Raw genomic sequence first — 108,560 nt, forward strand, 5'->3', positions numbered from 1 at the left:
CGTTATCAGCGTGACGACTGGTAATGCGCAAATCGCAGAGCGCGATTTGCCGGCATCGAAAGATGCAACGTAAAAGAATCGGTGGAGCGGTAGTTCAGTTGGTTAGAATACCTGCCTGTCACGCAGGGGGTCGCGGGTTCGAGCCCCGTCCGTTCCGCCACTTAATTGATAAGCCCTGAGTCTCTGACTCAGGGCTTTTTCATATCTGCATTTTGCGCTTTTCAGGCCGAAATCCTTCTCCTTTACCGTCTTATTTCCCCATATTGTTGCTGAAAAATCAAAAGTCTTATGCCGAACCAGGCGTTTCTGATCAATAAAAAAGTTGCCATAATCTTTCGCATACCGCATCTATCCGCTAATGAGAGAAAATATTATGAGCATCCCTGCATTTGGTTTAGGTACTTTCCGCCTTCAGGATCAGGTTGTTATCGATTCCGTAAGCACCGCACTTGAGCTGGGTTATCGTACTATCGATACCGCACAGATCTATGAAAACGAAGCGGCTGTTGGTCAGGCTATCGCTGCCAGCGGCGTGAAACGCGAAGACCTGTTCATCACCACCAAGATTTGGATCGCGAACCTGGCGAAGGGCGCGCTGATCCCAAGCCTGCAAGAAAGTCTGAAAAAACTGCAGACGTCCTACGTCGATCTGACGCTGATCCACTGGCCATCGCCAAACGATGAAGTGCCGGTTGCCGAATTTATGGCTGAGTTGTTGGAAGCGAAAAAGCTGGGGCTGACTCGTCAAATCGGTGTATCTAACTTCACCATCGATTTGATGCAGCAAGCGATTGACGCGATTGGCGCAGATGAAATCGCCACCAACCAAATCGAGTTGTCACCGTTCTTGCAGAACCGCAAGGTGGTAGAATTCGCACAGCAGCACGGCATCGCCATCACCTCTTACATGACGTTGGCCTACGGCAAAGCGCTGCAGGATGAAACGATCAAAAGCATCGCCGCACGTCACAAGGCGACCCCTGCACAGGTAGTCCTGGCCTGGGCGCTGAAGCTGGGTTATGCGGTGATCCCGTCTTCGACCAAGCGTGAAAACCTGGCGAGCAACCTGTTGGCGCAGCAACTGACGCTGACCGACGAAGATATGGCGCAGATCGCCGCACTGGAGTGCAACGGCCGTCTGGTGAGCCCGGAAGGTCTGGCGCCAAACTGGGATTAATCATTCCTCACGGCATCAGCTTAAGGCGTCCCTCGGGGCGCCTTTTTATCGTTTGAGGTATTCGCTCACAAAATCAATGAAGCTGCGCAGGCGGTTGCTGACGGCGCTGTCGCTGTAATACACCGCGTTGATCGGCATAGCGACCGGCAGTGTCGCTTCCACCAGAATCGGGACTAAATCTCCACGTTTGATATCTTCGTCGCTCATAAAGTCCGACAGGCAGGCGATGCCGTTGCCATGCAGGCAGAGATGACGCTGGGTCTCTCCGCTGTTGGTGGTCAATCCCGGGGTGATTTCCAGCTGGCTGCCGTCTGAACAAGCCAGCGGCCAGCGGTTCAGGCTGGGCAGGTCGTTGAAGCCTATGCAGCAGTGATGTTCAAGATCTTCCACCGTTTGCGGCGTGCCGTATTGGGCCAGATAGGCGGGGGAGGCGAGCACATGCCGGTAGCTGGTCATCAGTTTGCGCGCTTTCAGCGTGGAATCGGTCAGTTCGCCGACGCGGATTGCGATATCCACTTTTCGCTCGATCAAGTTGATAAAGTTTTCTGAAGACACCAGTGATAACGACATTTCAGGATAACGCTCGCGGAACTCCGCGACTAACGGTGTCAGCAAGTGCAGCACCACCGGTGTTGCCGCATCGACCCGCAGCAGGCCTTGCGGGCGCTGGCGGCTTTCCAATAGCGCATTTTCTGCCGCGGCCATATCGTTCAGTACCTTCTGCACCTGGCGAAAGTAATTTTCTCCTTCTTGGGTCAGATTGATTTGGCGCGTGGTTCGGTTGAGCAACGTCACGCCCAGTTTGCTTTCCAGCTTTTTCACCGTTCTGCTGACCACGGAGTTCGCTTGTTCCAGGCGCTCCGCCGCCCGGCTGAAGCTGCCGCTCTCCACTACCGTGACGAAAGTGATAAGTTCATCAGAATTCGCTTTCATTTTTGCTCCGCAGGCAAACTCTATTTTCGATTATTCGCGACCCTGTCATTTAAACACGATAGGCGCAGGGCCGCTATTCACTTGAATACAACAGACTGTAAAACGCTGGGGCAAACACCATGCGTTTACGCGCAGGTTTTGCGGCCCTTTTCGCATTTTTCATCCTCCATGCCCAACCTTTACACAGCTATACCGTCAGAAGATTGAAATCGCCGCAGGCGGCCCCTATAACTGAAAAGGTTATGCCTGTAAAAGCCATGCCCTCCGCATGGCTCAGGCGTATAATCAATTCATCGTTGGCGAGTATTCATCGCCAGTTTCATGTTAATGGGTAATAGGCGAATCGCGTGCCGAAACGAACTTATGCAATGAGGTATGTTGCAGGTCAGCCAGTTGAGCGAATCTTTCCTGGCGCCGTTAACCAGCCGCTGCCGCCTGGGGCGGCGCTGCCAACGACCGGCGCCTTGCGCGTCATGGTATGGAATATCTTCAAGCAGCAGCGAGCCGACTGGCTTTCGGTGCTGAAAAATCATGGCAAAGACGCACAGTTGGTATTGTTGCAAGAGGCGCAAACCACGCCGGAGCTGGTGAGCTATGCGACCGCCAACTATCTGGCGGCCGATCAGGTGCCGGCCTTTGTCTTGCCGCAGCATCCTTCCGGCGTGATGACGCTGGCGGCCGCTCACCCGGTTTACTGTTGCCCGTTACGCGAGCGTGAGCCGCTGCTGCGGTTGTCCAAGTCGGCCTTGATCACCGTTTATCCGCTGTACAATGGCGAACTGTTGATGGTGGTGAATATCCATGCGGTGAACTTTAGTCTTGGAGTCGACGTCTACAGCAAGCAGCTGGGGCCGATCGGCGAACAGATCGCCAGCCATCGGGGGCCGGTAATCATGGCGGGGGATTTCAACGCCTGGAGCCGCAAGCGCATCAATGCGCTGTATGACTTTGCCGGCGAGATGGCGTTACGTGAGGTGAGCTTCACCGATGATCATCGCCGCAAGGCCTTTGGCCGCCCGTTGGACTTCGTGTTTTACCGTAACCTGGGCGTCGTGGAGGCCTCGGTGCTGGTGACCAGCGCGTCGGATCACAACCCGTTGTTGGTGGAGTTTCATCCGGAAAAAGACTCGCCCGTCTGGTGAATCGCAGATAATAAAAAAGCACCCCGAGGGGTGCTTTTTTTGTGCCGGAAACTTAGGTGTCCGGCGTGAGCTTATTGCCGACAAACAGGGTCAGCTTCAGACCAGGTTGCAGGTTGCCTTTGGCGAGCGTTGAATTCCAACGCATCACGTCGTTAATATCGACGCCGTGACGACGTGCGATACTGGCGAGCGAATCACCTTTACGAACCTGATAGGTGATACTGCTGTTACTGCCAGTATTGCTGGCCACTTGCAGGGTTTGCCCAACTTTCAGAGCGCTCTTGGCGCGTAAGTTGTTCCAACTCTGCAAATCGCTGGTCTTAACGTTCAGCCGCTTGGCAATGCCCGATAAGGTGTCGCCTGAGCGCACTTTATACGAACTGCCGCCGGACAAACCGCTGTTCTTCGCCAACTGCGTCGTTGGCTGAGTCACGGCGATCTGGCCATCGGCCAGCGAGTCTTTCAGCTGATCGGCATGACCTTTGGGAACCATAATGTAATGGGGCCCGTTGGGTGCCGTAACGCCTTTCTTGTAGCCTGGGTTATACGCTTTCATCTTGGTGACCGAAAGCCCAGCCATCTCAGCCGCCTGAGTCAGCTGGATCTGCTGCCCAACATCGATACGAGCCAGCGCACGGGTTTCATCCGTTTTCGGGAGTTTCACGCCGTACTTCTTGCTGTTCTTGATGATGTCGCTCAGCGCCAGCATTTTCGGGACATAGATTGACGTTTCACGCGGAAGCGACAATGCCCAGAAATTGGTTGGCTTACCCTGACGTTTGTTTGCCTTCACCGCTTGCATCACGCGGCCTTCACCACTGTTATAGGCGGCTACGGTCAGTAACCAGTCGCCGTTAAACATGCGGTTCAAGCGTTGCATCATGTTAAGCGCAGCGGTTGTCGAAGCGACGACATCACGTCGACCGTCATACCACTGATTGTTTTTCAAACCATAATTGCGACCCGTTTGCGGCACGATTTGCCATAGCCCTGCGGCGTTGGCACTTGACGTGGCGTGTGGGTCAAAAGCGCTCTCCACTATGGGTAGCAGTACCAGTTCCATCGGCATATTACGTTTCTTAATCTGCCCGACTATCCAGTACATGTACGGCTCTGCCCGTAATGTTACATCGTGGAGATAGCTCTTACTTTTTAAGTACTTTCTTTTCTGATCACGGATCCGGGAATTTTCCGGAACCTCCATCTTCAGCTCGTCGCTAATGAAGTTCCACAGGTCCTGTTGCGCGGCGGGACTATTGTTATCTAGCCACCGCGCCGAGCTCGCTCGGCCATTTGCTGTGTACTCTCCTGCTTCACCATCTTGACCAGCCGAAGACAAACTCTGTGCATGCTGTTCTGGCGCCGGTGCGTCCTGCCTGGACGACTGGCAACCCACTAGCAAGACTGAGGCGAGAAATATCGCTTTAGCCTTCATGTGTGTGTCAATGTAGTTGCTTAAAAGACGAGCAATAATACTTTGCTTCGCCAAATAACACAACTAAAAGCTTAGAAGTTATCTTTCCGCAGGCGTAATTCGGAAAAAACTGAATGAAGGCTTTCCGGTGGTGAATTAAAGCCTAATTTCTTTTGTAAATCAGCGTCATGGCAACGTAAAAACAGGTTAATTTTACGCTCTAATTGCAACGTGGTCGGCACGCTGGCTTGGCCTTTTGCCCTTAACGCTTCAACATGTTGTTGATATGTTTCAATCTCTCGATCTTCCGGCAAAATAGCCCGCGCAAACTTAAGATTTGAAAGAGTATATTCATGCGCGCAGCAAATTAAAGTGTTATCGGGAAGTTGCGCGAGTTGTTGAAATGAGTCGTACATTTGTTTGGCGGTGCCTTCAAACAGCCTGCCGCAGCCGGCGGAGAAAATTGTGTCGCCGCAGAACAGATAAGGGGCGCTATAGAATGCTACGTGGCCCAGCGTATGGCCGGGAACGGCGATGGTCCGGTACTGACGGCCATCGATGTCAAAGGTGTCGCCGTCACGGACGATGTGGTTAGCGCCTTTATCCGCGGTTTCCTGCGGTCCGTAGACCGCAAGATCCGGGTATTGCGCTACGATTTGGGCCACGCCGCCGACGTGATCGTGGTGGTGGTGGGTCAACAGGATCGCCGAAGGTGTCAGCTGCAGGCGCTGCAGCGCCTCGAGCACCGGCCGCGCCTCACCCGGATCGACAATAACGCAGCGCCCCTGCCGGTCATCCAATAACCAAATGTAATTGTCCTGGAAGGCGGGAATGCTGATAAGATTCATGGTGTACCTCTCGTTGGCAACGGCTTGAAAGAAGATAATAAATCATGAAACCAGCCCATACTCTACAAAAGCTTACCGGCCCGCAGTCCTGGGCTGAGCTGCCGTGGGGGGAGTACTATCGTGAAGCGCTCGAACGGCAGTTGCAACCCTGGTGGCCGAAGCTGTTTGGTTTTCATCTGCTGAAGATGGGGATGCTTAGCGCCGAGCTGGCCACGGACAAATGCGCGATCTCCCACCAGGTCAACGTCGGGCTGGAGGGGGAAGGGCTGCAGGTGATCGCCGATGCCTATCAACTGCCGTTTGCCGCCAAGTCGGTGGATGCCTGCCTGCTGGCGCACACGTTGTCCTACGCGGACGATCCGCACCGCATGCTGCGTGAAGTGGACAGGGTGTTGATCGACGACGGCTGGCTGGTGATCAGCAGTTTCAACCCGTTCAGCCTGCTGGGACTGGGCAAGTTGGTGCCCGGATTACGCCATCGCCAGCCCTATGTCAGCCGCATGTTTACCCAAATGCGGCTGCTGGACTGGCTTAGCCTGCTGAATTACGAGGTGTTGTACCAGGCGCGTTTTCACGTGCTGCCGTGGCACCGCAAGGGCGGCAAATTTTTATGCACCCATTTGCCGGCGTTGGGCTGTATGAGCGTGATTGTGGCGCGCAAGCGCACCCTGCCGTTGACGCCCACGCCGATGAAATTGGGGGCGAGAAAACCGTCTCTCAGCCGCGCGGTGGGCGCGACCAAGAGCTATCGCAAGCTGCCTTAGGCTTCCGGTTGGTAACCGACGTCTTCCTGCGTCGGCTTACCGGCCGCTTCGCGCGCCAACACGTCGCAACGTTCGTTCTCCGGGTGGCCGGCGTGGCCCTTGACCCATTCCCATTTCACGTCGTGGCGTTGAATAGCCAGATCCAGGCGCTGCCACAGATCGACATTCTTGACCGGCTTTTTGTCGGCGGTTTTCCAGCCGCGCTTTTTCCAGTTATGGATCCAGCTGGTGATGCCCTGGCGCACATACTGACTGTCGGTGCTGAGCGTCACGGCGCAAGGCACGGTCAGCGCTTCCAGCGCCACGATCGCCGCCATCATTTCCATGCGGTTATTGGTAGTCAGACGAAAACCTTCGCTGAAGGTTTTTTCCGTCTGCTTATAGCGTAATATCGCGCCGTAGCCACCGGGGCCGGGGTTGCCAAGGCAGGAGCCGTCGGTGAAAATTTCTACCTGTTTGAGCATCTCTGGTAGACTCTTCCTATTAGTTTTACAAAAGCCAAGTCTGACATAAACGAGCGCTGTGAGCACTGCAATATGATCTCTACAACCACCAGACAGATTGTCCTCGATACCGAAACCACCGGTATGAACAAGCTTGGGGTGCACTACGAAGGGCACCGCATCATCGAAATCGGTGCGGTGGAAGTGATTAACCGCCGCCTGACCGGGCGCAACTTCCACGTTTACATCAAGCCGGATCGGCTGGTGGATCCGGAAGCGTACGGCGTACACGGCATCAGCGACGACTTCTTGGCCGACAAACCGACCTTCGATCAGGTTGCCGACGAATTCCTCGAGTTTATCCGCGGCGGCGAGCTGGTGATCCATAACGCGGCGTTCGATATCGGCTTTATGGATCACGAATTCCGCATGCTGCAGCAGGGGATCCCGAAAACCGAGACCTTCTGCACCATTACCGACAGCCTGTTGATGGCGCGTCGCCTGTTCCCGGGCAAGCGCAACAATCTCGATGCCTTGTGCAGCCGCTATGAGATAGACAACAGCAAGCGTACGCTGCACGGCGCATTGCTCGATGCCGAGATCCTGGCTGAAGTCTATCTGGCGATGACCGGCGGTCAGACCTCGATAGCGTTCCAGATGGAAGGCGACTCTCAGCAAAACGACGATGCGCAAGAAATCCAGCGCATTGTCCGCCCGGCGACGGCGATGAAAGTGGTCTATGCCAGCGATGAAGAAGTGAAGGCGCACGAAGCGCGTCTGGATCTGGTGGCAAAGAAGGGCGGCAGCTGCCTGTGGCGCGGGGCGTCGGCCGAATAACGGCGTTTTTGCGCGAAAAAACCTCATCGGGTGATGCTTCGTTGAAAAACTGTGCAAACGGTTCATTTGCGGAGAAAAAGGCGTTGACGGAACCGAGAGGCGTCCGTAATATGCGCCTCGTTCCCCCGCAAGAGGGAATGGCGCGGAGCGGTAGTTCAGTTGGTTAGAATACCTGCCTGTCACGCAGGGGGTCGCGGGTTCGAGCCCCGTCCGTTCCGCCACTATTCAGAAGCCCTGAGTTAGCGATAACTCAGGGCTTCGTCGTTTCTGCGCTCGGCAAAACGGCGCGGCCCAATCAATGGGGCCGGCAGGCCGGCCCCTTATTCTCAGAACAACACCGAGTAGTTCAAACCGAAGGTGCGTCCGCGGCCCTTATAGCTGTACAGCTCAGGCGAACCGTAAGTCGGGCTGTACAGGATCGGCGCGCGCTGGCCCCAGACGGTGGTGTACTCCTTGTCCAGCAGGTTTTCCACGCTGAAGCTGATTTTCCCTACCGGCAGGGCATAGCTGCCGAGGAAGTCGAGGGTGTTGTAGCCCTCGATCTTGCGGCCCTGGGTGGCGTTGCCCTTGGTGTAATCGCCATCGTCCGACACGTCGAAAGTTTGCTGAGATTGTAAGCGCAGATTCCAGTCGCCCGGCGCCCAGCCGACATAGGCGGTAACTTTGGATGGGCTGGCGGTATCGACCACCAGTTTCTTCCATTCGCCGTTGACCTTGGTTTCGGAGCGGATGAAGTTGAAGTTGGTGCCGGCGCTCCAGTCGCTGTCTTCAAAGAAATAATCCACCGCGCCTTCCAGCCCGTAGATACGGCGCTTATCCGCATTGACGTTGATGGTCATGTCGGTTTTATTGATGGCGATGCTCTTGTCGGACAACGAATAGTAGGCGGCGATCTGCGTGCGCAGGTTATCGCCGGTATAGCGCCAGCCCAGTTCGTAGGAATTGACTTTGATGCCTTCCAGCTTGGAATCGCCGACGTTAACGCTCTTCAGCAGCCGGTAGTGGCCACCGTTCAGCGCGTAGGTGCCGTTGCCGTAATACTTGCCCGGATCCGGGATCTCGAAACCCTGAGAGAAGTTGAACCAGGTTTGCTGGCGCTCGGTCAGGTGCGCCAGCAGGCCGGCGTTGAACAGCGCATTGTTGTAGTCGGTTTTCCCTCCCGGTATGGCGTCGGCGGAGGCGGCGGCGCCGGTGGCGATCGCCTGCTGTTGATTGTAGCCGATAAAGTCGTCGATCTTGTTTTCGGTGTACTGATAACGCACGCCGCCGCTCAGGGCGAAGATCGGGTTGATGTCGTAGCTGGCCTGCAGGAACGACGCCAGGTTGCTGGTGGTATAGCTGGGGTAACGGCCGGTGTTGTAAGCGTTATCCAGCGTCATGCCGCCGGACTGTTGGGCCTTCGCCAGGTTGAAGAACTGTTGGTTGGCGTTGAAGCTCTCATGCTCGGCGTCGATGCCGTAAGTCAGCGTCAGCGCGTCGAGTGGCATGCTGTTCAGCGTCAGTTTGCCGCCGTAGAAATCGGTTTTTTGCTGTGAAGCGCCAATGCTGCTGACGTAATAGTTCGGCGCTTTGCCCGCCAGCGTCGGGAACGGATAGAAGGTCAAGGTTTCGTCACGGTAATAGACCTGAGCCACCAGATCCTGGCCGAGGAAATCGGTGTTGGAGTACTGCAGGTTGATCAGGTGGCGTTCGGTGCCGGGGATGCGGTCGGAGTTTAAGTTGCCGCTGTTGTAAGCCTTGGCGTTGCCGGTCACCGCTGCGAAGTTTTCCCCCAGGAACAGGCCATGATCGCCGTCGGACTGGCTTTTGTAATATTGGGTGGTCAGTTGCAGCTGTTGGTGGTCGTCGATGTTGAGGGTGCCGGTGCCCATGACGTCAAGGCGATCGGAATACTGCAGGCCGGTTTGGGTATTGTCGATCAGCACCTCGTTGCCTTTGCCGTCGTACCAGCCGCCATAGCGCTGGTAAGAAACGGACAGGCGTCCCGAGGCGTTGTCGTTGCCGCCGCTGACCGCCGCCGCGACGTTCTCGTCGTGATCGGTATGGCCGCCAAAGCCGGTTTTGCCGCCGACCTGCAATTCGACCTGCTGCTCTTTCTGCCCTTTTTTGGTCACGATGTTGATCAGGCCGCCGGTGCTGCCGCCACCATAGAGTGCGGTGGCGCCGGAGATCACCTCAATATGATCGATATTGAACGGATCGATCGAATCCAGTTGGCGGCTGTCGCTGCGCGATGAGTTCAGACGTACGCCGTCGATCATCACCATCATCGAACGGCCGCGCATATTCATGCCATAGTTGGTGCGGCCCTGGCCACTGACGTCCATGCCGGGGATCAGCTGCGCCAACATGTCCTTGATCTCTTTGCCGCCCTGAACCTGCTGTTCGATCTCCTGGCTTTCGATCACCCAGGTGGTCTGCGCCATTTCCGCCGTGCTGCGGTGTGAACGGCTGGCGGAGACCACCATCTGCTCTTCGGCGCCGGCTTTCTGATCTTCTGCCCAAGCCGTCGGCGCAAGCATCGCCAGCAGACAAGGGTTCAAAACCCAAAGGTGTTTGCGTTTCATCGTTATTTATTTCCCAGGTGATATTGTTATTGCGTTATTTTTGAGAATGATTCTTTTATCAATAACGTTTCTTGTTATCAATAAAATCGTGATATGATTTTTTGCGATACATTAACGTAATTAATTATTTTTATTAACATTTTACCCGCTGCGCGATCGAGCAACCCACGCCGTCAACACGGCAGCCGATCGGCCATAGGTGCAAGCGACAGCCGTTGCCGGAGAATCGAGAACATGTCCGCCAGCTACAGAATTTTTGATATCACCTTGAAAAGCAAAACGCTGATTTCACCTTCGCTGGTGCGCTGCGTGTTTGAAGGTGCGGATATTCATCGGATGAAGTTGGAAGCGCCGGATCAGCGCATCAAACTGCTGTTCCCGGCGACGGACGGCCAGATCCCGCAGTTGGCCAATAGCCCGGACTGGTACGGCGATTACATGGCGATCCCCAAAGAGCGGCGCCCGGTGATGCGCACCTATACGCTGCGTGCGCTGCGCCGCGAGCAGAATCAGATGGACGTCGAGTTCGTGCTGCATGGCGTGAACGGCCCGGCCTCCGCCTGGGCGACTCACGCCGAGCCGGGCGATGCCATTCAGACGGTCGCCCCCAACGCTGACTTCGATGGCGATAGCGGCGGCTACGAATGGGCGCCGCCGGCGCAGTTGCAGCAGGCGCTGTTGATCGCCGATGAAACGGCGGTGCCGGCGGCGATGGGCATTCTGGAGCAATTGGCGCAGCAGGCTAATCCGCCGCGCGTGCAGGCGTTCTTCGAAGTGCCGCAGGCGGGGGATTGTCTGGATTTGGTCCGTTTCCCGTTCGCCGAGGTTTACTGGCTGCCGCGCGACGTGGGCCGCCAGCTGGCGCACGGCACGTTGCTGGTGGAAGCGGTGCGGCAGCGGGTGGATATTCCCGCTTCGGCGTGCGCGCAAGCGCAGTCTTTGGCGGAAAGCAGCCTGAGCGATGAAGTCTTGTGGGAGCGGGCAGCGGGCGGCAACGCTTTTTATGCCTGGGTGGCGGCCGAGTCTTCGGCGGTGAAAACCCTGCGCCGTTATCTGATCGGCGAACGCGATCTGGACCGCGCTACCGTTAACTTTATGGCCTACTGGTGCTGAACGCGCCGCCCTTTTCCGGCGACGCTGCCGGAGAGGGGCAGGCCGCTGTTATTTCCCATCAACGAAGAATCGCTTGCCAGCGGGTAGTTCGGCCGTGCTATGTTCCGCTGAAACAAAGGTTACAGCGAGAACGATAATGCAACGGTTCGACGAACGTCTGCGCCGCGACTACCCACAGCTGACGCCGCAGGAGCAGCGGGTGGCCGACTTCATCTTCGATCACTATGACGATTTGATCGGCTACAACAGCGCCGAGCTGGCGCGCCTGAGCGGCGTTTCCAAAGCCACGGTCAGCCGCTTGTTCAAACGGCTGGGCTACCCCAACTATCGCGCCATGCGCGATGAGCTGCGTACCCTGCGCCAGAGCGGCATGCCGCTGACCGATAGCCGCGATGCGGTGCAGGGCGATACGCTGCTGGCGCGGCACTATAAGCAGGAAATGGCCAATCTCACCCGCTGGGTAAAACATATCGATGCCGAACAGTTCAGTGCGACAATCGCCGCGCTGGCGCGAGCGCGTGGCGTGATGCTGTTGGGGCTGCGCAACAGCTATCCGGTGGCGATGCACCTGCGTCAGCAACTGATGCAGGTGCGTGAACAGGTGCTGCTGGCACCGCAGCCGGGGCAGACGCTGGCGGAAGATCTGGCTGGGCTGACACCGCAGGACATGGCGGTGGTGGTGGCGTTCCGCCGCCGGCCGCGCCAGATAAAGGCGGTGCTGACGCTGTTGCAAAGCCGCGGGGTACCGACGCTGCTGATCTGCGAGCCGCAGGCGCAGGCGTTGTTTTCGTTGGCCGACTGGCACTTGACCGTGCCGCTCGACAGCGTGTCGGCCTTCGACAGCTATGCCGCCGCCATGAGCCTGGCCAGTTTGCTCAGCAATGCGTTGCTGCATGAGAGGCTGGCGCAGGGGCGACAGCGCATTCATCACGTCGCTGAACTGTTCCTGGCGCTGGACGAACTGGAGCTGCGTTAAGCACGGCAGATCATTTCCCTTCCTTCCCCCCTCCGCCGCTTAAGGCGGATCGGTCATCTCATTGTGTTACTTTGGTTTCATTAATTGATCATAAGAATCTTTTGTTTCAACTGAATCCCTATCGGGAGTAGGCTGGTGGGCAGCAAACAAACGTCATGTCGACGCTGAAGGCATAACTCAATAACTTACTAAGCTGACAGGGAATGAACATGTTGGATATCTCGCAATTCGATCAGATTAACCCGCCGGCGCGCCTGCTGATGGGGCCGGGGCCGATCAACGCCGATCCGCGCGTGCTGCGTGCCATGTCGAGCCAGCTGATCGGCCAGTACGATCCGGCGATGACCGGTTACATGAATCAGGTCATGGCGCTGTATCGCGCGCTGTTCCGCACCGAAAACCGCTGGACGATGCTGGTGGACGGCACCTCGCGCGCCGGTATCGAAGCGCTGCTGGTTTCCGCCATTCGCCCGGGCGATAAGGTGCTGGTGCCGGTATTCGGCCGCTTCGGACATCTGCTGTGCGAGATCGCTCGCCGTTGCCGTGCCGAGGTGCATACGATCGAGGTGCCGTGGGGTGAGGTGTTCAGTGCCGATCGCATCGAAGACGCGATTAAGCGGGTTCGTCCGCGCCTGCTGCTGACGGTGCAGGGCGACACCTCCACCACCATGCTGCAGCCGCTGCATGAGCTGGGCGATATCTGCCGCCGTCACGGCGTGCTGTTCTACACCGACGCGACCGCTTCCTTCGGCGGCAACCCGCTGGAGACCGATGCCTGGGGGCTGGATGCGGTCTCTGCCGGGCTGCAGAAGTGTCTGGGCGGCCCCTCCGGCAGTTCACCGGTCACCCTCAGCCCGCAGTTTGAAGAAATCGTGCGCCGCCGTAAATGCGTGGAGCAGGGGATCCGCACCGCCGAGCACGCCAACGGCGACGACGAGATGATCTACTCCAACTATTTCGATATCGGCATGATCATGGATTATTGGGGGCCGGAACGCCTGAATCACCACACCGAAGCCACCAGCATGCTGTTCGCGGCGCGAGAATGCGCACGGGTGATCCTCGAAGAAGGGCTGGATCGCGCCATCGCCCGCCACCGGCTGCACGGCGCGGCGCTGCTGGCGGGCATCCTGGGCATGGGGCTGGCGGTGTTCGGGGATCTTGAACACCGCATGAATAACGTGCTCGGCGTGATGATCCCGCCGCAGGTGCATGGCGAACAGGTGCGGCAGATGATGCTGAACGACTTCGCCATCGAAATCGGCACCTCGTTCGGCCCGCTACAGGGAAAAATCTGGCGCATCGGCACCATGGGCTACAACGCGCGCAAGGATTGCGTGTTGCAAACGCTGGCGGCGCTGGAGGCGGTGTTGAACCGCCTCGGTTTCGTCAGCAAGCAGGGCGAGGCATTGCAGGCCGCCTGGAACGTTTATGATGCAGGACATCATGGATGACGCCACTGGAGGCGCAACAGGCCGCCGCGCGGGTGATGGCGCGCTGTGACGAGCTGGCGGCGATCAGCGCGGAGCCCGATCGGCTCACGCGCCTTTATCTTTCTGCGGAACATCGGCGCGCCAACCGCCTGGTTGGCGAGTGGATGCGCGAGAGCGGCATGGCGGTTTGGCAGGACAGCGTCGGCAATATCTGCGGCCGCTATGAAGGGCTCATGCCCGGCGCTCCGGCGCTGCTGCTCGGCTCGCATCTGGACACGGTGCGTAACGCCGGGCGCTATGACGGTATGCTCGGCGTGCTTACGGCGCTGGAAGTGGTGGCGCGCTATCACCGCCAGGGGCGCCGATTGCCGCTGGCGCTGGAGGTGATCGGTTTTGCCGACGAAGAGGGCGCGCGCTTCGGCGTCACGCTGCTGGGCAGCCGCGGCCTGACCGGCCAGTGGCCCGCAGAGTGGCTGGCGCGCACCGATGCCGACGGCGTCAGCATCGCCCAGGCAATGCGCGAATTCGGGCTGGATCCGGCGGCGATTGCACAGGCGCACCGTGCGCCGCAGGAAATCTGCACCTATCTCGAGCTGCATATCGAACAGGGCCCGTGCCTGGAGGCGGCCGATTTGGCGCTGGGCGTGGTGACGGCGATCAACGGCGCGCGTCGCCTCAACTGTATCTTTAGCGGGGAGGCGGGCCACGCCGGCACGGTGCCGATGGGGCAGCGCAAAGATGCGCTGATGGCCGCGGCGGAATGGATCACGGCGCTGGAAACTTTGACCTGCAACGCCGATCCGCACCTGGTGGCCACCGTGGGCTGCATCGAGAGCCTGCCGGGCGCGGTCAACGTGATCCCCGGCGAGGTGCGGTTGACGCTCGACGTGCGCGGCCCGCAGGATGCGCCGCTGACGGCGCTATTGGCGACGTTGCTGGCGCAGGCGCAGGCGATCTGTGCGCGGCGCGGATTGCGCTTCGCCAGCGAGGCGTTTTATCGCATCGACGCCACCGCCTGCGACGCGGACCTGCAGCATCGTTGGCTGGCGGCCGTCGCACAAGTACAGGGCCGCAGCCTGACGCTGCCGAGCGGCGCCGGGCACGATGCCATCGCCATGGCGGCGCACTGGCCGGTCGGCATGCTGTTTGTGCGTTGCGCCGGCGGCGTCAGCCATCATCCGGCCGAAGCGGTGCGGCAGGCGGACGTGGCGCTGGCGATCCAGGCCTATTGCCTGATGATCGCCGGCTGGGAGAGCGGTTGATCAGTCCAGGCGCAGAAAACTGTCGGCGTCGCGCCAGGCCGGGAAGGCGCTGCGGTAACTCTGCAGACTTTCCAGCGACAGCTCGGCGTCCAGCCGCGCGGCTGCGCCGGGCTCCGCATCTGCCAGGATCTCGCCCTGTGGGCTGATGATCAGGCTGTCTCCGCTGTAGTTTAGGCCGTTGGCATCTTCGCCCACCCGGTTGCAGCCCGCCACATACACCTGATTTTCAATCGCCCGCGCCGCCAGCAGCGTTTGCCAATGGTTGCTGCGCGGCGTCGGCCAGTTGGCAACGTACAGCGCCAGATCGTAATCCTGCTGATAGCGCGCCCAGACCGGGAAACGCAGGTCGTAACAGATCTGCGGCAGGATGCGCCAGCCGCGCCACTCGAAGATTTCACGCCGGTTGCCGGCCTGGTAGTGCAGATGTTCGCCGGCCATGCGGAACAGGTGGCGTTTGTCATAGGCGTGTACCTGGCCGCCCGGTTCCACCAACAGGAAGCGGTTGACCGCCCCCTCGTCAGTTTTCAGCGCCACGCTGCCGCCGATTAACGCATGGCTTTTCACCGCCCAACCGTGCAGCCAGTCGATCACCTGCTGTTCGGGCAGGGCGCTCTCGCCGGCATCCATGGCAAAACCGGTGGTGAACATTTCCGGCAAGACGATGAGATCGCGCCCGACGATCGGTGCCAGCAACGCGTCGAAGGCGGCCAGGTTAGCGAGGCCGTCGCGCCAGACCAGCGGTTGCTGCAACAGGGTAATTTTTAAAGTCGACATAACCGCTCCGCAGCTGCATCCAGCGTGGCGTCCTGTTTAGCGAAGCACAGCCGGATCAATTTATGGGGGAAAGGATCGGCACAGAAGACCGACAGCGGAATGGCCGCCACGCCCACGTGCTCGGTTAACCAATGGCAGAACGCCACATCGTCCAGATCGGAGATGGCGCTGTAGTCCGCCAGCAAGAAGTATGTACCCGCGCAGGGTAAAATTTCCAGTCGGCTGCTCGCCAGCGCCTGCACAAAGCGATCGCGCTTGGCGCGATAGAACGCCGGCAGCTGTCGCCAGTGCTCCGGCTCGGCGCGCAGGCTATCCGCCAGGGCCAGCTGCGCCGGGGTATTGACCGAAAAGGTCAGGTATTGATGCACCTTGCGCACTTCGGCGCTCAGCGCGGCGGGCGCCACGCAGTAACCCACTTTCCAGCCGGTCATGTGGAAGGTTTTGCCGAAGGAGGACACCGCGATCGCGCGCTGGCGCAGCTGCGGGTGGGCCAGCACGCTGGCGTGGCCGCCTTTGGCGAAGCAGATGTGTTCGTAAACCTCGTCGCTGAGCACGTAGATTTCGCGTTCGGCAATGGCGTGCCACAGCTGCTGCAGGTCTTCCGCCTGCCAGGCGGTGGCGGACGGATTGTGCGGCGTGTTGACGATCACCAGACGAGTGCGCGGCGACAGCGCGGCGGCGAACCGTTGCCAATCGACGGCAAAGGCCGGCGGCTGCAGGGCGATGCGTTTGAGTACGCCGCCGGCCAGCGTTACCGCCGGCGCATAGCTGTCGTAGCTGGGATCAAAACAGACCACCTCATCGCCGGGGCGCACCAGTGCACTGATGGCAGCGAACAGCGCTTCGGTGGCGCCGGCGGTGATGGTCACTTCGCTGTTGGCGTCCGGCTGCCAGCCATACAGCTCGGCGGTTTTGTCGGCGATGGCTTCACGCAGCGGCGCCACGCCGGTCATCGGCGCATATTGGTTGGCGCCCTGGGCGACGTGCCAGGCCAGACGTTCTTTCAGATAGTCCGGCCCGTCGAAATCGGGGAAGCCCTGCGACAGATTGATCGCCTGGTGCTGCTGCGCCAGTGCGCTCATCTGGGTGAAAATGGTGGTGCCCAGAGCGGGCAGCTTACTGTCGGGAATCAATGCGGAAGTGCTCATAGCAGGTGAATACTCCAGGCGCTTATATTGCCGTCAATATAACACGATGCTAGTATTTGGCAATCAAGACGCTTAGATGGCTAAATGCGAAAAAGTGCTTAGCCTGCCTGCTGACTGCTTTAGCGAACGGGAAACGATAATAATGACGGAGAATCCGCAACTTGCCGCGTTACTGGCGGCCTGCCACTGGATTGGCGACAAAGGCTGGTGTCCGGCGACCGGCGGCAACATGTCGCTGCGCCTCGACGAACGTCAATGCCTGGTTACCGAGTCCGGCAAAGACAAGGGCAGCCTGAGCGCCGCCGATTTTCTGTGGGTGAATATCGCCGACAATCACGTGCCGAGCGGCCGCACGCCATCGGCGGAAACCGGGCTGCACACGCTGCTCTACCGCCTGTCTGCGCACATCGGCGCGGTGCTGCATACCCATTCCGTTAACGCTACCGTCCTGTCGCGGGTGGAACGCGGCGATGCGCTGGTGTTGCAGGGGTACGAAATGCAAAAGTCGCTGGCCGGCCAATGCAGCCACCTGGACAGCGTGGCGATCCCCATTTTCGACAACGATCAGGACATTCCCCGGCTGGCGGCGCGGGTGGCGGCCTATGCCGAGGCTACGCCGCTGCGGTACGGTTTTCTGGTGCGCGGGCACGGTCTCTATTGCTGGGGAAGTCAGGTGGCGGAAGCCCGCCGCCATCTCGAAGGGCTGGAATTCCTGTTCCAGTGTGAACTGCAACGTCGCTTACTGGAGGCGAAATGATCCGCGCTATCGTGACCGATATTGAAGGCACCACCAGCGATATTCGCTTTGTGCATCAGGTGCTGTTTCCCTATGCCCGTGAACGGCTGGCGGATTTTGTACGCCGTCATGCCTCAGAGGACGAAGTCGCCGCGCCGCTGGCCGCGCTGCGCGCTGAAATTGGCGAGCCGCAGGCGGATCTCGATGCACTGATCGCCGCGCTGTACCGCTTTATGGATGAAGATCGCAAATCCACCGCGCTCAAGGCGCTGCAAGGCATCATCTGGCGCAGCGGTTATCACGAGGGCGACTTCCGCGGGCATCTTTATCCGGAGGTTGCCGGGCAATTGGCCGCCTGGCAGCGGCAGGGGCTGAAGCTCTACGTCTACTCTTCCGGTTCGGTGGAGGCGCAGAAGCTGCTGTTTGGCTACAGCGACGCCGGCGATCTGCAGCCGCTGTTCAGCGGCTATTTCGATACGCACGTCGGCGCCAAGCGTGAAACTGCGTCGTACCGCAACATCGCGCAGGCTATCGGCACCGCGCCTGACGAGCTGCTGTTCCTGTCCGACATCCGCCAGGAACTGGACGCGGCGCAGGCCGCCGGCTGGCATACCTGCCAGCTGATCCGCGATGAGGGGGATACGCAGAGCCGGCACCCGCAGGTAGGCCGTTTTGATCACATCGATTTAAGGGAGTTCGTCTCATGAGTGGATTGACCATTTTCAGCGATAAAGCGCCGCAGCAGCCGCTGTGGCAGAGCCGCGATGCGCAGGAGATCCAGCGGCAGTTGGCGCAGATCGGCGTACGCTTTGAGCGCTGGCAGGCGGATCGTGAGCTGGGCGACAACCCGCAGCCGGAGGCGGTGATCGCCGCCTATCAGCATGAGATAGACCGGCTGGTGGCGGAAAAGGGTTACCAGAGCTGGGATGTGATCAGCATGCGGCCGGACCATGAGCAGCGCCACGCGCTGCGCGAAAAATTCCTGTCCGAACATACGCACGGCGAGGATGAAGTGCGCTTTTTCGTTGAAGGGGCGGGGCTGTTTTGCCTGCACCTGGACGGCAAGATCTTCCAGATCCTGTGCGAAAAGAACGATCTGATCTCAGTGCCGGCCAATACCCGCCACTGGTTCGATATGGGATCGGCGCCGCATTTCACCGCGATCCGGGTGTTCGATAACCCGGAAGGCTGGGTGGCGCATTTCACCGGCGACAAGATCGCCGATGCTTATCCGCGTCTGGACTGAGTGCCGACGGGCGGGCGTTAACCCAACGCCCGCTGGAAAATCCCCGCTTTAACCTGCTGCGGTGTAATCACGCCGCTGTCGAATACCCACCCGCTGATGAGTGCCGCCGGCGTGACGTCGAACGCCGGATTGTAGACCGGCGCATCGGTCGGTGCCCACTGGCAGGCACCGAAGCTGCCTGAAACGCCGGTCACCTCGGCCGCGGCGCGTTGTTCGATCGGGATGGCGGCGCCGTCCGGGCAGTGCGGATCGTGGGTGGTGTGCGGGGCGGCCACGTAGAACGGGATGCCGTGATAGTGCGCCAGCACCGCCAGGCTGTAGGTGCCGATCTTGTTGGCGACGTCGCCGTTGGCGGCGATGCGATCCGCGCCGACCCATACCGCATCGATCTGGCCCTGCGCCATCAGGCTGGCAGCCATCGAATCGCAGATCAGGCGATAGGGAATGCCCAGCTCGCCCAGTTCCCAGGCGGTCAGGCGGCCGCCTTGCAGCAGCGGCCGGGTTTCATCGACCCACACCTGCTGCACTTTACCCTGCTGGTGGGCGCGCAACAGCACGCCGATGGCGGTGCCGACACCGGCGGTGGCCAACCCGCCGGTATTGCAGTGGGTCAGCAGGCGGCTGTCGGGCTTGACCAGTTCCGCGCCGTGTTCGGCGATGCGATCGCAAAGCTGACGATCTTCTTCTACCAACCGCAGTGCTTCGTGCGCCATTGCCGGCGCCCAGTCTGGCGCCGCCAGCGCCAGTTTCATGCGATCCAGATTGTTCATCAGGTTGACCGCCGTCGGGCGGGCGGCGCGCAGCGTGTGCAGCGCCTGTTCCAGTTCGGCGCGCGGCAGACCGCGTTCCGCGAGCAGCGCCAGCAGCAGGCTGGCGGATAGCCCGATCAGTGGCGCGCCGCGTACCCGCAGGCTGTGAATGTGGCCCACCAATTCCTCCACGCTGTCGCAGGCGCGCCACCGCTTTTCCTGCGGCAGGGCTTGCTGATCGAGGATCCAAAGGCGGTTGTCTCGCAGGGTCAAACTGGTGGTGTTAAGCGCTTGCATCGGCGGTTAATTCCTTGTTGCGTGGTTATTGCATCTGAAACGCTATTCTGCCAACATGACTTCCAGATGTATAGACGTCCAAATGCTTTTACGTCTAAATAGATAAAATCGCTGGGGCCAGTGAGAGAGAACAGAGGGGTTGGGGAATGTCGCTTTATCGTACGTTTACGGCTGCCGATGCCGTTGAATACGCCCGTCAATACGGACAGGTGGCCGATCCGCAGGCGCTGGTGAGCGCCGACGAGATCGGTGACGGCAACCTGAACCTGGTGTTCAAGATCCGCGATCGCGAAGGCGTGAGCCGGGTGATCGTCAAACAGGCGTTGCCGTACGTGCGCTGCGTGGGCGAATCCTGGCCGCTGACGCTGGATCGGGCGCGCATCGAAGCGGAAACGCTGCTGATCCACGGTGATTTCTGTCCGCGACATACGGTGAAGGTGCTGCACCACGATCCCGAGTTGGCGGTGATGGTGCAGGAAGATCTCTCCGATCACCGCATTTGGCGCAGCGAGCTGGTACAGGGGCATTACCACCCGCTGGCGGCTGGGCAGCTGGCGGAATACCTGGCGCAGACGCTGTTCCATACCTCCGACTTTTATCAATCGGCACAACAGAAAAAAGCGGAAGTCAGCCGCTTCACCAACCCCGAGCTGTGCCAGATCACCGAAGATCTGTTCTTTACCGACCCTTACATCGACCATGAACGCAATCAGTTCGAGGCGGCGCTGTTGCCGCAGGTGCAGGCGCTGCGTGAGGATGCGCCGCTAAGACTGGCGGTCGCCGGCCTGAAACATCGCTTCCTCAGCAAGGCGGAGGCGCTGCTACACGGAGATATTCACAGCGGTTCGATCTTCGTGGCGGAAGGACGGTTAAAAGCGATCGACGCTGAATTCGGTTTCTACGGCCCTATCGGCTTCGATATCGGCACGGCACTAGGTAACCTGCTGCTCAACTACTGCGGCCTGCCGGGGCTGTTCGGGCCGCGCGACGCCGCCGCCGGGCGCGAGCAGCGGCTGCAGGATGTGCGCGAGCTGTGGTTGATTTTCGCCGATCGTTTCCTGGCCCTGTGCCACCAGCAAAGCCGCGATGCGGCGCTGGCGGCGCCGGGTTACGCCGAGCAGTTCCTGCAGCAGGTCTGGAGCGACGCGATAGGGTACTGCGGCACCGAACTGATTCGGCGTACTATCGGCCTGGCGCACGTCGCCGATCTGGACAGCATCGCCGACGCCGATATGCGCCTCGACTGCCAGCGCCACGCGCTGGGATTGGGGCGTACGCTGATCGTCAATGCGCCACATATAGAGCATATTGACGCGCTGTTGGCGCGTATTCGTCAGCAAGGCTGAAAGTCTTGGCAATGAGGCAAACCCGGCTGCGGCCGGGTTTTTTATTTTTTAATAACTTATTGGTATCAGCAATAGAATAGATAAATTATTTTCAACTAAAAATATATTTTTCTCGCGTCTGGTTTGTAAATTTAATTATATTTTTTGACCGTTGGTTACATGTCGTTAATATTGTGCGAGATGTATCATTGATGATTATTTTTCAGGTATCTGTTGAGGTGGAAAAAATAATAAATGGTAGCCTGTGCTTTTTTTGGTCGTTTTATTGTGGGGGCGCAAAGAGAAAATAAGATTTTTTATAGATAAAATCTATCACGCCGCCGTTACTTTTTTGTGGCGTGGGTGAGTCTTGTTTTTGCATGAATAAAGTTGCGGCTTGATCATCTCAACATTACCTCCTAGATTGTTCGAAGGTCAGATAAGCACAAATAAATAACGCAAGGTTATTAACTATTAATCACCTTTGGCCTCGGCTTGTCTGATTATTTCTATTAAGACTGGAGTCCTCCATGCAATTAACGCCTAGAGAAATCGAAAAGCTAATGGTCTATACGCTGGCCGACGTCGCCTTAAAGCGAAAGTCCAGAGGGATAAAGCTTAATTACCCCGAGGCGGTGGCGATTATTACCACCGCGGCACTGGAAGGCGCCCGCGAGGGCAAAACGCTGGAAGAAGTCATGAACGACACGCGGCAGGTGTTAAGCCGCGACGACGTGATGGATGGCGTGGCGGATCTGATCCCGCACGTGCAGGTTGAAGCGATTTTCAGCGACGGCAGTCGTCTGGTGACGGTGCACGATCCGATCCAATAAGCGCGTCCCCTGAGAGCCACGGATAAACTTTATCAGCGCAGGTATTTTCGATGAAAAAGCATGACCAAGAAAAGCACGTGCCGCCGGGCGGCTATATCCTGTCCGAAAGTCCCATCACCTTCAATGAAGATCGCGAGGCCATTATTTTAACGGTGCGTAATACCGGCGACAGGCCTATTCAGGTCGGCTCGCATTTTCATTTCTTTGAAGCCAACAAAGCGTTGCAGTTCGATCGTGCTGCCGCCTTTGGTAAACGTTTAAATATCACCGCTACGACGGCGATCCGTTTTGAACCCGGCGATGAGATCGAAGTGGCGCTTATTGCCATCGGCGGTAAACAAACGGTGTATGGCTTTAATAATCTGGTGGACGGCTGGGCGGGGGATAGCCCGGTAGCCGCCGGTGAAAGAGTAAAGAAAACTGTAGATGTAAAGCGAGCTATTGAACTGGGTTATAAAAATTTCGAACAGACGCCGACGAAGACGAACGGGGAATAAAGCATGCCAACCATTTCCAGGCAGGAATATGCCGGGCTGTTCGGCCCGACCACCGGCGATAAAATTCGCTTGGGCGACACGCAGCTGTTTATTGAAATAGAAAAAGACCTGCGCGGTTACGGTGAGGAATCGGTCTACGGCGGCGGCAAGTCGCTGCGTGACGGCATGGGCGCCGATAACCGATTAACCAGCGATAACGTTCTGGATCTGGTCATTACCAACGTGACCATCCTGGATGCCCGGCAAGGGGTGATCAAGGCGGACGTCGGCATTAAAAACGGCCTGATCGCCGGCATCGGCAAAAGCGGCAACCCGGCGGTGATGAACGGCGTCACGCCTGGCATGGTGGTGGGCGTCAGCACTGACGCCATCTCAGGGGAGCACCTGATCCTGACCGCCGCCGGCATCGATACGCATATCCATTTCATTTCGCCGCAGCAGGCCGCACACGCGCTCTCCAACGGCGTGACGACCTTCTTCGGCGGCGGCGTCGGGCCGACCGACGGCTCTAACGGCACCACCGTGACCGCCGGCCCCTGGCATATCCATCGCATGCTGCGCGCCTTCGAAAATATGCCGGTCAACGTGGGGATGCTCGGCAAAGGGCATGCTTCCCATGCCGCGCCGTTGATCGAACAAATTACCGCCGGCGTGGCCGGATTGAAAGTGCACGAAGACTGGGGCGCCACCAATTCCGCACTGCGCCATGCGTTGCGGGTGGCCGATGATATGGATATTCAGGTGGCGGTGCACACCGACAGCCTGAATGAGGGCGGCTACGTCGAGGACACCATCGACGCCTTCGAAGGGCGCACCATCCACACCTTCCACACCGAAGGCGCTGGCGGCGGGCACTCGCCGGATATCATCAAAGTCGCCGCGCAGATGAACGTTTTGCCGAGTTCTACCAACCCCACGCTGCCGTTCGGCATCAACAGCCAGGCCGAACTGTTCGACATGATCATGGTGTGCCACAACCTCAATCCCAATGTGCCGGCCGACGTGGCGTTCTCCGAAAGCCGGGTGCGCCCGGAAACCATCGCTGCGGAAAACGTGCTGCATGACATGGGCGTGCTGTCGATGTTTTCCAGCGATTCACAGGCGATGGGGCGGGTCGGTGAAAACTGGCTGCGGGTGATGCAGACGGCGCATGCGATGAAAGTCGCCCGCGGCAAGCTGCCGGAGGATGCGGCGGAGCACGATAACTTCCGCGTGTTGCGTTACGTGGCGAAGATCACCATCAACCCGGCGATCGCGCAGGGGATCAGCCATGTGCTGGGCTCGGTCGAGGTCGGCAAGATGGCCGATCTGGTGCTGTGGGAGCCGCGTTTCTTCGGCGCCAAGCCGAAGCTGGTGATCAAGGGCGGCATGATCAACTGGGCGGTGATGGGCGATCCCAATGCGTCGCTGCCGACGCCGCAGCCTACCTTCTACCGCCCGATGTTCGGCGCCATGGGCAAATCGCTGCAGGAAACCTGCGTCACTTTCGTCTCCGGCGCTGCGTTGCACGACGGCATCAAAGAGAAACTGGGGCTGGAGCGGCAGGTGATGGCGGTGCATAACTGCCGGGCGATCTCCAAGCAGGACATGGTGCGCAATGCGGAAACGCCGCACATCGAGGTGGATCCCGAGACCTTCGCCGTCAAGGTTAACGGCGAACATGCCACGGTGAAACCGATCGCCACCGCCGTGCTTAATCAACGCTACTTCTTCAGCTAGGGATCGCCGCTCATGATCGTGATTGAAAAGATACTCGGCAATATCAAACGGGATGCCGACTGGCGCGAGCGCTTGCAACACGCCTCGCTGGACGTGCTGACGCTCTCGCAGTGGGAGGCGCAAAAAAGCCGGTGCCGCAAAACCACCCGCGACGGTCGGGACCTCGGCATTTCCCTCGATCGTCATCAGGTGCTGGCTGACGGCGACGTACTGCTCTGGGACGAAGCGAACCGCAGCGCGGTGGTGGTGCAGATGAACCTGCGCGACGTGATGGTGATCCATCTGCAGTCGCTGTTGGCGACCGATATGGCGACGGTGCTGAAAACCGCGTTCGAACTGGGGCATGCGCTGGGCAACCAGCACTGGAAATCGGTCATCAAGGGGGACCGCATTTTTATTCCGCTGACGGTGGCGACCAAGGTGATGGATTCGGTGATGAAAACCCACGGTTTCCATGCGCTGCCTTATTTGTTCGTGAAGGGCGAGAGCATATTACCCCATTTGACCCAGCCCGAAGCGCGCCTGCTGTTCGGCGGCGCGGAGGATTCCGCCACCCATGTGCATGTCGACAGCCCGTTCCTCGGTCAGCATGTGATCAAACTGAAATGAACGCCGTTCAGTTGATACGCATCCTGCAATTTGCCGACTCGGTGCTGCCGGTGGGGGCGTTCGCCTTTTCCAACGGCGTCGAGTCGGCGATCCAGGCCGGTATCGTGCGCGATGCCGACACGCTGCAATCGTTCACCCGCACCGCCTTGCAGCAGGCGGCGGGCGGCGACGGCAGGGCGGTGGTGGCGGCCTGTCGGGCGCTGCAGGCGGACGATCGCGAGGCGGCTCTCGGCCACGACTGGGCGCTGTTCAACCGCAAGCTGAACGAAGAAGGGCGCAGCATGGTGGTGCGAATGGGAAAAAAGCTGGCGGAAATGACGGCGGCCATCTGCGATGAGCCCCAGGTGCTCTGGTGGCTTGAGCAGATCAAAACCGGCCGCGCCGCCGGCACCTATCCGGTGACGCAGGCGGTGGTGATGACGGCGCTGGGCGTCGGCCCGCGCGAGGTGGCGGTGATGCACCAGTACGGGGTGGCGATGACCATTCTCAGCGCCGCCATGCGCCTGATGCGCATCACCCATATCGACACCCAACGCATCCTGTTTCAACTCAACCGCGACATCGATGTTTTTTGTGACGAAGCCGAACGCGGCGGCGTTGAACAAATGGCCTCTTACGCGCCGGTGACCGATGTCCTGGCCGCGCTGCACGTCGGCGCATTTACCCGACTGTTCAGCAACTAATGAATAAGGAACGATCAGAGTGAAAAAAATTACCCGCATTGGCATCGGCGGCCCGGTAGGTTCGGGCAAAACCGCAATCATTGAAGTCATCACGCCGCGCTTGATCGAACGGGGCATCAGCCCGTTGATCATCACCAACGACATCGTCACCACCGAAGACGCCAAACAGGTCAAGCGCACGCTCAAGGGGATTCTGGACGAGGAAAAAATCCTGGGCGTAGAAACCGGCGCCTGTCCGCATACCGCCGTGCGTGAAGATCCGAGCATGAATATCGCGGCGGTGGAGGAGATGGAGGCCCGTTTTCCGGAAAGCGACGTGGTGATGATCGAGAGCGGCGGCGATAACCTGACGCTGACTTTCAGCCCGGCGCTGGCGGACTTTTACATCTATGTCATCGACGTCGCCGAAGGGGAAAAGATCCCGCGCAAAAACGGCCCCGGTCTGGTGCAGGCCGACATTCTGGTGATCAACAAAATCGATTTGGCCCCCTACGTCGGCGCCAGCCTAGCGGTGATGGAGCACGACACCCGCGTGGTGCGCGGCGAGCGGCCCTATATTCTCACCAACTGCAAAACCGGCGAAGGCATCGATGAACTGGTGGACATGATCATGCGTGATTTTCTGTTTACCCACGCGCCGTCGGCGGCGGTATGACAGCGGTCAGCGAAGCGGCGAGGCGCGTTGCCCAGCTCGGCGCCGACGCGCCGGAGTTGGCCGACTATCAGGATGAGCCGCCGCAGATGGCCAGCGGTGGCGTAGGCAAAACCGGTTATCTGCGGCTGGAGTTTGCACTGAACGGGCATCGCAGCGTGCTGCGGCGGATGGAGCGGCGGGTGCCGTTTCTGGTACAGCGGGCGCTGTATTGGGATGAAGCGCTGCCGCAGATGCCGTGCGTGTTCGTCATCTCCACCTCGGGGTGCATCTTGCAGGGCGATCGCCTGACGCTCGAGGTGCAGGTTGCCCCCCAGGCCTGCGGGCATATCACCACCCAGTCGGCGACCAAGATCCACGCCATGGAAAATAACTACGCGGCGCAGATGCAAATGCTGAGGCTGGAAGCCGGCAGCTATCTGGAGATGATGCCCGATCCGGTGATCCCCCACTGCGGTTCGCGCTTCATTACCGATACCCGCATTACGCTGCATCCGACGGCAACGCTGCTCTACGGCGAGATCCTGATGTCCGGGCGCAAACACCATCAGGCGGATCGCGGGTTCAGATTCGACGTTTACTCCTCACGCATCAGCGCCTGCAGCCCCGATGGCAAGACGCTGTTTGTCGAACGTTATGTGCTGGAACCGCATAAGCATCCGTTGCACGGCGTTGGCGTGATGGGGCCGTTCGATGTGTTCGGCAATGTCATCCTGCTGACGCCGCGCGAGCATCATCAGCGGATCCTCGATCGCATCGCACCCCGCTATGACGAGGTTGAAGGGATCGCCAGCGGCGTCAGCCGATTGCCCAACGAGTGCGGCCTGATCTTTAAGGCATTGGGCAAAGAGGCGCGTCAGGTGAAGGCGGCCATTCGCGTTTTTTGGCGCGTCGCGCGGGAAGAGATCCTGGGCGTGACGCTGCCCGAGCCCTTTATCTGGCGCTAATCTGCAGCGGGAAACGGTCATGACGACAAAGTGGGATTGGGCGGGGCTGTGCGTTCGCTGCCGGGTGGTGGCGGCGACGGATGCGGTGCTGCGCGGCTGTTCGCAGGTGATGTTTCAAAATAATCCGTTGACCGGATTGCTGTTTTTCATCGCCATTTTCGTCGGTGCCTGGGAGGAAGGGCTGCCGCAGGTGGCCTTCGGCTGCCTGTTGGGCACCGCCACGGCGACGCTGAGTGCGGCGTGGCTGGTGGACGACCGCGCTGCGTTGCGTTCCGGCCTGTATGGCTATAACGGCTGCCTGGTCGGCGCCGCGCTACCGACTTTTTTGTTGCCTTCCGCCTGGCTGTGGGTCGGCGTGATCTTCTGCGGCGCGATCTCGGTGATCGTCACCGTCGGCCTCAATCGGCTGCTGCGCACCTGGCAGATCGCCGCGCTGACCGCGCCTTTCGTGCTGACCACCTGGACGGTGCTGCTGGCCAGCTATCCGTTCAGCCATCTGCGACATGTGCGGCTACCGCCGGCGGCCATCCCGGCCGATGGCGCGGTGTTCAACGCGCATCCCGAGATGATGGAGATGCTGAACGGCGCGTTGCACGGCGTCTCCCAGGTTTTTTTGTGCAGCAGCGTGAGCGGCGGCCTGCTGCTGCTGCTCGGGCTGGCGGTTTCGTCGCCGCGTGCGATGCTGCTGGCCTTTTCCGGCGCTTTGCTGGCGGTGGCGACCGCACTGGCGATCGGCGCCGATCCGCAGGCGGTTTTCGCCGGCCTGTACGCCTTCAGCGCAGTGTTGACGGCGGTGGCGCTGGGCTCCGTCTTCAATCCACCCGGCTGGCGGGTGCTGATCTATACGCTGCTTGGCGTGATTTTCACGGTGCTGGTGCAGGGGGCTTTCAATACCTTGCTGGCCCCGCTGGGTATGCCGTCGCTGACCATGCCGTTCGTGATCGCATCCTGGCTGTTCTTGAGCGCCAATCCGGCGGTGATCGCGGCGCGGCGTTAATCCCTCGATTTGAACATAACGATAAAACAGGAGTGTGGGTATGACGGTAGTTTCTGAAGGATTGCACGGTGCGGCCCGGCGGCGGGCGGCATATCTGCTGCTGGGGCTGTTGGTGGTCAACGTCGGCGTCTGGCTGCTGGCGCTGGCGGTGTTCAAAGACAACGCCGCGCTGATGGGCACCGCCTTGCTGGCCTACAGCTTTGGTCTGCGCCATGCGGTGGACGCCGACCACATCGCCGCGATCGACAACGTGACCCGCAAGCTGATGCAGCAGGGCAAAACGCCGGTGGCGGTCGGCACCTTCTTCTCGCTCGGCCACTCGACCATCGTGGTGCTGGCCTCCGCCGCCATTGCCGCGACGGCGATGATGTTCAGCCGCCAGATGAGCTGGTTTCACGAGACCGGCGGCTTGATCGGCACGCTGGTGTCCGCGCTGTTTCTGCTGACGGTGGCCTTTATCAATCTGCTGGTGCTGATCTCCGTGTGGCGCGCTTTCCGGCAGGTGAAAGCGGGGGCGCTGCCTGCGCATCAATCGCTGGATGCGCTGATGAGCGGCGGCGGTGCGCTGGCGCGCTGTTTCCGCCCGCTGTTCAGGCTGGTGAATAAGAGTTGGCACATGTACCTGGTGGGCTTCTTGTTTGGCTTGGGCTTCGACACCGCCACCGAGGTTGGGTTGCTGGGCATTTCGGCCGCCGGCGCCGGCCACGGCATGAATCTGTGGAGCATCATGCTGTTCCCGGCGCTGTTCGCCGCCGGCATGGCGCTGATCGACTCCATCGACAACTTCGTGATGATCGGTGCTTACGGCTGGGCGTTTTCCAAACCGATCCGCAAGCTGTACTACAACATGACGATCACGGCGGCATCGGTGCTCATCGCGGTGTTTATCGGAGGCATCGAAGCGCTCGGGCTCATCGCCGACAAGCTGGCGCTGTCCGGCCCGCTGTGGGACGCCGTCGCGCGGCTCAACGATCATCTGGGGGAGATGGGGTATTGGGTGATCGCCGTGTTCATCTTCTGCTGGCTGGTGTCGGTGGTGAATTACCGCCTGCGCGGCTATGACAAACTGACGGTCAGCGGCTGAAAAGGCGGGTGCTCGTAGATCCTGCCTGACACCATCGGCCAACGGGCGGGGCGAACCCCGCCGTTGGGTTGCCTTACCGTTCGGATTCGTAAGCCAAAGTGGCCGCAACCTCCGAGTCTCCCAGCCTGATGCGCAGTTCGCATAGAGAACCGCGGGTTAGCCAGATGAACGCGATCAGCGTCATACAGACGATCACCAGCTTAAGCACGACCCGTTTTTGCTGCATTTTTGACCTCCCCATCCTTGCCTTGCGGCGGGTAAGAGGCTAACCTGATGTTGCTAGGCATCAGAGTGGCCTCGGGTTGATAATATCGACTCGGGGCCTTTCTCTTTCTCTCCTTTGCCAAGGCTCCGGACAGAAAGATCCAGAGCACCCGCCGCGCAGTCTACTCGAACTTCCTTCCGGTGAAATCCGCCGCTGCGCCAACCTGCGGCGCGGTGCGCAGTTTGTGATGCAAGAAAAGAAAAAGGGGCGATGATGATCGCCCCTTGGATGCGTGGAGTTGGACTTGGCGTTAAGCCGCTTCGGTCTGCTGTTGGCGCTTAGACTGCGCCGCCGGCTTTTCCGGCTTGGCGGCCGCCAGCGCGTCCGGCGCGAAGTCGTCTACGTTGATGGAGCGCAGGCGGCTCTCTTCGGCTTTCACCAGGATCTTCGCCTCGTCGGCGCTGATCTTGCCTTCTTCCAGCGCGCGTTCCGCCAAACGATCCAGACGGGTGAACGGCAGGTTTTTGCCGGCCGCCTTGCACAGGCGTTCGTGAATCGGCTCGGCGGCCATCACGTCGGCCAGCGCCGCTTCCAGCAGGCCGATTGGGTTATGCTCGCTCGGCGTCAGATACTGACCGCGCCCCAGACGGCTGCGGGTGGCGGAAGGCACCTGCAGGATCTTGGCCAGCTGATGGTCCAGACGATCGGACGGTGCGGTATGCACGCGGCCGAGCGGGAAGACCACGAAGCGCATCGCGCCGGCGATAAAGCGGTTCGGGAAGTTGCGCAGCAGGTCATCCAGTGCCTGTTCAGCTTTATGCAGGCTGTCTTGCACGCCCCAATGCACCAGCGGCAGATCTTCTTTCTGACGGCCTTCGTCGTCAAAGCGTTTCAGCACGGCGGAAGCCAGGTACATCTGGCTGAGGATATCCCCCAGGCGAGCGGAGATGCGCTCACGGCGCTTCAGGCTGCCGCCCAGCACGCCCATGGAAACGTCCGACAGCAACGCCAGGTTGGCGCTCAGGCGGTTCAACTGCTGATAGTAACGACGGGTCGCGTCCTTGGTCGGCGTGGCGCTGGTGCGGCCATTGGTCAGGCCCAGCCAGAAGCTGCGCACCTTGTTGCTGCCGACGTGGCCCAGGTGGCCGAACAGCGATTTATCGAAAGCGTTCAGATCGTTGTTTTGCGCGGCCGCCATTTCATCCAGTACATAAGGATGGCAGCGGATCGCGCCCTGACCGAAGATCATCATGGTGCGAGTCAGGATGTTCGCGCCTTCCACCGTGATGGCGATCGGTGCACCCTGATATGCGCGAGCCAGGAAGTTGGATTCGCCCAGCATGATGCCTTTACCGCCGGCGATGTCCATGGCGTCAACGATCGACTGCTGGCCGCGGTGCGTACAGTGGTATTTGACGATGGCCGACAGTACGGCCGGCTTCTCGCCCTGCACCAGCGCATAGGTGATCAATGAAGCGGCGGCGTCCATCACATAGGTGTTGCCGGCGATGCGCGCCAACGGCTCTTCGATCCCTTCCATCTTGCCGATGGAGATCTTGAACTGACGGCGAATGTGCGCGTAGGCGCCGGTCGCCAGGGCAATGGATTTCAGGCTGCCGGTGGAGTTGGACGGCAGGGTGATGCCGCGACCGACCGACAGACATTCAACCAGCATGCGCCAGCCCTGGCCGGCCATTTTCGGGCCGCCGATGATGTAATCGATCGGCACGAATACGTCGGTGCCGCGGGTCGGGCCGTTCTGGAACGGCACGTTCAGCGGGAAGTGGCGGTTGCCGATCTCCACGCCCGGCGTGCTGGTCGGGATCAGCGCACAGGTGATGCCCGGGGATTCGTTGTCGCTCAGCAGGCGATTCGGGTCATGCAGTTTGAACGCCAGGCCCAGTACGGTAGCGACCGGTGCCAGCGTGATGTAGCGCTTGTTCCAGGTCAGGCGCATGCCCAGCACCTGTTTGCCTTGCCATTCGCCCATGCATACGGTGCCGACGTCCGGGATCGCGCCGGCATCGGAACCCGCTTCCGGGCTGGTCAGCGCGAAGCAAGGGATCTCGTCGCCGCGCGCCAGGCCCGGCAGATAGTGATTTTTCTGTTCTTCGGTGCCGTAGTGCTGCAGCAGTTCGCCCGGGCCGAGGGAGTTCGGCACGCCGACGGTGATCGCCAGAATGCCGGAAACGCCGGCCAGTTTTTGCAGCACCTGCGCCTGAGCATAAGGCGAGAATTCCAGACCGCCGTACTCTTTCTTGATGATCATCGCGAAGAAACGGTGTTCTTTCAGGTACGCCCAGAGTTCAGGCGGCAGATCGGCCAGTTCGTGGGTGATTTGGAAGTCGTTGGCCATGCGGCAGGCTTCTTCCACCGGGCCGTCGATAAACGCCTGCTCTTCTGCCGTCAGGTGCGGTTTCGGGTAGTTGTGCAGCTTGTTCCAGTCCGGCGCGCCGCGGAACAGATCGCCTTCCCACCAAGTGGTGCCGGCGTCGATCGCCTCCTTTTCGGTGGTGGACATCGGCGGCATCACTTTGCGGAATGCGCGCAGCGCCGGCGCGGAAAGCAGGGAACGGCGCACGGAGGAAAGGTTCAGCGGCAGCAGCACGATAGCCAACGGCAGCAACAGCCAGAAGCTCCACAGGCCGATAGCGCCCATGGCGGCGGTGTACGCCACCAGGATCAGGCTGCTGAGGGTAAGGTTCACCCGGTGGTAGAACACCACGCCGAGGAGAGCCAGTAAAACGACAATACTAAGAACCATCATAAGAAGCTCCGAAGTAGTAAGAGGTCTGACCTGTTGTGTGTATGTAATAGGTTTTAGTACAAGGCAGAATTTTTATCAATGCGTTTACAGTTTAATTACAACTCAGGTCACAAACTGACAGCACCAATCATCAAAAACCTCTCCGCTTCCTTAACCGGCGCGCTGTTTGGCTGAGAATGCTTCTCGCTGTTTCCGCGATCCGGTACACTGCGGAGCGGAAGATTTGACGATAACAAGAGGTTCCTCATGTACCACGACCTTATTCGCAGTGAACTGAACGAAGCGGCTGATACCCTGGCGAAATTTATCAATGACGACGCCAACATCGACGCCATCCAACGCGCGGCGGTGCTGCTGGCGGATTCCTTCAAAGCCGGCGGTAAAGTGATTTCCTGCGGCAACGGCGGTTCCCATTGCGACGCGATGCACTTCGCCGAAGAGCTGACCGGCCGCTACCGCGAAAACCGCCCGGGCTACCCGGCGATTGCCATCTCGGACGTCAGCCACCTGTCCTGCGTCAGCAACGATTTCGGCTATGAGTATGTGTTCTCCCGCTATGTGGAAGCAGTGGGCCGCGAAGGTGACGTGCTGTTGGGCATTTCCACCTCCGGCAACTCCGGCAACATCATCAAGGCCATCGACGCGGCGCGCGCCAAAGGGATGAAAGTGATCACCCTGACCGGCAAGGACGGCGGCAAGATGGCGGGTTCCGCCGATGTGGAAATTCGCGTGCCGCACTTCGGTTACGCCGACCGCATTCAGGAAATCCACATCAAAGCGATCCACATCTTGATTCAGCTGATCGAAAAAGAGATGGTTAAGGCGTAATAGCCTTCGGGGGGCCGCGGCTCCCCATGAATAAGACGGCGGGCGCCGCATGTTGCGCCCGCTCGGCGTGTGTCAGTGTGGTTAAGGAGTGCTGGCGATGTGTGAACTGCTCGGGATGAGCGCAAACGTACCGACCGATATCTGCTTCAGCTTTACCGGTTTGGTTCAGCGCGGCGGCCGCACCGGGCCGCATAAAGATGGTTGGGGCATTACCTTCTATGAAGGGAACGGTTGCCGCACCTTCAAGGATCCGCAGCCGAGCTTCAACTCGCCGATCGCCCGCCTGGTGCAGGACTATCCGATCAAGTCCTGCGCGGTGGTGTCTCATATTCGTCAGGCCAACCGCGGTGAAGTGGCGCTGGAAAACACCCATCCGTTCACCCGCGAACTTTGGGGCCGCAACTGGACCTACGCGCACAACGGTCAATTGAAAGGCTATCGTCAGCTGGATACCGGCACGTTTCGTCCGGTCGGTCAGACCGACAGCGAATATGCGTTCTGTTGGCTGCTGCATCAGCTGGCGCTGAAATACCCGCGCACCCCGAGCCAGTGGCCGGCGGTCTTCCGCTATATCGGCCTGTTGGCGAGCCAGCTGCGCAAGAAAGGGGTGTTCAATATGCTGTTGTCGGACGGGCGCTTCGTGATGGCCTATTGCTCCACCAACCTGTATTGGATCACGCGCCGCGCGCCGTTCGGCAAGGCGACGCTGCTCGACCAGGACGTGGAAATCGATTTTCAGCAGCAGACCACACCGAACGATGTGGTCACGGTGATCGCCACCCAACCGCTAACCGCCAACGAAACCTGGCACAAGATTGAGCCAGGCGAGTTCGCGCTATTTCACTTCGGTGAGCGGCTTGTTCTGAGCGAAGGGATTGGTGTTGGGCGTCGGGCTGGCTGACGCGTACTGCGTCATCTGGCCGCTGCTCATCAACGGTTGACCCAGCACATACTGGCCGTTGTCTACGGTCATCATCGGCGGCTGGTGGTTCTTGGCGAAGTAATCGTAGCCCGGTTTCAGCTGGCGCCAGAAGGCGATATAGCTGGATGACGCATGGCGCTTGAGGTTCTGATCGGTCATGCGGAACGGGTAGATGCTGATGTCGACGCGGCTTTGGCCATAGGCGAAGGCGGCTTCGACGTAGCGATAGATTTCATCCATATAGGTGTTGGTCATCGCGTAACAGCCGATCGATTTGCATTCACCGTGGATCATCAGATAAGCGCCGGAATAGCCCTGCGATTTATCGTAATCATTAGGGAAACCGATATTGATCGCCCGATAATACTTGCTGTCGGGTTTCAGATGGCGCGCGTCAACGCTATAAAAGCCTTCAGGACTTTTAAAGTCGCCTTCACGACGTTTAGGACCCAGCCCGCCGGAGAAATTACAGATCGGGAACGTGTTGACCAGACGGAATTCATTGCCCATTCTGGCATACAATTCCAGCTGGCGTTCCTCTTTGAAGATCTGAATATAGACCGGCGAACCTAATAATTGCTGTTTAACTACCGGCGCTTCGGGTACCTGCTCGCTGGCGCTGCAGGCCGTGATCATCGGCATAGAAACAAGCATCGCAAACAACAGCGCGATTTTGCTCATTATAATTCCTGCTTATATTTATCTGCCGGCGCAATCAAGCTGGCCAGCATGCCACTGATTATTGTTTTTACTGCTGCAAAACACCGCCAGATTACCAGCGCGTTTATTTTTAGCAATACGTGATATGTATAAAAAAACGACAAAGCTCGATAAAAGTGAAATGACCGGCAGATTTTAACGATAAGTAGTGAAAAACAGGCGAAATTTAATTGCGTTTGCTTGACCCAAGTCACGACGGAACGCAGAACAATGTTGCGAACAATGTTAATATTCCCTCTTCAATTTAACGCGCTGTGGCGATTGAAGCGGCAGGGGTTATGGCATATAACCCGGTTGCTTTGAAGGTTATTTGGCTACAGGCCGTTAACACATCGACTGTCGCGCAAACAACGGAAAGGGGGAATCAAAGGAATGCGCGTTACCCCATATATTCACTGCGAGAAAGTTCATGTTGGGCGTGCCGTCGTGCGCACTGCCCGGCAATCCTGGCATCGTCAGCACCCGCCTCTGGGGCCGGGCAGACGTGTAAACCAAACTACATCGTATAAATCCTATGATTAAGATCAGAAAAGGGTTAGATCTGCCGATAGCCGGGGCTCCGGTTCAAGCGATCCAAGACGGCCCGAACATTCAGCATGTCGCCCTGCTTGGGGAAGAGTATGTCGGAATGCGCCCCTCCATGCTGGTGCAGGAAGGCGATACCGTTAAGAAAGGCCAGGCGTTGTTCGAAGACAAGAAAAACCCCGGGGTTTTCTTCACGGCTCCCGCCAGCGGCCGCATCGCCGCGATTAACCGCGGCGAGCGGCGCGTATTGCAATCGGTGGTGATTGCGCTGGAAAACGGCGGCGACGATCAGCTCGAGTTCGCGCACTACCCGCTGGGTGAACTGGCCCAGCTGCCGCGCGAGCAGGTCGAGAGCGAACTGATCGCCAGCGGCCTGTGGACCGCGCTGCGCACCCGCCCGTTCAGCAAGACGCCGGCTCCCGGCAGCGAACCGCGCGCCATTTTCGTCACCGCTATGGACACCCAGCCGTTGGCCGCCGATCCGCAGGTGATCATCGCCGAGCAGCAGGCAGCGTTCAACGCCGGGCTGGTGGTGCTGGCGCGCCTGACGGCGGGCAAGGTGCACGTGTGCCATGCCGCCGGCGCTTCGGTTGGCCAGCAGAGCGGCCCGCAGATCGCTTACAGCGAATTCGCCGGCCCGCATCCTGCCGGGTTGGCAGGCACTCACATTCACTTCCTCGAACCGGTCAGCCTGAAGAAAACCGTTTGGCACATCGGCTACCAGGATGCGATCGCCATCGGCACGCTGTTCACTACCGGCAAGCTCGACACCGGCCGGGTCGTGGCGCTGGCCGGGCCACAGGTGGCGCAGCCGGCGCTGCTGCGCACTCGTCTGGGGGCCAGCCTCGATGAGCTGACTGCCGGCCGCCTGAAAGGCGGCGAGAACCGGGTGATCTCCGGTTCGGTGCTGAACGGCATGCACGCCGCCGGGCCGAACGCCTGGCTCGGCCGCTTCCACTCGCAGGTGTCGGTGCTGGAAGAAGGGCGCGACAAAGAGCTGTTCGGTTGGATCGTGCCTTCGCCGAACAAGTTCTCCATTACCCGCACCACGCTGGGCCACTTCCTGAAGAACAAACTGTTCGCCTTCTCGACCACCACCAACGGCGGCGAGCGCGCCATGGTACCGATCGGCAACTACGAGCGGGTGATGCCGCTGGATATTCTGCCGACGCTGCTGCTGCGCGATCTGCTGGCGGGCGACAGCGACAGCGCGCAGGCGCTGGGTTGTCTGGAGCTGGACGAGGAAGATCTGGCGCTGTGCACCTTCGTTTGCCCCGGCAAATATGAGTACGCGCCGGTGCTGCGCGAGGTGCTGACCAAGATTGAGCAGGAAGGATAACCGATGGGCCTGAAGAATTATTTTGAGAAGATAGAGCATCACTTCACGCCGGGCGGCAAATTGGAAAAGTGGTATCCGCTGTATGAAGCGACCACCACGGTGTTTTACACCCCCGGCACGGTGACGCGCGGCGCTTCGCACGTGCGCGACGCCATCGATTTGAAACGCATGATGATCCTGGTGTGGCTGGCGGTGTTCCCGGCGATGTTCTGGGGCATGTACAACGTCGGCCAGCAGGCGATCCCGGCGCTGCATCATCTGTACAGCGGCGACGAGCTGCAACAGGTGTTGGCGGGCGACTGGCATTATCGTCTGGCGCAGTGGCTCGGCGCCTCGCTGGCGGCCGACGCCGGCTGGGTCAGCAAAATGGTGCTGGGCGCCTGTTACTTCCTGCCGATCTACGCCGTGGTGTTTGTCGTCGGCGGTTTCTGGGAAGTGCTGTTCGCCATCATCCGCAAGCATGAGGTCAACGAAGGTTTCTTCGTCACCTCTATCCTGTTCGCGCTGATCGTGCCGCCGACCCTGCCGCTGTGGCAGGCCGCGCTGGGTATCACCTTCGGCGTGGTAGTGGCCAAAGAGATCTTCGGCGGCACCGGGCGCAACTTCCTCAACCCGGCGCTGGCCGGCCGCGCCTTCCTGTTCTTCGCCTATCCGGCGCAGATCTCCGGCGATCTGGTGTGGACTTCCGCTGACGGTTTCTCCGGCGCGACGCCGCTGGCGCAGTGGAGCGCTGGCGGGGCGCACAGCCTGAGCAACGTAGCCACCGGCCAGTCCATCAGCTGGATGGACGCTTTCCTCGGCAACATTCCCGGCTCGATCGGTGAGGTGTCCACGCTGATGATCCTGATCGGCGGGGCGATTATCCTGTTCGGCCGCGTGGCCTCCTGGCGCATCGTCGCCGGCGTGATGCTCGGCATGGTGGCTTCCGCCATGCTGTTCAACGCCATCGGTTCCGACACCAACCCGATGTTCGCCATGCCGTGGTACTGGCACCTGGTGCTGGGCGGTTTCGCCTTCGGCATGATCTTTATGGCGACCGACCCGGTTTCCGCCTCCTTCACCAACAAGGGGAAATGGTGGTACGGCATTCTGATCGGCGTGATGTGCGTGCTGATCCGGGTGGTCAACCCCGCCTATCCGGAAGGCATGATGCTGGCGATCCTGTTCGCCAACCTGTTCGCACCGCTGTTCGATTACCTGGTGGTGCAGGCCAACATCAAGCGGAGAAAAGCCCGTGGCGAATGAAGCGAAAAACGACGGCATCGGTAAAACGCTGCTGGTAGTGCTGCTGCTGTGTTTGGTGTGTTCAGTGGTGGTGGCGGGCTCCGCCGTCGGCCTGAAGTCCAAACAGCAGGAGCAAAAGCTGCTCGATAAGCAGCGTAATATTCTCGACGTAGCCGGCCTGTTGCAGCCGAAAATGGAGAGCGAGCAGGTCAAACGCCTGTACAGCGAGCGCATCGAGCCGCGTTTGGTGGATCTGAACAGCGGCGAGTTTGTCGCCGGCAAGGCGGCGGCGTTCGATCTGGGCGCTGCGCTGCGCGACGACGCCAAAAGCGTGGCGCTGGCGGCGGGCGACGATCCAGCCGGCATCAAGCGCCGCAGCAACCAGGCGGAAATCTATCTGGTGCGCAATGAAAGCGGCCAGGTGAACAAGATTGTGCTGCCGGTATACGGCACCGGTCTGTGGTCGATGATGTACGCCTTCGTGGCGCTGGATAACGATGGCAACACGGTCAAGGGCATCACCTACTACGACCAGGGGGAAACCCCGGGGCTGGGCGGTGAGGTCGAGAACCCGTCCTGGCGCCAGCAGTGGGTCGGCAAGCAACTGTTCGACGACAACGGCCAGCCGGCGATCCGCGTGGTGAAAGGCGGCGCGCGCCAGGGAGATGTGCACGGGGTGGACGGCCTGTCCGGCGCCACGCTGACCTCCAACGGCGTGCAGCATACGTTTGATTTCTGGTTGGGCGAGCACGGCTTCGGCCCGTTCCTGAAAAAAGTTCGTGAAGGAGCGCTGAAAAATGGCTGATTCCAAAGAGATAAAGCGGGTCCTGCTGGGGCCGCTGTTCGACAATAACCCGATCGCCCTGCAGGTGCTGGGCGTTTGCTCCGCGCTGGCGGTGACCACCAAGCTGGAGACGGCGGTGGTGATGACCATTGCGGTGACGCTGGTGACGGCGTTCTCCAGCTTCTTCATCTCGCTGATCCGTCATCACATTCCCAACAGCGTGCGCATTATCGTGCAGATGGCGATTATCGCTTCGCTGGTGATCGTGGTCGATCAGCTGCTGCGTGCCTATGCGTTCGAGATCTCCAAGCAGCTGTCGGTGTTCGTTGGCCTTATTATCACCAACTGTATCGTGATGGGACGCGCCGAGGCCTACGCCATGAAATCGCCGCCGATCGAGAGCTTTATGGACGGCATCGGCAACGGGCTGGGCTACGGGGTGATCCTGGTGCTGGTCGGTTTCCTGCGCGAGCTGATTGGCTCCGGCAAGCTGTTCGGCGTGCCGGTGCTGGAAACGGTGCAGAACGGCGGCTGGTACCAGCCGAACGGCCTGTTCCTGCTGGCGCCGAGCGCGTTCTTCATCATCGGCCTGCTGATCTGGGTGCTGCGCACCCTGAAGCCGGCGCAGATCGAAAAGGAGTAAAGGCCGATGGAACACTATATCAGCCTGTTTGTGCGCGCGGTGTTCGTTGAGAACATGGCGCTGGCGTTCTTCCTCGGGATGTGTACCTTCCTGGCGGTGTCGAAGAAGGTCTCGACCGCCTTTGGCCTGGGCATCGCGGTGACCATCGTGCTCGGCATTTCGGTGCCGGTGAACAACCTGGTCTACAACCTGATCCTGCGCGACGGCGCGCTGGTGGAAGGCGTCGATCTGAGCTTCCTCAACTTCATCACCTTCATCGGCGTGATCGCGGCGCTGGTGCAGATTCTGGAGATGATCCTCGATCGCTTCTTCCCATCGCTGTATAACGCGCTCGGCATCTTCCTGCCGCTCATCACCGTGAACTGCGCCATCTTTGGCGGCGTGTCCTTCATGGTGCAGCGCGACTACAACTTCGCCGAATCGGTGGTGTACGGCATCGGCTCCGGCACCGGCTGGATGCTGGCGATCGTCGCCATGGCGGGGATCCGCGAAAAACTCAAATATGCCAACGTGCCGGCGGGACTGCGCGGCCTGGGCATTACCTTTATCACCACCGGACTGATGGCGCTGGGCTTCATGTCCTTCTCCGGTGTTCAGTTGTAAAGGCGGGAAGAATTTATGGAAATTATTTTAGGCGTAGCAATGTTCACCACCATCGTGATGGTGCTGGTGTTGCTGATCCTGTTTGCCAAATCGAAGCTGGTGAATACCGGCGACATTGCGGTGGAGATCAACGGCGATTTGGATAAGAGCTTCCATGCGCCGGCGGGCGACAAGCTGCTCAACGTGCTCTCCAGCCAGGGGATCTTCGTCTCCTCGGCCTGCGGCGGCGGCGGCTCCTGTGGCCAGTGCCGGGTGGTGATCAAAGAGGGCGGCGGCGATATCCTGCCGACCGAGCTCTCGCACATCAACAAGCGCGAAGCAAAAGAGGGCTGCCGCCTGGCGTGCCAGGTGAACGTGAAGCAAAACCTGAAGATCGAGCTGCCGGAAGAGATCTTCGGCGTGAAGAAATGGGAGTGCGAGGTTATCTCCAACGATAACAAAGCCACCTTTATCAAAGAGCTGAAGCTGAAGATCCCCGATGGCGAAGACGTGCCGTTCCGCGCGGGCGGCTTCATTCAGATCGAAGCGCCGGCGCACGACATCAGTTACGCCGACTTCGACGTGCCGCAGGAGTATCGCGGCGACTGGGATAAGTTCAACCTGTTCCGCTACCGCTCGACGGTAAACGACACCACGGTGCGCGCCTACTCGATGGCCAACTACCCGGAAGAGAAGGGCATCATCATGCTCAACGTGCGTATCGCCACGCCGCCGCCGAACAATCCGGAGGTGCCGCCGGGCATCATGTCTTCCTATATCTGGTCGCTGAAGGCCGGCGACAAGGTGACCATCTCCGGGCCGTTCGGCGAGTTCTTCGCCAAGGACACCGACGCCGAAATGATCTTTATCGGCGGCGGCGCGGGCATGGCGCCGATGCGCTCGCATATCTTCGATCAGCTCAAGCGCCTGAACTCGAAGCGCAAGATCACCTTCTGGTACGGCGCGCGTTCGCTGCGCGAGATGTTCTATGAAGACGACTTCAACCAGCTGCAGGCGGAGAACGACAACTTCACCTGGCACGTGGCGCTGTCGGATCCGCAGCCGGAAGATAACTGGACCGGCTACACCGGCTTTATCCATAATGTTCTGCTGGAGAACTATCTGAAGAACCACCCGGCGCCGGAGGACTGCGAGTTTTACATGTGCGGGCCGCCGATGATGAACGCCGCGGTGATCAAGATGCTGAAAGATCTGGGCGTCGAAGACGAAAACATCATGCTGGATGACTTTGGTGGCTAAATGCGCGCATTGGCGATGAAGAACTGGCTGACGGGCGTGGCGCTGAGCGCCACCCTGCTGCTGACCGGCTGCGGGCCGGAACAGGTGAACCTGGCGGGTAAAACCATGGGCACCTCGTATTCGATCCGTTATGTGACCGGCGACGATACGCCGTCGGCGCGCGAGATGCAGGCGGAGATCGACAAACGGCTGGAGCAGGTGAACGACCAAATGTCCACCTACCGGCCGGATTCCGAGCTGAGCCGCTTCAACGCCAGCCGCGACATTGAGCGGCCGTTCCCGGTTTCACCGGCGACCGCCGAGGTGGTGCGCGAAGCGCTGCGCATCAACCGTGTCACCGACGGCGCGCTGGACGTGACCGTCGGGCCGCTGGTCAATCTGTGGGGCTTCGGCCCGGAAGGGCGGCCGGATAAAGTGCCGAGCGAGGCGGAGCTGGAGCACCGTCGCGCCTGGACCGGCGCCGACAAGCTGTCGGTGCAGGGCAGCGCGCTGGTGAAAAGCATCCCCGAGCTGTATGTCGACCTGTCGTCGATCGCCAAAGGGTATGGCGTAGACGTGGTGGCGGAATACCTGCAATCGCAGCACGTGCAAAACTACATGGTGGATATTGGCGGCGAAGTGCGCACCCGCGGGCGCAACGGCGAGCAAAAGCCGTGGCGTATTGCCATCGAACGCCCGACCGCCGGCGCGCAGCAGCAGGCGCAGCTGGTGATCCAGCCGGGAGAGATGTCGATCGCCACCTCGGGTGACTATCGCAACTACTTCGAGCAGGACGGGGTGCGCTATTCGCACACTATCGATCCGGTCACCGGCCGGCCCATTCATCACCGTTTGGTGTCGATCACCGTGCTGAGCCCGACCTGCATGACCGCCGACGGCCTGTCCACCGGCCTGAACGTAATGGGGCCGGAGCGCGGGATGGCGCTGGCCAACCTGCTCGGTATCCCGGTGTTCATGATCGTGAAAACCGCCGACGGGTTTGAGGAGCGTTATTCGGATGCGTTCAAACCCTATCTGAAAAAGAGTTCGTGAGGTTGTTATGTTGACGGTATTCGCCGCCACCTTCGTGTTGTTCCTGCTGATCGTCGGCGGCATGTCGCTGGGCTATGTGTTTAAACGCAAAAGCCTGCAGGGCAGCTGCGGCGGCATCACTGCGCTGGGGATGGAGAAAGTCTGCGACTGCCCGGAACCCTGCGATGCGCGCAAAAAGCGCGAAGCCAAAGCGGCGCAGCGGCGCGAGCAGTTGGACAAGCACCGCATTCTGTAGCGAAGCGAAAACCCGGCCTTGGCCGGGTTTTTTATTTTGCCTTGCGGAAGCTTTTCGCCTCGGCCGGCGAGTTGACCATCACGCCGTCGGCGCCCAGCGCCAGCGCCTGCTGATACTCCTGCGGCGTGTTGACGCCGAACAGAATGATGTGTGCCAGGCCCTGCGAGCGGAAACAGTCCATCGATTCTTTATCCCAGGTCAGAAACGCCTTCGAGTGCCCTTCGCCGAGGGTGTACTTCTCTACCACTTCCACCTCGCGCTTCAGCTCCAGCCCGTACCAGCGCGGCTGTCGGTTGTCCGGTTTGACATCGCACTGGTGCGCCATGGTGACGTTGGCCAGCAGCGTGCGGGTCTCGTCGCGGCTTTCGAAGCGCGGGATGGCCGGTGGCAGCGCCTGCAGGTATTTGGCGTCGGTAGAGTAGACGCGGGTGCGGTTCAGGCTGTCGGTGCTTTCCAGCGTCGCCAGCAGCGCCTGGCCAAACTGCGCCGGATCGGCGTCCGGGGATTTGATGTCCAGATAGAAGGTGACGTGCGGAAACGCTTTTAGCACCTCGTCCAGCCGCGGAATGCCGATGCCCTGGCCGCGGAACGGATGCGCATCGCCTTTGGCGAACGCCCAGCCGGCATCGGTCTCGGCCAATTGTGCGGCGGTATACGCAGAGACCGGGCCCTGCCGGTTGGTCAGCGCCGTCAGATCCGAGGGGCGATACAGCACGATGACGCCGTCTTTGGATTCTTGCAGTGTGATCCAAACGGCGTCGGCACCGTTTTTCAGCGCGGTTTCGATGGCGATGCGGGTGTTTTCCGGCGCATCGGCGGTGCCGCCGCGATGGGCGACGATCGCCGGCGCGTGACCGGCGGCGGCGCTGGCCGCCAGAGCGCTCAGCGACAGCGCGGAAGCCAGCAGCCAATGAGAAAATCTGATCATGTAGAGTACCTTGTCGTTATCGTTGTGGTGAGCCGCACGGGATAGCGGAGATCATACTATTGAAAAATTAAGCTTTTTTAACAACGCGGAAATATCTGACGGAAGCGGTGCTTTCATCGAAGCCTGCGGCCTTGAGCTTTCGGTATCTGACTGTATACTTATACAGTGTTACTGGAGGGTGCGATGCGTAAAATCATTCATGTCGATATGGACTGCTTCTTCGCGGCGGTGGAAATGCGCGACGATCCCAGCCTGCGCGATATCCCATTGGCGATTGGCGGCAGCGCCGATCGGCGCGGGGTGATCAGCACCGCCAACTACCTGGCGCGGCGCTACGGCGTACACAGCGCCATGTCCACGGCGATGGCGCTAAAGCTGTGCCCGCATCTCACCCTGCTGCCGGGGCGCATGGCGGCCTACAAAGAGGCTTCGCTGCATATCCGTGAAATCTTCGCCCGCTATACCCCGTTGATCGAGCCGCTGTCGCTCGATGAAGCCTATCTCGACGTGACCGACAGCCCGCAATGCAACGGCTCGGCGACGCTGATCGCCCAGGAGATCCGTCAGGCGATCGCCGACGAGCTGAATCTCACCGCGTCGGCCGGTGTCGCGCCGATCAAGTTTCTTGCCAAAATCGCTTCCGAGATGAACAAGCCGAATGGGCAATACGTGATCACCCCGGCGCAGGTGCCGGCGTTTTTGCAGCAGCTGCCGCTCAGCAAGATCCCCGGCGTCGGCAAGGTGACCGCCAAACGGCTGGAGGAAGTGGGGCTTATCACCTGCGCCGACGTGCAGCAATACGATTTGGCGCAGCTGCTCAAGCGCTTCGGCAAGTTCGGCCGGGTGCTGTGGGAGCGGTGTCAGGGCATCGATCGGCGCGAAATCTCGGCGGAGCGGCTGCGTAAATCGGTGGGCGTGGAGCGCACGCTGGCGGAAGACATTCACGACTGGGAAGATTGCGAAACGCTGATTATCGACAAACTCTACCCCGAGCTGGAGATGCGGCTACGTAAGGTGAAGCCGGATCTGCACATCGCCCGGCAGGGCGTGAAGCTGAAGTTTCAGGATTTTCAGCAAACCACCCAAGAGCACGTGTTCCCGGTGCTGAATCAGCAGGATTTGCTGGCGGTGGCGCGGCAGGCGTGGCGCGAACGGCGTGAAGGGCGCGGCGTGCGGCTGGTGGGGCTGCATGTGACGCTGCTCGATCCGCAGCTGGAGCGGCAGCTGGCGCTGTCGTGGGAATAAAAAAGCCGGCGATCGCCGGCTTTTTGCGTTAAGCGCGCAGATTACGCGCGCTCAGGGATCGCTTTCAGCAGCGAGGTCAGCAGCTTCCAGTACAGACCGACGCTTTCGATATGCACCTGCTCATCCGGCGAGTGCGGGCCGGTGATGGTTGGCCCGATCGATACCATATCCATGTTTGGGTACGGTTTTTTGAACAGGCCACATTCCAGGCCGGCGTGGATCACCATGATGTTCGGCGTCTTGTCGAACAGATCCTGATACAGCTCGCGCACCAGGTGCATCACCGGTGAATCGGCGTCCGGCTGCCAGCCCGGGTAGCCGCCCTTCGGCGCCACTTTGGCGCCGGCCAGCTGGCCCAGCGCGGTCAGCATTTCGACCACGTAGTCTTTGCCGCTGTCGATCAGAGAGCGGATCAGGCAGATGATTTCCGCTTCGTTTTCGCTGGTGGTGACCACGCCGACGTTCAGCGAGGTTTCCACTACGCCTTTTACCGCGTCGCTCATGCGGATCACGCCGTTCGGCGTGCCGTTCAGCAGCGCGAGGAAGCGCTGCTGGCTGTCGGCGCTCAGCGCCTGCGAAGCGCTGGTGGTCGGCTCCAGCAGCACGGTGATGTTCTTCTCTTTGGCGGAGAGTTCGTTCTGCAGCACCGCCAGGAACTCCTGGCTAAGCGCTTTCAGCGCGTCGGCTTTGTCCGCCGGCACCGCAACCACCGCAGAGGCTTCACGCGGAATGGCGTTGCGCAGGGTGCCGCCGTTCAGATCCAGCACGCGCAGGTTCAGCGCCGCCGCATGGGCGAACAGGAAGCGCGCCAGCAGTTTGTTGGCGTTGCCCAGCCCGACGTGGATCTCGGCGCCGGAGTGGCCGCCTTTCAGGCCCTTGAGGGTCAGCTTCAGGGTTTGGTAACCGGCCGGCACCGCTTCGCGCTGCAGCGGCAGGGTGGTGATGAAGTCGATACCGCCGGCGCAACCCATGTAGATTTCGCCTTCTTCTTCGGAATCGGTATTGATCAGGATGTCCGCCTGCAGCCAGTTCGGCTGCAGCCCGAAGGCACCGTCCATGCCGGCTTCTTCGGTCATGGTCAGCAGCACTTCCAGCGGGCCGTGCTCAACGCTGTCGTCGGCCAGCACCGCCAGGGCGGAGGCCATGCCGATGCCGTTGTCGGCGCCCAGCGTGGTGCCGCGCGCTTTCACCCACTCGCCGGCGATATAAGGCTGGATCGGATCCTTGGCGAAGTCGTGCACGGTGTCGTTATTCTTTTGCGGCACCATGTCCAGGTGCGCCTGCAGCGCGACCGGCTTGCGGTTTTCCATGCCTTTGGTGGCCGGCTTGCGCAGCAGGATATTGCCGACCTGATCACGCTCGGCGTGCAGGTTCTTCTCTTTGGCCCAGGTGAGGATGTGCTGCGCCAGCGCTTCTTCATGATAAGAAGGGTGCGGGATAGAACAGATCTTGGCGAAAATATCCCACAGCGGCTGTGGCGAAAGCTGAGACAATTCAGACACTATAAGTCTCCTGTGACGGCAGGCTCCGACAGGACGGGCGTGCCGCGCGGTTGAGGTGAGCGGGTATCTGTGCGTCGTGGCACGATCATCAGAGAATATCACTTTATTTCCGGCGGCGCGCGCCCCGTATTGTGCGGTTTAAGCGCTTGATCACACGGCTTCGCGGTGGGAATGTTCGCTTTTTCAGCATCAATCACCGAAAAGCCGCGCGGCGGAAATCGCGAGGTTTTCCTCGGTACAGCTGGAATTCAACGCGGCCAGTCTCTATAATCTCGCGCAACCTTTTTTCCCCTGAACTATAAAGTAAGCCGCTTCACCAGCCGGCTGGGACACGATTCTATGAGCGAAAAATACGTTGTTACCTGGGATATGCTGCAAATACATGCACGCAAGCTGGCGCACCGCCTGCTGCCTGCCGACAAATGGACCGGCATCATTGCCGTAAGCCGCGGCGGTCTGGTGCCGGCGGGCCTGCTGGCGCGCGAACTGGGCATTCGCTATGTGGATACCGTCTGCATTTCCAGCTACGACCATGACAACCAGCGCGAAATGAAAGTGCTCAAGCGCGCCGAAGGCGACGGTGAAGGCTTCATCGTAGTAGACGATCTGGTGGATACCGGCGGTACCGCAAAAGCGATCCGCGATATGTACCCGAAAGCGCATTTCGTCACCATCTTCGCCAAGCCGGCGGGCCGTCCACTGGTGGACGACTACGTGGTCGACATCCCGCAGGACACCTGGATCGAGCAGCCGTGGGACATGGGCGTCAGCTTCGTTCCCCCTATCGGCGGTCGCTAAGCCCAGCCAGTTCCAAATCAACGCCCGGTTATGCCGGGCGTTTGTTTAATGATAAACGTGATGGCGTTGTCAGGCTTGCCGAAGGCAAAATATAAAAAATAAGGAAAATCAATTTATTGATTTTCGGCCGTTGACCACAAAGAAGGAAAAACCACGCTTTTTCCTTCTTTGTCAGCCGCCTGACGCCCGGTTATGCCGGGCGTTTGCGTTATCTTGGTTTATCCCGCCAGAGTTAGGTACACTACCTCCAGTTAAGTAGGCCTGTTACGGCCTATCGCCAGATTTACGGAGGCTGTTGTTACCATGGCACAGGCCAACCTTTCTGAAATTCTTTTCAAGCCTAAATTCAAACACCCTGAAACCTCGACGCTGGTGCTGCGCGCGCGCAACAAAGTGAGCGCCGCCATGCATTCCGCATTGGAAGGCGACACCACCGGCAGTTGGTACCGCATGCTGAATCCGCTGCTGTGGGCCTGGCGCGGCGTCAGCCCGATCGAAATCCACGAAGTGCTGGCGCGCATCGCCGCCTCGGACGCCGAGCGCAGCAATCCGCAACGGCTGGATACCGTGGTGGGCTACCGCAACGGCAACTGGATCTACGAGTGGATCCATCAGGGCATGCAGTGGCAGCAGCGGGCGACGGAGCAGCAGGATCCGCTGCTCGGCGGCGAGTACTGGCTGAAGGCCGCGAGCCTGTACAGCATCGCCGGTTACCCGCACCTGAAGGGCGACGAGCTGGCCGAACAGGCGGAGATGCTGGCTAACCGCGCTTACGAAGAGGCGGCGCTGCTGCTGCCGTATCAGCTGAAAGAGCTGGAGTTTCGCATCGAAGGCGGCGGCAGCGTCACCGGTTTCCTGCACATGCCGGAGAAGGGCGAGGCGCCGTTCCCGACGGTGCTGATGTGCGGCAGCCTCGATACGCTGCAGACCGACTACCACCGCCTGTTCCGCGACTACCTGGCGCCGCACGGCATCGCCATGCTGACGCTCGACATGCCGTCGATCGGCTCCTCCTGCAAATGGAAGCTGACGCAGGATTCCAGCTACCTGCATCAGCAGGTGCTGATCCAGCTGGCCTCGGTGCCGTGGGTGGATCATCAGCGGGTGAGCGCTTTCGGCTTCCGCTTCGGCGCTAACGTGGCGGTGCGACTGGCCTATCTGGAGCCGCAGCGGCTGCGCGGCGTGGCCTGCCTGGGCCCGGTGGTGCATCGCCTGCTGTGCGACGGCAGCACCCAGCTGAACGTGCCGGACATGTATATGGATGTGCTGGCCAGCCGCATGGGCATGGCTAACGCTTCCGACAACGTGCTGAAGGTGGAGCTGAACAGCTACTCGCTGAAAATGCAGGGGCTGTTGGGGCGCCGTTGCCCGACGCCGATGATCTCCGGCTACTGGGAGCGCGATACGCTCAGCCCGAAAGAGGAGTCGCAGCTGATCGTCACCTCCTCGGTGAGCGGCAAGCTGATCGCCATCCCGCGCACCCCGGTCTACGACAGCTTCCACCGGGCGTTGCTGCAGATGTCCGGCTGGCTGAAGGACAAAATGCGTTAATTAGTTGCTAAATTTTAACAGTTTGTTAAAAAGAGTGGTCTACATTGAGGAGGTTAGAGAATGACGTTACCGAGTGGTCACCCTAAAAGCCGACTAATGAAACGTTTTGCCAGCTTGGGGCCGTACCTGCGTGAAGGGCAATGTGAAAACGACCGTTTTTTCTTTGATTGTTTGGCCGTCTGCGTCAATGTAAAGCCCGCTCCGGAGAAGCGTGAGTTCTGGGGCTGGTGGATGGAGCTGCAGGCGGAAGAGGCGCGCTTCACCTATTCTTACCAATTCGGCCTGTTCGACAAAGAAGGCGACTGGACGGCGCAAAACATTAAGGATGATGAAGTGAGCGCCAAGCTGGAAGACACTCTGCGCGACTTCCATCGCCGCCTGGGCGAGCTGCTGGCGACCATGGATCTGGGGCTGGAACCCGCCGACGATTTCAAAGAAAAACTGATCAAACTCTCCGCCTGACCCCGTTTGACCACGTATTGTGCTGATTTCGCGTTGTGCCTGTTGGCATAACGCGTCTCTCCTGTTACAAAGACCTTTGCACTCTTCTTCTCATCATTACACACGGCAGAAATACTATGAACGGCAGCCAGACATTGGTTGTGAAATTGGGCACCAGCGTGTTGACCGGCGGATCGCTGCGTCTGAACCGCGCCCACATCGTCGAATTGGTGCGCCAGTGCGCGCAGCAACACGCCGCGGGCCACCGCATCGTCATCGTCACCTCCGGCGCGATCGCCGCCGGGCGCGAGCACCTGGGCTACCCCGAGCTGCCCGCCACCATCGCTTCCAAGCAGCTGCTGGCGGCGGTGGGGCAGAGCCGACTGATCCAGCTGTGGGAACAGCTGTTCTCCATTTACGGCATCCACGTCGGGCAGATGCTGCTGACGCGCGCCGATCTGGAAGACCGCGAGCGCTTCCTCAACGCGCGCGACACCATGACGGCGCTGCTGGACAACCGCATCGTGCCGGTAATCAATGAGAACGACGCCGTCGCCACCGCCGAAATCAAGGTGGGCGACAACGATAACCTGTCGGCGCTGGCGGCCATTTTGGCCGGGGCCGACAAACTGTTGCTGCTGACCGATCAGCAGGGCCTCTACACCGCCGATCCGCGCAACAACCCGCAGGCCGAACTGATCCGTGAAGTGCACGGCATCGACGACGCGCTGCGCGCCATCGCCGGCGACAGCGTTTCCGGTCTGGGCACTGGCGGCATGGGCACCAAACTGCAGGCGGCCGACGTGGCCTGCCGCGCCGGCATCGACGTCGTGATCGCCGCCGGCAGCAAGCCGGGCGTGGTGGCGGACGTGATCGAAGGCAAGCCGGTGGGCACCCGTTTCCACGCGCTGGAAACCCCGCTGGAAAACCGCAAGCGCTGGATCTTCGGCGCGCCGCCGGCCGGTGAGATCACCGTCGACGACGGCGCGGTGGAAGCCATGATGGCGCGCGGCAGCTCTCTGCTGCCGAAAGGCATCCGCGAAGTGAAGGGCGACTTCTCGCGCGGCGAAGTGATCCGCATCCGCAACCTGGCGGGGCGCGATCTGGCGCACGGCGTCAGCCGCTACAACAGCGATGCGATGCGCATGATCGCCGGGCACCACTCGCAGGAAATCACCGAAATCCTCGGTTATGAATACGGTCCGGTGGCAGTGCACCGCGACGATATGATTGTCAGTTAAGGAGTGAGCATGCTGGAGCAGATGGGGAAGGCCGCCAAGCAGGCCTCCTGGCAGCTGGCGGTGCTGAGCACGGCGAAGAAGAATCAGGTGCTGTCGGTGATGGCCGACAGGCTGGAAGCCAACAGCGAAGCGATCCTGCTGGCGAACGAACAAGACATGGCGCAGGCGCGCGCCACCGGCATGAGCGAAGCGCTGCTCGATCGCCTGCTGCTGACCCCGGCGCGGCTGGCGGCGATCGCCAATGACGTGCGCCAGGTGTGCCGCCTGAACGATCCGGTCGGCCACGTGCTGGACGGCAACCTGCTGGACAGCGGGCTGAAGCTGGAGCGCCGCCGGGTGCCGCTCGGCGTGATCGGCGTGATTTACGAGGCGCGCCCGAACGTCACCATCGACGTCGCCAGCCTGTGCCTGAAAACCGGCAACGCGGTGATCCTGCGCGGCGGTAAAGAGACGCACAACACCAACCAGGCGACGGTAAAAGTGATCCAGCAGGCGCTGGAACAGTGCGGCCTGCCGGCGGCGGCGGTGCAGGCGATCGACAGCCCGGATCGCGCATTGGTGAACGAACTGCTGCGCCTGGATCGCTATGTCGACATGCTGATCCCGCGCGGCGGCGCCGGCCTGCACAAGCTGTGCCGCGAGCAATCGACCATCCCGGTGATCACCGGCGGCATCGGCGTGTGCCACACCTATGTGGATGCCGACGTCGATTTCGACAAGGCCCTGACGGTGATTGAAAACGCCAAGATCCAGCGCCCGAGCGCCTGTAACTCGCTGGAGACGCTGCTGGTGAACCGCAGCATTGCCACCGAGTTCCTGCCGGCGCTGAGCGCCAAAATGGCAGCGGCGGGCGTGACGCTGCACGCGGCGGAAAATGCGCTGCCGCTGCTGCAGGGCGGCCCGGCGACGGTGGTGCCGGTGAACGCGGAAGATTACGACGACGAATGGCTGTCGTTGGATCTGAACGTGCTGCTGGTGGACGATATCGATCAGGCCATCGACCACATCCGCACCCACGGCACCAACCACTCCGACGCGATCCTCACCCGCTCGCTGAGCAGCGCCGAGCACTTCGTGCGCGCGGTGGACTCCTCGGCGGTGTACGTCAACGCCAGCACCCGCTTCACCGACGGCGGCCAATTCGGCCTGGGCGCGGAAGTGGCGGTGAGCACCCAGAAACTGCACGCCCGCGGCCCGATGGGCCTGGACGCGCTGACCACCTACAAGTGGATCGGCTACGGCGACGATCTGGTGCGCAGCTAGGGCCGGATTGCGGTCAGAAAGAGGTCAGGGCGCAGCATGCTGCGCCCTGATTGTTTTTGGGGAAGAGAACTTAAGCTAAGAATCCGTTTACCCGAGAGGGGCTCCCCTTCATGCCAGCTTTTTAGCGTTACGCCCAATGCGTTCCATAATTGGCCCGGTATTCACATCCAGTAACCACGCGATCAAGGCAAATTCCACGACATCCAATTTCCTTTCACCATTTTCAACTTTGGCGATAAAGGATTGTGGGCGGCCAAGTGCTTCGGCTAACTTGACCTGAGTGATGCCTTTTTCTATACGAGCGTCTCGAAGTATTTTTATAACCAATTGATATTCTGCTGAATAAACTGAGGTCATGACGTTTTCCGCGAGTGATATCCCAAAATCGAATATCTGCGATTGCCGTAATTATCCCAAAACGGGATAATTACGGGGCAAGGTAATCAGGAGGATTAAACATGATGGATAAACAAGATTGGCATCCGGCGGACGTCATCGCCGCTTTGAAGAAGAAGGGCACGACTTTGGCGGCAGTTTCCAGAAAAGCTGGATTGGCATCTTCTACGTTAGGCAATGCTTTGGCTCGACATTGGCCAAAAGGGGAGAGGCTGATCGCTGAAGCATTGGAGTTGGCGCCGGCGGAAATATGGCCTTCAAGATATGGCGCTATGATGCACCGTGAGTGAATGACGGGAGCTACACGAGCCGCGTTGATGCTCGTGTGGTACGGCCTTCAAATCGCCGCTGATGATAAAACAACCAAACGCCCCGGCGGCTATTGACTCATTTCGTGCACAGGTCTACCTTGTTCAACGCACTTCCGGCTTGCCCCGCAGGCCCGGCTCGATGCCGATATAGCTCAGTTGGTAGAGCAGCGCATTCGTAATGCGAAGGTCGTAGGTTCGACTCCTATTATCGGCACCATCTCTTCTTCAGATTCTCTCTGTTTCTCTTGCAAGCATTGCAATGCAGCGTTGTGTACCACGCCAGCTTGCGTTGATGCTGGAAAAGGCTCACGGCATATTACGCACCTGACGGCCTTCGGCTATGTGGTGCCGTAAACGCTGAGAGAATGTAATAACACTCTCCCAGCGCAGCGACGTTATTTTCCTCTCAACCGCATGACACTCTGACAGTCAGCCGGATGAGGAAACGGCGGGAGGCTTAACCACCGCGCCCCGTCGCTGAGCCTGCGTGGGCATCACGCCCCCCCAAGGATAGGCCGGCTGCTGTTCTTTCTCATACTGATAAACAATGAGTTGCGCCAGGTTGCGGTGGTCATAACGGCGGCCAAAATTGAGCGCAATGCTGCTGGGGGCGGCCAAAATCACGTGGATGCGTTCGGCGCCGCACGCCGTCAGCATTTTGACCTGCTCGATAAATTGCAGCGCCAGCCGGGTTTGTTTGGACAGCGACCAGTGATTACCGAGCGTTGTGGAGCTCAGGGAGAGATGCGACAGCGGGTAGGCCGGGAAGGTTTGGCGTATGGCCGCAATGTCCGCCTGGTAGGACACCGAGACCGCCAGCACCACATCTTTGGCCGCTGAGGTGACGAGGCTTTCCATCAGGGTAAAATCGTCGCCGTCGTCGTCGGCCTTGTTGTCAATCAACCGCCAGGCCTCTTGCGCTCTGTCCCAGTCATAGACGCAGACCGGGCCATTGTCATCGAGAATGGCGCCAATGTAGAAGGTGAACGGAACCGGCAATTGCCCGCCATACACCAGCGTCAAGTCCTGATGGTCGATACCGTCAATGCGGGTGGCGATATTGCTGGCCAGCGTGCTGATATTGTCGTCAAAGGCCTCTTCCGGGTGACTGATTGCGCCATCCCGCATCCGCTGCGTCATATCGAGGGTTAATGCGTCTATCTTTCCGTTGAAATGACGCGAGACCGTTTTGTGCAGCGGCGTTGTCGCGACTTTGCGCAGCGCTCTCCCTTCGATGACCACCCCCTTTTTGCGCACCGTGATTTTAGCCTCCCGGTAGGCGTCGACCAGCAGCCAGACAAATCCCCCCAGAATGATAAACACCGCCACAAACGTGACGGCAGAGTCCGAGATGACATTCCCCTCCGAGACGGCCAGCGAAAAGCGGGCATCGCCTTTCTCCAGCGTTAACGCCTTCCCCAGCAAGTTGTTCCCCCCCAGGAGCCCGGCACCCAGCAGCATGATGAGGTACTGGATTTTCCGTTGGCGCGTTTTCCAGTCGACCAGCTTGATCAGAATGTATTTTACCGTTTCCATGTCAGCGTTTTTCCCTCATGTGTGCGTTGATTTTCACAAACATCTCGGCCTGATACAGTGCGTCATCCAGCGCGTTGTGGCTGCCGTGGTTTTTGAGATTAAATCGGGCGTCGATACGGCTGGAGCGGGTGTCCTGCCAGTCGCAGCCGGTGGCGCCCATGTACAGAGCCTTGATATCGAGGGCGGCAAAGCCAAACGGGTTATGGCCGAGATAAACGTGAAAGTAGTAATTGATGAATGACCAGTCGAACGCCGCATTGAAACCGACAAAAATCGGTTTGCTCGTGGCGTCGGTGACGGATGTTACCCAGTGGGCAAATTGCTGCATGGCCTCTTTCGGGTCAGTGCCGCGCGTTATTTGGGTCTGCAGGTTGAAATCGGTGACGGCCAGCGCTTCAGGCTCGTAATGCAGATTCAGCGGCTGCACTTCAATGTAAAAGCGCTCCACCGGGCGGCCGATGACGCAGGCGCCGATGGAGAGCAGGCTGCACACGCCGGGGATGGGGCCGGCGGTTTCAATATCGACCGAGATAAAGCCTTCATGTTCAACGCTCATTTTTAACCTCGCTGGGGCGTGGGTGCTTGCCGCCGCCTTCCCAGTGGCCGGTGTGCAGCCACTGTTCAAAATAAAACAGCCAGAGCGACGCCCAGGGAATGAGGGTGTCGCTGATTTTTAACTGGGCGCGCCATTCGCTGAGCCCATCGTCGGCCTGTGAACGGGGCAAAAACAGGCACAGCCGCGCGCCGGGAATATGCCTGTCGGCGGGATACAGGTGCGGGATGGCCCGCGTGCCAGCGAGTGCGAAAAGGTCAGGTTCTGTCACCACGCAAATGGGTGGGGTGCCGAGGCTGTACCGAACCGCGACCCTGTAGCGGCGGCTGAACAGCGAGGGCTGCAGCCACCCTTCCCACAGCAGGGTGCGGTCGTGATGGATAATGCGCAACCGTTCATATGGGCCGCCGGCTTTCAACGCGCGATATTGCTGAGCGATGGTCAGCGGTTTGCAGTGATGCCTGATAACCACGTTAGTCACCGTAGAAGGTGTTTTTAGGCACGCCGGCCTGGGCTGCCGTACCGGCGAGGCCGGTGGCAATCAGCCCGCCGGTTTTCTTGTCAAGATGCAGGCTGCCTTGTTCTCTGGCTGACTGCATATGCTCCATCAGACGTTGCCTGACGACATCGACCGGGTCTTTGCCGAAGCTGTCTTCGAGGCTCAGGAACAGGTTATCTTCCCCCACGCTGGCGGCGATGGTGTTAAACGTCGCCTGGGCCGCGGCATGCCACTGGTAAAAGGCTTCGCTGCGCTGAGGGCCCTCATCCTGCTCTGAACGGTTCCACTTCTCGGCGAAGTTTTCCTCCGGCATGTGCGGGTTGCTGACCTGTATTTCTCTCTGTGTCGACACGATGAAATTCGGCATCAGTTCCAGGACGTCTAACAGGATATCCAGGTCGTTGTCGTAGGCGCGCCTGTCAGCAATGATGTGGTTGTAGGCATGGCACGCCAGTGTGGTGATGATGACCGAAATCGGGCGGCAGCGCTGCCGGACCTCATCCTGCTCGATGGCCCATTCGTCACGGTGGCGTTTGAGAATTTGTACGATGCGATTAAGCAATTTTTTATCGCTGCTGTCCGGCAGCGGGAGTAGCGCTTCGGTGCCGACGCGGCTGGCGGAATCCATGACCAGAATGGTGCGCAGGGGCTGCGCGCTGGCGCTGCTCTCGAACCACTCGGCGTAGCCGCTGGGGTTGGACTCCTTCCAGGCGGTTTGTGCATCCACGACCCACAGCGGCTGGCCCGGATGTGCTGCGCCGGTGTGATCGCGCCCCGGCGTGATATCCAGATGGTAATCCCCGGCGTAATTGATGCGAAACCCGCGCGGTAACTCACTTAATAGCGTTTTGTAGGTTTTATGTGATTCCAACCGTTGGCGAATGGCCGATATCACGCCGGTATAATCCGCCTGGGTGGCATGTGGCAGATAACAAATCAGGTCAATATCGTATTGCTCTTCATTTTTGGGCTTAACGGTGGTGTTGAGCCGCACGCTGCCCTGCGGGTAAATAACGGCGTCTTGCAGCAGCGGATCGTCGCCTTCAGCCAGGAAGGTGCCGACCCCGTTATAGGCACTTTCGATGTTGGCATATTGGGTTTTGGTGAGATCCAGCGTTTCAATAATTTGCGATAATAAATCGGCGATACGCTGCTTTTTTCCTGCCGGCAGGTTTCTGGCGGTAGTGGAACCGTACATAGTATTTCCTTATGCTATGGGGCCGCTGTACTGCGGGCGTGAGAACGCCACAGCGGCCAATAATAAAAAGGGGTGAAGCGATGGGCCGCAAGCGGGCCCACAAACCGTATCAGTCATGAAACTCGGGTGACGTCAGGGACATTCCGGCAGGCTCAGCAGGTTATTAGGCTGTTCACCGTCATTTTGCGTTTTGAGGTATTTATTGCCCGCCGCGCTGGTTGAGACAATCACCCAGACGGAATGGCCATTGGCAGTGACCCAAAAACGCCAGGTGCCTGCCTCGATACCGGCAATGGCATCTGCCTGGGGCAGTGACCAGCGGGTGCCATCAGCATTGACGCCGCCGATAGCCTGAATGCGCTCATGCGCATTTTGACGGTCGGATTTTTTGATACAGGTAACTTGATGGTCTGACATAGAAACTCCTTGATTCTCGGAATATTTACGCATAGGCGCAATGGTAAGGTTTAACTATGAGGCTTGATGTGTTTTTAGATAATCTGTGCGAAACAGCCGTAATGAATCCATAGTAAACTAATGATAAGTTGGCTTTTATTGATGGTGAGGCTAATTATATTAGCCGTGTTAATCATGTTTTTTGTTTTTATTAAAGTCAATATTAAATAAGGTTTTTTTATTTTTGAGTGCGTTATTTTATAATTTTGATGAATAATATTTGTAAATTATATTTTTAGGCGAGGTTTTCTTAGCGTTTTCGCTATGAGATTAATAGGGCGTGTTTCTGTTGATGCGAATGGCTTTAGCCAGCAATGAACTGAAAAAATAAGAAATGTTATTGTTTACTTGGCATATGGCAGCCTGCTTTCTCATAAACTATGAGAGGCACCTCTGGTCAAGCGACTGAGCTAACCATGTCACAGCCATTTGCGTCTCAGTTACATGAGCGGCACCATCGTACAGATGGCGTCTGATGGATTCGCTAGAGCCAAGCAAACCCGATATATGCTGCTCGTCAGGCGGCTGATTTATAAATAAAAATAGGATGATATGATCTGGCGGTTTTGTGGTGTGGGATCTACACAGGTGAACGGCCGCTAAGCATCGGTCATCCAGGCGATCACCGATGCTAATTTAGCTATTTGAGATAAATTACCGGTCCGCCGCGCAGATAAGATAGCCGGTATTGATGGATTTTACCAATATCAGGTTATCTTTCAGGCGCCATATCTCTATCTGAAAATCGATGCCGGGCAATGCCGGTAAGATGTCCGCCAGCCAAAGGTCTTCTGGCGTGGTGTCGCTCGGATGCGTAATCACCTTGCTGATATTCGCCTGTTTGACCTGATTTATCTTCTGCGGCGCCAGAGTAAAATAGCTGAATCTGGAAAGCAGGTAGCTGTTCTCATCGGTTTTGACTTTCCCCAGCAGGCTAAAAAAACCTTCGTGTTCATTTTTCAGGAACAGGGTGAGGCGGCCATCAAACAGCGTGAATCCTTTGTCTTTTTGTATGAACGTTTTGTAGTGTGAGGTGCACTTAAAAGGTTCTTCCGCATGCATGCCGAACGAAAAAAATAACAGAAACAACAGGGTATTGACCGTTATAAGCAGTTTTTTCATTTTGATGTGTTTCTCTGGCTTTTGATATTGAAGCACGTATCGTAATGGTGGCCACCGGTTTTGCTGCAAACGGATACCAGGTCGGCCCGAACGGAGTTTTTATTGATTCGATCCTCCAGATAGAAAACATCGCTGGGGATGTTCTTACAATCTACCTCTTCGTGCTTTAGGATCCCACTTATGCGTACAGTTAACTCATTATTGAGACTGTGCCGCAGTTTCCCCAGCCCATAAATTTCACATTGGTCGAGGGTGGCGATCTTCTGGTAAGGATAGCCGTCTTGATTTGTCATCTTCAGGATAACGATAGCAACTATAATGCCAAGGATAATCACGGCTGAAAAGATAATGACTCTCTGGCGCAAGAATGAAGGGGAACGTTCAGGAATAGAGTGTTCTTCCAGCGTGGTGTCCAGAGGTACATCATTATTTTCAGAAGAAGCCTTTTCATCTGCAACGGCCGCTAATCTGCTAGGTACGAAATCAAACAGGTCAATCTCTGCCTCCAGCCTGAAACCTAACTTAGGGATAGTGATAATGATTTCGTGATCGCAGCCCAATAAAGAGAAGGCCTTGCGTAACTCGCTAATGTAATTATTCAATCCGGCGTTGGAAGCCGCGAATCCATACGTCAGCCATACCTTTTCAAGTAAATCATCTCTGGCCATGCTGATTCTGTTGTTTTGTATTAGCTCCAACAGCAAACGGGTGGCAGGTTTAGTCAGCCGGGTAACTACCTGGCTGTTCTCATAAAGATGAAGCGTCAGTTCATTTGAATCAAAAACAACGAATTTATTTATTATGTATTTCATTTTTATCGATTTCGCGTAAGGGGGCCGGTGTTTGAATTAGTCAATATCCTATCGCACGGCATAAAGTTTTCAAGAAAAATCTTATCTCGAGTTGAGTTAAATATAAAAATAGAAAAATTATATTTCTCCTGTTTGTTTCAAACTCCTTAATTTGTCGTTTTTTTGATAATTATTGGAATATAAAAATAAAAAATTGGTTTTTTTCGGTGTTTAATGTTGTATTTGTTCATTTATTTAGTTTATTTTGCTGGCATGGCGATTGGGCATTAGCATTTACACATCGCCGAATCAGCGAGGAAACGTCTCCCGACTGTGCCGGTGAAGAAGGCGAAACAAAAAGAGTAGGGCGTTTGCGCAGGGCTCTTTTCTATTAAATTTATTGTATATATGGAATTAACACGATGAAACTGAACAAAATCATGCTGGCGGCCGTAATGACTCTGGGCACTATCTCTATGGCTAATGCGGCCAATCAGGGGTCTGGCACCGTTACCTTTAAAGGCTCCATCATTGATGCGCCTTGCTCTATTGAGCCGGAAAGTGTAGATCAGACCGTCAAACTGGGCGACATTGCTTCCGCACAACTGAAAGATGGCGGCAAGTCTAACCCGCAAGATTTTTTAATCAAGCTGGTTGGCTGTGATGTGAAAACCGCAACAACCCTGACGACCACCTTTACTGGTGCTGAGTCTGAGGCTGCTCCTGGACTGCTGGCGCTGAAAGGTTCTGCCCGTGGCGCCAGCATCTCCATCAACGATGTAGATGGTAAACAATTGCCACTGGGCACTGCCAGCAAGGCACAAGAAATTGAAAACGGCCAAACTACCCTGCGCTTTAGCGCGCACCTGCAGGGCGACGGCGCTTCAGCCGCAATCGTTCCGGGCGAATTCAGCTCCGTAGCCGACTTTACCCTGGCCTACCAGTAATCCCGTGACGATTATTTCGCATGGTTAATCGCATGCGGGGAAACCCGCATGCTGTTTCTGACATGTTTAATTATCGCGACGTGGGGAAAGGTATGGGCCCATTATCGGATAAATGGATATTTCTGAGCGCCATGCTGGCTCAGGTTATGCTGTATTCCTCCCCGACATTATCCGCCAATCAAGGGTATGGCGAAGTAACCATGAATGGCCGCATTATCGCTTCCGCCTGTGCGATTGATACCGATAGCATCGATCAAACCATTCGAATGGCGACTTTGCCCGTCAGTCAAATTATGCGTGATGGTCAGGGAGAACGGCAGGCTTTCAGTATTACCCTGGTGAATTGTGTGTTGGAGAAATTCAACCCGGCGTTGGAAGACTGGCGATATTTTGAAGTGACTTTTGACGGCAGGGAGGATGCCGGTTATTTCGGTATTGACGGCAGTGCCGGTGGGGTTGCCCTGCAAATTACCGATGAGGGCGGAAATATCGCTACACCTGGATTGCCTATGGCAAAAAATGATATTCGCCCGGGTGGAATGACGTTTAGTTACGGTCTGCGATTGGTGGGGAATAATCAAATATTAAAAGCGGGAGAATACTCCTCCACCGTACGATTTAAAATGGATTATTACTGATCTGTTTAAAAATGTCTGTGTGTTTTAACACAACTGTCGATAAGGGTCTGCGGATGTTAACGACTCCGTCATATGGCTGCGTAGGGAAAATGCGGCCGCGAATTTTAGGTGTTTTAATCTCTTTCGCTCTGGCGGGGCAGGCGAACTGGGCCAATGCCGCCGATATTGAATTTAATATCGACGTGCTGGACGTAAAGGATCGCGCCAATATTGACCTGGGGCAGTTTTCTCGCGGCAATTTTATCATGCCCGGCGATTATCTCTTTGCCGTACATATCAATAAGCAAACATTACCCGATCAGCCGGTGGCGTATTACCCGCCGGATAACGACGCCAAAGGCAGTGAGGCCTGTATTACGCCGCAGTTGGTGGATCAGTTGGGATTGAAAGAGAACGCGTTGCAAAAGCTGACCTGGTGGCACCAAAAACAGTGTCTGGATCCCCGCAGCCTGGAGGGGATGGAAGTGCGTGGCGATTTAGGCGCTGCGGCACTGTATCTGAGCATTCCGCAGGCCTATCTGGAATATACCGCGGAAAATTGGGATCCGCCTTCGCGCTGGGATAACGGCATTCCCGGCTTGCTGTTCGATTACAACCTGAATGCGCAAAGCCAGCGCCAGCAAAAGCAGGGCACGCAGAGCTATAACCTCAGCGGTAACGGCACGCTGGGGGGCAACCTTGGCGCCTGGCGGCTGCGCGCCGACTGGCAATCGCGGCTGGAGCATCAGGGCGGCTCCGGTGAGCCGACCCGCACCAGTTGGGACTGGAGCCGCTATTACGCCTATCGTGCGCTGCCGAAGCTTGGCGCGCGGCTGACGATGGGGGAGGACTACCTGAACTCCAACATTTTCGACAGCTTCCGCTTTGCCGGCGCCAGTCTGGTGACCGACGACAACATGTTGCCTCCCAACCTGCGCGGCTATGCGCCGGAGGTCACCGGCGTGGCGCGCAGCAATGCCAAAGTGATTATTCGCCAGCAGGGGCGCGTGTTGTATGAGACCCAGGTGGCGGCGGGGCCGTTTCGCATTCAGGACATTAACGATGCGGTCAGCGGCCAGCTGGACGTGCGGGTGGAAGAACAGGACGGCAGCGTGCAGGAATTCCAAATGGACACTGCCAGCATCCCGTACCTGACCCGTCCTGGATCGGTGCGCTACAAGCTGGCGGCCGGCCGGCCGGCGGACTGGCAGCATCACAGCAACGGGCCGATGTTCGGTACCGGCGAGTTCTCTTGGGGGGTAAGCAACGGCTGGTCACTGTACGGCGGCGGCGTGGCCGGCGGTGATTACAACGCGTTGGCGCTGGGGGTGGGGCGCGACCTGATGATGTTTGGCGCTCTGTCGTTCGATGCCACTCAGTCGCGCGCCCGCTTGCCGCAGCAGGGCACTTTGAGTGGCGGTTCGTACCGGTTGAGCTATTCCAAGCGCTTCGACGACTACGACAGCCAGGTAACCTTCGCCGGCTACCGTTTCTCGGAACGTAACTATATGTCGATGAGCGAGTACCTCGATGCTCGTACGTACGGCACGCGCCATAACAGCAGCAAGGAGATGTACACCATCACCTTTAACCAGCAGTTTCGGGACCTGGGGTTGAGTGCCTATCTCAACTACAACCACCAGACCTACTGGGACCGGCCGGCGAATGACCGTTACAACCTGACGCTGTCGCGCTATTTCGATCTAGGGCGCTTCCGTAATGTCAGCCTGTCGCTGACCGGCTATCGCAACAAATATAACGGCACCAACGACGACGGCATGTATCTGTCGCTGTCGCTGCCGTGGGGCAGCAACGGCTCGTTGAGCTACAGCGGCAGCTACAACCGCAACGACAGCAGCCATCAGGTAGGTTATTACGACCGGCTTAACGAACGTGACACCTATCAGCTGAGCGCAGGCGCCGCGCGCAGCGGCGCCACCGCCAGCGGCTACTACAGCCACCAGGGCGATCTCAGCCAGCTGAACGCCAGCGCCAGTTACCAGGCCGGGCAGTACAGCTCGCTGGGGCTGTCGCTGCAGGGCGGCATGACCGCCACGCTGAAAGGGGCGGCGTTGCATCGCAGCAGCGTAAGTGGCGGTACCCGCATGTTGCTGGATACCGACGGCGTGCCGGGTATCCCGATCCGCGGCTACAGCGCGCCGACTCTGAGCAATGCCTTTGGCAAGGCGGTGGTGGTGGATGTGGGCAGCTATTACCGCAACCAGTTCAGCATCGATCTGAATACGTTACCGGAAAACGCCGAGGTCAGCCAGACGGTGGCGCAGGCCACGCTGACCGAAGGCGCCATCGGCTACCGCCACTTCGAGGTGATCGCCGGTGAGAAGGCGATGGCGGTGGTGCGGCTGGCGGATGGCAGCGCGCCGCCGTTTGGCGCCACGGTGCGCAATGGCAAGAGGCAAGAGGTAGGCATCGTCAACGACAATGGCGAAGTGTACCTGAGCGGTATCAACCCCGGCGAAGCGATGAGCGTGGAATGGGGCGGCGCGGAGCAGTGCGGTTTTAACCTGCCGCAGACGTTAACGCCGAGCCAGATGGCCAACCTGTTACTGCCTTGCGGCCCGGTGGCCGCCAGCAAGACATAAATCCTTTTTGAAGAGTAGAGAGCAATGAAAACCAAGCATGCAATAACCGTTATCACGAGCGGCCTGATCGGGGTGCTGTGCGCCCAGCAGGCCTTCGCTGCCATCGCGCTGGACAGAACCCGGGTGATTTTCAGCGGCGGTGACAAATCGGTCAGTATGACGATCAGTAATGAAAATAAGCAGTTGCCGTATCTGGCGCAGGGGTGGATTGAGGACGCCAGCGGCAAAAAGATCGGCAGCCCGCTGACGGTGCTACCGCCGGTACAGAGGCTAGAGCCGGGCGCCAAGAGCCAGGTGAAGGTGCAGGGGCTACCGGCGGCTAATACGCTGCCGCAGGATCGTGAAACGCTGTTCTATTTCAATCTGCGCGAGATCCCTCCGAAGAGCGACAAGCCGAATACGTTGCAGCTGGCGCTGCAAACCCGGATCAAATTGTTCTACCGGCCGAAGGCGATTGCGGTAACTAACCCGGAAACTACTGCGCCGTGGCAGGAGAAGCTGACGCTGACCAAACAGGGCGATAGCTATCAGGTGAATAATCCGACGCCATACTATGTCACGTTGGTTGACGCCGGCAGCAAAAAGGGTATCAGCGCGCCGGGCTTTGAGCCGCTGATGGTGCCACCTAAGGGCAGCGCGCCGTTGAAGATCGCCGCCTCTGTGCTGGGCAACGCGCCGGTGTTGACTTATATCAACGACTACGGCGGGCGTCCGCAATTGGCCTTTAACTGTAGCGGGGCAAGCTGCCAGGCAGTGGCGGGCGGCAAATAAGCGTAATCAAAGCAGCAGGCGGACGAACGATGCAAACAAGAGCCCGATGGTTGAACGGCGGCGATTATCATCGCCACGAATGGATGTATGCCCTGGTAATTGCGGCGGCGGTGCTGATGGTGCCGCTGTGCCTGTGCGTGATGTTATGGCTGCTGCCGTCGGCAATGGCCGCGGACAACTGGCGGGTGGAAGGCGCGCACGGTGTGCTGCATGTGCGTGGTGAGCTGACGGAAAGCGCCTGCCGGCTGGAGATGGCTTCCGCTTATCAGGAGGTGCGGCTGGGCAATATCGGCACGGCGCAGCTGGTGCAGGCGGGCGACCGCGGTGCGCCGGTGAGCCTGCAACTCAGGTTGCACGATTGCCTGCGCACGCCCGCTGCCAATCGCGACGAACACAGCGGCAACCTGCTATGGAACGCACAGCAACCGGCGGTGGCGGTCCGCTTTATCGCGCCGGCGGATGCCGACAACCCGCAGTTGGTAAAAGTGCGCGGCGCTTCCGGCCTGGCGCTGCGCATCACCGACGATCGCGGCAGGGACATCCGCCTCGGCAGCCGCGGCGCACCGCTGGCGCTGACGGAAGGACAGAATACGCTGAATTATACCGTAGCGCCGGAGCGCACCCGTGCGCCATTAATGCCCGGCGCCTATGCGGCGGTGGTGGATTTTCAGCTCAGCTATGACTAAGGGAGTGAGCATGAAGGCGACGGTTAGACGGTTTTTAGCCGTCTGCGGATTAGCGGTATTGGCGTTGTTCGGGCCGCAGGCGCAGGCGGGTTACAGCAACATCAGGGTGACGGTGACCATTGTAGGGCCGCCGCCCTGCGTGATTAACAACAATAACCTGATCGAAGTGAACTTCGGTAACGACGTGATGACTACCCGCATCGACGGCAGTTACAAAAAGCAGCCAGTGAGCTACTCGGTGGAGTGTAAAAATGCGCCCTCCAATGCGATGAAGGTTCAGATTCAGGGTAACGGCGCCGGCTTTGATGGCGAGGTGCTACGAACCGACAAGGAGGGCCTGGGCATCGCGCTGCTGCGTAACGGCAATCCGCAGCCGATCAACAGCTGGATCAACTTTACCTATCCAAACCTGCCGCAGTTTGAGGCGGTGCCGGTGAAACAGGCCGGAGCGACCCTGAGCGGCGGTAAGTTTACCGCCGGGGCGACCATGAAGGTGGAATACCAGTGAAAGGGGCAGAGGCAATGGCAGGCTATGGCGGTATGTTGTTGTTGATGGCGCTGAGCGGCGCCGCAGGAGCGGCGGACAACATGAGTTTTTCCGGCACTCTAATCGAGCCGCCGCCGTGTACCATCAACGACGGTGGCGAGGTGGAGGTTGATTTCGGCAACCGGGTCGGCGTGACCAAGGTAGATGGCGTTAACTATCTGCAGCCGGTGAACTACCGGGTCAGTTGCACACCGAGTGCCGGCGCCTGGGGTATGACGCTGGAGGTGGTCGGCACGCCGGCGGATTACGACGAGGCGGCGATCGCGAGCAACGTAGAGGATTTGGCGGTGCGTCTGCTGCAAAACGGCAAGCGGCTTATCCTCAATCAACCGATCGCCGTCAGGCTGGATGCGTTGCCAACGCTAGAGGCGGTGCCGGTCAAGCGGCCGGGGGCGACGTTGAGGGAAGGGGCGTTTGAGGCTACCGCTACGCTGCTGGCGGTATACCAATGAGGCGGAGAATCAGCATGGCTGGCAAAGCGGTTAGCTGTGCCGCAGCGGTGTGGCTGCTGTGCGGGCAGCCGGGTATGGCGGCTGAGAACATGCGCCTGCACGGCGCATTGGTGGCGGAGCCGTGCGTGATCCCGCCGGGGGATGAAACGGTGGAACTGGATTTCGACACGGTGATCGACAAATACCTGTACCTGAACACCCGCACGCCCGGTCAGGCATTTGAGCTGCACCTGGCGCAGTGCGATCTTAGCCTGGGCAAAACGGTGAAGGTGACCTTCAGCGGCACGGAAAGCGCCGTGTTGCCGGGGTTGTTGGCGCTGAGCGGTGCCAGCCAGGCTAGCGGTATCGCCATCGGCATGGAAACCCCACAAGGGGAGCCGCTGCCGATTAACCAGCCGGGCAAGGCGCAGCCGTTGGCGAGTGGGACTAATCGGTTAGTGGCGCTGGCTTACGTGCAGGGCGAGCCGCAGGCGCTGGCGCATAAGGCTATCGAGCGTGGGCCGTTCAGCGCGGTGGCGACCTTTAGTCTGGAGTATGAATAACCGCGTGGCGGCATGGCAAGCAGCCTGGCGCTGGCTGTGCCAACGTCGCCGCCATGCACCGCCTAATGCGGATATCTGGCATCTGCGTTTTCACTGGGCGCAGCAGAGCGAACGCCTCTGGCAGCAACTGCAAAACGGGCATTACCGGCTGGCGCCGATGCAGGTGTTGCGGCGTGGTGGTCGCAGTTGGGTGCAGTGGTGCGCGCAAGATGCACTGATATTGAAGTGGGCCGCGCTGCTGGCAGAGCCGCTGCTGCCAAAACCGGCTCGTTGCCTGCACTTGCGCGGGCATGGCGGTAGTGTGGTTTCGGTGGCTGAAGTACGAGATGCCCTGGCCAGCGGAGAATATGCCTTTGTCTACCGAACGGACATTCGCGGTTACTACCGGCATATCCGTAAGCATCAGGTGATCAATCAGCTGAAATGGCAGGTGGCCGACCCGGTGCTGTTCGATGTGATGCAGCAATACGTGCATTACAGCGTCGAAGACGGCGGTGAGTTTTATACCCCGCCAAGCGGCATTTGCCGAGGTTGTGCGCTGAGTCCGCTGATTGGCGGCAGCTTATTGCACCATGTGGACAGTTTTTTTAACGCTAAGGAGGGCGTGTGGTATACGCGCTATATGGATGACTTTTTGTTGTTTACCCGCACCCGCTGGCAACTGCGGCGCAGCGTTAAGCGGCTGTACGAATTTTTTAACCTGGGGGGCTTTGAAGTTCACCCTGATAAAACACAATTGGGAAGGATTGCACAGGGTTTTGACTGGTTGGGAGTGTGGTTTACCCCCAAGGGGACCACCATAGCGCCAAGAGCGCTGGAAAATCACCGTGAGCGACGCGCGCGACTTTACGAGCAGGCTTGCAGGCAGAAGCTGTCATCGGCAGAGATTGAGTTGCGGGTGCGAACGTACGAGGCACGGTGGACATTATGGGCAGAGCGTATTCTGGGTCATCCATTGGATGATATTTAACGATCTCTGCCAAATAAATTAAACTCTGAGACTAAATTCAATGAAAAGGTTTTCGCTATGCACCGTAAGAACACTACCGTTCGTGATTTGTATCCTGGGATTCGGCTTTATGGGGCCGTGCTATGCCAATCTCTTCGTTAGCATCGTATCCGAAGCGGTCCTGGGTTGGCAGCCATACAGGGCAACCGCCGCAGGGGATGAAAACGACGGAAGGAGAAACCCATGTTACGGGCGGGCCGGGTGCCGCCTGTTTTTCTATACTCTCGATGAGAACGGACTCCCCGGTGGATATCCTAGCGCAGAGAGCTACGACAAAAGTGGCTGGTCTACTCCTCGTCCAGAGGCAGAATACACCACGGTCGGGGAATGGTGGCGGGACGTGCGTGACAAAACACGTATCGTAGATATTCCTATGGCTGGCACCGGCCCGTTTGACCCGACGATCTGCACTGCCGTGGCCGGGCGATTAGGGGGAGAAATGCTGGTTGGGTCGATCATCTCTAACTGCGCGAGATCGCACATGCCCGAACCAACGTGTGCCATATATCCAACTGACCTCCATGTTGACCTGACCACCCCGTCGGGAACCAATATTCAAGGTCGTAACATCCCGGATGTGACCGTAGAGTGTACTCGTGATACTACGATAAGTATAGTGACAACTAACAACGAGCGAATCCCCCTGAACGGTAACTCCACTGAGGTTGTGATCCTGGATTGGGGGATGGGCTGGGGGAAACCGGGATGGTACAACATGGAGCGCAATCGGCAACGGACTCTACCTCTACGCGTGAAAACTGCAGGACTGCAGGGCGCAACCCCTGGTGTTAAAAAAGGGAGTGCGGTTGTAACCGTCAGCTTCCCGTGACTCAAACCCCGTGTGGCCCCCGTGGCACCCCGAACTTAGGATTAGAACCCACCTAATGCTTTTGTCTACCGGGCGAACCACCGCGGTTATTCCGGCACCTTGGATCAGCTCCGGGTCATCAATCAAGTGAGACGGCAGGTGCTCGACCCGGTGCTGGTCGATGCGATGCGCAAGACGTCCAGTACATTATTGTCAAAGACGGCGGCGAGTTTATACCCCCGTCAAACCAAACGGCTTCTCCCGAGGGTTTGTCTCTGCCCTTGCTGATTGGCAATTGTGGCGTAGCGTTAAGCGGCTGCATGAATTTTTTGACGTGGACAGGTTTTTGACTGGCAAGGAGCATGGTCTACCTCCCTGGAATCTTAAATCGCCACGAGTTTAACAGACACCTCAGAGTCATTTAAGATGGCTTAAAGAGAGGTGCCCATGAGCGGTAAGTATTATCCCGAAGAGTTTAAAATTGAAGCGGTAAAACAGGTTGTTGATCGCGACCAATCTGTTTCCAGCGTGGCAACACGTCTCGGTCTCACCACCCGCCGTCTTTATGCCTGGATAAAGGTAAATGTCCCAGATTCCCCAACCAATAAAGTCCAGTCGGACGCTCAGGCTGAGATCCGACGCCTCCGGAAGGGACTGAAGCAGGTTACGACGAACGGGATATATTAAACAAAGCCGCGGCGTCCTTCGCAAAGAAGACCGACTGAGGTACGCCTTGATTCTGTGACAATAACCATTACTGGCCTGTTCGCCTGCTCTGTCGGATGCTGGATGTGCATCCGGGTGGATTTTGCGCCTGGCTTCAGCAGCCGGATTCACGGCGGCATCATGATAACCTGCAGCCGACGGGGCAGATAATGCAGTTCTGGCTGAAGTCGGGTTGTGTTTATGGTTATCGCAAGATCCACCTTGACCTGCGGGATACCGGACAACTGTGCGGAGTTATTCCCGCTTCGCGGCAGACATCCTTGACGGTACGTTCGGGTTCGACAGACTTCAGAACGGTAATGTCCTGGTGATTGGCAAATCGGGCTTTGCACATGGCGATCTCCTCAAGGGATATCATCAGTATGTCGAAGAACTTTAAAAATGAATAGTTCGTTTTACCGGGATACTTACAAATACAGGAGCTAATTTATTAAATATAAACCAGGTCTAATGATATCTTAATCGATAAACGTAAAGGCTCCGTTTTGAATGTCTACTATATATAATCTTGTTGAGAGAAAGTTTGCGAGCATGCTGTGATAGGGATGGTGGTTTATTTCCTTTGTGTCGAAATAACGTCAAGTCGTAATGTCTGGAATAGCAATGCTCTGGACTTACACTCATGAATTTCCCTCACTGGCAACGGGGGATATTCACTAAGCTGTCAGTTAATGTCTATTAACATCTCTTGATGGCCACATTGGCACACTTTGAATAGGGGGAGGGAAATAGTTTATTGTTTTTACTATAGGAGAAGTTTCTTAACTGCATGCGCCAGAGGGGGTATGGCAGTATTCTGAGCCTTAATAACTCATAATCACAGGTTTATATTTTGATTTATTCATGTTTCAATGTTTATTTTGTTGACGAAAAAAAGGGGGGGTATGATGGTGGCCCTATAGCAGTAATGATGATGGGTGTTCTAAATTGTTTTTTTTACGTGGGTTTCTATCCAGCATTTTTCGGTATTTCTATCGATAAAATTCAATTGGCTAATGTCAGGTAAAACAGGTGGTTGCTTAGCCATTCGGATGTATATTGTTGTGTTCCTCGTCTTCTGAATTTTTATTCTCCTGTCAATGACTCGAGTGTCACTCACTATGCGTAATACTATACGCTTATGAAAAGGATGTTAATTATATGAAATTACGGCATCTCTCTTGTTTCTCTCTGGCATCATACGCTCTGATGTCATCTTCGTGCCTAAGTTATACCCTGAAGGATCTACAACAATTACCGACGTCTGGCGGCAACAATATTTCAAATGTGGTGCTCTACTCCCGTGACCAGTCCACGATATATATCCGTAGCCTCGAATATGGGGGAAGATTTTTTTACAACCCGGGGGGGACTACAGCCAGTAGCAGCAGCGTCTCTGTGCGGCTGGAGCATATATCTTCTACCAACACTGGCAAACGTTGGGGAACAGATTTTCCCTGCTTTCCGACAGAAGGGCCGGGAGATCTCGATGCTGCGATACGGCAACACATTAACGCCTATGTCCTGAATGTTCCATTACCCTATATGGGAGTTGGCCAAACGTGGGGAAATGGGCTTTCGATAAATATTAAGCTGTGCAAGTCTGCATATGGCTGGGTAAGTGCCTCCTATTCAGGAACGCCTCAAACTGCAAATATCCAATGTAATCTGTTGGGGCCTACTGAAATCACGCTGACGCAAGCAATTCCGGTCATTGATGCCCCCTATGGATTATCGTGCGTTGGAGCGGGAATGACAAACGTGCGTTTGTCGGTCGTTGGGGCGTCGATGGTTTACCCCACACCCGGCCTCAGCCTATGGACCCAGCCTCCGGCAAAGCCGATCCTGGGTGTTGCCGGCGTGTCTATGCCTTTGGTTATCCGCTTCGGGATGGATACCCCACTTCCAACCGTTCCGGCTGGCAAATACCAAAGTACCTTCGTTTACGTGGTGGAGTATCTCTGATTATCCAGGCTCCATGCCACTACGGTATCGTTGCACGGTACCCTGCGGGTTGCGAGGTGCAGCTGGAACAGATTGCTATAGTGGCTAATATCCTATTGATTATCCACTGACTCATCCGCCGGAAGCTAAGTTGGTCAATGTGATACGGTTATTGCCCTCTATATCGAACATTAAGTTGTTATCTATTGATTTTTCTATGTTATTTTATTTTTATGCTGGAGGGCACATTGCTTCGTGGAAAAAATAAATTATTGCTTGAATAGTGCAGAAAAAATCAGGGGGGAAGCCATAAAACAGATGGATGCACTGAATGATAAGGTGATTTATTGCTTATCTTGGTTTTAAATTCTGAATTATTCGGTTTTTTATATTTATTTTGCTGCCTTTAATTAACCATTCTTATCATAAAACCATGAGTTGATATGCCATCAGGCTCTGTTTCTTCAAAGAACATGCCGAAATCGGCAGGAGATAATAATGCTACCTCTGTTAGAGCATGATCCCGCATTCCTATGCCGCCACCGGCATGCGCGCAATCTCGGTTTGGATAGTGTGGCCCGTTCAGCGGTGGTATCGGTATCAGCTGCGGATAACTATTTTGCCCGAGGTTTGCAGGCGGTGGTTGCCGATATTGTGCGTATGTCAGGCAGAGCGCTGAGCGTGCCTGTGCGGGTGATCTACCGGCGTGGCATGGTTTGCGTTGTGATGGAAAGAAGAGCATCACAAATAAAAGGAGTCGTGGCGCCCTGGCGGGTGCTGCCCGTGTGGGCGTCGCTGGAACAGGCGCGCCGCGTGTTGTCGGCGTTACTGGAAATGCCAGAAATATCCGCAACTCAGAACGTCCCTAATGAGCCGCACACTAGCCCGGTGGCGTTTACATGGCGGGAACAGCGGGTGTTGCAGCTGCTGCGCAAAGGGCGCTCGCAAACTGAAGCGGGCATCATATTGGGCCTCAGCGTAAAAACGGTAAATGCTTATAAACAACGAGCCTTGCGCAAGCTGGGGCTGAAGAATAACCGACAGCTGCAATATTGGTTGCTGGAGAATTTATCAGAATAAAATAGATTGGCAATATTCTAAAGCAATAACAAATTAGTAACGTAACTTCTTTCTTATTTCATCCAGGGGCTGATATTAAGCCTTAGCGTGTGTATCGCATTTTCGTTACGCGCGTTAGTCGCGGCTGGTCATATTAGGCCGCAGGTTTTTGGACGTTCGGCATTGTAGATGCCGATGTGAATAAAACCACTGGAGATAGCGTGATGAAAACAGGGAGAAAGCGGATTAGCCCATTGGCATTGAGCCTTTGCGGCGTGTTATGGGCCTGTGCGCAGGGAGCGTTGGCGCTGGAATGCCATCTGGACAGTGAAAACGGCATCACGGAGGAAACGGAAAACATCGGTGCACTAACCGTAGCCGCCGATCTGCCGGTGGGCAGCCGGCTATGGACCTCGCGAACCATGACCCGCAGCGTGGTGTGCTGGGCGACCGGCAGCACGAAGGAGGAGTGGGTCTATTTTTATGGCAATCCGGTGGGCGATGTGGTGCGCCCCGGCATTGGCATGGGGCTGATTTATAACGATGCGGATCTTGGCATCGTCAAGGCCGGCAGCAAGGTGCAAACCGATATGTGGCGACTGAATAACAAACCGGAAAAGGGCCTGGTGAAATATCAGGTCTACCTGGAGAAAACGGGCGAAATCAAGGAGGGTGGGAACGACTCGGTGGCGGTGTTTCAGCTGGACGGTTGGCGCGGGATTAACTCTACGCCAGGTAAAAACTATCGATATATTTTGCAGGGATTGGGGGCGATCAAAGTCTCAACTTGCTCCGTGACGATCGATGCACCGCGGGAAATTGATTTTGGTGTTATTACCTCCATTGCTGCTCCGGGAGTGATTGGCACCCGCGATCTTACCGTCACCGCAACCAAGAGCCCTGCCTGTCACGCAGGCAGCAAGCTGGGCGTCGCCTTAATATTTTCTGCTCCGGGCGGCGGTGTGGTGGAGAACAATACCGCATTAGATATGGGCAACGGCACCTATTTCAGCATCCGGGAAAAAGGCGTGAAGGTTGCCTTCGAGACCCCCGTGAGTTTTTGGGACAATGTGCAAAGCGGCAATCAATTTCAGGCCACTTATAAAACCGAGCTCAACGTAAAAAATACGCTGCAGATGGGGGCAGCGAGTAAAAGCATCATACTGAACGTCAACTATCGCTAGCTATATCAACACTCTCATGGCGCGATATGGCGCCATGAGGCATCAACTCGCTCTATTTTTTGGCGGTACAACTATGCTGTTTGAGCGTATATTTTTCATATTTATATTTCTGCTGTTTATTCCGGCGGTAATTTATATTCCCCAGGCTAGCGGATTGGGGCTGGCGCTACCGCTTAATTTGCTGGTCTGTAGCGGCGCCGCTCTGTTGATGGCGGTATGCTGGGGGGCTGTATCGCTGCGTTGCATGGTGATAACCCCCCTCTGCCGTACAATGTTGCTCGCAGGTCTGCTGTTGGCGCTGCCGATGTTTTTTGCTCAGGCTGAGTGGCGAAACGCCGCCATCTGGCGGTTGGCCGGCATAGTGGCAGGGATGATGTTCTATTTCACCTGGCTGCAGGTGTGCATGACCGCGCGGCAACGTTATGCCGTGCTGTATTTGATCCTTTTTGCGGCAACGGCGCAGGCGATGGTTGTCTTGTCGCAACTGTTTGCTTTATCGAACGTGCAAGGCGCCTTCGGTATTCTTCAACAGCCCGATTTGCTGGCCAGCTTGTTCGCCACCGGTCTGGCGCTGGCGCTAATGGCGTTTTTGCTGCCAGGATTTCGCCTGCCGCAGGCCCGTGCCGAAGGTTGGCGTCGCCGGGCTTTGGCCGCGATGTTGGCGTTGCTCTCAATGGCGCTGGTATGGGTGCAATCCGGCATCGGTTGGTTGGCGGGAGGGGTTGTGTTGGGGGGCTTTGTCCTGCTCCTGCGGCGGCGTTATCCGCGGGATGTTGTCACGGTTTCCTCATGGGTGAGCTGCTCCGCGCTGGTGGCGGTAGTGATATTGCTTATAAGCAATGAGTCCGGAGGTATGCTGCATTATGCCAGTTATGAGGGCGTAGATGACGATCGCAGCAGCCAGCTGGCGATGATTACCAAAAAGCCGCTGTTCAGCTGGGGCTATGGCGGGTTTGAATACGGCTTCCAGCCTGTTCGTGAAGATCAAACTCCACCGAGGAGAGCGGCCGAGATTGTTCGTCATCCCCCGGGCGAGCCGGTCCTGTGGAGAGCAGAAGGCGGTGTGGCGGCGTTGCTGGGCGTGGGGATGCTGGCGTGGGCAGGTTTGAAGCTGGTTACCCGCGCTCGCTGGCGCGACCGATGGGCCTTCGCAAGCAGTAAGGAAACGGCGGGGGAGGCGCTGGCTCTGTGTCTGGCGCTACTGCCGATGGCGCTGAATATCCTAACTAAAAGTCCATTTCACCTTTCGGCGCTGCATGGATTGGTGTTTTTGATGTTGCTGGCTATGCTCGATCGCCTGGTCTGCCCCCGTCTGGCGCGTGGCGCGTTGCTGCGGCATTGGCGTTGGCCGATGTTGGCGCTTTCTTTGGCTATCCTGTCTGTCATGGCGGCAGAATATATGTGAAATGCCAAGGTTGGCTGGGTAAGGGAGCAGGGTAAAAAAGCTTTGAAGTAATAGCTTTAGCAATAATGTGGCAGTGATTTATCTATAAAGCTTCACTCAATTATCATATCTGTAGCCTAAGTGAGCTGTAACAGAACGACGGCGGTTCCCCACATTGGCACCGGTTTCTGTCCGTAGAGCTAAACCATTTAGTTACAGATGAATAGCAGTGCACAGGTAAATGTTCATAGCTAAGTTCATATTAAATTGAAACAAAAGGAAAAGTTATAAGTTGTGAATAGGGTGCACAGTTTCTCTGTAAATCTTTTTTATGCTCCTCATCAACTCGTAAGACAGCCGGGAGTTAGGCTATTGGCCTTAAGACGATGTTAGTGTGTATCTTTGAGTGTAAGTTGGTTTTTTGTTTTTTTTAAAATCATTATGAATCAATGTGGTAGTTTCGTTTTTTGACTCCTATTATCGGCACCATTCTCTCTTCCTGTTATCGGCACCACCTCACTTTTTAACTTTCCCTTTCGTACACTCCGTCACCGACTCTGCCGCAAAGCTAAAGCCTATTAATCCGGCGCATGATGCAATACCTGGGCTTGCGTGCCATAAATCGCACAACACACAAACGTCGTAAACGGGAATATGCGTTGCTACGTTGGGACCTCACCGTCTTTTTCTTATCTGAGAAGAAAGGCATTAACGCGATTAATTCATTTAAACAAGTGAGGTTGTTATGTGTGAAGATTTAATTTCAAGAACGAAGTGTTTTGTCTTTAATGGTCAAAGATACAGAGTCTTTATCTCTCATCGCAGGGGGATTGGCGGTAATTTGAACCCGCTGTATCTTTTGGATGCTAACTCCCAGTTTTCGGTCGTGACGGAACGTAACAACAGAAAACGCGATGGGGATATTCTTTATGTCGGCATTGGCTATCAAGACGGGGTGGATGTCTTGAAGGCAAGAACCCGCGATTATACGGTTCCCTCAGGAGAGAAAGAGTTTGCGGAAGGGGGCGGAGCGGCAGCGTTTTATCAGTTTATTGCCGCATGCGTTAAACCATGGGTCGAAGCGCATTATCCTGTCAACGTAGATCGGCAAACGCTGGCAGGCCATTCGCACGGTGGTCATTTTGTGTTGTATACCCTGTTTAATCATCCTGATGCATTTCAAAATTATTTAGCGGCCAGTCCATCCATTTGGTGGGGCAATGGGGCGTTGATTCCTGACGGCAAGTTAGCCATTGATGAACATGTCAATCAGGTCACGCTGATGGTGGGAGAGTATGAAGAAAAGCTTCATCCCCAAAGTAATGAAACAGAGAAAATGCAGATCCTTAGAATGAACGCCACGCCTACGCTGCGAGCCAGAAATTTGGCGGAGAAGTTGATCGGTAATGAACAGCGCTGTAGCTTTGTTTTTTGCACCGGACGGCGCCACCCCGGCGTTATTAAGGATTATGCACAGGTGGCAAACCTGATCGCTGGGCATCGTCCACAATATGACGGGCTTTAGAATAGACATAGCGTTATTCAAGATCGATTTTATTGCTGTTAGTCCGGGCTGACGCTGCGAATCCTATCAATGCGAGTCACCTAGATTGTCAGTGGGAAGTCACCAGGGAAAATAAAATAGTCGACAAGGATATGGCCCCCTAGGGGCAACACGCTTAGCGCGGCGTCAACGGTTGGCATGATAGTCATGAATACATGCACATTATCCACTTTAAAAACAACAAGATATTAAAGTGTTGAGCCTTCGCCGCAGGAATATTCCTTCTCCTGCCGTACGTCTTTTGCTTGCCTTTCCCCGGTTAAACAACCGTTTAATTAATCACTGTTATAATTACCCCTGTTGAGCCTTGATGGGTGAATGTTTCTTCCTCAAGCATTGCGATGCGGCGCTCTGTGGAGCGGCATCCGTTTTTGGACATGCCGGTGGTTCGGTGAGAAGTTAGGAGAAGTGCACTATGAGCAGAAAAGACAAGCTCGCGGCGGCCCTGCTGGCCATCTTCCTGGGTGGGCTGGGCATTCACAAGTTTTACTTAGGGATGAAGTGGTGGGGGCTGTTCTACCTGCTGTTCTGCTGGACGGGGATCCCGGCGATTGTCGGCTTTATCGAAGGTATTATTTATCTGTTCCAGTCGGAAGAGAAATTCAACCAGAAATACAATCCTGGTCTGATTTAATGCTTTTTCTGGCGGCGCTTCCTGTTAAGGGAAGCGCCGTTTTTCATTCCGTTACTGTTTCTTCATCATCATCTTGCCGCGCATTTCTTTGCTCATCATTTTATTCGAGCTGGAAATCACGCAGTTATATTGCTTGCCTTGGTTAATGATCATAAAGGTGCTGACCGGATCTTTAAAATTCTTGTCGATGGTGAAATAAATATACGCCTGTGGCAGCGCCGCCGGTTTAAAGGCGCCGAAGGCATACACATCCGCCAGGCCCAGCGCGGAGAGATCGACCGTCAGCTCCATCGGTTTCATGGAATCCGGCGATGGGAACATCGACTTGGCCGACATCATCATGGTGCTGCTGTTGATGATGTAATCGGTTTTGACCTTCATGCCCATATATTTCGATTCCGGCATGGAAAGTTCTTTTTTGCAGGCGGCGTCATGCTGCGGCGCCGGGCTGCCATTTTCCATCACGGCGTGCACGTGTTCCAGCATCACCGCCGCGCTGCCGGTGGTAGGCTGCGCATCGGCCGCGTAAGCCACGCCGCTGAAGGCGGCCACAGAGGTAAGGATAATGCCTGTAACGATTTTCATTGTCGCTCTCCGGAATGCTAATAATGATATTAATTGCGGTGTGTAGCCTATTGGCTTGATAAAACGCAAAGTTACCCCTTTCCATGGAGATAAAGCCTCCTCGGAATATTGTCGATAAAATATTTCCTCGCCCGTTAAAAAACGGACTTTTTTAATTGCTGTCAGTGTCTTTGCTTGTGTCCAACTGCATATAAATAGTATGTCTAAACATAGTCAATGTTTGGAATATGCACAAATTATTGCAGTTTTTTTCCGCTTTCCTTTTCCGGTTTTTAACAAGGGGTAAATATTATATTGATATACAGGTAGTTATCTTTTTACGTTAAAAGCACTCTATGAAGCGTTATTTATGTGATCTTCATAGTCACAGAAATAACTCTGAAATTATTATCTTTCTATTTAACGGCTAATTATTCATGGCATAGGCTTCAACCCCTTATGTTTCCTGCGCTAGAATCAGGCGGCCGCTCTCTGTTGAAACAAGGATATCGTCATGGCCGCCTGGGCCCTTTTGATCGTCGGTTGGTTGCTGATTTGGCGGGATTACCCGATTCTCGGCGCGCTGTGCATCGCGCTGTTTGCCCTGCTGCAGTGGACGAAATACGCCGCTAAAGGCGCGCAACAACCCGAGGGGCAGGCCGCCGAGTGGCGCAAGACCGACTGGCGTTCGCAACCGATTGAGGTAGCGCACGTCGATGACAGCGACCGGCAGATCGGCGGCGTAGGGGAGCTGGGCATGGGCGGCCCCAACTTTTGGACGCTGCTGCTGCGCGACGGAGCGGTGGTGCATGGCGCCTGTGCGGCGCCGCAGGACGTGGACGGTGGCAAGCTGCGCCTGATTCCGACCCGCAGCCGCGAGGGTGAGGGGCTGACGGTATACGAACCTGCCGCCCGGGCGATGTACGCGCTGCCTGCGCTGACCGATCGCGAACAGGAAGCCTTGGCCGCCGGTGCCGCCGAGGCGCTGGCGCGGCTGCGGGCGAGATGTCGGCAGGTGGAGGCTACGCCATTGCATCCGGTGCGTGGCCTGTGGGTGCCGCAGTGGGTGGAGGATCCGGCGGATCGTCTGGAGATCGCCTTGCCCAGCGGCCGCACGCTGGCGGCGCGTTCGCGGTTACCGGCGGATCTGCGCCAGGCGGACGATCCCGCCGCGCTGCTGCACGCGCCGCCTTATGAGCTATTGCTGGATAACAGGCCGACCGATCTCTTGGTACGCGATCTCGAACGCGTGGCGGAATCCCCGACGGGCGACGGCTTGAGCGTCGGCGGCTGCCAGTTCCGCGGCGAGCAGATCGTCGACGGTCTGTACCATCTGTATTTTGCCGGCGAGTGGTTCAGCCTACTCTCTTACGCGCATAAACCGGCGGGCGGGCGCGGGGCGGACACCACCTTTTTCGTCGAGCGGGTAGAGCCGCAGGATGGCGGGGTGTTCGTGATTGAATGGGATGCCTACAGCGTGGGGCCGGACGGGCGCGAGCCGCGCGTGGCGGCTCCGCCGGTTCTGGTTGTCGCGGTGAGCTGGCAGGACGCGCCGCTGCAGCTGCCCACGGCCAATAACCGCGTGACCGTGCGCCTGCCCAACGCCACGGCATGATGCTTAAGGCAGCACCCTGACTTCGCCGTTCTGCAGGGTCAGCACGGCGATCGGGCTGCCGGAGAAGCATTCCCTGAACGTCCAACCGCTGGGTCGAAACGCCGCCGCTGGCAGCCCGGCTTGCCACTCCTCCCACTGCACGGCCGGCCGATCCGGCGGCAAAAAGAAGGTGACCAGCCAACCGGCTTCGCAGCGTACCGTTTGGCCGCTCGGGCGGGTAAAGGTATGCGCGCTCGCCAGCTCCATCACCGGCGGTGAAACCTCGAAGGCGACGATCGGCACGCCGGCCACGTTTTGCGGCTGAGGGAAGCGCACTGCGGTGACACCGTTCATCGTAACGGGGCTGTTTTCGCTGCCGGGCAGGCGCGGATCCTGCCGGTTTACCCAGCTTCCTTTTGGCAGCGCGATCTCACCAAACGGCCTGGCCTCGTCGAGCGTCAGGTAGCTGCGTTGGTTCCAACGATCTTCAGCCCGTTGGCTCTTGATATCCTGGATGAGGGTGCCGATCAGCGCCAGCATGCATGCCACCGGGTACACCGCCAGCGCCGAGGCGAGCAGATAGCCGCCCCAGGAGAGCGGCGGACGCGGGCGGCCGCAGCGGGCGGCGACGTAGCGCCAGCCCCACCAGGCGATCAGGATGCCGGCGAGCAGCAAGGCCAACAACAGCGCCAACAGCCCCGCGACGCCGGCGCCATAACCTAACAGCATGGCAAGTTCCTCATGTTCACGGCGTGGTGGCGCGGTAGCGAACGAAGTAAGGCAGCGCCGGGGTATCCCGGGCGTCGTCGTAGTGGCTTTCCGGTTCGACCACGGTCTGGCGTGCGTCGTCGCGCCCGTTGTAGCGGTACTCCAACGGTTGCCGGTAGCGCACGTCGGATGAACGCAGATCGAAAATCAGCGAGAGACGCGCATCGCCGTTATCCGTTTGGGCAACCAGCTTGTCGTTGCCCGCCCACAGCTGATACAGCGATTTATCGCCATTTTCCAGCAGTGCCGTCAGCTGCCCATCGGGCTGATAGCGCAGGAGCTGATACAGCCCTCTGTCCAGCGTCTGCGCGATCAGGTAGATGCCGCCATCCGGGGCCTGCGCGCTTTCGTTCACGCGCACCAGTAGCCAATGCCATTCAGTCATCTCGCCGGTTTTGCCGTTAACGGCGATGTGCAACGCGCCGGATCCGAGCACCGGGTTCATCCAGAACAGCACGCGATCGCCATCAACGGCGGTAAAGATCTCGGGCATGGATTTGCGAGCAGCTTTGCCGAAACGCGTCGATGACTCTTCCTCGCCGCGCTCAAAGCCCAGCAGCTGCCGCTCGTCCAGCAGCGCCGGCAGATTCAGCGTCTGTCGCCAATGGGCGCCGAAGTCCGGGCTGTAGAAAATGCCCTCGGTGCTGATGAAATACAGCGCGCGTTTTCCCGGCAGCGCCACCAGTTTGCCGCCGATCAAGGACGGGAGATTGTCATCGCCTTCCGCCCAGGGGAGCAGCGGCCCGATGGTGCCCCGCTGCACATCGACCAGCCGGCGCCCCTTGGACAGAAAAAGCACGCACTCTTGCGCGCTGCAAACCGCATCGTGGATCGATTCGTCGAGCTCCCCCAGCATTTGCAATCCCTTTGGGCCGACGAACAGCACCTGGCTGAGGTAGTTGGCCGCCCAGCCGTAAAAGCTGTTGTAGGCGCTGGTCTCACTTCTTTTGCTGGTGAGCAGCAGAGCGCCGTCCTGTGCCGGGTAGCTGTGGATGAGATCGTAGCGGGCTATCGTCGGCAACGCCTCGTCGCCCTGGGTCCATTGCCACTGTGCGTAGCGTTGCTCAGGGGCGAGGAAATAAAAGCCCAGCGCGCTGGCCAAAAACAGCGTCAGGATGAGAAGAGGTCTTTTATAAAGCGCTAACGTCATCATTTCAGCTCCGTCACCTGTTCCTGCCGCCATAGCCTGCGGCGCAGAGTGCGCAGGTATTTGAACGTCTTAAACGTGCGGTGCTGGTCAAAAGCGTAGAGGCGGCAGATCTGGGCGAAGCCCTCGATCAGCAGCGCCAGGCCGCTGACCATCAGCATCATCAGCAGCAGAATCGGCGGCAACTCGCTGCCGAGGCGCTTCAGGGTCCAGGCATCCAGGTGAAAGCCGGCTGGGGTATCGGCGTTATCCCACACTATCAGGGCGAGCATAATGCACATCATGATCGCGCCGAGAATGAAGACGGCGCGTGCGCACAGGTTAAGGCCGGCTTCGGTGAAGTAGCGATTGCCGCCGATGAGATAGGTCTGGCGGTCGCGGTGATTGATGATTCCACGCACCTTGGGCAACTCGGGAATGACGTCGTTCTCGCAGTACAACACCTGCAGCGGGTCGCCTTTGGCAATGAAAAGCGGATGTTGCCGACGAAATACCGGATGCAGTTTGGTATTGGGGACGTTGAGCGCGCGGGTCGTCAACGCGAAGTGCGTATCCTTCTGACGCCACGCATAAGTGTCCAAATACTGTACCTGCCGCGGGAGCTCATATTGGCAGAGTTCGTAGCTCAGGGCGTTGACCGTCTCGATGCCGGAGGCCTCGACGCCGTTCGGAAGGGGAGGCGCAGTCTGTAGCGGTGCGGTCGCCGGCACGGTGTCTGCGCGGGCGGCCCGGTATTTGATGCCGGGGATTTTCAGGCTGAGTGAGCCGGGCGGCGTGACGTCTTGCCCCAGCAGCACGCGATCCAGCGCCCTGAGCAGGCGCCTGCGGCCGCGGTGCCCGATCAGCAGAAGCTCTGAACCGACGAACAACACCATGCCAACACCGATAAGGCCGGCGATGATGGCGATAAAGAACAGGACGATGGTCAGCCAGGAGTCTTCCCGGTCCATGATGAAAAAGCCCGCCGGGAAACCGCCGGCCAGCACGATGCCCAGCAACAGCAGGGCAAAGTATTTCAGCTTGTATTTCAGCGTTCTGTCGGGCTCCAGCCGGCCTTTCGTGCCGTGCAACAGCCAGTGCAGCCAGTAGCTGCCGTCCCGCAGGCGGTGAGCGCCGATCTTCACCCGATCGCCGGCGGCGAGCGTGGCCAGCAGGTTTTCACTGTCGCTGAAGTCGTCGCGATAAAAAAAGAACGTTTGGCCGGAAGCGATAAGCCTCACCAGGTTGTCGGGCGCCGTCTGTTGGCAGGCGCATTGCTCGACGGTCACATGAAAAAATTGGGTTTGCATGTCATTCCCTGTCAGCGGGCGTGGCCCGAAAATTCATCCCTGGCGCCGGGTATTCAGCGCTTTTTCATCAACGGCAGCATGCGCACCAGCGCATTGTCCTTGACGATGTAGTGGTGGAACAGCGCGGCGGCGGCATGCAGGCCGATCAGCCAGTAGCCGAATGACGCCAGCGTTTTGTGCCAGCCGATAATCATCCGCGCCTGCGGCCGATCGGCCACCTCGGCGAACGGCATCGGCAGGCCGAACAGGTACCACTCTTTGCCGCCCAGATAGCGCGAATACACTCCCAGTACCGGTAGCGTCAACAGCAGCAGGTAAATCAGGGTATGCGTCAGATGCGCCAGGCCGGTTTGCCACTTCGGCGGCTTGGGCGTGATAGCGGGAGTGGCGTGACGCCAGCGCAGGAACAGGCGGGCGATCGTCAGCGCAAACACCGTCACGCCGCAGCTGAAGTGGGTGACGACCAGCACGTACCACGGCGCACTGCCCGGCTCGGCAAAGCCCCGCAGCTCGATGGCGGCGCAGGTGATGACCAGCAGGATCGCCACCAGCCAGTGCAGGCGGATTTGCCACGGCATGTAGGTGTTTGGCACCGGGTTACCTTCTGATGTTAAAGGGTCTGTGCGCCGATGGTAACGAAATGTTACAGGCGAGGAAAGCGCCTGCATGCAGTTTAAGCAAAATGCCAGGGGGATAGGCTTATTAAGCTATGAATTTAGTGGGTTAAGTGCCTGGCGTCAGGGGAGGCAGTTAGCATCGTAAGTTGTGAAGTTAATGCGCGGTAGGTTCAGAGGCTGGCAGCTTATTAAGCGATGAGGCGGGTGGCGCCGCAGCCCCGCTGCGGCGCCCTGGGGTCAGTTTAATTTCGCCTTGGCGAAATCGCTGCCGTTCACGTCCACCACATAGCCGCTCAGGTTGCTGCGGGTGGCGTAGAACACCTTGCCGGTGGCCAGCGGCAGCCACGGTGCCTGTTTGGCGAAGATCACCTGCGCCTGTTGATACAGCTTGGCGCGCGCCTGCGGCTGGTTCTCCTGGATCGCCTGCTGGATCAGTTTGTCGTAATCCTTATCGCACCAGCGCGCCACGTTGGCGCCGCTCTGCACGCCGGCGCAGCCGAGCAGGGTGGCGAAGTTATCCGGATCGCCGTTGTCCGACACCCAGCCGTAAAGCGCGCTCTGCTGTTCACCTTTGCGCAGCCCGGCCAGATACTGGCCCCACTCCCAGGTGACGATCTTGGCCTTCACGCCCACCTTTGCCCAGTCGCTCTGAATCATCTCGGCGATGCGCTTCGAGTTCGGGTTGTAGGGGCGCTGTACCGGCATCGACCAGATGTCGGTCTCAAAGCCCTGCTCCAGCCCGGCCTGCTTCAGCAGCTCGCGCGCCTTCTGCGGATCGTAGGCGTACTCCGGCAGTTTATCGTTGTAGCCCAGCATGCCCGGCGGCAGCAGCGAATTGGCCGGGGTGCCGCTGTCTTTGAACACGGCGGCGACGATCGCTTTCTTGTCTACCGCGTAGCTCAGCGCCTGGCGCACCAGCAGGTTGTCGAACGGTTTTTTCTGGGTGTTGAACGCCAGATAGCCGACGTTCAGCCCGGTAATATCGTGCAGCTGCAGGTTGCTGTCGGCCTTAATGGCGGCGAATTGCTCCGGCAGCGGTGCCGGGATGATCTGGCACTCGTTGGTTTTCAGCTTGGCCAGCCGGGTTTGCGGATCCGGCGTAATGGAGAAGATCAGGTGCTTGCTGGCCACTTCGCCCTGCCAGTAGTGCGGGTTGGCGATGTAGCGGATCAGCGAATCCTGTTTGTACTGCTGCAGCGCGAACGGCCCGGTGCCGATCGGCCAGTTGTCGACGTATTCCGGCGTGCCCTTTTTCAACATGGCGTCGGCGTACTCGGCGGACAGGATCGAGGCGAAATCCATCGCCCAATCGGCGACGAAGGCGGCGTTGGGCTGGCTCAGCGTGAAGCGCACGTGATGCTCGTCCACCGCTTCCACCTTGGTGATCAGTTTATCCAGCCCCATGTCGGTGAAGTATTCATAGTTGCCGCCGGAAACCTTGTGGTAGGGGTTAGCGGGATCCTTCTGCCGCATCACGGTGAACACCACGTCTTCGGCATTGAAGTCGCGCGTTGGGGTGAAGTATTTGTTGCTGTTGAATTTCACCCCCTGGCGCAGGGTGAAGGTATAGGTCTTGCCGTCCGGGCTGACACTCCACTCGGTGGCCAGCGAAGGAGCGGGCGTTTTATCGCTTTCACGCAGCGTTACCAACCGGTTGTACAGCACCTGTGAGGTGGCGATAAAGGTCGGCCCGGAGCTGGAAAGCTGTGGGTTGAATGATTCCGGCGAGGCGACGGTGCAGTACACCAGCGCATCGGAAGCGGCCAGCGCGCCGCCCGCCGACAACAGGCCGCAGCCGGCCAGCGCCAATCCGGCGATAGGGTGTTTTAAAAACGTCAAGGCAAGATCCTCAGGTGGAATGGGCCGTTACCGGCGAATTGATTTAACTATAGATAACGGATGGCGAGACGGGGAACAAGCCTCTCATCTGCGCATTCTGTGCGCCCCGCATTGCTTGCCTTTACGGCGTAGATCTACACTGCGGGACAATCACTCACTCGCAAGGATTTCCCGATGAGCCACTTTCGCCCTGTCGCCCTCGAACACGCCAGCCGCCTGCTGAACCACGGGCCGACGGTCTTGATCACCAGCCGCAGCCGCGACGGCGCCAAACGCAACGTGATGGCCGCCGCCTGGTCGATGCCGGTGGAGTTCAGCCCACCGCGCATCGCCATCGTGGTCGATAAAGGCGCACACAGTCGGCAGATGATCGAAGAGAGCGGCGCATTCGGTATTTGCGTGCCGGCGGCGATGTTCATCGACGCCACCTACGCGGTCGGCAGCGTGTCCGGGCTGGACGACGACAAGTTCTCCCGCTTCCACATCGCCGCGGCGCCGAGCGCCACGCTGCAGGTGCCGCTGATCGAACAGGGCTGCGTGGCGTGGCTGGAGTGTCGGTTGCTGCCGGAAAGCGGCGCGCAGGAAAAATACGACACCTGTTTCGGTGAGGTGCTGAGCGCGGCGGCGGACGAACGGGTATTCCAACAGGGGCGCTGGCACTTCACCGCCGACAATGCGGATCTGCACACCATTCATCATCTGGGGGCGGGCAATTTCGTGCGCAGCGGCGAGACGCTGCGGGCCAAACCGCTTTAATCGGCCTTGCGCCTGCGGTCAGCATCATAGCGCTCGCGGGCGGCGTCCAGCTCGGGGAAATGGTATTCCGCCCACTTATCCAGCGCCGCCAGCGTCTCGACCAGCGAGCAGGCGACGGCGCTGAGCCGGTATTCCACATGCGACTGATTCTTTTCACTTAAATCCAGCCGTTCGAGCAGCCCATTGCGTTCCAATTGACGCAGCGTTTGTGTCAGCACCTTCTGCGAAATGCCGTCGATGCGGCGCAGCAGCTCGCCGTTGCGCATCGGGCGTTGTGCCAGCGCAGGCAGGATCAGCATCACCCACTTGCCGGAAATCAGCGCCAGCGCATCGCGCGCGGAACACTTGCTCGAATAGACGTCGCCGGGATAAGCCATTGGGGGTTACCTTCAGGTGCGTAATTGCCAAGGGGGTGAGAAAGCCACAGCATAACAGCACCACCTTACAACGGGAGAAACAGGATGAACGTGCTGATTGTGCTGGCTCACCCCGAGCCGCATTCTTTCAATGCTCATTTGGCTGAACAGGCGCGGCAGGCCTGGCTGACGCAGGGGCACCAGGTGAAGACGGTCGATCTGTATCAGGACGGGTTTGATCCGCGCGAGGGCGCCGGCCACTACCCCAGCAGAAAGCAGGCCGACAGATTTGATGCGATGCAGGAGCAGCGCCATCACTGGACGATCCAGGCGCTGCCGGCGGAGATCCGGCGGCATATTGAGCTGCTGCGCTGGGCGGATACGCTGGTACTGCAGTTTCCTTTCTGGTGGTTCGGCGCGCCGGCCATCATCAAGGGCTGGATGGATCGGGTGTTCGTTTACGGCGGGATCTACGACAGCCGCCACCGCCATGAGAACGGCGTGATGCGCGGCAAGCGGGCGCTGCTGACCGTCACCGCCGGCGCTTCCGCTCAGGCCTGTGCGCCGGACGGGCGTGACGGCGATATGCGGCTGATGCTGTGGCCAATCATGCATGCGCTGCACTATATCGGCTTTAGCGTGCTGGAGCCGTTCCTGGTCTATGGCGTGCGCGGCGGGTTGACGGACGAGGCTCTGCAGGCGCAGAACGCCGCTTTGGTGCAGGTGACGCAGGCGTATCGGGACGGTTTGAACGCGTTTTCCGCCTGGCCGGCGGTGCCGTTCAACCGCAATGAGGATTTTGACGCCGATCTGGCGCTGAAACCCGATGCGCCGGTCTACAGCCCGTTCGTGCGGCACCGCGATCCGGATTAAAACCCGGCCTTCAGCAGCTCCTCGCGCAAATCGTCGATAATCGCCGGTTCGATGTCGGGGAACTGCTGCTGAATATCGGCGATGGCTTCGGCCACGCTGGGGCCGGCGAAGGTGCCGGAGAAGGGCAGCAGCGGCAGATTGGCGTCGCTGTCCGGCAGTTCACCGCGGATCGTGCCGGTGATCATGCCCGCTTTTTTTTCCGCCGTGAGGTCGTACTCTCCCACGTTTTTGTCGATCGGTTTCATTGGCCACCTCGCTGTCGGTGAGTGTTTTGCCCTGTCTGTTAAAGCATAGTGTTTCAGGCAATGAATACCAATCAATGCATATAATATTAATATAAAACAATAAGATGACTCTCTCCTGCCGTTTGGCGTTCGCGGGCGTTCAGCGCTATGCTCGTGGCGCTGAAGGAACCTTCCTCACTGACAGGGATAGACGATATGAAAAGACTGAAAAGCGCGGCGCTGTTGCTGCCGCTGTTGGCGCTCAGCGCCTGCACCCAGCATCTCAGCAGCGCTGAGCTGCATGCCAAGCACTACATTTATCAAACCCGCGACGACTTCGAGCCGGGGTTCCGCACCGACGTGAACGGCAGCATTAAAAACGCCGTGCCGATGTTCGAACAATTCTACCAAATGGGGAAAAAGGATCGCGCGGCGGGCGTGGCGCGCAGTGAAGCGCAGAAAAAAGCCGACTATCTGGCCAGCCCGGAATTCCAGCAGAACATGGAACACAAAACCGTCTTCATCAACCGCGCCTACAGCGGCTCCGACAATCCTAAACGCCGTCAGGTGCTCTCGCAGGAGGCGGTAGGCGCCTATTGGGACGGCTACGAAGGGCGCTGAACATAATCCCTCACAAATAGAAGGTAATAAAAACTGGTCTTCTGGCGGTTATTTGATTATAAAAACCGCCGCTAAGGACGATGTTCATAGATGAAACCAGGAGTGTTTATGTTGGCAAAAGTTAAGCGTTCGTTCGCCGCCGCCGTCGTATTGATGTTGGCGTTACCCGCGGTTCAGGCCGCGGATTACCGTGCGGGCGAGCAATACACCCGGCTGGATAAGCCGGTGGCCACCGCGCCGGCGGTGGTGGAATTTTTCTCCTTCTACTGCGGCCCTTGCTATCAGTTCGCCGAAACCTATCGCGTAGGCAGCACTGTCGCGCAGGCGCTGCCCGCCGGCGAGAAGCTGACCAAATATCACGTCAGCCTAATGGGCAAACTGGGCAATGAGCTGACCGAGGCCTGGGCGGTGGCGACGGTGCTGGGCGTGGAAGACAAGATTGAAGGGCCGATGTTCGAAGCGGTGCAGAAACAGCGCGCCGTCAACGGCGCCGAGGATATTCCGCGGGTGTTCACGGCGGCCGGCATCGATGCCGCCACCTACGAAAACGCGCGCCACAGCCTGCTGGTCAAAGGATTGATCGCCAAGCAGAACGAAGCGGTGAAAGCGTTCGAGGTGCGCGGCACCCCGTCGTTCTACGTGGCAGGCAAATACAAGATAGACAATGCCGGCATGGCCAGCACCAGCGTCGAAGGCTACGCCAAAGAGTATGCGGCGGTGGTGCGTTACCTGTTGGACAAACAGCCGTAAACCGGGCCGCCTGGGCCCGGTGCTAGCCGCCGGGTCTATTTTGCCGCGGGCAAATCCAACGCCTGACGCAGCTCGTCGCGCGCTTGCCGATACTGTTGCTGGAAATCCTGCTGCTGTGAAAGCTGCTGGCTGATCACGCTGCCGGCGATGCGGCCCATCTCGATATCGGAAGGGTAGTGAATGCCCGCCACTACCCGGTTGTCGCCGTATTGCCAGGCGCGCGTCATGATGGCGGCGCGCTTCTCCGGCACCATGTTGGCCAGGGTAATGCCCATCAGCGTGCCCAGCGTGGTGTGGCCGGAAGGCCAGGAGCCGGAGCTGGAGCGTTTGACGATCGGCTCGATGCGGCTGTCCAGCATATGCGGGCGCGGGCGCTTCCAGAAATCTTTCGCCGGATCGACCACCGCCGCTTCGGTAGCGACGATGCGATCGAAGAAGGCGCTCACGGCCGGCAACGCCTGGGCGTTGAACTTCGGCCCTATCACGTTGCTGTACACCCAAACGTTCTCTTCCGCATCCGCTTTGGCCTGGCTGGCCATCTCCGGCGTGCGTTTCTGTTGCATGTCGAGCACTTCCCGCAGTTCGCGCTGGGTCTGAGCCGAGTCGTTGGCCGGCGGCGGCGGCAGAATGTGGGTCAGATCCACCTGCTGCGCGGTGGTGAACGGTTGGGCTTCCTCTGCCGCCTGCGCGTGGAACGCGGCCAGCGCGCTGGCGGTAAACAAGCACAGCGCCAAAGCGGATTTTTGCAATGATTTCATCGGATCAGGTCCAGGGTGTCAAAGTGAAGGGAACAGCAGCCTTGTATCTTTGATGAGGGTTGTGATGATGCGATGACGGTTTCGTGGCGAATTGATGACAACGCGCCCGGTGAATTGTGATCGCGGCGCCAAATCCCCCGTTGATCATTGATTGTGTGTTAACGGATTGTTATGGTGTTTTTCTGTTCAACGGCGCAGCGCTGCTGCTGTTCGAAGGGAGAGATCATGACGGCATTGGCAACGCTCCGGGACGCCGGCTTCGAAGAGTGGCTGGGGAAAATCAACACCGCCTGCGGCAGGTTCTGCGCGAAAACGCTGGGGCCGGGCTTCAGCGGAGCGATGCAGGAATTCCGCGCCCATGCGCTGCGTCTGAGCGTGGTCGATGTGTCCCAGGCCCGGCTGTACCGCACGCCGCGCGAGATCGCCCGCAGCGACGGCGCGCACTTTTTTACCGTTTTCCAGCTGCGCGGCAGTGCGTTGATGGAGCAGGGCGACCGCCAGACGGTGCTCTCTCCCGGCGATATGACGCTGATTGACGCCTCACAGCCCAGCAGTTTCACCTTCCAGCGCGATTCGCGCCAAATTTCTCTGCTGTTGCCGCGCGGCTGCCTGCCGTTGCCGCCGCCGTGCGCGCGGCGTCTGGGGGCGGAGCTCAGCGCGGTGCGTCTCAGCCGCCAACTGGTGCTGAGCAGCATGCAGGATCCGCTGCTCGCCGCGGCGGAAAGCGAAGCGGTGCTGAATGCATTGGCGGCGCTGCTGCGTCCGGCGCTGGCGCTCGAACAGGCGCGGCCGGAGGGGCCTCCGTCGGTTTTCGACAAGGCGTTGGCATTGATCGACAGGCATATCCAGTCGGCGCAGCTGCGCCCGGAATGGGTGGCGGCCGAGTTGGGAGTCTCGTTGCGCAGCCTGTATCGGCTGTTCGCCCGACAGGGGCTGGTGGTGGCGCAGTACATCAGGAACCGCCGGCTGGATCTGTGTGCGCAGGCGCTGCGCAGCGCCGCCGGTCAGGAGAAGTTGGCTGGCATCGGCCTCGACTGGGGCTTCACCGATCACAGCCATTTCTCGACCGCTTTCAAGCAGCGCTTTGGCATGTCGCCGAGCGAATACCGCCGGCAATATCAATAAGTCTGGGCGCGGGGCAGGCCCGCGCCGCTTCACTCAATAGCGGATGCAGACCGATTTCGATTCGGTGTAGGCGTCCAGCCAATCCGGGCCGAAATCGCGGCCGCTGCCCGACTGTTTAAACCCGCCGAACGGCATGTTCGGATCGATCAGCGTATGGGTGTTGACCCACACGGTGCCGGCCTGAATACGCGGCGTCAGCGCCATCGCTTTCTGCAGGCTGGTGGTCCATAGGCTGGCGGTCAGCCCGAAGTCGGTGTCGTTGGCCTTGCTCAGCGCCTCTTCGGCGCTCGCCACCCGGATCAGGTTGACCACCGGGCCAAACACTTCTTCGCGCGTCAGGTTCAACCGATCGTCCGGGTTGATCACCAGCGTCGGCGGAATGTAGAAGCCGTTGGCGTCCGGCCCGGCCGCGCCGCCGATGAGCTCGGCGTTTTTCGCCCGGGCGTCGTCCAGATAGGCCGCCACCTTGTTGCGGTGCGCAAGCGACACCAGCGGGTTGATTTGCGCGCCGGCATCCATCCCCGGCCCGACCGACAGCGATTTCACCGCCTGTTCAAAACCGGCCACCAGCTGGTCGTAAATCGGCGCTTCGATATAAATCCGCGAGCTGGCGGCGCACACCTGCCCCTGGTTGAGGAAGCTGCCGAGCATCAGGCCTTCGATCACCTGCTGCGGATCGGCGTCTTTCAGTACGATAGCCGGGTTTTTGCCGCCCAACTCCAGCGTCACGCGGGTCAGGCGATCCGCCGCGGCGCGCGCAATGCTTTTGCCGACCGGCGTGGAACCGGTAAAGCTGACTTTGGCGATCAGCGGATGTTCGGTCAGCGCCTTGCCGCACACGGTGCCGCGGCCGGTGACCACGTTGAACACGCCCGGCGGCACGCCGGCTTCGCTCGCCAGCTCGGCCATGCGCAGCAGGGTGAGCGGGGTGGTTTCCGACGGTTTGATGACGATGGAGCAGCCCGCCGCCAGCGCCGGCATCACTTTCCACATGCCGATCATCAGCGGGAAGTTCCAGGGCACGATGCCGGCGACCACGCCAATCGGCTCTTTGCGGGTATAAACCTGATATTTGGCGCCCGGCGGAATCGGAATGGACACGTCCAGCGTCTGGCCGGTGATTTTGGTCGCCAGCCCGGCGGTGTAACGCATCCAATTCAGGGTGTTGCCGACTTCTAAGCCGCGGGCGATGTTGATCGATTTGCCCTGTTCCAGGGTTTCGAGCTGCGCCAGCTCTTCGGCATGCTGCTCCACCAGATCGGCGAAGCGCAGCAGGATGCGCTCGCGCTCTACCGGCAGGCGCTGCGCCCAGACGCCTTCGCTGAAGGCTTTATGGGCGGACTGCACCGCCAGTGCGACGTCGTGTTCATTGGCGTCGGCGGTCGTGGCGATCTGCTGGCCATTGGCGGGGTTATACACCGCCAGGCGGCCTTCCGCGGCGGACGCGCGCCACTGGCCGTCGATATACAGCCCATGCTGACGATCGAGAAAACGCGATACGCTATCCAGCACGGCTACGGTATTGTCAGACATACATCCTCCGATCAGGCTCATCAGGTTAGGGTTAACCCTGAAAGTCTATATCAGCGGGAAAGCGGCGGCTTTGGTCTGCCTGACATTCGGTTTGCCCTGCGTGTCATTTTGCCGTGACGGACGAGTTAACTGCGGCCGGCGGGCGCCGGCCGAGAGGGATTACGAACTCAGCGTCGCCAGACGGGTGGCGAAACCGAGGAACAGCAGGCCGATCAGGCCATTGCCGAGCTTCGCCAGGCCTTTCTTGTGATTGAAGAAATGCGCCAGCATCGCGCCGGAGAAGATCAGCGTGCTCATGTAGATAAAGCTGACGGCTTCGAGGATCAGCGCCAGAATGGTGAACGACAGCCCGGTGTGTGCGTAGTTGAAGTCGATGAACTGCACGAAGAACGACACGTAAAACAGGATCGCTTTCGGGTTGGTCAGGCTCAGCGTCAGCGACTTGCGCAGAATGCTGTGGCCGCCTTCAATTTGCTGCTGTTGCGCCTGCGCCTTCTGCACGAAGGTGGCGTAGAGGATTTTTGCGCCGAGGAACAGCAGATAAATCGCGCCGAGAAAACGCACCAGGGTAAACAGGAACGGCGTGGTGCGGATCAGCGAAGCCACGCCGATATAGGCGCAGAAGATCAGGATCGCATCGCCGATAAACACGCCCAGCGCCGCGGTGTAGCCGGCGCGCACGCCGCGCGATACGCCGGTTTTCAGCACGTACAGCGTATTCGGCCCCGGCAGAATGATGATGAAGACCACCCCGGCCAAATAGGTCCATAAATTCAGGACGCCAAAACTCTCTAACACAATAACCTCTCCATGCGCGCAACTAACAGGCAAAAACACTGGCCACGCCCGTGGCCGGCCGCGATCCTAACGCCGTGCAAGCGGGTTGGCAACGTAATAAACTTCATGTTGTTGGTTAAAAATTGTCGAAAGATTGTTGAAAACGTCGGCGCCGAATTAAAAAGCAAGAGTCGGCGTGTTTCGCTAACGGCCCGTCACTATGCTGGTTAACACCGAAACCGCAGTGAGGAACGGATGATGAAAAACATAATCGACAGCGCCGATCCGCGCTGGCTGGCGATTGTCAGCCGCGACAAACACGCCGACGGCCGCTTTATCTACGCGGTGAAAACCACCGGCGTGTATTGCTCGCCTTCTTGCCCGTCACGTCAGCCGAATCGGCAAAACGTGGAGCTGTTCGACGACGCGGCGCAGGCGGAGGCCGCCGGCTATCGGCCGTGTAAACGCTGCCGACAGGGGCTAACGCCGCTGTTTGAGCAGCATGCGCAGCAGATCGCCGAGGCCTGCCGCTATATCGAACGAGCGGAGAAAGCGCCGTCGCTGCAGATGCTGGCGCGCCACGTCGGGTTGAGCCAGTACCATTTTCACCGGCTGTTCAAGGCGATCACCGGCCTGACGCCGAAAGGCTATGCCGACGCGCAGCGCAGCCAGCGGTTGCGCTGCGGTCTTAAGCAGCAGGAGACGGTGACCGACGCGATATTCGACGCCGGCTATGGCGCCAACGGCCGCTTTTACCAGCAAGCCAACGCCGCGCTGGGCATGACGCCAAAAGCCTACCGGGCGGGCGGCAAAGGCATGCGCATCCATTTCGCCGTCGGGCGCTGTTCGCTGGGCGAGATCCTGGCGGCGCAAAGCGAAGTCGGCATCTGCGCCATTTTGCTGGGGGACGATGCGCAGCAGCTGGTGCAGGATCTGCAGGACAAATTCCCCAACGCCGAACTGATCGGCGGGGACGCGCAGTATGAAACGCTGATGGCGCAGGTGGTGGGCCTGATCGAAGCGCCGGAGAGCGGGCTGGCGCTGCCGCTGGATATTCGCGGCACTGCATTCCAACAGCGAGTCTGGCGGGCGCTGCAGACGATACCGGTCGGTGAAACCGTCAGCTACGCCGATATCGCCCGGCGCATCGGCGCGCCGAAGGCGGTGCGCGCAGTAGCCGGCGCCTGCGCCGCCAACATGCTGGCGGTGGCGATCCCCTGCCACCGGGTGGTGCGCAACGACGGCGCCTTGTCCGGTTATCGTTGGGGCGTCGAGCGCAAGCAAGCCTTGCTGGAAAAAGAGGCGCAGCGATGAGCGGCGCGCTGGCGGCGCGGTTGGTCGAATTGGACTGGTCGGCGATCGAACGCGAACTTGATGCGCAGGGAAGCGCGCGCCTGCCGGGCGTGCTCAGCGCCGAACTGTGCCGGCAATTGGCGGCGCTTTATCCGCATGGCGAACATTTTCGCAGCCGCATCGTCATGGCGCGCCACGGTTTTGGCCGCGGCGAGTACCAGTATTTTGCGTATCCGTTACCGCCCCCGGTGGCCGAAGCGCGCGGCCTGCTGTACGCGCGGTTGGCGCCGTTGGCCAATCGCTGGAACGCCATGCTGGGTCTGGAGACGCGCTATCCCGCCGAACACGAGGCCTACCTGGCTGAATGCCATCAGGCCGGCCAGCGGCGGCCAACGCCGCTGCTGTTGCGTTACACGGAGGGGGATTACAACTGTTTGCATCAGGACTTGTACGGCGAACGAGTGTTTCCGCTGCAGGTGGCGTTCCTGCTTTCCGCCCCCGGGCAGGACTTCACCGGCGGCGAGTTTGTGCTGACCGAGCAGCGGCCGCGCATGCAGAGCCGGCCGGAGGTGGTGCCCTTGCAGCAGGGGGACGCGGTGGTGTTCGCGGTGCACCATCGGCCGGTGGCCGGGGCGAGAGGCTACTATCGGGTCAATCTGCGCCACGGCGTCAGCCGGATACGCACCGGGCAACGCCACACGCTAGGGGTGATCTTTCACGACGCGTTATAGCTTGCGCGCCAGCAGGGTGGCGAAGCGCAGCGAGATGCGGTTGCCGGCGGCATCGGTCTTGTGCAGTTGCCCGACGTCCTCGTTGTATTTGAGGATCTGCCAGTCGCGATAATAGTGCTTCAGCTCGCCCGGCTTGAAGGTGAACGGGAACGGCAGCGGGCAGGGATAATCCTCGGTATCCATCGCCGCCACGATCAGGTTATGGCCGCCGGGCACGGTGCTGTCCTGCATGTTTTGCACGATATGCGGGATCTGCTGGCGCTCGAGGAACATCAACACCACGGTGGACAGGATGAAGTCATACTCGCCGCTGAAGCGGTGGATATTGAGATCCTGCACCCTGGCGCTCAGGCGGGTCAATTGCTCGGCGTCGATGATCTGGTTGAGGCGCGCTATCGACGGCGCGTGCTTGTCCCAGGCGGTGACGTCGAAGCCTTTCAGATTGAGATAGAGCGAGTTGCGCCCGCCGCCGCAGCCCAGATCCAGCGCCTTGCCCGGCGCGATGCGTGCCGCCGCCTCGATCACTTCGGAATGGGTGCGCGTCAGTTGGTATTTCTTGTGGTAGTACTCTTCCGGCGTGCAGTAAAACGCCAGCCGACAGGTCATGTCGTCCGAGAAGGAAACGATGCGATGCCACTGCTGCGGTTCGATAAACGGCGGCTGGCTTTCGGGGCTGAACTGCCAGGTCTCGGTGGTGGCGCCATCCTCGGTCATCATGGCGAACGTCAGGCTGCCGTTCAGCACGGTGAGTTTCGCCCAGGTGCCGCTCTGGGTGTTGTGGCGCTGGCGAAAGGCTTCCGGCAGCGTGTCGCTGTTCCATTCCGGCAGGGTTTTATAGCAAAGCAGCTGCTGCTCCATAGGGGGCTCCTCTGGCTGGGCGAGCAAAGTGATTTATATGATGCATATAAAATACATCTTTATCGGTCGTTTGAACATAGCGGCCTGACGGAAAGACGCGACGAGATCTTTATACTGGATTGTGCGCGGCGGCTGGGCTAATTTCAGTGCTGTTGATGTCATTACGTTCAGGGAAAAGATGCCGATACGCCGTTTATGCCACCCGATGCCCTTCCGTTTGCTGAGCCTGGCCGCGCTGCTGGCGCTGGCGGGCTGCACCAGTAAAACCACCACCACGGCGCCGGCGGCGCGCCCTGCCGACGTCAAAGCTCAACTGATGAAACTGATCCCGGCCAACGCCGGCGACCGTCAGGGCTGGGCCACCGATATCGCCGCCGCCTTCGCCGCGCAGGACATCGAACCGAGTAATGAAAACCTGTGCTCAGTGTTGGCGGTGACCGAACAGGAATCGACGTTCCAGGCCAACCCGCAGGTGCCGGGGCTGCCGAAGATCGCCTGGAAGGAGATCGACCGCCGCGCCGATCAGATGCACATCCCGAACTTTTTGGTGCATACCGCGTTGAAGATCTCGTCGTCGAACGGCCAGAGTTACAGCGAGCGGTTGGATAAGGTGCGTACCGAGAAGGATCTGAGCGATATTTTCGATGACATGATTGACCGCGTGCCGATGGGGCAGAAGCTGTTCGGCCATTTGAACCCGGTGCATACCGGCGGCCCGATGCAGGTGAGCGTCGCCTTCGCCGAGGCGCACGCCAAAGGATACCCTTATCCGGTAGACGGCTCTATTCGCCGCGAAGTCTTCAGCCGGCGCGGCGGCATGTATTTCGGCATTATGCATTTGCTGGGATATCCGGCCGATTACAGCCGGCCGATTTATCGCTTCGCCGACTTCAACGCCGGGTGGTACGCCAGCCGCAACGCGGCGTTCCAAAATGCGGTCAGCCGGGCGAGCGCCATTCCGCTGGCGCTGGACGGCGATCTAATCGACTTCGGCAGCGACAAGCCCGGTGCCACCGAATTGGCGGTGCGCACACTCGGCAAGCGTCTTAACATGAGCGACAGCGCCATTCGCCGGGCGTTGGAGAAAGGCGATACCGCCGGCTTCGCCGACACCGACCTGTATAAGAAAGTCTATGCGTTGGCGGGCGGCAAACTGCCGCGCGAGATGCTGCCGGGCATCCAGCTGGAAAGCCCGAAAATCACCCGCAAGCTGACCACCGCCTGGTTCGCCAAGCGGGTGGACGAACGTCGTCAGCGCTGCATGGCGCGCGCCGGCGGCGGGTAACGGCTGCGCCGTCAGAGCGAGTGAATAAAGTCGATCGCGGCTTGCGCCACCGCCTGTGGCGCATCCTCCATCAGAAAATGCCCGGCCTGGGGAAACACCTGCAACCTGGCACCGGGAATATCGCTTTGCAACCGATGAGCGTAGCTGAGCGGTTGCCACTCGTCGTCGGCTCCCCACAGGATCTGCACCGGCAGGTGCAGCGCCGGCAAGCACTCGGAAAAATCGGCGGTATAACGGGCATCGTAGTGGGCGATCTGATGCCGGTAAAACGCCGGTTGGCCGATGACGCCGACGATCGGCGTCAGATAGTGGCGTAGCAGTTCGCCCTCCATCAGCGTTTTGTCGAACACCGCCATTTTCAATTGCCGCGTCATCGCCTGTTCATGCTGTTCCGGCGCCATGACTGCATAGTGTTGATAATGGTCGCGCATGTCGCGCCAGGACGGCGAAGGCCAGGAATCGTAACTGCAGATGTCCGCGATGGTCAGCGAGCGAAAACGCGCGGCATGGCTGAAGGCCGCACGCAGCGACAGCGCGCCGCCGATGTCATGACCGAAGATGTGCGCCGTTTCCAGCTCCCAGTCATCCAGCAATGCGATCAGCAGTTCCGCCTGCGCGGCGATGGAGGTATCCGCCGTCAGCGGCCGCTCCGAGGCGCCGAACCCCAGCAGATCGTAGAGATGAACCCGAAATCCCGCCGCAATCAACGACGGCAGCAGGTGCCGCCAGACGATCGCGTGCGCTGGGGTGCCATGCACTAGCACCAGCGGTTCCCCCGCGCCGTGGACGCCGGCGGCGATGCGATGGCCGTTGATGATCCGGTGTTGGTTAAGCAGATTGGGAAAAGCATTCATGACGAATCTCCAGAGAAGGGATGTTTTTCTACCCTAACCGGCGCCTTTTCATGACGCCAATGACAAGTTATGGTGAGCTCATCCCAGTTTTGTCATGGTGGAAACATGAACCAGCGTTTGTCGATAGATGCCTTGCGTGCGCTACTGTGCGTGATTGACACCGGCAGCATGACCCGAGCGGCGCAGCAGCTTAATCTCAGCCAGTCGGCGGTAAGTTGGAAAATCAAACGGCTGGAGGCGCAACTGGGGCGCACATTGCTGGATCGCCAGGGGGCGGCATTGGCCGTCACCGCAGACGGTGAAGTGTTGGCCGAACACGGGCGGCGCATTTTGAGTGCGCACGATCGGGCGCTGGCGCATTTTTCGCCTTCAGCCCTGCAGGGCGCGGTGCGGCTCGGCGCCACGGAGCAGACGCCGTTGCCGCCGTTGGCAGCCCTGTTGGCGGCGTTCAGCGATCGGCACCCGCAGGTTGACGTGCAGTTGGTTATCGGCCAAAGCCAGTCGCTGCGCCGCGGATTGGCACAGGGAGAACTCGACCTGATCCTGCACCAGAGGTTTGACGGCCCGCATGATGAGGCCGAGACGTTGCTCGGTAGGGAACGTTTGCATTGGTGTTCGTCGCCTGGCTGGCACTATCGGCAGGGGGAATCCATCAAATTGGTGAGCTACGGACCGGACTGTTTTTATCGTAGCCTGGCGGAACGGTTGCTGAGCACTGCTGGCATAGGCTGCAAAATAACTCTGGAATGCCCTTCAGTTACCGGGATGTTGACGGCGATTGCCGCCGGTATGGGGGTCGGCGTGCTCAATCAGCGATGTCTGGATCGACGAGTGCGAATCGATAGAACGCTGGAACGTTTGCTGCCGCTGCCGACGGTGGTGAATGCGCTGCGTATCGGGGAGGGGCCCCGGCGTTCGCTGGCGCAAACGCTGGGGAGCGAGATCGCGGCGGCGTTGCAAACCGACACCGCTTCCTGAGAAGCGGCGCGGTAGCGCCTCAGGCACTGCGGCGTGGGTTGGTCAGGCCGAAGTTAAAGCTGTTGCAACGGTTGCAGAACTCTTTCATCACCGGCGGCGTGTCCATCATCGGCACTTTCACCTCGATAAACGCCAGCCGATCCTGCCGCGAGGCGTGTTCCAGCGCCATTTCCAGCTGTTGTGTGGTTTCCACCGCCACGCTGAACGGCTGCGCTTGGGTATTCAGCACCGCCGGCAGTTTGGCGTAGTCCCACGGGCTGATATCGTTGTAGGACGAGCTTTCGCCGAGGATATAGCGCTCGATGGTGTAGCCATCGTTGTTGATCAGGAAGATGATCGGCTTTTGATCGCAGCGCAGCAGGGTGGAGACTTCCTGGGCGGTGAGCTGGAAGGAGCCGTCGCCGATGAACAGCAGGTGTCGGCGCTCCGGGGCCGCCATCAGGGTGCCGAGCAGCGCCGGTAGGGTATAGCCGATCGAGCCCCAAATCGGTTGGTTGACCACCTTGACGCCGTCGGGCATGCGCATGCCGCCGATGGCGGCGCCCGAGGTGCCGTTTTCGACCACCACCACGTCATCCGCCCGGATGAAACGTTGGATCCGTTGCCACAGATAGGCCTGGTCGATGGGGGCGTCGCTCGGCGTCGCCAGCTTGTCACGCGGATCGGCCAGCGGCGGCAGGCGTTGCGCCGGCGCATCTTCGCTCAGCTCCAGCAGCGCCTGCAGCAGATCCGCCGTCGATACCGCCGGGTAGGAGGTGTTGTCCAGTTTCATCGAGAACGGCTGAATGTCCACCTGAGCGGCGGCGGGAATTTGCTGCGAGAAATAACCGGTGGTGGAATCCACCAGACGCACGCCGAAGCTCAGCACGCAGTCTGAGTGGGCCATGCGGTCATACAGTTCGGGGCGCGACAGGTTGCCGCTGTAGCCGCCCATCCAACCGGCGGTGTTTTCCGGGATAATGCATTTGGCGGTCGGCATATTGGTCAGGGGAATGGCAAAGCGGTGAGCGACATCGATAACCAACTTCTGCAGCCGATAACGATCCACCATTTGGTCGACCAACATGATCGGGCGCTGCGCGCGTTTTATTTTGGTTAACAGCGCCATCGCCGCTAATTGCACATTGTATTTATCGCTGGCCGGCAACTGCGGTGCCTTCGCCGCTTCGGCGACTTCAATTTCGACATCGCAAATATCTGACGGCAGCTGTAAATACACCGGTTTCTTCTCTATCCAGGCGCGGGAAATAACGCGTGGGATTTCCTGCGCGGCATTTTCCGGCGTAATCAGAGCCTGAGCGACGGTGAATTGTTTAAAGCAGTTCATGACGTTGTCGAAATTGCCGTCGCCAAGGGTATGGTGTAAGAGCTGATGATTTTTCATCGCGTGCAGCGGCGGCGTGCCAGCGATGCAGATCACCGGCGAGGATTCGGCATAGGCCCCGGCAATGCCGGACAGCGCGGCCAGATCGCCGACGCCATAGGTGACGATCAGCGCGCCGGCGCCCTTCATCCGGGCGTAGCCGTCGGCGGCGTAGGAGGCGTTCAACTCATTGCAGTTGCCGACAAACGCCAGCCGTTCATCGCTTTCCAGCAGCTCCAGCAGGCTGAGGTTATAGTCGCCGGGCACGCCGTAAATGCGATCGACGTCCAGGGCGTGCAGCTGTTGCAGAATGAATGACCCGATAGTTATTTTCATTGATTGCTCCGGATTATTTATCTTTATTTTGTCAGGCGAAAATCAGCAAAAATAAATTGCTGGCGATGTTGTGTCGTTAGCATTAACAGTTATTTAAAGTGGCGGCTTGTTCAAGATAGGGGGAGCAGGCGATGAATAGGCGGTTTGTATTCGGCGCTTTACGCGATGGCTTTATGTATAAATAGTGTGGTTATTGTGTGTCAGGGCCGAGCGGTATTTTTCATTGACGGTATATCGGCGGAAAAATGGCGGCGTAGTGGCATTTGGCATGATGCAGGACGAATGATCCGGTACTTCTGACGCCGCGTAAAATCCCATTGGGCGCTGCAGCGCGTTTTGCCTGAGAAAGAAATGCATAACCTCACGTAAGGACGCATTTTGGTGATCCGCCGCACGCTTATTTCACGAAACCATTCCGTAACTATCCAAAAACAAAAATTTAACAATGAGGTTTTTTTATTCGGGCAGGGTTGTCAGTTTTGCTTTACGGATGCCGCAATGCGCGCGGCGTCGGGCCGGGGTAAAAATGTGCCGTCACGGGCGCTAATATAACGTGGCGGCCATCACATTCCGTGCGAACTGATACGTAAACTTTTCTCTACGTGCGCGCAGATGGCGTATACCTACCAGAGAGGGCGGCGCCCCAGGGGCACTGACCGGCGGGGAGAAAGAGCGATGAAAAGCTATCGACATATTCTGGTGCTGATTCATGATGAGCATGATGGGCTGCCATTGCTGCGTCAAACGGTGGCGATGGTGCGCGGGCTGCCTGTCGCCATCACCGTCGGCCACCTTAACGCCGACTACGCGGAGCTGGAATACGGCAGCGACGCGTTGGTCAAGGATCGTCAGGCGCAGGAAGTGATCGCCGCCAAGGCGATGCTGAGCCGGCTGGTGAGCGCCGTCGATGCGCCGGTTGCGGTCAAAGAGATCGTCACCATTCGGCGCTTTAAGGACGTGAGCGATTTTATTCGCCAGGCCGGTATCGATCTGGTGGTGGTCGGGCACCAAAACCGCCTGTTCGGTCTTTACTCCTCCTATTCCCTGGAGTTTGTGAACCGTCTCGATGTCGATGTTCTGGTCAAGCACCTTGCTCGTGAGTAGCGTGCGACAAAGCGGACTTTTCCCACGGTTTTGCCGCCCGAAAGGCGATAATATGCAGCTGCCGGTGCAAGCTGTTATAAACCAAAGTGAATTTTCCGGTGCTAAGCTTAACCAAAACACAACGGGCGTTGGATAAATTAGATACAGCTTGATCTTGCCTGGGCTATCGGTAAAAATCTGCGGCCGTATTTTTACAGGAGCTTTACGATGTTTCTCAAACGGACTCTTTTGGCATGTTCTCTGGCGTTGATATTTCCTGCACTGCCTTCTTACGCTGAGGTTAGTACAGAAAGTGGCAATACCGCGCAAGCTGAGAAACCGGGTCTATGGCAGCGTTTTACCCATAACGTGGCGGAGACCTGGAACAATTCGCCTAACCACGATCTCTATATCCCGGCCATCACCTGGCACAACCGTTGGACTTACGATGATGAACATATCGATAAGTACAACGAGCGCCCGTGGGGCGCCGGTTACGGCATCTCCCGCTACGACAGCAACGGTGACTGGCACGGCATCTACATCATGGCGTTCAAGGACTCCTTCAACAAATGGGAGCCGATCGGCGGCTACGCCTACGAGAAGATCTGGCGCCCGCTGGACGACAAGGATTTCCGCCTGGGGCTGGGCTTCACCGCCAGCGTCACCGCACGCGATAACTGGAAATACATTCCTATCCCGGCGCCGCTGCCGTTGGCCTCTATCGGCTATCAGCGGCTGACGTTCCAGGCGACCTACATTCCTGGCACCTATAACAACGGTAACGTGTTCTTCGCCTGGCTGCGCTGGCAGTTCTAAACTTCCTGGATTCCGAAAAACGGCGCGGCGGCGAGATAAAAGGAACTTGTCGCCGCCGGCGGCGTCGGAAAGGTATCCCGGCGCGCTGCGCCGATCGCATGCCGTTCTTACAGGAGTTTTACCACTATGATCACCAAACATCCTTTACTGCTGGCTTTGGCGCTGTCCGCGACCCTGGCCAGCGGCGCCACCCAGGCCGCCGGTCTGATGGATTCTCTCAGCAGCGCGGCGGGCGAACTGAGCAAATCGGGCGGCGACAGCGGCGGCGGCGGCATGTCGCTCTCCTCGTTGACCGGCCTGCTGAACGGTGGCGACAAAGCGTTGAGCTCCAGCAGCATGACCAACGCCGCCGGCATCCTGCAGTACTGCGTGAAAAACAACGTGCTGTCGGCTAACGGTGCCGAAGGGGTGAAAGATCAACTGCTCAGCAAGCTGGGCATCACCAGCACTGAAAACGCCAAGAGCCAGGATTATCAGCAGGGCCTGGGCGGCTTGCTGCAGACCGGGGAAGGCAAGAGCCTGGATCTGAACAGCCTGGGTACCTCGCAGATCACCGAGAAGGTGAAACAGAAAGCCTGCGATCTGGTGCTGAAACAGGGCAAATCCTTTATTTCATGATCAGCGAATGGCGGAGCGCGCTCCGCCGCTCGTTTTTTGCATAAGCTGGAAAAATGAAAAAAACGTTGATGCTTTCCCTGCTGGCAGGGATGACGATGTTGCAGGGGTGTTCCGTGAAATCCAACGATGCGCCGCCACCGCCGCAGGTGAAACCGATCGGCATGGCGAACCCGGCTGACGTGTATTGCACCAAAATCGGCGGCAAGCTGAACGCCAAAGAGAACGCGGCGGGCCAGTATTCCACCTGCACTTTGCCGAATGGGCAGGAAATAGAAAGCTGGGAGCTGTTCCGGCGCGATCATCCGGTGAAAAAGTAACCCGCGCGGCGCCGGTTTTTCTGCCCGGCGCCCGATCAGAATTGGCGATCGCCTATCGGCTGCAGCTGCAGGCTGCCGTCCTTTTGCAGCGATAGCGGCAGGCGCCAATCGCTCTGCTTATCCAGGTTGAACGGCCTGGAGCGGAACATGCAGCCGGTCTTGATGTTCTTGATTTTCATCACGTGTTCCGCATCCGCATTGATTTTCACCTCGAAGCTGCCGGCGGCCGGGATAAAAACTTCCGCCAGCTGTTGCGGCGCCGCCGGCGTTTCCAGCTTGACCAGCACCGCGAAACCGTTGTCCCGGTTGTCCAGCGTCAGCCGATGAAGGCCGGTGGCAGGCAGCTGAGTCGGCTGATGCAGATAGCCGGCTGACGCAGGCCAAGCTTGCCCGGCATTATCATGCAGCGGTCCGCCGCACTGCTCACGCGCTTCGCGCTGCGGCAGTTCGCGCTTGATCGCGCGGTTGTAATCGGTGGGCGCGGAGAGGCTGAATTCGTCGTCATACTGGTGGGCGCGCAGATAGCGCTTGGCGCCGAGCACCCCGACGGCAACCAGCATGAAGAACAGAAATATCCTCAGGCGATTTTTAAAAATCAGCCCAAACAGCTTCCCGGGTAATTGGAACAGCCACCTTGCGATCGTCAATAACATCGTTTTCCCTTTGCGCCCAAGCCGTTACGTCTGCGGTAACTTCGCTTGCCTCAGTATAGCCAAAGCGTTGCCACCGGGCGGCATGCGCCATGAAATTCCTGTTTTTTTACCCCAAACCTTCCTCTAACAGCAACAGCAGCAGGAAGCCGGCAAAGAACATCGCGGTGGCGAACGGGGTCTCTTTCCCGCCCTCATGCGCTTCGACCAGCAGCTCCTCGGTCACCAGGTAGAGCAGGGCGATCAGGCCAAAGGCCAGGAAGGCGGTCAGCCAAAATGCGCCCAGCATGGCCACCGGGGCCCCCAGCAGGCCGCCGATGGGCAGCAGCAGCGCCAGCCCGACGATCGCCGCCATGGCGCGCAGCCGTCTGCCGAGGAAATCTTTCAAATCGCCGACGATCGACAACCCCAGGAACAGCACCTCCAGCGTTAACGCCAGCGTCAACAGCAAACCGGCTTTGGCGCCGGCCGCGAAGGCAATGCCCAGCACCAGCCCATCGATGAAGATATCGACGCCGACTGCGGCGATAAAGCCGACCGGCCCCTGTGCCTTTTCGCCCAGCCGGCGAACCAACAACATCAACAGCACCCCCGCGGCACCGCCCAGCAATACGGCCACGGGCGACTGCTGTTTGAGATCGGGCAGGATCTCAGTGGCTGCGGCGGCGAAAACGATGCCGGCGGTAAAGTGATGGATGACGCGCATCGTGGCGTCGCCGGGGCGACGATAGAGCGCCACCGCCGCGCCGATGACGGTAGCTGCGGCGGGAAACAGGGTATAAAGCACGGCGGAGGTCATCGCGTAATAATCCCTTTATCTGTGATGTCTCTCTCAGTCTAGATGAGCGCCGTCGATTCAGCGTGGTGAAAAAATGTTTGTACGATTTTGTTCATTTTTGTACATTTGTGATCACTTTAGCATCAGCGGGCTTATGTGATGTCCAAATTGTTACCGAATGAACGCCACCAGGCTATTCTCGAAACGCTCCGCCAACAGGGGCGGGTGCTGGCTCTGGAGATGGCGCAGCGGCTGAATACGACTGAAGCGACTATCCGTCGCGATCTGCGCCAGCTGGCGGCGCAAAACCTGTGCAAGCGCATCTATGGCGGCGCGTTGGCGCCAACGCCGGCCGATGGCCCGGTTGCGGCGCGCATGGCGCTCAGCGGCGATGAGAAGCTGGCGCTGGCGCAGACCGCGCTGGCGCTGATCGGCGAAGAACAGCTGATTTTCCTCGACGCCGGCAGCACTCACCTGTATCTGGCGGAGTTGTTGCCGCGCGATCGGCGTTTGACGGTGGTGACCAATGCGTTGAGCATTGCCGTGAAAATGCTGGAACGGCCGGAGATCCGCACCATTCTGATCGGCGGTGAACTGGATGAACAGGTCGGCGGCTGCGTGGACGCCAAGGCGGCGGAAGAGATCGACGGCTTTCATTTCGATCTGGTGTTCACCGGTATCTGCGCCTATGACCCGGACGGCGGTTTTTCCGCGCTGAGCTATCAGGACGCCACCTTCAAAAAGCGGCTGCTGAGGCGCGCCGGCAGCGTGGCGGTGCTGTGTACCCGCGACAAACTCAATACCTACGCCCCTTATCCCTTCCTGCCCGCCGGGCGGGTGGACCATCTGGTGACGGCGCGCGGCGCGCACCCGCAGCTCGAGTTGCAGGTGGCGCAAGGCGGCGGCCAGGTTTGGCACAGCGACTTATCGACCGGAGAATGATGATGAAAATAGCCCATGTTGCCCTGTGGACCCGCGACATCGACGCGCAGCTGACGTTCTGGCAGCGTTATTTCAACGGAGAGGCGGGCGAGGAGTACGTCAGCCGCAATCGGCCAGGGTTCGTTTCCCGTTTCGTCAGCCTGGCGGCCGGGCCGACGCTGGAGATCATGCGCGTGCCGACGTTGTTGCCGGCGCAGGCTCAGGAGGAGCGGGTGGGCTGGGCGCACATCGCGCTGTCACTGGGGGATGAGCGGCAGGTCGATCTGCTGGCGCAGCGCGCACAGCAGGAAGGCATCTTGCTGTCCGCGCCGCGCTGGACCGGCGATGGCTTCTACGAGGCCGTCCTTCGCGATCCGGACGGCAACGCGATCGAAATCACCGCCTGATCACTCTTCTTCGATGCTGGCGAACTGCTCGCCCAGATAATCGAGCAGCAGCCGCACCGCCGGCAACAGGCCGCGGCGCGACGGGTAGACCGCATGCACCACGCCGCCCTGCGGCTGCCAGCCCGGCAGCAGCTGCACCAGCTCGCCGCGCAGCATATCGTCGCGCATCATCATCGCCGGCAGCTGAACGATGCCGGCGCCGGCGATGGCGGCGGTGCGCAGCATCAGCATGTCGTCGGTGACCAGCCGCGGCGTGTGCTCCCATTCCACCTGTTCACCCTGCGGGCCGGTCAGCCGCCATTGGTGCTGAGCGCGCGCCGGGCCGAGATCGAGCGTCGGGTATTTGCGCAGGTCTTCCGGCGTTTGCGCCGGCCCGAGAGTGCGCACTAGCGCCGGGCTGGCGGCGACGCACCAGGTGCGTTGCGCCAGGATCTTCAGCACCAGATCGCTGTCCTCCAGCGGTGGCGGCCGCACGCGGATCGCCAGATCGAGCCCTTCACCTACCACGTCCACCCGGCGGTTAGTGGCCTCCAGATGTACCGTCACCTTGGGGTAATCGGCCATAAAGGCCGCCACCATGCTGCCGACGCGGGTGTGCAGGATCGCTACCGGACAGGACATGCGCACCGTGCCGCAGGGTTCGGCGCGCGTCTGTTCGATCGCCTGCTGTGCCGCTTCCGCTTCCACCAGCATCGCCTTGCAGTGCGCATAATAGGTTTGGCCGATCTCGGTCACTGAGAAACGCCGCGTCGAGCGCTGGATCAGGCGCACGCCCAGCCGCTCTTCCAGCAGTGCCACGCGGCGGCTGAGTTTGGATTTGGGAATGCCCAACGCCCGGCCGGCGGGGGCGAATCCCTGGTGATCGACCACGCTGGCGAAGAAAAACAGGTCGTTCAGATCGGTCTGCATCGTAGCCCTTATCGTTCCACCAGTAGAACGCTGAGTGTACATCTTGCCTACTACTGCAGCAAACCCCGGCAGATTAAACTTCTGGCATCAACTTAAGGCCGTGAGGTCTGAAACGGGAGTTCAAGATGAAAAAAATCCTCGGTATTCACAACAGCCCGGAAGCGCACTGGGTCGGTAACGGTTTCCTGGTGAATTCGCTGTTCTCTTATAACGATTTGGGGGCGGAAATGAGCCCGTTCCTGCTGCTGGATCACGCGGCGCCGACCAAATTCCGCTCCGCCTCCGGCACCCGCGGCGTGGGTCAGCACCCGCATCGCGGTTTTGAAACGGTGACCATCGTCTATCAGGGCGAAGTGGAGCATCGCGACTCGACCGGCAGCGGCGGGGTGATTGGCCCCGGCGACGTTCAGTGGATGACCGCCGCCTCCGGCATCCTGCACGAAGAGTTCCATTCGCGGGACTTCTCGCGCAACGGCGGCACCATGGAAATGGTGCAGTTGTGGGTCAACCTGCCGGCCAAGGACAAAATGGCCGAGCCGGGTTACCAGACGCTGCTGAACGCCGACATTCCGGTGGTTCCGCTGGCGGACGGCGCAGGGCAGGTGCGGGTGATCGCCGGTGACTTCGGCGGCCATGCCGGACCGGCGCGCACCTTCAGCCCGCTCAACGTGTGGGACATGAAGCTGAATGCCGGCCACACCACCACGCTGACGGTGAAAGAAGGCCATACGCTGGCGCTGGTGATGTTGCACGGCGCGATCCTGGTCAACGGCGAAGAAGTAGTGCGCGAAACCCAAATGGTGCGTTTCGACCGGGCGGGGGACTCGATCACTATCGAAGCCAACAACGACGTCGCGCTGCTGGTGCTGAGCGGTGAACCGATCGATGAGCCTATCGTCGGCTACGGCCCGTTCGTGATGAACAGCGACGCGGAAATCCAGCAGGCGTTCCGCGACTTCAACAGCGGCAAGTTCGGCAGCATGAAGACCGAAGCGAGCGTCGGTTGATGCCTGCGCCTGGGGCGGGAAGTGCTCCCTGGCTCAGGCGCTACACTTAAACCTCAATGCCCCGTCACACCGGCGGGGCATTTCATCCGCAACATCAAACCCCACAGGAGTAAAACCATGACTGCAAATTACAAACGCCTCGACAAGGACCAGGCCGCCGTATTGCTGGTGGATCATCAGGCAGGGCTGCTTTCGCTGGTACGCGATATCGATCCCGATCGGTTTAAAAACAACGTGCTGGCGCTGGGTGATTTAGCGAAGTATTTCAACCTGCCGACCATTTTGACCACCAGTTTTGAAAACGGCCCCAATGGCCCGCTGGTGCCGGAACTGAAAGCCCAATTCCCCGATGCCCCCTTCATTCCGCGTCCTGGCCAGATCAATGCCTGGGACAACGACGACTTCGTCAAGGCGGTGAAAGCCACCGGCCGCAAGCAGCTGATCATCGCCGGCGTGGTGACCGAAGTGTGCGTGGCATTCCCGGCGCTGTCTGCGCTCAATGAAGGTTTCGAGGTATTTGTCGTGACCGACGCCTCCGGCACCTTCAATGAACTGACCCGTCAGTCGGCCTGGAGCCGCATGGAGGCCGCCGGCGCGCAGTTGATGACCTGGTTCGGCGTCGCCTGCGAGCTGCACCGCGACTGGCGCAACGATATCGAAGGCCTGGGCACGCTGTTCTCCAACCATATCCCGGACTACCGCAACCTGATGACCAGCTACAACACGCTGACCAACGGTAAGTAACGCGACGGCCCTTTACCCAACCTTTCGCCTTTCATCACGTTAGACGCGGGATGTAAGCAAAGCGCAGCGGGGCGAAAAGGTAGCGAAAAGCGGCTTTCTCATTGGCCGGGGGCGGGGTAGCGTAATCCCGAACCCGGCAAATGAGGCTAATTCAATGAAACAAGCAATCAAGATCCTGGCGCTGCCCTGCATGGGGGCGGCGCTGCTGTTCAGCGCGAGCGCGATGTCGGCGCCTGAGAAGCCTGCGGCCAATGCGTTGCCGCCTTTGATGGACGCGCCGATGCGCATGCCGCCTTTCCCGGGCGGGCACCCGCCCAAGCCGGGTTTCTGCCGCGGCGGCGAGCTGTTCTGCGCCACCTCGGCCAGCGATAATCCGGTGGAGACCATCAACAAACTGACGGCGGTGATCCCAGCCGGCACCGCCAAACACTATGAAGTGCGCATCGCGGTAGTGGCCGTGCCTGACACGCCGCCTGCGCCTTAACGGGCCTTGTCATCCCGCTCTGGCCCGTACGCTCAAGGCGCGTTAGGCTAAGGCGAGCGTTTATCGGGAGGCGGGATGACCCCTTTATCACAGCTGCCTTACCTCCAACCCGGCGATCGCGCGCTGTTGTTCGACGGCGAATGCAATCTGTGTCATGGGCTGGTGAGATATTTGATTCGCGCCGATCGGCAACGGCGCATTTTGTTGGCGACGGTGCAATCCGTCGAAGGACAGGCGATCCTGCAGGCGTTGGGATTGCCGACCGATCGTTTCGATTCCGTGGTCTATGTTGAGCAGGGGCGTTATTGGCTGCGTTCGGCGGCGTTGTTTCAGGCGCTGCGCCAATTGGCTTGGCCATACCGCGTGCTGGCGCTGGGGCGTTATCTGCCGTCGAAGCTGGCGGACAAGGTGTACGACGCGGTCGCCGGCAATCGCTACCGGCTGTTTGGCCGTAGTGACGGCGCCGGTCTGCCGGGTGCCGATCAGCCCGGGCGCTATCTGCCGCGGCGACGGGAACCGCCGGCCTGAGCTTTACGCTTCTTTACCATCCAACCGCTTGAAATATCAACACTCCAGCTCCATATAATGGAACGTTCAGCCAACAAGGAGCGCGTATGGGAATCAGTGAAGAAGAGCACATCCGCCGTTTGACCCAGGAGAAAAACGACATGGGCAATACGGCGAAATGGGTGGCGATCGTTTCCGCCGTGTACTTTGCCTTGATGGTGTTTTACGGCCATCCGACCGGCGTGCTGGCGATGTCGGGCGCGGTGTTCATCGTCTCTGCCACCACCTGGTTGAAAAAACGCCAGAAGGTCAAATCTTATCGCCTGGCGTTGGCCAAAATCAGCGACGATCAGCCCTGATAGTCGCAGCGCCTTAGCGTATACACCAGGCTCGGCGCCGCGCCGGGCACGTCATCCAGCGTATCCGCCCGCTGCATACCGATCTTTTCCAGCACTCGCCACGATGCCTG

General features: G+C 58.7%; 114 protein-coding genes, 3 tRNA genes and 2 pseudogenes (1 of these 119 cut by a window edge). 79 read left to right on the plus strand and 40 right to left on the minus strand.

The features are described from left to right. Window positions 1-83: 83 nt before the first annotated feature. Window positions 84-160, plus strand: a tRNA-Asp gene (locus tag AC6BYQ_RS09830). A gap of 213 nt (window positions 161-373) precedes the next feature. Then, complete coding sequence (gene dkgB / locus AC6BYQ_RS09835) at window positions 374-1,177, plus strand: 2,5-didehydrogluconate reductase DkgB (protein ID WP_063918756.1); 804 nt, start codon at window positions 374-376, stop codon at window positions 1,175-1,177. 45 nt (window positions 1,178-1,222) lie between these two features. Here the strand turns inward: dkgB and yafC are convergent, their stop codons facing one another. Continuing rightward, window positions 1,223-2,110, minus strand: a complete 888-nt coding sequence (gene yafC / locus AC6BYQ_RS09840) for a DNA-binding transcriptional regulator YafC (protein WP_498056799.1) — start codon at window positions 2,108-2,110, stop codon at window positions 1,223-1,225. A gap of 347 nt (window positions 2,111-2,457) precedes the next feature. Here yafC and AC6BYQ_RS09845 point away from each other — a divergent pair, with 347 nt between their 5' ends. Then, window positions 2,458-3,252, plus strand: coding sequence for an endonuclease/exonuclease/phosphatase family protein (locus AC6BYQ_RS09845; protein WP_025160092.1), 795 nt, complete (start codon window positions 2,458-2,460; stop codon window positions 3,250-3,252). Between the two features lie 52 nt (window positions 3,253-3,304). Here AC6BYQ_RS09845 and mltD read toward each other — a convergent pair whose 3' ends face one another. Together mltD and gloB are read right to left on the minus strand one after the other, a co-directional pair. After that, window positions 3,305-4,687 carry a murein transglycosylase D gene (mltD, locus tag AC6BYQ_RS09850; RefSeq protein WP_139285506.1) on the minus strand — a complete coding sequence of 461 codons (1,383 nt, stop codon included), beginning with the start codon at window positions 4,685-4,687 and terminating at the stop codon, window positions 3,305-3,307. 71 nt (window positions 4,688-4,758) lie between these two features. Further along, on the minus strand, window positions 4,759-5,514 hold the full coding sequence (gloB, locus tag AC6BYQ_RS09855; RefSeq protein WP_498056800.1) for a hydroxyacylglutathione hydrolase: 756 nt from the start codon (window positions 5,512-5,514) through the stop codon (window positions 4,759-4,761). 44 nt (window positions 5,515-5,558) lie between these two features. Here gloB and AC6BYQ_RS09860 point away from each other — a divergent pair, with 44 nt between their 5' ends. Next, complete coding sequence (locus AC6BYQ_RS09860) at window positions 5,559-6,278, plus strand: class I SAM-dependent methyltransferase (protein ID WP_019454336.1); 720 nt, start codon at window positions 5,559-5,561, stop codon at window positions 6,276-6,278. Here the strand turns inward: AC6BYQ_RS09860 and rnhA are convergent. Next, window positions 6,275-6,742 (minus strand): ribonuclease HI, encoded by a 468-nt coding sequence (gene rnhA, locus AC6BYQ_RS09865; protein WP_019454335.1) that lies wholly within the window; start codon window positions 6,740-6,742, stop codon window positions 6,275-6,277. The genes AC6BYQ_RS09860 and rnhA overlap by 4 nt on opposite strands. 72 nt (window positions 6,743-6,814) lie before the next feature. Here rnhA and dnaQ point away from each other — a divergent pair, with 72 nt between their 5' ends. Both dnaQ and AC6BYQ_RS09875 read left to right on the plus strand, forming a co-directional pair. After that, entirely contained in the window at window positions 6,815-7,558 is a 744-nt protein-coding gene (gene dnaQ / locus AC6BYQ_RS09870; protein WP_025160090.1) for a DNA polymerase III subunit epsilon, read from the plus strand. Window positions 7,559-7,702: 144 nt separating this feature from the next. Then, a tRNA-Asp gene (locus tag AC6BYQ_RS09875) sits at window positions 7,703-7,779 on the plus strand. A gap of 105 nt (window positions 7,780-7,884) precedes the next feature. On the opposite strand, the gene AC6BYQ_RS09880 is transcribed toward AC6BYQ_RS09875, so the two are convergent. Further along, a complete protein-coding gene (locus tag AC6BYQ_RS09880; protein WP_498056801.1) occupies window positions 7,885-10,125 on the minus strand; it encodes a TonB-dependent siderophore receptor in 2,241 nt (746 codons plus the stop codon). A 234-nt stretch (window positions 10,126-10,359) separates the two neighbouring features. On the opposite strand from AC6BYQ_RS09880, the gene AC6BYQ_RS09885 reads away from it, so the two are divergent. From AC6BYQ_RS09885 to hpxK, 4 genes are all read left to right on the plus strand, one after another. After that, complete coding sequence (locus AC6BYQ_RS09885) at window positions 10,360-11,238, plus strand: siderophore-interacting protein (RefSeq protein ID WP_435981153.1); 879 nt, start codon at window positions 10,360-10,362, stop codon at window positions 11,236-11,238. A 136-nt stretch (window positions 11,239-11,374) separates the two neighbouring features. After that, entirely contained in the window at window positions 11,375-12,214 is an 840-nt protein-coding gene (locus tag AC6BYQ_RS09890) for a MurR/RpiR family transcriptional regulator (protein ID WP_198637235.1), read from the plus strand. Between the two features lie 209 nt (window positions 12,215-12,423). Next, a complete protein-coding gene (locus AC6BYQ_RS09895) occupies window positions 12,424-13,668 on the plus strand; it encodes a pyridoxal-phosphate-dependent aminotransferase family protein (protein WP_498056802.1) in 1,245 nt (414 codons plus the stop codon). After that, the gene (hpxK, locus tag AC6BYQ_RS09900; protein ID WP_498056803.1) at window positions 13,665-14,909 is read left to right on the plus strand and encodes an allantoate amidohydrolase; all 1,245 of its coding nucleotides are present in this window, start codon (window positions 13,665-13,667) and stop codon (window positions 14,907-14,909) included. The genes AC6BYQ_RS09895 and hpxK overlap by 4 nt, the downstream gene beginning before the upstream one ends. Here the strand turns inward: hpxK and AC6BYQ_RS09905 are convergent, their stop codons facing one another. Both AC6BYQ_RS09905 and AC6BYQ_RS09910 read right to left on the minus strand, forming a co-directional pair. Next, window positions 14,910-15,683 carry an amidohydrolase gene (locus tag AC6BYQ_RS09905; RefSeq protein ID WP_074053638.1) on the minus strand — a complete coding sequence of 258 codons (774 nt, stop codon included), beginning with the start codon at window positions 15,681-15,683 and terminating at the stop codon, window positions 14,910-14,912. Then, window positions 15,671-16,831: a pyridoxal phosphate-dependent aminotransferase gene (locus AC6BYQ_RS09910; protein WP_197667111.1), complete on the minus strand. Its 1,161-nt coding sequence runs from the start codon at window positions 16,829-16,831 to the stop codon at window positions 15,671-15,673. Before AC6BYQ_RS09910 ends, AC6BYQ_RS09905 begins: the two co-directional genes overlap by 13 nt. Window positions 16,832-16,973: 142 nt before the next feature. Between AC6BYQ_RS09910 and AC6BYQ_RS09915 the strand changes: the two genes are divergently transcribed. From AC6BYQ_RS09915 to AC6BYQ_RS09925, 3 genes are read left to right on the plus strand one after another with little or no spacing between them, the layout of a single operon-like run. Next, the gene (locus AC6BYQ_RS09915) at window positions 16,974-17,588 is read left to right on the plus strand and encodes a methylthioribulose 1-phosphate dehydratase (protein ID WP_498056804.1); all 615 of its coding nucleotides are present in this window, start codon (window positions 16,974-16,976) and stop codon (window positions 17,586-17,588) included. Next, the gene (mtnC, locus tag AC6BYQ_RS09920) at window positions 17,585-18,274 is read left to right on the plus strand and encodes an acireductone synthase (RefSeq protein ID WP_063918762.1); all 690 of its coding nucleotides are present in this window, start codon (window positions 17,585-17,587) and stop codon (window positions 18,272-18,274) included. Before AC6BYQ_RS09915 ends, mtnC begins: the two co-directional genes overlap by 4 nt. Then, on the plus strand, window positions 18,271-18,813 hold the full coding sequence (locus tag AC6BYQ_RS09925; RefSeq protein ID WP_025160088.1) for a 1,2-dihydroxy-3-keto-5-methylthiopentene dioxygenase: 543 nt from the start codon (window positions 18,271-18,273) through the stop codon (window positions 18,811-18,813). The genes mtnC and AC6BYQ_RS09925 overlap by 4 nt, the downstream gene beginning before the upstream one ends. Window positions 18,814-18,830: 17 nt before the next feature. On the opposite strand, the gene mtnA is transcribed toward AC6BYQ_RS09925, so the two are convergent. Beyond that, the gene (gene mtnA, locus AC6BYQ_RS09930) at window positions 18,831-19,859 is read right to left on the minus strand and encodes an S-methyl-5-thioribose-1-phosphate isomerase (protein ID WP_154747800.1); all 1,029 of its coding nucleotides are present in this window, start codon (window positions 19,857-19,859) and stop codon (window positions 18,831-18,833) included. 146 nt (window positions 19,860-20,005) lie between these two features. Here mtnA and mtnK point away from each other — a divergent pair, with 146 nt between their 5' ends. The 10 genes from mtnK to AC6BYQ_RS09980 all read left to right on the plus strand — a co-directional run bounded on the left by mtnK (window position 20,006) and on the right by AC6BYQ_RS09980 (window position 29,205). Then, the gene (gene mtnK / locus AC6BYQ_RS09935; protein WP_063918764.1) at window positions 20,006-21,205 is read left to right on the plus strand and encodes an S-methyl-5-thioribose kinase; all 1,200 of its coding nucleotides are present in this window, start codon (window positions 20,006-20,008) and stop codon (window positions 21,203-21,205) included. A 509-nt stretch (window positions 21,206-21,714) separates the two neighbouring features. Next, on the plus strand, window positions 21,715-22,017 hold the full coding sequence (locus AC6BYQ_RS09940) for an urease subunit gamma (RefSeq protein ID WP_025160087.1): 303 nt from the start codon (window positions 21,715-21,717) through the stop codon (window positions 22,015-22,017). A gap of 50 nt (window positions 22,018-22,067) precedes the next feature. After that, window positions 22,068-22,514 carry an urease subunit beta gene (locus AC6BYQ_RS09945; protein ID WP_019454320.1) on the plus strand — a complete coding sequence of 149 codons (447 nt, stop codon included), beginning with the start codon at window positions 22,068-22,070 and terminating at the stop codon, window positions 22,512-22,514. A 3-nt stretch (window positions 22,515-22,517) separates the two neighbouring features. Next, window positions 22,518-24,233 carry an urease subunit alpha gene (locus tag AC6BYQ_RS09950; protein WP_019454319.1) on the plus strand — a complete coding sequence of 572 codons (1,716 nt, stop codon included), beginning with the start codon at window positions 22,518-22,520 and terminating at the stop codon, window positions 24,231-24,233. Between the two features lie 12 nt (window positions 24,234-24,245). Further along, complete coding sequence (locus tag AC6BYQ_RS09955) at window positions 24,246-24,842, plus strand: urease accessory protein UreE (RefSeq protein ID WP_498056805.1); 597 nt, start codon at window positions 24,246-24,248, stop codon at window positions 24,840-24,842. Then, window positions 24,839-25,525: an urease accessory protein UreF gene (locus AC6BYQ_RS09960; RefSeq protein WP_063918766.1), complete on the plus strand. Its 687-nt coding sequence runs from the start codon at window positions 24,839-24,841 to the stop codon at window positions 25,523-25,525. The genes AC6BYQ_RS09955 and AC6BYQ_RS09960 overlap by 4 nt, the downstream gene beginning before the upstream one ends. A gap of 19 nt (window positions 25,526-25,544) precedes the next feature. Next, window positions 25,545-26,180 (plus strand): urease accessory protein UreG, encoded by a 636-nt coding sequence (gene ureG, locus AC6BYQ_RS09965; protein WP_019454316.1) that lies wholly within the window; start codon window positions 25,545-25,547, stop codon window positions 26,178-26,180. Next, window positions 26,177-27,124 (plus strand): urease accessory protein UreD, encoded by a 948-nt coding sequence (locus AC6BYQ_RS09970; protein WP_019454315.1) that lies wholly within the window; start codon window positions 26,177-26,179, stop codon window positions 27,122-27,124. The genes ureG and AC6BYQ_RS09970 overlap by 4 nt, the downstream gene beginning before the upstream one ends. A 19-nt stretch (window positions 27,125-27,143) precedes the next feature. Next, window positions 27,144-28,121, plus strand: a complete 978-nt coding sequence (gene yut / locus AC6BYQ_RS09975) for an urea transporter (protein WP_498056806.1) — start codon at window positions 27,144-27,146, stop codon at window positions 28,119-28,121. Between the two features lie 40 nt (window positions 28,122-28,161). Further along, window positions 28,162-29,205, plus strand: coding sequence for a HoxN/HupN/NixA family nickel/cobalt transporter (locus AC6BYQ_RS09980; RefSeq protein ID WP_498056807.1), 1,044 nt, complete (start codon window positions 28,162-28,164; stop codon window positions 29,203-29,205). A 73-nt stretch (window positions 29,206-29,278) separates the two neighbouring features. On the opposite strand, the gene AC6BYQ_RS09985 is transcribed toward AC6BYQ_RS09980, so the two are convergent. Together AC6BYQ_RS09985 and fadE are read right to left on the minus strand one after the other, a co-directional pair. Then, a complete protein-coding gene (locus AC6BYQ_RS09985; protein ID WP_004930217.1) occupies window positions 29,279-29,431 on the minus strand; it encodes a Hok/Gef family protein in 153 nt (50 codons plus the stop codon). A 289-nt stretch (window positions 29,432-29,720) separates the two neighbouring features. Further along, window positions 29,721-32,177 (minus strand): acyl-CoA dehydrogenase FadE, encoded by a 2,457-nt coding sequence (fadE, locus tag AC6BYQ_RS09990; RefSeq protein ID WP_198637245.1) that lies wholly within the window; start codon window positions 32,175-32,177, stop codon window positions 29,721-29,723. Between the two features lie 246 nt (window positions 32,178-32,423). Between fadE and lpcA the strand changes: the two genes are divergently transcribed. Further along, a complete protein-coding gene (lpcA, locus tag AC6BYQ_RS09995; protein ID WP_004930220.1) occupies window positions 32,424-33,005 on the plus strand; it encodes a D-sedoheptulose 7-phosphate isomerase in 582 nt (193 codons plus the stop codon). Between the two features lie 97 nt (window positions 33,006-33,102). Beyond that, window positions 33,103-33,906 carry a class II glutamine amidotransferase gene (locus AC6BYQ_RS10000; protein ID WP_019454310.1) on the plus strand — a complete coding sequence of 268 codons (804 nt, stop codon included), beginning with the start codon at window positions 33,103-33,105 and terminating at the stop codon, window positions 33,904-33,906. Here AC6BYQ_RS10000 and dpaA read toward each other — a convergent pair. After that, window positions 33,841-34,608 (minus strand): peptidoglycan meso-diaminopimelic acid protein amidase, encoded by a 768-nt coding sequence (dpaA, locus tag AC6BYQ_RS10005; protein ID WP_498056808.1) that lies wholly within the window; start codon window positions 34,606-34,608, stop codon window positions 33,841-33,843. The genes AC6BYQ_RS10000 and dpaA overlap by 66 nt on opposite strands. Window positions 34,609-35,161: 553 nt before the next feature. Here dpaA and AC6BYQ_RS10010 point away from each other — a divergent pair. Genes AC6BYQ_RS10010 through nqrM form a run of 8 tightly spaced genes read left to right on the plus strand, consistent with a single transcriptional unit; the run spans window position 35,162 to window position 42,271 of the window. After that, a complete protein-coding gene (locus AC6BYQ_RS10010; protein ID WP_498056809.1) occupies window positions 35,162-36,511 on the plus strand; it encodes a Na(+)-translocating NADH-quinone reductase subunit A in 1,350 nt (449 codons plus the stop codon). A gap of 3 nt (window positions 36,512-36,514) precedes the next feature. Further along, entirely contained in the window at window positions 36,515-37,756 is a 1,242-nt protein-coding gene (locus AC6BYQ_RS10015) for an NADH:ubiquinone reductase (Na(+)-transporting) subunit B (RefSeq protein ID WP_019454307.1), read from the plus strand. After that, complete coding sequence (locus tag AC6BYQ_RS10020; protein WP_019454306.1) at window positions 37,746-38,540, plus strand: Na(+)-translocating NADH-quinone reductase subunit C; 795 nt, start codon at window positions 37,746-37,748, stop codon at window positions 38,538-38,540. The genes AC6BYQ_RS10015 and AC6BYQ_RS10020 overlap by 11 nt, the downstream gene beginning before the upstream one ends. Further along, complete coding sequence (locus tag AC6BYQ_RS10025; protein WP_004930232.1) at window positions 38,533-39,162, plus strand: NADH:ubiquinone reductase (Na(+)-transporting) subunit D; 630 nt, start codon at window positions 38,533-38,535, stop codon at window positions 39,160-39,162. The genes AC6BYQ_RS10020 and AC6BYQ_RS10025 overlap by 8 nt, the downstream gene beginning before the upstream one ends. Before the next feature lie 6 nt (window positions 39,163-39,168). Beyond that, a complete protein-coding gene (gene nqrE / locus AC6BYQ_RS10030) occupies window positions 39,169-39,765 on the plus strand; it encodes an NADH:ubiquinone reductase (Na(+)-transporting) subunit E (protein ID WP_015376732.1) in 597 nt (198 codons plus the stop codon). 15 nt (window positions 39,766-39,780) lie between these two features. After that, window positions 39,781-41,004, plus strand: coding sequence for an NADH:ubiquinone reductase (Na(+)-transporting) subunit F (nqrF, locus tag AC6BYQ_RS10035; protein ID WP_025160084.1), 1,224 nt, complete (start codon window positions 39,781-39,783; stop codon window positions 41,002-41,004). After that, window positions 41,005-42,036: an FAD:protein FMN transferase gene (locus AC6BYQ_RS10040; RefSeq protein ID WP_019454304.1), complete on the plus strand. Its 1,032-nt coding sequence runs from the start codon at window positions 41,005-41,007 to the stop codon at window positions 42,034-42,036. A gap of 7 nt (window positions 42,037-42,043) precedes the next feature. After that, window positions 42,044-42,271 carry a (Na+)-NQR maturation NqrM gene (gene nqrM, locus AC6BYQ_RS10045; protein WP_004930244.1) on the plus strand — a complete coding sequence of 76 codons (228 nt, stop codon included), beginning with the start codon at window positions 42,044-42,046 and terminating at the stop codon, window positions 42,269-42,271. 31 nt (window positions 42,272-42,302) lie between these two features. Here the strand turns inward: nqrM and AC6BYQ_RS10050 are convergent, their stop codons facing one another. Then, the gene (locus AC6BYQ_RS10050) at window positions 42,303-43,199 is read right to left on the minus strand and encodes a glycerophosphodiester phosphodiesterase family protein (RefSeq protein WP_498056810.1); all 897 of its coding nucleotides are present in this window, start codon (window positions 43,197-43,199) and stop codon (window positions 42,303-42,305) included. A gap of 183 nt (window positions 43,200-43,382) precedes the next feature. Between AC6BYQ_RS10050 and dinB the strand changes: the two genes are divergently transcribed. Next, a complete protein-coding gene (dinB, locus tag AC6BYQ_RS10055) occupies window positions 43,383-44,444 on the plus strand; it encodes a DNA polymerase IV (RefSeq protein ID WP_498056811.1) in 1,062 nt (353 codons plus the stop codon). 41 nt (window positions 44,445-44,485) lie between these two features. Here the strand turns inward: dinB and pepD are convergent, their stop codons facing one another. Continuing rightward, window positions 44,486-45,946: a beta-Ala-His dipeptidase gene (gene pepD, locus AC6BYQ_RS10060; RefSeq protein WP_019454301.1), complete on the minus strand. Its 1,461-nt coding sequence runs from the start codon at window positions 45,944-45,946 to the stop codon at window positions 44,486-44,488. 339 nt (window positions 45,947-46,285) lie between these two features. Between pepD and gpt the strand changes: the two genes are divergently transcribed. From gpt to proA, 5 genes are all read left to right on the plus strand, one after another. Beyond that, on the plus strand, window positions 46,286-46,744 hold the full coding sequence (gpt, locus tag AC6BYQ_RS10065) for a xanthine phosphoribosyltransferase (RefSeq protein ID WP_019454300.1): 459 nt from the start codon (window positions 46,286-46,288) through the stop codon (window positions 46,742-46,744). Between the two features lie 303 nt (window positions 46,745-47,047). Continuing rightward, a complete protein-coding gene (gene frsA / locus AC6BYQ_RS10070) occupies window positions 47,048-48,295 on the plus strand; it encodes an esterase FrsA (RefSeq protein ID WP_019454299.1) in 1,248 nt (415 codons plus the stop codon). Window positions 48,296-48,355: 60 nt separating this feature from the next. Then, complete coding sequence (gene crl, locus AC6BYQ_RS10075; protein ID WP_025160082.1) at window positions 48,356-48,757, plus strand: sigma factor-binding protein Crl; 402 nt, start codon at window positions 48,356-48,358, stop codon at window positions 48,755-48,757. Between the two features lie 116 nt (window positions 48,758-48,873). Further along, window positions 48,874-49,977: a glutamate 5-kinase gene (gene proB / locus AC6BYQ_RS10080; protein WP_033634090.1), complete on the plus strand. Its 1,104-nt coding sequence runs from the start codon at window positions 48,874-48,876 to the stop codon at window positions 49,975-49,977. Window positions 49,978-49,986: 9 nt separating this feature from the next. Then, window positions 49,987-51,240: a glutamate-5-semialdehyde dehydrogenase gene (gene proA / locus AC6BYQ_RS10085; protein WP_060425303.1), complete on the plus strand. Its 1,254-nt coding sequence runs from the start codon at window positions 49,987-49,989 to the stop codon at window positions 51,238-51,240. Window positions 51,241-51,348: 108 nt separating this feature from the next. On the opposite strand, the gene AC6BYQ_RS10090 is transcribed toward proA, so the two are convergent. After that, window positions 51,349-51,597, minus strand: coding sequence for a helix-turn-helix domain-containing protein (locus AC6BYQ_RS10090; protein WP_498056812.1), 249 nt, complete (start codon window positions 51,595-51,597; stop codon window positions 51,349-51,351). 104 nt (window positions 51,598-51,701) lie between these two features. Between AC6BYQ_RS10090 and AC6BYQ_RS10095 the strand changes: the two genes are divergently transcribed. Further along, window positions 51,702-51,926, plus strand: a complete 225-nt coding sequence (locus tag AC6BYQ_RS10095; protein ID WP_063991162.1) for a helix-turn-helix domain-containing protein — start codon at window positions 51,702-51,704, stop codon at window positions 51,924-51,926. A 162-nt stretch (window positions 51,927-52,088) separates the two neighbouring features. Beyond that, a tRNA-Thr gene (locus AC6BYQ_RS10100) sits at window positions 52,089-52,164 on the plus strand. Between the two features lie 212 nt (window positions 52,165-52,376). Here the strand turns inward: AC6BYQ_RS10100 and AC6BYQ_RS10105 are convergent. From AC6BYQ_RS10105 to AC6BYQ_RS10135, 7 genes are all read right to left on the minus strand, one after another. Next, the gene (locus AC6BYQ_RS10105; RefSeq protein WP_498056813.1) at window positions 52,377-53,483 is read right to left on the minus strand and encodes an SAVED domain-containing protein; all 1,107 of its coding nucleotides are present in this window, start codon (window positions 53,481-53,483) and stop codon (window positions 52,377-52,379) included. 1 nt (window position 53,484) lies between these two features. Next, window positions 53,485-54,039 carry a 3'-5' exonuclease gene (locus AC6BYQ_RS10110; RefSeq protein WP_498056814.1) on the minus strand — a complete coding sequence of 185 codons (555 nt, stop codon included), beginning with the start codon at window positions 54,037-54,039 and terminating at the stop codon, window positions 53,485-53,487. Next, a complete protein-coding gene (locus AC6BYQ_RS10115; RefSeq protein WP_498056815.1) occupies window positions 54,029-54,508 on the minus strand; it encodes a type II CBASS E2 protein in 480 nt (159 codons plus the stop codon). Before AC6BYQ_RS10115 ends, AC6BYQ_RS10110 begins: the two co-directional genes overlap by 11 nt. Before the next feature lies 1 nt (window position 54,509). Continuing rightward, window positions 54,510-55,733: an SMODS domain-containing nucleotidyltransferase gene (locus AC6BYQ_RS10120; RefSeq protein WP_498056816.1), complete on the minus strand. Its 1,224-nt coding sequence runs from the start codon at window positions 55,731-55,733 to the stop codon at window positions 54,510-54,512. Between the two features lie 132 nt (window positions 55,734-55,865). Beyond that, entirely contained in the window at window positions 55,866-56,150 is a 285-nt protein-coding gene (locus AC6BYQ_RS10125; RefSeq protein WP_063918781.1) for a DUF3892 domain-containing protein, read from the minus strand. 693 nt (window positions 56,151-56,843) lie between these two features. Next, on the minus strand, window positions 56,844-57,311 hold the full coding sequence (locus tag AC6BYQ_RS10130) for a FidL-like protein (RefSeq protein WP_063918782.1): 468 nt from the start codon (window positions 57,309-57,311) through the stop codon (window positions 56,844-56,846). Then, window positions 57,308-58,123 (minus strand): winged helix-turn-helix domain-containing protein, encoded by an 816-nt coding sequence (locus AC6BYQ_RS10135; protein ID WP_166729602.1) that lies wholly within the window; start codon window positions 58,121-58,123, stop codon window positions 57,308-57,310. The genes AC6BYQ_RS10130 and AC6BYQ_RS10135 overlap by 4 nt, the downstream gene beginning before the upstream one ends. Window positions 58,124-58,524: 401 nt before the next feature. Between AC6BYQ_RS10135 and AC6BYQ_RS10140 the strand changes: the two genes are divergently transcribed. The 10 genes and pseudogenes from AC6BYQ_RS10140 to AC6BYQ_RS10185 form a co-directional block, all read left to right on the plus strand. After that, the gene (locus AC6BYQ_RS10140) at window positions 58,525-59,049 is read left to right on the plus strand and encodes a fimbrial protein (protein WP_498056817.1); all 525 of its coding nucleotides are present in this window, start codon (window positions 58,525-58,527) and stop codon (window positions 59,047-59,049) included. Window positions 59,050-59,141: 92 nt separating this feature from the next. After that, the gene (locus AC6BYQ_RS10145; RefSeq protein ID WP_498056902.1) at window positions 59,142-59,687 is read left to right on the plus strand and encodes a fimbrial protein; all 546 of its coding nucleotides are present in this window, start codon (window positions 59,142-59,144) and stop codon (window positions 59,685-59,687) included. Between the two features lie 53 nt (window positions 59,688-59,740). Further along, window positions 59,741-62,269: an outer membrane usher protein gene (locus AC6BYQ_RS10150; RefSeq protein ID WP_498056818.1), complete on the plus strand. Its 2,529-nt coding sequence runs from the start codon at window positions 59,741-59,743 to the stop codon at window positions 62,267-62,269. A 24-nt stretch (window positions 62,270-62,293) separates the two neighbouring features. Continuing rightward, window positions 62,294-63,040 carry a fimbria/pilus periplasmic chaperone gene (locus AC6BYQ_RS10155; RefSeq protein WP_498056819.1) on the plus strand — a complete coding sequence of 249 codons (747 nt, stop codon included), beginning with the start codon at window positions 62,294-62,296 and terminating at the stop codon, window positions 63,038-63,040. Window positions 63,041-63,069: 29 nt separating this feature from the next. Beyond that, window positions 63,070-63,726, plus strand: coding sequence for a fimbrial protein (locus AC6BYQ_RS10160; RefSeq protein WP_498056820.1), 657 nt, complete (start codon window positions 63,070-63,072; stop codon window positions 63,724-63,726). Between the two features lie 10 nt (window positions 63,727-63,736). Then, on the plus strand, window positions 63,737-64,234 hold the full coding sequence (locus tag AC6BYQ_RS10165; RefSeq protein WP_498056821.1) for a fimbrial protein: 498 nt from the start codon (window positions 63,737-63,739) through the stop codon (window positions 64,232-64,234). A gap of 14 nt (window positions 64,235-64,248) precedes the next feature. Next, window positions 64,249-64,725 carry a fimbrial protein gene (locus AC6BYQ_RS10170; protein WP_498056822.1) on the plus strand — a complete coding sequence of 159 codons (477 nt, stop codon included), beginning with the start codon at window positions 64,249-64,251 and terminating at the stop codon, window positions 64,723-64,725. A 14-nt stretch (window positions 64,726-64,739) separates the two neighbouring features. Continuing rightward, window positions 64,740-65,267, plus strand: a complete 528-nt coding sequence (locus AC6BYQ_RS10175) for a fimbrial protein (RefSeq protein ID WP_498056823.1) — start codon at window positions 64,740-64,742, stop codon at window positions 65,265-65,267. Beyond that, on the plus strand, window positions 65,260-66,237 hold the full coding sequence (locus tag AC6BYQ_RS10180) for a reverse transcriptase domain-containing protein (RefSeq protein ID WP_498056824.1): 978 nt from the start codon (window positions 65,260-65,262) through the stop codon (window positions 66,235-66,237). Before AC6BYQ_RS10175 ends, AC6BYQ_RS10180 begins: the two co-directional genes overlap by 8 nt. Before the next feature lie 1,288 nt (window positions 66,238-67,525). Next, window positions 67,526-68,046, plus strand: a pseudogene (locus AC6BYQ_RS10185) (transposase); the annotation flags it as partial. Here AC6BYQ_RS10185 and AC6BYQ_RS10190 read toward each other — a convergent pair. Then, window positions 68,043-68,144: pseudogene (locus AC6BYQ_RS10190) on the minus strand (transposase); the annotation flags it as partial. The pseudogenes AC6BYQ_RS10185 and AC6BYQ_RS10190 sit on opposite strands and share 4 nt — an antisense overlap. An 806-nt stretch (window positions 68,145-68,950) precedes the next feature. On the opposite strand from AC6BYQ_RS10190, the gene AC6BYQ_RS10195 reads away from it, so the two are divergent. From AC6BYQ_RS10195 to AC6BYQ_RS10220, 6 genes are all read left to right on the plus strand, one after another. Continuing rightward, the gene (locus tag AC6BYQ_RS10195; RefSeq protein ID WP_166729610.1) at window positions 68,951-69,754 is read left to right on the plus strand and encodes a hypothetical protein; all 804 of its coding nucleotides are present in this window, start codon (window positions 68,951-68,953) and stop codon (window positions 69,752-69,754) included. Window positions 69,755-70,231: 477 nt separating this feature from the next. After that, a complete protein-coding gene (locus AC6BYQ_RS10200; RefSeq protein ID WP_498056825.1) occupies window positions 70,232-70,813 on the plus strand; it encodes a helix-turn-helix transcriptional regulator in 582 nt (193 codons plus the stop codon). Window positions 70,814-70,989: 176 nt separating this feature from the next. Beyond that, window positions 70,990-71,976, plus strand: a complete 987-nt coding sequence (locus AC6BYQ_RS10205; protein ID WP_156785395.1) for a fimbrial protein — start codon at window positions 70,990-70,992, stop codon at window positions 71,974-71,976. Window positions 71,977-72,049: 73 nt separating this feature from the next. Further along, window positions 72,050-73,381, plus strand: coding sequence for an O-antigen ligase family protein (locus AC6BYQ_RS10210; RefSeq protein WP_498056826.1), 1,332 nt, complete (start codon window positions 72,050-72,052; stop codon window positions 73,379-73,381). A 724-nt stretch (window positions 73,382-74,105) separates the two neighbouring features. Further along, a complete protein-coding gene (locus AC6BYQ_RS10215) occupies window positions 74,106-74,885 on the plus strand; it encodes an alpha/beta hydrolase (protein ID WP_498056827.1) in 780 nt (259 codons plus the stop codon). 454 nt (window positions 74,886-75,339) lie between these two features. Next, window positions 75,340-75,558, plus strand: coding sequence for a TM2 domain-containing protein (locus AC6BYQ_RS10220; protein ID WP_015376761.1), 219 nt, complete (start codon window positions 75,340-75,342; stop codon window positions 75,556-75,558). A 51-nt stretch (window positions 75,559-75,609) separates the two neighbouring features. Here the strand turns inward: AC6BYQ_RS10220 and AC6BYQ_RS10225 are convergent, their stop codons facing one another. Next, complete coding sequence (locus AC6BYQ_RS10225; RefSeq protein WP_498056828.1) at window positions 75,610-76,143, minus strand: hypothetical protein; 534 nt, start codon at window positions 76,141-76,143, stop codon at window positions 75,610-75,612. Window positions 76,144-76,636: 493 nt separating this feature from the next. Between AC6BYQ_RS10225 and AC6BYQ_RS10230 the strand changes: the two genes are divergently transcribed. Beyond that, window positions 76,637-77,737 carry a hypothetical protein gene (locus AC6BYQ_RS10230; RefSeq protein ID WP_498056829.1) on the plus strand — a complete coding sequence of 367 codons (1,101 nt, stop codon included), beginning with the start codon at window positions 76,637-76,639 and terminating at the stop codon, window positions 77,735-77,737. A gap of 3 nt (window positions 77,738-77,740) precedes the next feature. On the opposite strand, the gene AC6BYQ_RS10235 is transcribed toward AC6BYQ_RS10230, so the two are convergent. The 5 genes from AC6BYQ_RS10235 to AC6BYQ_RS10255 form a co-directional block, all read right to left on the minus strand. Then, window positions 77,741-78,445 carry a hypothetical protein gene (locus AC6BYQ_RS10235; protein WP_154747787.1) on the minus strand — a complete coding sequence of 235 codons (705 nt, stop codon included), beginning with the start codon at window positions 78,443-78,445 and terminating at the stop codon, window positions 77,741-77,743. Between the two features lie 16 nt (window positions 78,446-78,461). Continuing rightward, on the minus strand, window positions 78,462-79,637 hold the full coding sequence (locus tag AC6BYQ_RS10240) for a hypothetical protein (protein ID WP_019454285.1): 1,176 nt from the start codon (window positions 79,635-79,637) through the stop codon (window positions 78,462-78,464). Further along, entirely contained in the window at window positions 79,634-80,920 is a 1,287-nt protein-coding gene (locus tag AC6BYQ_RS10245) for a hypothetical protein (protein WP_498056830.1), read from the minus strand. Before AC6BYQ_RS10245 ends, AC6BYQ_RS10240 begins: the two co-directional genes overlap by 4 nt. 53 nt (window positions 80,921-80,973) lie before the next feature. After that, entirely contained in the window at window positions 80,974-81,498 is a 525-nt protein-coding gene (gene cybB / locus AC6BYQ_RS10250; protein WP_498056903.1) for a cytochrome b561, read from the minus strand. Window positions 81,499-81,774: 276 nt separating this feature from the next. Continuing rightward, window positions 81,775-83,376, minus strand: a complete 1,602-nt coding sequence (locus tag AC6BYQ_RS10255; RefSeq protein WP_019454282.1) for an ABC transporter substrate-binding protein — start codon at window positions 83,374-83,376, stop codon at window positions 81,775-81,777. A 174-nt stretch (window positions 83,377-83,550) separates the two neighbouring features. Here AC6BYQ_RS10255 and AC6BYQ_RS10260 point away from each other — a divergent pair, with 174 nt between their 5' ends. After that, entirely contained in the window at window positions 83,551-84,132 is a 582-nt protein-coding gene (locus AC6BYQ_RS10260) for a flavin reductase (RefSeq protein ID WP_440528739.1), read from the plus strand. On the opposite strand, the gene AC6BYQ_RS10265 is transcribed toward AC6BYQ_RS10260, so the two are convergent. Continuing rightward, on the minus strand, window positions 84,129-84,509 hold the full coding sequence (locus AC6BYQ_RS10265; protein WP_063918802.1) for a winged helix-turn-helix transcriptional regulator: 381 nt from the start codon (window positions 84,507-84,509) through the stop codon (window positions 84,129-84,131). The two genes, AC6BYQ_RS10260 and AC6BYQ_RS10265, sit on opposite strands and share 4 nt — an antisense overlap. 84 nt (window positions 84,510-84,593) lie before the next feature. On the opposite strand from AC6BYQ_RS10265, the gene AC6BYQ_RS10270 reads away from it, so the two are divergent. Next, window positions 84,594-85,361: an NAD(P)H-dependent oxidoreductase gene (locus AC6BYQ_RS10270; RefSeq protein ID WP_498056831.1), complete on the plus strand. Its 768-nt coding sequence runs from the start codon at window positions 84,594-84,596 to the stop codon at window positions 85,359-85,361. On the opposite strand, the gene AC6BYQ_RS10275 is transcribed toward AC6BYQ_RS10270, so the two are convergent. Beyond that, window positions 85,358-85,606 (minus strand): hypothetical protein, encoded by a 249-nt coding sequence (locus AC6BYQ_RS10275; protein ID WP_019454278.1) that lies wholly within the window; start codon window positions 85,604-85,606, stop codon window positions 85,358-85,360. The two genes, AC6BYQ_RS10270 and AC6BYQ_RS10275, sit on opposite strands and share 4 nt — an antisense overlap. A gap of 195 nt (window positions 85,607-85,801) precedes the next feature. On the opposite strand from AC6BYQ_RS10275, the gene AC6BYQ_RS10280 reads away from it, so the two are divergent. Both AC6BYQ_RS10280 and AC6BYQ_RS10285 read left to right on the plus strand, forming a co-directional pair. Continuing rightward, entirely contained in the window at window positions 85,802-86,206 is a 405-nt protein-coding gene (locus AC6BYQ_RS10280; RefSeq protein WP_498056832.1) for an Exc2 family lipoprotein, read from the plus strand. Between the two features lie 108 nt (window positions 86,207-86,314). Beyond that, on the plus strand, window positions 86,315-86,956 hold the full coding sequence (locus AC6BYQ_RS10285) for a DsbA family protein (protein ID WP_498056833.1): 642 nt from the start codon (window positions 86,315-86,317) through the stop codon (window positions 86,954-86,956). A gap of 35 nt (window positions 86,957-86,991) precedes the next feature. On the opposite strand, the gene AC6BYQ_RS10290 is transcribed toward AC6BYQ_RS10285, so the two are convergent. Next, window positions 86,992-87,714 (minus strand): acid phosphatase, encoded by a 723-nt coding sequence (locus AC6BYQ_RS10290; RefSeq protein ID WP_019454275.1) that lies wholly within the window; start codon window positions 87,712-87,714, stop codon window positions 86,992-86,994. 225 nt (window positions 87,715-87,939) lie between these two features. Here AC6BYQ_RS10290 and feaR point away from each other — a divergent pair, with 225 nt between their 5' ends. After that, window positions 87,940-88,839, plus strand: coding sequence for a transcriptional regulator FeaR (gene feaR / locus AC6BYQ_RS10295; RefSeq protein WP_019454274.1), 900 nt, complete (start codon window positions 87,940-87,942; stop codon window positions 88,837-88,839). Between the two features lie 33 nt (window positions 88,840-88,872). Here the strand turns inward: feaR and AC6BYQ_RS10300 are convergent, their stop codons facing one another. Further along, on the minus strand, window positions 88,873-90,372 hold the full coding sequence (locus AC6BYQ_RS10300; protein ID WP_019454273.1) for an aldehyde dehydrogenase family protein: 1,500 nt from the start codon (window positions 90,370-90,372) through the stop codon (window positions 88,873-88,875). A gap of 159 nt (window positions 90,373-90,531) precedes the next feature. After that, on the minus strand, window positions 90,532-91,170 hold the full coding sequence (gene leuE, locus AC6BYQ_RS10305) for a leucine efflux protein LeuE (RefSeq protein WP_016928933.1): 639 nt from the start codon (window positions 91,168-91,170) through the stop codon (window positions 90,532-90,534). A 237-nt stretch (window positions 91,171-91,407) separates the two neighbouring features. Here leuE and ada point away from each other — a divergent pair, with 237 nt between their 5' ends. Both ada and AC6BYQ_RS10315 read left to right on the plus strand, forming a co-directional pair. Then, window positions 91,408-92,463: a bifunctional DNA-binding transcriptional regulator/O6-methylguanine-DNA methyltransferase Ada gene (gene ada, locus AC6BYQ_RS10310; RefSeq protein ID WP_498056904.1), complete on the plus strand. Its 1,056-nt coding sequence runs from the start codon at window positions 91,408-91,410 to the stop codon at window positions 92,461-92,463. Then, window positions 92,460-93,173, plus strand: coding sequence for a 2OG-Fe(II) oxygenase (locus tag AC6BYQ_RS10315; RefSeq protein ID WP_498056834.1), 714 nt, complete (start codon window positions 92,460-92,462; stop codon window positions 93,171-93,173). Before ada ends, AC6BYQ_RS10315 begins: the two co-directional genes overlap by 4 nt. On the opposite strand, the gene tehB is transcribed toward AC6BYQ_RS10315, so the two are convergent. After that, entirely contained in the window at window positions 93,168-94,031 is an 864-nt protein-coding gene (gene tehB / locus AC6BYQ_RS10320) for an SAM-dependent methyltransferase TehB (protein WP_498056835.1), read from the minus strand. The two genes, AC6BYQ_RS10315 and tehB, sit on opposite strands and share 6 nt — an antisense overlap. 178 nt (window positions 94,032-94,209) lie before the next feature. On the opposite strand from tehB, the gene AC6BYQ_RS10325 reads away from it, so the two are divergent. Continuing rightward, a complete protein-coding gene (locus tag AC6BYQ_RS10325) occupies window positions 94,210-95,316 on the plus strand; it encodes a DUF1615 domain-containing protein (RefSeq protein ID WP_063918807.1) in 1,107 nt (368 codons plus the stop codon). A gap of 11 nt (window positions 95,317-95,327) precedes the next feature. On the opposite strand, the gene AC6BYQ_RS10330 is transcribed toward AC6BYQ_RS10325, so the two are convergent. Continuing rightward, window positions 95,328-96,170, minus strand: a complete 843-nt coding sequence (locus tag AC6BYQ_RS10330; protein ID WP_063918808.1) for an alpha/beta fold hydrolase — start codon at window positions 96,168-96,170, stop codon at window positions 95,328-95,330. 69 nt (window positions 96,171-96,239) lie between these two features. Here AC6BYQ_RS10330 and AC6BYQ_RS10335 point away from each other — a divergent pair, with 69 nt between their 5' ends. Continuing rightward, entirely contained in the window at window positions 96,240-97,148 is a 909-nt protein-coding gene (locus tag AC6BYQ_RS10335; RefSeq protein WP_498056836.1) for a LysR family transcriptional regulator, read from the plus strand. A gap of 19 nt (window positions 97,149-97,167) precedes the next feature. Here the strand turns inward: AC6BYQ_RS10335 and AC6BYQ_RS10340 are convergent, their stop codons facing one another. Beyond that, window positions 97,168-98,847 carry an alpha-keto acid decarboxylase family protein gene (locus AC6BYQ_RS10340; protein WP_154747776.1) on the minus strand — a complete coding sequence of 560 codons (1,680 nt, stop codon included), beginning with the start codon at window positions 98,845-98,847 and terminating at the stop codon, window positions 97,168-97,170. A 675-nt stretch (window positions 98,848-99,522) separates the two neighbouring features. Between AC6BYQ_RS10340 and AC6BYQ_RS10345 the strand changes: the two genes are divergently transcribed. The 4 genes from AC6BYQ_RS10345 to AC6BYQ_RS10360 all read left to right on the plus strand — a co-directional run bounded on the left by AC6BYQ_RS10345 (window position 99,523) and on the right by AC6BYQ_RS10360 (window position 101,684). Beyond that, the gene (locus AC6BYQ_RS10345) at window positions 99,523-99,951 is read left to right on the plus strand and encodes a universal stress protein (RefSeq protein ID WP_019454264.1); all 429 of its coding nucleotides are present in this window, start codon (window positions 99,523-99,525) and stop codon (window positions 99,949-99,951) included. Between the two features lie 207 nt (window positions 99,952-100,158). Then, the gene (pagP, locus tag AC6BYQ_RS10350; RefSeq protein ID WP_498056837.1) at window positions 100,159-100,749 is read left to right on the plus strand and encodes a lipid IV(A) palmitoyltransferase PagP; all 591 of its coding nucleotides are present in this window, start codon (window positions 100,159-100,161) and stop codon (window positions 100,747-100,749) included. A 126-nt stretch (window positions 100,750-100,875) separates the two neighbouring features. Continuing rightward, entirely contained in the window at window positions 100,876-101,367 is a 492-nt protein-coding gene (locus AC6BYQ_RS10355; RefSeq protein ID WP_063918811.1) for a YjjA family protein, read from the plus strand. A gap of 53 nt (window positions 101,368-101,420) precedes the next feature. After that, on the plus strand, window positions 101,421-101,684 hold the full coding sequence (locus AC6BYQ_RS10360; protein WP_019454261.1) for a putative hemolysin: 264 nt from the start codon (window positions 101,421-101,423) through the stop codon (window positions 101,682-101,684). A gap of 35 nt (window positions 101,685-101,719) precedes the next feature. Here the strand turns inward: AC6BYQ_RS10360 and AC6BYQ_RS10365 are convergent, their stop codons facing one another. Beyond that, window positions 101,720-102,337 carry a hypothetical protein gene (locus AC6BYQ_RS10365; protein ID WP_154747774.1) on the minus strand — a complete coding sequence of 206 codons (618 nt, stop codon included), beginning with the start codon at window positions 102,335-102,337 and terminating at the stop codon, window positions 101,720-101,722. On the opposite strand from AC6BYQ_RS10365, the gene AC6BYQ_RS10370 reads away from it, so the two are divergent. Then, a complete protein-coding gene (locus tag AC6BYQ_RS10370; protein ID WP_162136464.1) occupies window positions 102,243-102,464 on the plus strand; it encodes a hypothetical protein in 222 nt (73 codons plus the stop codon). The two genes, AC6BYQ_RS10365 and AC6BYQ_RS10370, sit on opposite strands and share 95 nt — an antisense overlap. Here AC6BYQ_RS10370 and AC6BYQ_RS10375 read toward each other — a convergent pair. Next, complete coding sequence (locus tag AC6BYQ_RS10375; RefSeq protein WP_019454259.1) at window positions 102,444-103,133, minus strand: ZIP family metal transporter; 690 nt, start codon at window positions 103,131-103,133, stop codon at window positions 102,444-102,446. The genes AC6BYQ_RS10370 and AC6BYQ_RS10375 overlap by 21 nt on opposite strands. Before the next feature lie 138 nt (window positions 103,134-103,271). Between AC6BYQ_RS10375 and AC6BYQ_RS10380 the strand changes: the two genes are divergently transcribed. Together AC6BYQ_RS10380 and AC6BYQ_RS10385 are read left to right on the plus strand one after the other, a co-directional pair. Further along, complete coding sequence (locus AC6BYQ_RS10380) at window positions 103,272-104,054, plus strand: DeoR/GlpR family DNA-binding transcription regulator (protein ID WP_498056838.1); 783 nt, start codon at window positions 103,272-103,274, stop codon at window positions 104,052-104,054. A 2-nt stretch (window positions 104,055-104,056) separates the two neighbouring features. Then, window positions 104,057-104,440, plus strand: coding sequence for a glyoxalase/bleomycin resistance/extradiol dioxygenase family protein (locus AC6BYQ_RS10385; RefSeq protein WP_063918813.1), 384 nt, complete (start codon window positions 104,057-104,059; stop codon window positions 104,438-104,440). Here the strand turns inward: AC6BYQ_RS10385 and AC6BYQ_RS10390 are convergent, their stop codons facing one another. Next, entirely contained in the window at window positions 104,441-105,349 is a 909-nt protein-coding gene (locus tag AC6BYQ_RS10390) for a LysR family transcriptional regulator (protein ID WP_019454256.1), read from the minus strand. A gap of 125 nt (window positions 105,350-105,474) precedes the next feature. On the opposite strand from AC6BYQ_RS10390, the gene AC6BYQ_RS10395 reads away from it, so the two are divergent. From AC6BYQ_RS10395 to AC6BYQ_RS10415, 5 genes are all read left to right on the plus strand, one after another. Beyond that, window positions 105,475-106,356, plus strand: coding sequence for a pirin family protein (locus AC6BYQ_RS10395; protein WP_435981129.1), 882 nt, complete (start codon window positions 105,475-105,477; stop codon window positions 106,354-106,356). 117 nt (window positions 106,357-106,473) lie between these two features. Beyond that, window positions 106,474-107,100 carry an isochorismate family cysteine hydrolase YcaC gene (gene ycaC / locus AC6BYQ_RS10400; RefSeq protein WP_004928476.1) on the plus strand — a complete coding sequence of 209 codons (627 nt, stop codon included), beginning with the start codon at window positions 106,474-106,476 and terminating at the stop codon, window positions 107,098-107,100. A gap of 154 nt (window positions 107,101-107,254) precedes the next feature. Continuing rightward, the gene (locus AC6BYQ_RS10405; RefSeq protein ID WP_435981128.1) at window positions 107,255-107,584 is read left to right on the plus strand and encodes a hypothetical protein; all 330 of its coding nucleotides are present in this window, start codon (window positions 107,255-107,257) and stop codon (window positions 107,582-107,584) included. A 75-nt stretch (window positions 107,585-107,659) separates the two neighbouring features. Continuing rightward, window positions 107,660-108,112, plus strand: coding sequence for a thiol-disulfide oxidoreductase DCC family protein (locus AC6BYQ_RS10410; protein WP_498056839.1), 453 nt, complete (start codon window positions 107,660-107,662; stop codon window positions 108,110-108,112). 86 nt (window positions 108,113-108,198) lie between these two features. Beyond that, on the plus strand, window positions 108,199-108,450 hold the full coding sequence (locus AC6BYQ_RS10415; RefSeq protein WP_063918814.1) for a hypothetical protein: 252 nt from the start codon (window positions 108,199-108,201) through the stop codon (window positions 108,448-108,450). On the opposite strand, the gene AC6BYQ_RS10420 is transcribed toward AC6BYQ_RS10415, so the two are convergent. Beyond that, window positions 108,441-108,560: the 3' portion of a GNAT family N-acetyltransferase gene (locus AC6BYQ_RS10420; RefSeq protein ID WP_498056840.1), read on the minus strand. Its footprint extends 426 nt past the window's final position; 120 of the gene's 546 nt are visible here — the last part of the coding sequence; its start codon lies off the right edge, out of view — the gene reads right to left on this strand; the stop codon is at window positions 108,441-108,443. The two genes, AC6BYQ_RS10415 and AC6BYQ_RS10420, sit on opposite strands and share 10 nt — an antisense overlap.

The organism is Serratia sp. LTN-2 (assembly GCF_059740205.1).

What these genes read in the sequence shown, in the direction of transcription:
- dkgB (WP_063918756.1), top strand. Translation starts at nt 374, where the DNA reads ATGAGCATCCCTGCATTTGGTTTAGGTACTTTCCGCCTTCAGGATCAG.
- yafC (WP_498056799.1), bottom strand. Translation starts at nt 2,110, where the DNA reads ATGAAAGCGAATTCTGATGAACTTATCACTTTCGTCACGGTAGTGGAG.
- mltD (WP_139285506.1), bottom strand. Translation starts at nt 4,687, where the DNA reads ATGAAGGCTAAAGCGATATTTCTCGCCTCAGTCTTGCTAGTGGGTTGC.
- gloB (WP_498056800.1), bottom strand. Translation starts at nt 5,514, where the DNA reads ATGAATCTTATCAGCATTCCCGCCTTCCAGGACAATTACATTTGGTTA.
- AC6BYQ_RS09860 (WP_019454336.1), top strand. Translation starts at nt 5,559, where the DNA reads ATGAAACCAGCCCATACTCTACAAAAGCTTACCGGCCCGCAGTCCTGG.
- rnhA (WP_019454335.1), bottom strand. Translation starts at nt 6,742, where the DNA reads ATGCTCAAACAGGTAGAAATTTTCACCGACGGCTCCTGCCTTGGCAAC.
- dnaQ (WP_025160090.1), top strand. Translation starts at nt 6,815, where the DNA reads ATGATCTCTACAACCACCAGACAGATTGTCCTCGATACCGAAACCACC.
- AC6BYQ_RS09880 (WP_498056801.1), bottom strand. Translation starts at nt 10,125, where the DNA reads ATGAAACGCAAACACCTTTGGGTTTTGAACCCTTGTCTGCTGGCGATG.
- AC6BYQ_RS09885 (WP_435981153.1), top strand. Translation starts at nt 10,360, where the DNA reads ATGTCCGCCAGCTACAGAATTTTTGATATCACCTTGAAAAGCAAAACG.
- AC6BYQ_RS09890 (WP_198637235.1), top strand. Translation starts at nt 11,375, where the DNA reads ATGCAACGGTTCGACGAACGTCTGCGCCGCGACTACCCACAGCTGACG.
- AC6BYQ_RS09895 (WP_498056802.1), top strand. Translation starts at nt 12,424, where the DNA reads ATGTTGGATATCTCGCAATTCGATCAGATTAACCCGCCGGCGCGCCTG.
- hpxK (WP_498056803.1), top strand. Translation starts at nt 13,665, where the DNA reads ATGACGCCACTGGAGGCGCAACAGGCCGCCGCGCGGGTGATGGCGCGC.
- AC6BYQ_RS09905 (WP_074053638.1), bottom strand. Translation starts at nt 15,683, where the DNA reads ATGTCGACTTTAAAAATTACCCTGTTGCAGCAACCGCTGGTCTGGCGC.
- AC6BYQ_RS09910 (WP_197667111.1), bottom strand. Translation starts at nt 16,831, where the DNA reads ATGAGCACTTCCGCATTGATTCCCGACAGTAAGCTGCCCGCTCTGGGC.
- AC6BYQ_RS09915 (WP_498056804.1), top strand. Translation starts at nt 16,974, where the DNA reads ATGACGGAGAATCCGCAACTTGCCGCGTTACTGGCGGCCTGCCACTGG.
- mtnC (WP_063918762.1), top strand. Translation starts at nt 17,585, where the DNA reads ATGATCCGCGCTATCGTGACCGATATTGAAGGCACCACCAGCGATATT.
- AC6BYQ_RS09925 (WP_025160088.1), top strand. Translation starts at nt 18,271, where the DNA reads ATGAGTGGATTGACCATTTTCAGCGATAAAGCGCCGCAGCAGCCGCTG.
- mtnA (WP_154747800.1), bottom strand. Translation starts at nt 19,859, where the DNA reads ATGCAAGCGCTTAACACCACCAGTTTGACCCTGCGAGACAACCGCCTT.
- mtnK (WP_063918764.1), top strand. Translation starts at nt 20,006, where the DNA reads ATGTCGCTTTATCGTACGTTTACGGCTGCCGATGCCGTTGAATACGCC.
- AC6BYQ_RS09940 (WP_025160087.1), top strand. Translation starts at nt 21,715, where the DNA reads ATGCAATTAACGCCTAGAGAAATCGAAAAGCTAATGGTCTATACGCTG.
- AC6BYQ_RS09945 (WP_019454320.1), top strand. Translation starts at nt 22,068, where the DNA reads ATGAAAAAGCATGACCAAGAAAAGCACGTGCCGCCGGGCGGCTATATC.
- AC6BYQ_RS09950 (WP_019454319.1), top strand. Translation starts at nt 22,518, where the DNA reads ATGCCAACCATTTCCAGGCAGGAATATGCCGGGCTGTTCGGCCCGACC.
- AC6BYQ_RS09955 (WP_498056805.1), top strand. Translation starts at nt 24,246, where the DNA reads ATGATCGTGATTGAAAAGATACTCGGCAATATCAAACGGGATGCCGAC.
- AC6BYQ_RS09960 (WP_063918766.1), top strand. Translation starts at nt 24,839, where the DNA reads ATGAACGCCGTTCAGTTGATACGCATCCTGCAATTTGCCGACTCGGTG.
- AC6BYQ_RS09970 (WP_019454315.1), top strand. Translation starts at nt 26,177, where the DNA reads ATGACAGCGGTCAGCGAAGCGGCGAGGCGCGTTGCCCAGCTCGGCGCC.
- yut (WP_498056806.1), top strand. Translation starts at nt 27,144, where the DNA reads ATGACGACAAAGTGGGATTGGGCGGGGCTGTGCGTTCGCTGCCGGGTG.
- AC6BYQ_RS09980 (WP_498056807.1), top strand. Translation starts at nt 28,162, where the DNA reads ATGACGGTAGTTTCTGAAGGATTGCACGGTGCGGCCCGGCGGCGGGCG.
- AC6BYQ_RS09985 (WP_004930217.1), bottom strand. Translation starts at nt 29,431, where the DNA reads ATGCAGCAAAAACGGGTCGTGCTTAAGCTGGTGATCGTCTGTATGACG.
- fadE (WP_198637245.1), bottom strand. Translation starts at nt 32,177, where the DNA reads ATGATGGTTCTTAGTATTGTCGTTTTACTGGCTCTCCTCGGCGTGGTG.
- lpcA (WP_004930220.1), top strand. Translation starts at nt 32,424, where the DNA reads ATGTACCACGACCTTATTCGCAGTGAACTGAACGAAGCGGCTGATACC.
- AC6BYQ_RS10000 (WP_019454310.1), top strand. Translation starts at nt 33,103, where the DNA reads ATGTGTGAACTGCTCGGGATGAGCGCAAACGTACCGACCGATATCTGC.
- dpaA (WP_498056808.1), bottom strand. Translation starts at nt 34,608, where the DNA reads ATGAGCAAAATCGCGCTGTTGTTTGCGATGCTTGTTTCTATGCCGATG.
- AC6BYQ_RS10010 (WP_498056809.1), top strand. Translation starts at nt 35,162, where the DNA reads ATGATTAAGATCAGAAAAGGGTTAGATCTGCCGATAGCCGGGGCTCCG.
- AC6BYQ_RS10015 (WP_019454307.1), top strand. Translation starts at nt 36,515, where the DNA reads ATGGGCCTGAAGAATTATTTTGAGAAGATAGAGCATCACTTCACGCCG.
- AC6BYQ_RS10025 (WP_004930232.1), top strand. Translation starts at nt 38,533, where the DNA reads ATGGCTGATTCCAAAGAGATAAAGCGGGTCCTGCTGGGGCCGCTGTTC.
- nqrE (WP_015376732.1), top strand. Translation starts at nt 39,169, where the DNA reads ATGGAACACTATATCAGCCTGTTTGTGCGCGCGGTGTTCGTTGAGAAC.
- nqrF (WP_025160084.1), top strand. Translation starts at nt 39,781, where the DNA reads ATGGAAATTATTTTAGGCGTAGCAATGTTCACCACCATCGTGATGGTG.
- AC6BYQ_RS10040 (WP_019454304.1), top strand. Translation starts at nt 41,005, where the DNA reads ATGCGCGCATTGGCGATGAAGAACTGGCTGACGGGCGTGGCGCTGAGC.
- nqrM (WP_004930244.1), top strand. Translation starts at nt 42,044, where the DNA reads ATGTTGACGGTATTCGCCGCCACCTTCGTGTTGTTCCTGCTGATCGTC.
- AC6BYQ_RS10050 (WP_498056810.1), bottom strand. Translation starts at nt 43,199, where the DNA reads ATGATCAGATTTTCTCATTGGCTGCTGGCTTCCGCGCTGTCGCTGAGC.
- dinB (WP_498056811.1), top strand. Translation starts at nt 43,383, where the DNA reads ATGCGTAAAATCATTCATGTCGATATGGACTGCTTCTTCGCGGCGGTG.
- gpt (WP_019454300.1), top strand. Translation starts at nt 46,286, where the DNA reads ATGAGCGAAAAATACGTTGTTACCTGGGATATGCTGCAAATACATGCA.
- frsA (WP_019454299.1), top strand. Translation starts at nt 47,048, where the DNA reads ATGGCACAGGCCAACCTTTCTGAAATTCTTTTCAAGCCTAAATTCAAA.
- crl (WP_025160082.1), top strand. Translation starts at nt 48,356, where the DNA reads ATGACGTTACCGAGTGGTCACCCTAAAAGCCGACTAATGAAACGTTTT.
- proB (WP_033634090.1), top strand. Translation starts at nt 48,874, where the DNA reads ATGAACGGCAGCCAGACATTGGTTGTGAAATTGGGCACCAGCGTGTTG.
- proA (WP_060425303.1), top strand. Translation starts at nt 49,987, where the DNA reads ATGCTGGAGCAGATGGGGAAGGCCGCCAAGCAGGCCTCCTGGCAGCTG.
- AC6BYQ_RS10090 (WP_498056812.1), bottom strand. Translation starts at nt 51,597, where the DNA reads ATGACCTCAGTTTATTCAGCAGAATATCAATTGGTTATAAAAATACTT.
- AC6BYQ_RS10095 (WP_063991162.1), top strand. Translation starts at nt 51,702, where the DNA reads ATGGATAAACAAGATTGGCATCCGGCGGACGTCATCGCCGCTTTGAAG.
- AC6BYQ_RS10105 (WP_498056813.1), bottom strand. Translation starts at nt 53,483, where the DNA reads ATGGAAACGGTAAAATACATTCTGATCAAGCTGGTCGACTGGAAAACG.
- AC6BYQ_RS10110 (WP_498056814.1), bottom strand. Translation starts at nt 54,039, where the DNA reads ATGAGCGTTGAACATGAAGGCTTTATCTCGGTCGATATTGAAACCGCC.
- AC6BYQ_RS10120 (WP_498056816.1), bottom strand. Translation starts at nt 55,733, where the DNA reads ATGTACGGTTCCACTACCGCCAGAAACCTGCCGGCAGGAAAAAAGCAG.
- AC6BYQ_RS10125 (WP_063918781.1), bottom strand. Translation starts at nt 56,150, where the DNA reads ATGTCAGACCATCAAGTTACCTGTATCAAAAAATCCGACCGTCAAAAT.
- AC6BYQ_RS10130 (WP_063918782.1), bottom strand. Translation starts at nt 57,311, where the DNA reads ATGAAAAAACTGCTTATAACGGTCAATACCCTGTTGTTTCTGTTATTT.
- AC6BYQ_RS10135 (WP_166729602.1), bottom strand. Translation starts at nt 58,123, where the DNA reads ATGAAATACATAATAAATAAATTCGTTGTTTTTGATTCAAATGAACTG.
- AC6BYQ_RS10140 (WP_498056817.1), top strand. Translation starts at nt 58,525, where the DNA reads ATGAAACTGAACAAAATCATGCTGGCGGCCGTAATGACTCTGGGCACT.
- AC6BYQ_RS10145 (WP_498056902.1), top strand. Translation starts at nt 59,142, where the DNA reads ATGGGCCCATTATCGGATAAATGGATATTTCTGAGCGCCATGCTGGCT.
- AC6BYQ_RS10150 (WP_498056818.1), top strand. Translation starts at nt 59,741, where the DNA reads ATGTTAACGACTCCGTCATATGGCTGCGTAGGGAAAATGCGGCCGCGA.
- AC6BYQ_RS10155 (WP_498056819.1), top strand. Translation starts at nt 62,294, where the DNA reads ATGAAAACCAAGCATGCAATAACCGTTATCACGAGCGGCCTGATCGGG.
- AC6BYQ_RS10160 (WP_498056820.1), top strand. Translation starts at nt 63,070, where the DNA reads ATGCAAACAAGAGCCCGATGGTTGAACGGCGGCGATTATCATCGCCAC.
- AC6BYQ_RS10165 (WP_498056821.1), top strand. Translation starts at nt 63,737, where the DNA reads ATGAAGGCGACGGTTAGACGGTTTTTAGCCGTCTGCGGATTAGCGGTA.
- AC6BYQ_RS10170 (WP_498056822.1), top strand. Translation starts at nt 64,249, where the DNA reads ATGGCAGGCTATGGCGGTATGTTGTTGTTGATGGCGCTGAGCGGCGCC.
- AC6BYQ_RS10175 (WP_498056823.1), top strand. Translation starts at nt 64,740, where the DNA reads ATGGCTGGCAAAGCGGTTAGCTGTGCCGCAGCGGTGTGGCTGCTGTGC.
- AC6BYQ_RS10180 (WP_498056824.1), top strand. Translation starts at nt 65,260, where the DNA reads ATGAATAACCGCGTGGCGGCATGGCAAGCAGCCTGGCGCTGGCTGTGC.
- AC6BYQ_RS10195 (WP_166729610.1), top strand. Translation starts at nt 68,951, where the DNA reads ATGAAATTACGGCATCTCTCTTGTTTCTCTCTGGCATCATACGCTCTG.
- AC6BYQ_RS10200 (WP_498056825.1), top strand. Translation starts at nt 70,232, where the DNA reads ATGCTACCTCTGTTAGAGCATGATCCCGCATTCCTATGCCGCCACCGG.
- AC6BYQ_RS10210 (WP_498056826.1), top strand. Translation starts at nt 72,050, where the DNA reads ATGCTGTTTGAGCGTATATTTTTCATATTTATATTTCTGCTGTTTATT.
- AC6BYQ_RS10215 (WP_498056827.1), top strand. Translation starts at nt 74,106, where the DNA reads ATGTGTGAAGATTTAATTTCAAGAACGAAGTGTTTTGTCTTTAATGGT.
- AC6BYQ_RS10220 (WP_015376761.1), top strand. Translation starts at nt 75,340, where the DNA reads ATGAGCAGAAAAGACAAGCTCGCGGCGGCCCTGCTGGCCATCTTCCTG.
- AC6BYQ_RS10225 (WP_498056828.1), bottom strand. Translation starts at nt 76,143, where the DNA reads ATGAAAATCGTTACAGGCATTATCCTTACCTCTGTGGCCGCCTTCAGC.
- AC6BYQ_RS10230 (WP_498056829.1), top strand. Translation starts at nt 76,637, where the DNA reads ATGGCCGCCTGGGCCCTTTTGATCGTCGGTTGGTTGCTGATTTGGCGG.
- AC6BYQ_RS10235 (WP_154747787.1), bottom strand. Translation starts at nt 78,445, where the DNA reads ATGCTGTTAGGTTATGGCGCCGGCGTCGCGGGGCTGTTGGCGCTGTTG.
- AC6BYQ_RS10240 (WP_019454285.1), bottom strand. Translation starts at nt 79,637, where the DNA reads ATGATGACGTTAGCGCTTTATAAAAGACCTCTTCTCATCCTGACGCTG.
- AC6BYQ_RS10245 (WP_498056830.1), bottom strand. Translation starts at nt 80,920, where the DNA reads ATGCAAACCCAATTTTTTCATGTGACCGTCGAGCAATGCGCCTGCCAA.
- cybB (WP_498056903.1), bottom strand. Translation starts at nt 81,498, where the DNA reads ATGCCGTGGCAAATCCGCCTGCACTGGCTGGTGGCGATCCTGCTGGTC.
- AC6BYQ_RS10260 (WP_440528739.1), top strand. Translation starts at nt 83,551, where the DNA reads ATGAGCCACTTTCGCCCTGTCGCCCTCGAACACGCCAGCCGCCTGCTG.
- AC6BYQ_RS10265 (WP_063918802.1), bottom strand. Translation starts at nt 84,509, where the DNA reads ATGGCTTATCCCGGCGACGTCTATTCGAGCAAGTGTTCCGCGCGCGAT.
- AC6BYQ_RS10270 (WP_498056831.1), top strand. Translation starts at nt 84,594, where the DNA reads ATGAACGTGCTGATTGTGCTGGCTCACCCCGAGCCGCATTCTTTCAAT.
- AC6BYQ_RS10275 (WP_019454278.1), bottom strand. Translation starts at nt 85,606, where the DNA reads ATGAAACCGATCGACAAAAACGTGGGAGAGTACGACCTCACGGCGGAA.
- AC6BYQ_RS10280 (WP_498056832.1), top strand. Translation starts at nt 85,802, where the DNA reads ATGAAAAGACTGAAAAGCGCGGCGCTGTTGCTGCCGCTGTTGGCGCTC.
- AC6BYQ_RS10285 (WP_498056833.1), top strand. Translation starts at nt 86,315, where the DNA reads ATGTTGGCAAAAGTTAAGCGTTCGTTCGCCGCCGCCGTCGTATTGATG.
- AC6BYQ_RS10290 (WP_019454275.1), bottom strand. Translation starts at nt 87,714, where the DNA reads ATGAAATCATTGCAAAAATCCGCTTTGGCGCTGTGCTTGTTTACCGCC.
- feaR (WP_019454274.1), top strand. Translation starts at nt 87,940, where the DNA reads ATGACGGCATTGGCAACGCTCCGGGACGCCGGCTTCGAAGAGTGGCTG.
- AC6BYQ_RS10300 (WP_019454273.1), bottom strand. Translation starts at nt 90,372, where the DNA reads ATGTCTGACAATACCGTAGCCGTGCTGGATAGCGTATCGCGTTTTCTC.
- ada (WP_498056904.1), top strand. Translation starts at nt 91,408, where the DNA reads ATGAAAAACATAATCGACAGCGCCGATCCGCGCTGGCTGGCGATTGTC.
- AC6BYQ_RS10315 (WP_498056834.1), top strand. Translation starts at nt 92,460, where the DNA reads ATGAGCGGCGCGCTGGCGGCGCGGTTGGTCGAATTGGACTGGTCGGCG.
- tehB (WP_498056835.1), bottom strand. Translation starts at nt 94,031, where the DNA reads ATGGAGCAGCAGCTGCTTTGCTATAAAACCCTGCCGGAATGGAACAGC.
- AC6BYQ_RS10325 (WP_063918807.1), top strand. Translation starts at nt 94,210, where the DNA reads ATGCCGATACGCCGTTTATGCCACCCGATGCCCTTCCGTTTGCTGAGC.
- AC6BYQ_RS10330 (WP_063918808.1), bottom strand. Translation starts at nt 96,170, where the DNA reads ATGAATGCTTTTCCCAATCTGCTTAACCAACACCGGATCATCAACGGC.
- AC6BYQ_RS10335 (WP_498056836.1), top strand. Translation starts at nt 96,240, where the DNA reads ATGGTGAGCTCATCCCAGTTTTGTCATGGTGGAAACATGAACCAGCGT.
- AC6BYQ_RS10340 (WP_154747776.1), bottom strand. Translation starts at nt 98,847, where the DNA reads ATGAAAATAACTATCGGGTCATTCATTCTGCAACAGCTGCACGCCCTG.
- AC6BYQ_RS10345 (WP_019454264.1), top strand. Translation starts at nt 99,523, where the DNA reads ATGAAAAGCTATCGACATATTCTGGTGCTGATTCATGATGAGCATGAT.
- pagP (WP_498056837.1), top strand. Translation starts at nt 100,159, where the DNA reads ATGTTTCTCAAACGGACTCTTTTGGCATGTTCTCTGGCGTTGATATTT.
- AC6BYQ_RS10355 (WP_063918811.1), top strand. Translation starts at nt 100,876, where the DNA reads ATGATCACCAAACATCCTTTACTGCTGGCTTTGGCGCTGTCCGCGACC.
- AC6BYQ_RS10360 (WP_019454261.1), top strand. Translation starts at nt 101,421, where the DNA reads ATGAAAAAAACGTTGATGCTTTCCCTGCTGGCAGGGATGACGATGTTG.
- AC6BYQ_RS10370 (WP_162136464.1), top strand. Translation starts at nt 102,243, where the DNA reads ATGAAGAACAGAAATATCCTCAGGCGATTTTTAAAAATCAGCCCAAAC.
- AC6BYQ_RS10365 (WP_154747774.1), bottom strand. Translation starts at nt 102,337, where the DNA reads ATGTTATTGACGATCGCAAGGTGGCTGTTCCAATTACCCGGGAAGCTG.
- AC6BYQ_RS10375 (WP_019454259.1), bottom strand. Translation starts at nt 103,133, where the DNA reads ATGACCTCCGCCGTGCTTTATACCCTGTTTCCCGCCGCAGCTACCGTC.
- AC6BYQ_RS10380 (WP_498056838.1), top strand. Translation starts at nt 103,272, where the DNA reads ATGTCCAAATTGTTACCGAATGAACGCCACCAGGCTATTCTCGAAACG.
- AC6BYQ_RS10385 (WP_063918813.1), top strand. Translation starts at nt 104,057, where the DNA reads ATGAAAATAGCCCATGTTGCCCTGTGGACCCGCGACATCGACGCGCAG.
- AC6BYQ_RS10390 (WP_019454256.1), bottom strand. Translation starts at nt 105,349, where the DNA reads ATGCAGACCGATCTGAACGACCTGTTTTTCTTCGCCAGCGTGGTCGAT.
- AC6BYQ_RS10395 (WP_435981129.1), top strand. Translation starts at nt 105,475, where the DNA reads ATGAAAAAAATCCTCGGTATTCACAACAGCCCGGAAGCGCACTGGGTC.
- ycaC (WP_004928476.1), top strand. Translation starts at nt 106,474, where the DNA reads ATGACTGCAAATTACAAACGCCTCGACAAGGACCAGGCCGCCGTATTG.
- AC6BYQ_RS10405 (WP_435981128.1), top strand. Translation starts at nt 107,255, where the DNA reads ATGAAACAAGCAATCAAGATCCTGGCGCTGCCCTGCATGGGGGCGGCG.
- AC6BYQ_RS10410 (WP_498056839.1), top strand. Translation starts at nt 107,660, where the DNA reads ATGACCCCTTTATCACAGCTGCCTTACCTCCAACCCGGCGATCGCGCG.
- AC6BYQ_RS10415 (WP_063918814.1), top strand. Translation starts at nt 108,199, where the DNA reads ATGGGAATCAGTGAAGAAGAGCACATCCGCCGTTTGACCCAGGAGAAA.